Source organism: Lentzea sp. NPDC003310 (assembly GCF_040610935.1).
In the GTDB taxonomy this organism is placed as follows: Bacteria; Actinomycetota; Actinomycetes; order Mycobacteriales; family Pseudonocardiaceae; genus Lentzea.
The window spans coordinates 54,881-168,449 of the sequence record NZ_JBEXNC010000015.1 but is presented as its reverse complement, the minus strand read 5'-3'; the positions used below and the strand labels follow the sequence as shown (position 1 = coordinate 168,449).

Here is a 113,569-nt window from a genome sequence, read left to right as displayed (position 1 = left end):
CTACGGCCCGCTCGTGTCGACGTGGTCGTTCGCCCTGCCCTCCCTGCGCGCGGACTCCGACGCGGCCGAGGACAAGGTGGTGCCGCTCGACGTCGCCGAGCTCGTCGCGCACGTGCGGGACCGGCTGGCGGGCATCGGGGTCGAGCCGGACGAGCTGCCCGGTCTCTTCCTCACCGAGCGCGCGTTCGTCAGCGGCAACGCGCTCACCATGCACCCGGCCCTGCTGCCCGAACGCGACCGGCCGCCGCTGCAGCACCTGGCCGCCGACGACCTGACGCGTCTCGCCGCGCGCCCGCACGGCTCGGCGCGGCACTACGTGTGCGCCCAGGTGCCGTCGTGGGGCAGCGAGGTCGTCGCCAGCACGTTCCTGCACTTCTCGACCGACGGCCGGCTGCTCTACCTGCAGTGCGACCGGACCGTGCTGGGACCGCTGTGGCAGCAGTACCACGACGTCGACCGGATCAGCCCGGTGCTCACCGCGGGGGCGATCGGCCGCATGCTGACCAGGGCCGCGAGCGGCCTGGCGAGCGCGGTGCCGCGCGCCCCGTTCCGGGTGGTCCGCGACGCGACGTTCCACTGGCGCAGCCGGCGCCACCGCGCCGTCGAACGCGCCATCGCCGACCAGGACCTCGGCTACAGCTACGGCGCCCGGTTCAGCGTCCGCGAGGAAGCCTCGGACACCAACTACCACAACTACTTCCAGAAGACCGACGCCGCGAAGCACCTCAAGCTCGTCGAACGGCACGTCCTGGCCGCGCTGCTGGACTTCCTCGACGAGCGCGGCGTGGACACCACCGAGTTCCGCAACCGCCAGATGACGATCCTCAACCAGGGCGTCATCCAGACCGGCGGCATCAGCAACGTGGGCAACCAGGCGGTCGGCAGCGAGGCCACCGCGACCGCCCACTTCGCCACGCCCGCGCCCGCCACCGGGACCCCGCGATGACCGGAGGAGAACCCGTGCCCGACAACTCACCCAACTACGGCATCCAGCAGTCGGGCGGGGTGAGCAACGTCGGCAACCAGGCCGTCGGCCAGAACGCCCGCGCCGTCAGCCACGGCCTGCACTTCACCGCCGCCCCGGCGACCGACGAGCTCGTGGCGCAGCTGAAGGCGTTGCTCGAACGCCACCGCGCCGACCTGCCCGGGACGGCCGACGAGGCGACCGAGGCCGCCGACGAGCTCCAGGACGAACTGGACGCTCCCGAGCCCGACCAGGGCAGGGTCGCGCGGATCCTGGAGCGCCTCACCGGGATGGTGCGGCCCGTCGCTCCGCTGGTGGAGACCGTCGGCGAGCTGACCAGGGCGGTCGACGGCGCGTTCGGCGCCTGAGCGCGGCGGTCAGCGCCGCCGGTAGTGCGCGACCAGACCGGCGCCGAACGCCAGGGTCAGCACGCCGAAGACGATGTGGATCACGCCGCCGGCGGCGACGAAGGACATGCCCGCGTTGGCCAGCGCGCTCAGCACGAGCGCGGTCCACAGCAGGGCGGGGTGGGACTTGGTCTGCACGTTGTTCGTCATGCCCGAAACGCTAGAGGCGTTCTCGCGCCAAGGAGATCCCCTCACCTGCCGTGTGCGGGGTGGAGCAGGCTCCACCCGGAACGCCTCTGAGATCATCTCGCGGCATGAACCGCTACGAGCTCTTCCGCCGCGCGGCCGCCGATCACGGCGTCCCGGGCGAGGAGGCAGACCAGTTCGCCGGCCAGCTCCGCTTCGCGGTCTGGCTCGGCTACGCCAGACCCGGCGACCAGGTGGCCGGGTGGAGCGAGGGGTCCGCGGCACTCCCGGCAGACGTGGAGTGGCCGACCAGCACGACCGGGTTCCCCTTGCCGTTCAGCGCTTCCGTCGACTGCGCGCTGCTCCCGCGCGCCGAGGGGCTGCCGCTGCCGGAGGACGGCTCGCTGGTCTTCTTCCTCGACGCCGAGCGCGACCTGAACGCCCAGCCCGGGATGGCAGCGCCCGAGTTCGCGCGGGTGCTCCACGTGCCCGCGGAAGTCGGCGCGGTGTCGCCCGGTGAGGACAGCACGGCGTTGACCGCGTGGGTCGAGCCGGTGCTCCCGGAGTGGGTCGAGGACCGCGAGGGCACCGACGGGATGGAGCACGTCGACCTGCTGTGCGACCTGGTCGAGAAGCTCTGGCCCGAGCAGGACCGCGGTCTCGCGCTCCGCATCGGCGGTCACACCCGCCGCAAGGGCGGTCAGGACACGCCCTGGACGCGGATGGCCAAGCTGAACCTCCTGGACCGGCTCCGCGATCCGGACCTGCCGCGGCCGGAGCGCTTCCGCCTGCGCCGGGAGGAGGAGCACCGGCTGCTGCGGGACTGGGTGCCGCTCGCGCAGTTCCACACCGGGAGCGACTACTACCACGGCTGCTTCCTGATCTCGTCCGACGACCTCGCCGCGCGGCGGTTCGACGGCATGCGCTCGTTCACGGTCTTCACCGAGTGACCGGCTGACGTCACGGCGGACCGGGCGGGATCGTGCGCGCACGGATCGGCGGGCGGCGGTTTCCCCGGTCCCGGGCGGGTACTCGACACCACCTGACCCGAGCACCCGGCGTTCGCTGGAGCCCACCATGCCGACCACACCCCGTCCCGGCCGCGGCGCGGTCATCACCTACCTCAACCCCGACGCGACCCACCCCGTCGCCTTCCTGCGCGGCGTCGTCCTCGGGCCGCACGTCGTCGACCCCGAGACCGGCCACCTGTGGGTGCCCGTGCTGCTGCCGGACCGGACGACGTCGGTGCTGGACACCGTCAACATCGTGCTCTGAGGCGGCGTCCGAGTTGTCGGCCGCCAAGATCACGATTACGGTGGGGAGCATCCCCAGTGCGTCGGGTTGAGATGGAAGCCCGGTGGACCACCCCTACAAGGGAGTCACCGGCATGCCTGAACGACATCCTTCCCGTTGCCTGAAAATCGCCCTGGTGGACGTTCCCACCCGCTCGCCGGAACAGCAGGCCCACGTCACGGAGCTCGCGGTCGCGCTGCACGGCCAGGGCCACGAGGTCACGCTGTTCCGCCGTCGCACGGACGCCTCCTCGCCCGGCCGCGTCCGCACGTCGGACGGCTACGAGGTCGTGTTCGCGCCGGCGGGACCGCCGGCACCGCTCGACGAGGCCGAGACCGAACCGCACCTGGGCGCCCTCGCGGAGTTCCTGGCCGACGAGTGGCGGCTCAGCCGGCCCGACGTCGTGCACTCGCACGGCTGGATGGCCGGACTGGCCGCCGTGCTCGGCGCGCACGGGACGGAGATCCCGGTCGTGCACTCCGTCCACGGCGGCGAGACGCGCGAACCGCTGCGCAGCGCGGGGAAGCTGCTCGCGCGCCGCGTGGCCCGGTTCGTCACCACCAGCGCCGCCGAGGTGCCCGAGCTGACCAGGACGGGCGTGCACCGCGCCCGGATCGGGATCGTGCCCGGCAGCGTCGACCTGGACCTGTTCCACCCGGACGGCGCGGTGGCCCGCCGCAAGGCGCCGCACCGGATCGTGTCCGTCGCGAATGCCGAGTCGAGCCGGGGTGTCGCCGAGCTGGTCTCCGTGCTGCCCGCGCTGGAGGACACCGAACTGGTGGTCATCGGCGCCGGCCGGGAGGCGAGCGAGCTGACCGCGTTCGCCCGCCGCACGGGGGTGGCGAAGCGGGTCGCCCTCGCCGGGCAGGTCGCACGCTCCGTCCGGCCCGCGCTGCTGCGGTCGGCCGACGTCGTCGTGTGCACGCCCGAGAGCGCGCCGTTCGGCCGGACGGCCCTGGAGGCCATGGCGTGCGGGGTCCCGCTCGTCGCCACCGAGGTCGGCGTGCTGGCCGACGCGGTCGTGCGGAACGTCACCGGGGTGCACGTCCCCGCCGGCAACACCCACGCGCTGGCCCGGACCCTGACGCGCCTGCTCGGCGATCCCGCGCTGCGCGACCAGTTCGGCATCGCCGCCCGGGACCGGGCGCAGGCGCGGTACTCGCGGGACCGGCTCGCGCGCGAGCTCGTCACCGTCTACTCCCGCGTGGTGGAGGTCCCCGCCGAGGCCGCGCAGATCGTGTCCTGAGGCCGTGAGGGTGGTCCTGGGTGTCGCACACCCGGGACCGCCTTCCTCCACAGTGGACGGACAGGGACTTCCGGCCTTCGTCCGGTGGTGGGCGCGGGTGAGAGACCCGGAGACGGCTCAGCCCTGGTGATCCGCGGGGTTGCCGACCCGGCTGACGGGTGGCCCACCGCCGAGCGAGACGGCTCAGCGGTGGCGGAGCGCCACGAGTGCGACGTCGTCGGCCGCCGGCCGGTCCCCCACCATCGTCGCCATGATCTGCGCGCACAGCGCTTCCGGATCCGTCGCGGTGACGACGCCGCGCAGCCGTTCCAGTCCTGCGTCGAGGTCCTGGTCCCGCCGTTCCACCAGACCGTCGGTGTAGAGCACGAGGAGCGCGCCGGGCGGCAGGTCGATGTCGGTGCCGCGGCGGCCGCTGGTCGCGAGGTCGAACCCGACGGGCGGGTCGACCGGCACGTCGGCGAACGCCGCCGCGTGTCCCGGCAGCGCGAGGACGGGCGGCAGGTGTCCGGCGACCGAGACCCGCATCCGGTGCGAGGCGCGGTCGACGACGGCGTACCCGACGGTGGCCATCGTGTCGTGCTCGAAGTGGCTGGCCTTGCGGTCGAGCTTCGCGAGCACGTCGGCGGGATCGGGGTAGTCCAGGGCGTACGCGCGCAGGGCGCTGCGCAGCCGGCCCATGACGACCGCCGCGCGCAGCCCGCTGCCGACGACGTCGCCGATCACCACGCCCATCCGGTCGCCCGGCAGCTCGAACACGTCGTACCAGTCGCCGCCGACGCTGCTGCCCGCGCCGGGCACGTAGCGGGCCGCGAGCTCCCAGCCCCGCGTGCTCGGCAGGCTCGGGGGCAGCAGGCTCTCCTGCAGGAGCGCGGCCGCGGTGCGTTCGGACCGCATCCGGTCCACGTAGACGGCCATCGCGAGCCGGTCCGCGACCAGCCGCAGGGCGTCGACCTCCTCCTCGGAGAACCGCCGCGCGGTGGTGCTGCCGACGTGGACGACGCCGATCAGCTCCCCCTCCGCGATCATCGGCACGCCGAGCAGCACCCGCAGGCCGTGCTCCCACAGCAGCGGGTTGACCACTGTGGACTCGTCGACGTGCTCGATCTGCACCGGGTTGCCGCTCTGGGCCACCCGGCCCGCGAAGCCCTTGCCGACCGGCACGCGCACGCCCTGGAAGACCTCCTCCTGGAAACCCGCGGTCGCCCTCGCCACGAGGTGGGTGGCGCCGCGGTCGAGCAGCAGCACCGTGACGGTGTCGGTGTCGAGGAGCTCGCGGGTGCGTTCCAGCAGGACCTCGAGCAGCCCGTCGAGACCGAGGTCCTTGAGCGACGCGTCCGTGACGGCGTCGAGGACGCGCCAGCGCAGCGAGCTCTCCTGCCGGGCCATCACGCCTCCGTCCTCCGCCGACCGGACGATCTTCTCACCTCCCGGCGTGTCCGCCGAGCGCTCGAACTCCTTTCCGCACAAAGGTTTGGCTCGATCTCCACCGGGTACCGCAGGCGGTTGGCTCAGACGCACGGGACCACGGCGAACACGGTCTTGCCCTCGGGCAGCAGGGTGATGCCCCACTCGCTGCTGGCGCTCTCGACCATCACCATCCCCCGGCCCCGGTTCTCGCCGAGCCGCGACCGGCCGTAGACGGGGTGCTGGGTGGAGGCGTCGTCGACCTCGACGGTGACCTCGCAGGGCGTGATGCGGCGCAGCAGCCGCAGCCGGCCGGAGCCGGTGGTGTGGTCCAGGACGTTGCTCACCAGTTCGGTCACGACGAGCAGCACGTCGTAGACGTGGTCCTCGCCGAGGCCGACGAGGGCCTTGCCGACGTCGTGGCGCAGGTCGGTCAGCACGACGTCGCGCCCGATCGGCAGATCGAGGACGGGAGGGTGCGCGGGGTCGTCGGGTGAGCTCATCCGCTGCTCACAGGGATGGTGCTCACCGCGAGAGGTGACGAACGCGCGGCCGGGTCAGTCATCGCGGTTGCTCTTCCCTGCCTCGGGACATAGTGCCCGTGCGTGGTACCCAGGCCGCACGGGCTTCAAACCACCTGTCGCGAACCGATTGCCCGGACCGTGCCGCTGTCCGTCGGCGGCGGGTGGTGGAGATGATCTCACCAGTCCGGGCGGCGGCGCTCCCGGATGGTCGAACTCCCCGTGCGAGTCGACAAGCCGCCGCAGGTCGAGCATGCTGGAGCTTCGTTGAGCAGCCAGCGATCGTGAAGGAGACCGAGCGCCAAAGGGGACAGTCCGGATGCGGCACGTGGAGATCAGCGCACAACGGATCGGCACCGTGACGGTGCTGGTGCTTCCCGACACGCCGCACGACTCCGTGTCCCTCTCCGAGGCGCTGATCGCCGAGGCCCCGCCCGCCCCCGCGCACGTCGTGCTCGACCTCCGGCAGGTCACGCTGCTCGCCGTGGCGACGGCCCGCGTCGTCATGGACTTCGCCGGGTCGGTCGTGCGGCACGGCGGCGGGTGCTCGTTCGTCATGTCACCGTCGGGTGTGGCGGCGGAGGCCGTGCTGGACCTCTTCGACCCGGAGCACTCGATCTCCCGGCACAAGACGTTCGCCAAGTCGCTGGCGGACGCGGCGAAGACCCCGCGGACCACCACCAGCGGGTTCGGCTCCGCGGTGAACACGCTGGCGTTCGACAGCACCGACCTGGGGGCCACCGAGGACTTCCTCAGCGCGTCCTACGCGCCGATGCGGATCGGCAGCACCACCGGGGCGGCGGGCGCGCACATCACCAGGGTCGCGACCGGGAGCGTGAGCATCGACCGGCTCGACCTGGCGTTCGAGATGACCTACGACGTGCAGCCGCTCGGGCAGATCTGCCTGTGCGACATCCACGAGGGGACCATCGAGGGCCACCGCGTCGACGGCTGGCGGGAGGCCGAGGCGTTCGGGGCGGGCGAGTTGTTCTCCTTCTCCCCGCCCGACCGCGGCTACGCCGGCCGGATCTGCCGAGCCCGCTACGACATCACGATGTTCGACCCCGCGCTGCTGGAGCAGATCGCGGGCGAGCCGGTGCGGCTGCTCGACCACCACGCGGTCGACGCGGGAAGCGCGCGGCACGTCCGCCGCGCCATCGCGCACCTGCGCGACGACGTGCTGGCCGTGCCGGGCATCGGCGACAACGAACTGGTCGTGGCGACCGCGACGCAGTACCTCGCGGCCGCCGTGCTGAACGCCTTCCCCACCACCGCGTCCGGGCACGAACCCGACCTCGCCGGCCGGGACGCGCACGCCGGCGCGCTGCAACGTGCGGTCGCGTTCATCGACGCCAACGCCGACCGCCCCATCGGGCTCGCCGACATCGCCGCCGCCGCGCGCGTCTCCCCGCGCAGCGTCGAGCAGGCGTTCCAGCACCACCTCGGCACGACACCGATGGCGCACCTGCGGCGGGTGCGGCTCGACGGCGCACGGGCCGAACTGCGCGCCTCTGGTGTCGACGACACCGCTGTCGGCCGGATCGCGACGCGGTGGGGCTACCACCGACCGGCCGCGTTCGCCGCGCACTACCTCGCCACGTACGGCGTCACGCCGCAGCAGACGCTGCGCGACGACGAGCCCGCCCGCCGCACCCTGCGCCCGGCCGCGGACCACGACCGGCTCACCGACGCGGTGCTCGGCCAGTTCGAGGCGCTGACCGGCTCCCTGCTGGACGCGGCCACGACCGAGGCGGCGCTCGACCACGTCGTCCGCACCGCTCGCGAGGTGATCCCCGGCGCGGACCTGGTCAGCGTGACGCTGCGCGGCTCCGCCGGGCACCTCGTCACGGCGGCGTCGACCTCCGGCGCGGCGGTCGAGCTCGACCAGGTCCAGGAGGTCACCGGGCGGGGGCCGGGGCTCGACGTCGTCGCGCCGGACGAGTCCGGCCAGGTCATCTGCGACGACCTCGCCGCCGACGAGCGGTGGCCCGAGTTCTCCGCCGCCGCCGTCGCACAGGGCCGCCGGGCGCTGGTCTGCACCGGCCTGCACGACGCCACCGGCGCGCTCACCGTGTACTCCTCCCGGCCGGACGGCCTCACCAGCGCGGACGCCCGGATGGCGGTGCTGCTCGCCACGCACGGTTCGCTCGCGCTCGCCCACGCGCGTCTCGCCGAGAAGGCCGACCAGCGCCAGGGCGAGCTGCGTCGCGCGATCGAGAGCCGCGACATCATCGGCCAGGCGAAGGGCATCCTCATGCACCGCCAGGGCATCAGTGCCGACGAGGCCTTCTACCTGCTGCGCACGACCTCGCAGGAGCTCAACACGAAGCTCGTCGAGATCGCCCGCACCGTCGCGGCGCGCCGGCGCGAACTCGGCGGGTAGCGCGCCGGTGCGGGGGTAACCGCTCTGCGCGACGTCCCCCGAAAGAGCGGAGAGGGTCACTTGGCCGCAGCGTGTGCCGACACCGTTGGTGTGGAAGAGGAGTTCCTGCTCGTCGACCCGGCCTCCCGGCGCACGGTGATGCGCGCCGCCGCGGTGCTGGGGAGGGTGCGGGACAGCGGCACGACCAAGTTCCACGCCGAGCTGGCCGGGACCCAGGTGGAGGCCGCGACCGGACCGTGCACCGAGATGACCGCGCTCGGCGAGGCGCTCGGGCACGCCCGTGCCGCGCTCACCTCGGCCGCGGCGGAGGAGGGTCTGGAACTGCTCTCGCGCGGCACGCCGCCGAAGGTGTCGACGCACCCGGTGGTCGCGCCCGGCGCGCGGTTCCACCAGGTCCTCGACGCGTACGCCGGTGTCGTGGAGGACTACGAGGCGTCGGGGTGCCACGTGCACGTCGGGGTGCCCGACCGCGACGCGGGCGTCGCGGTCATGAACCACGTGCGGCCGTGGCTGCCGACGCTGCTGGCCCTGTCCGCGAACTCCCCCGACCGCGGCTACGCGAGCTGGCGGATGGTGCTGCAGTCCCGCTTCCCCGGTTCCGGCGCGCCTCCGCTGCTGCGCGACGCGGCGGACTACGACGCCCACGTCGCGAGGATGGTGGCGTGCGGGACGCTCGTGGACACGGCGCAGACGTTCTGGCTGGTGCGTCTGGGGTCCAAGGTGCCGACGGTGGAGTTCCGGGTCGCGGACGCCGCCGCTGAGGTGAACGACGCGGTCCTGCAGGCGGCGCTGTCCCGCGCGCTCGTGCACACCGCGTGGCAGGACGTCCGCGCCGGGAAGGAACCTCCGGCGGTGCGCGACGACGTGCTCGCCGCGGCGGTGTGGACGGCGTCGAGGTACGGCATCGACGGCGCCGCGGTCGACCCGTGGCGCGAGTGCCGCGTGCCCGCCACGGCGTTGCTCGACGACCTCCTCGAGACCGTGGCGGCCGCGTTGAAGGCGCGAGGTGAGCTCGAGCTCGTGCATGGGCTGGTCGCGGGCCGGGTATGACTTCCGGGTGGAGCTTCCCTCACCTCGTGGTCCTCTGTCCGAACGGGTCGTCGCGGCGCTGAGCGGCGCGCCCGGCGGCGGAGCGATCGACTTCGTCCCGGCCGATCCCCGCGGCGAGGACCTAGCCATCGCGCTGTACACGTTGTACGAGTTGCACTACGGCGGTGTCGACGGCGTCGATCCCGACTGGGAGTGGGACCCGGATCTGCTGCGGCTGCGCGCCCAGGCCGAGAAGGTGTTCCTCGACGACCTGCGGTCCGGTGTGGAGGGTGGCGACGACCTCGACGGCGAGCTGGGCGCGTTGCTGGTCGAGCACGTTCCCGGCAACGGCGTCTCCCACCACCTGCGCGACCACGGGACCTGGGAGCAGATGTGCGAGTACTTCGCGCACCGCTCGGTCTACCACCACAAGGAGGCCGACCCGCACGCGTGGGTCATCCCTCGACTGCGCGGCAGGGCCAAGGCCGCGCTGGTGGCCGTGGAGTTCGACGAGTTCGGCGGCGGGAAGGCCGACCGCATGCACTCGCGCCTCTACGCCGACCTGCTGGAGGGCGCGGGGATGTCCTCGGACTACCTGCGGTACCTCGACGACGTGCCCGCGCCGGCCATCGCGATCGTCAACATGATGTCGCTGTTCGGCCTGCACCGGTCGTTGCGCGGCGCGCTGGTCGGGCACTTCGCCGCCGCCGAGATCACCACGGCGCCGAGTGCCCACCGGATGGCGCAGGCGCTGACCCGGCTGGAAGCGGATCCCCGCTGCGTCGAGTTCTTCACCGAGCACATCGAGGCGGACGCGGTGCACGAGCAGATCATGCGCAACGACGTCATCGGGTCTTTGCTGGAGCAGGAACCGGAGCTGCGCGCCGACGTCGTGTTCGGCATCCAGGCCACGGAACTGCTGGAGTCCCGTCTCGCGTCCCACCTGCTGTCGTCCTGGGAGGCGGGCGAGTCGTCCCTGCGGACGCGATTGTTCGTACCGCAGAACGGGTAGCGCACACGAGAAGGCGCACACCGCTCGCGGTGTGCGCCTTCGTCCATCACGGATCACTCGACGTCGTCGCGCACCCGCTTGCGGTGGCTGGTGTCGCAGAACGGGTAGCGCTTGCTGCGGCGGCACGCGCACACCGCGACCACGAACCGGTCGCTGGTGTGCGTCACCCCGTCGTCGGTGACCAGCTCGACGGGACCCTCAACCAGCACAGGCCCGTTCGGCACGATCGTCACCCTGCGCGAGCTCGGCGCGGTCACCGCGGATCACCACCAGTTCCTCTTCTCGCTGGCCGGGCTCGATCAGGCCCCGCTCCTCCAGGAACGCCGTCCGCGACCGCAGCACCGGCCCGAACGGCACCAGCCGGCGTTGCACCACAGCGGCCTTCAACCCGCTGTCGCGCAGCCTGCGCACCGTCTCGTCCACTCCGGACAGTGCCGAGTGGACCATCAGCAGCACGCCTCCGGGCGCGAGCAGGTCGAAAGCCCTGTCGCACAGCGGGTCCAGCAGGCTCCGCCCGTCCAGACCGGCGTCCCACGCACGGGCGGGACCCCGTGCCGCGCAGTCCGCGGGCACGTACGGCGGGTTGGCGAGCACCAGGTCGAACGTCTCGTCGCGCACGACGTCGAGCACGTTGCCCAGGCGGACGCGAATCGGCAGGCGGTGGATCGCGGCGTTCATGCGCGCCGTCCACACCGCACGGCGGGACACGTCGACGGCGGTCACCTCGGCGGCCCCGGACCGCATCGCCGCCAGGGCGAGGGCACCTGTCCCGGTACCGATGTCGAGCACGCGGCCGCCCGCGGGAACCGCCGCGTCGCGCAGCGCCTCCAGGAGAAATGCGGTGTCTTCCTGTGGCGCGTAGACACCTCGCGCTTTGAGCAACATCACGAGCGTGGAGTCGGCTCGCCGCAAAGCCTTGAAACAACGTCGTTCGGGAGTGTTTGAACGGCGTTTTCGCGGGCACCCGGCCGACAACTCTGCTTTCTGCCAAGAGGAGTGTTGATGAAGGCGGTCACCTGGCACGGCAGGCGCGACGTCCGCGTCGACACCGTGCCCGACCCGCGGATCGAGTCTCCGACCGACGCCGTCATCCGGGTCACCTCCACCGGTCTCTGCGGTTCCGACCTGCACCTGTACGAGGTGCTCGGCCCGTTCATGACCGAGGGCGACATCCTGGGCCACGAACCGATGGGCGTCGTCGAGGAGGTCGGCGCCGAGGTCACGTCGCTCAAACCCGGCGACCGCGTCGTGGTGCCGTTCAACATCTCGTGCGGGCACTGCTTCATGTGCGAGCGCGGCCTGCAGTCGCAGTGCGAGACGACGCAGGTGACCTCGCAGGGCAAGGGCGCGGCGCTGTTCGGCTACACCCGGCTGTACGGGCAGGTGCCGGGCGGCCAGGCCGAGTACCTGCGCGTTCCGCAGGCGCAGTACGGCCCCATCAAGGTGCCGGACGGCCCGCCGGACGACCGCTTCGTCTACCTGTCCGACGTGCTGCCCACCGCCTGGCAGGCCGTGGAGTACGCCGAGATCCCGCAGGGCGGTTCGGTGGTCGTCTTCGGCCTCGGCCCGGTCGGTCAGATGAGCGCTCGCATCGCACAGCACCGCGGCGCCGGCCTCGTGATCGGTGTGGACCTCGTGCCCGAGCGGCTCAAGCGGGCCGAGGCGCACGGCGCGACCGTGCTCGACACCCGTGACCACGACGACATCGGGGACGCGATCCGCGCGCTCACGGCGGGCCGGGGCGCGGACTCCGTGATCGACGCGGTGGGCATGGAGGCGCACGGCGCCCCGGCCGCCCGCATCGCGCACAACCTGGTGTCCCTGCTGCCGCAGGCGGCCGGCGCGCTGCTGACCGAGAAGGCGGGCATCGACCGGCTGAGCGTGCTCTACGCGGCCATCGACGCGGTCCGCCGCGGCGGCACGATCTCGTTGTCCGGCGTGTACGGCGGCATGATCGACCCGATGCCGATGATGGAGCTGTTCGACAAGCAGATCCGGCTCCACATGGGACAGGCCAACGTCCACCGCTGGACGGACGACATCCTGCCGCTGCTCGCCGGCACCGACGACCCGCTCGGCGTGGACGACTTCGCCACCCACCGCCTTCCGCTCGAAGAGGCGCCGCGGGCCTACGAGATGTTCCAGAAGAAGCAACACGGGGCTCAGAAAGTACTGCTGCAACCGACAAGGTGACAGGCTCCCCGCGGTTCGTGGAGAGCGTCGGCGGGATCAAGCTCGAGTCCGGCACGACCATCGTCGACCAGACGTCGGACCGGTGACATGAGGGCGGGGCATCGCAGTCGCGGTGCCCCGCCTTCGTGCGCGATAGGGTTCGTGCACACATTTCGAGGCGGAGGAACGCTTTGCCGGATCGGCCCGAGATCGTCTGCCTGTGCGGGTCCACCCGGTTCACCGCCGAGATGCGGGCGGCGAACCGGGACCTGACTTTCGCGGGGATCATCGTGGTGGCGCCGGGCGAGGCCGACGAGGTGGTCACCGCCGAGCAGAAGGCCGCGCTGGACGCCCTGCACCTGCGCAAGATCGACCTGGCGGACCGGGTGCTGGTCGTCAACCCCGGCGGGTACGTCGGCGAGTCCACATGCCGAGAGATCGCCTATGCCCGCGCCACCGGCAAGCCGGTCTCGTTCACCGGTCCCGAGCCGGTCTAGGGCCAGGACGGTTCCTCGGCGTGCGCGATCACGAGCTCGCGCACCTCGCACTCCGGCGGCTGCGTCAGCGCGAACACGATCGCCGCCGCCACCCGGTCCGGCGGGTTCAGCTTGGACAGGTCCTTCGGCCGGTACTGCTCGGTCCGGTCGTCGAAGAACCCCGTCCGCATCCCGCCCGGCACCACCAGCGTCACCCCGATCCGCCCGGCGGTCTCCGCCGCCAGCGCGCGGGTGAAGCCGACGACGCCGAACTTCGAGGCGCAGTAGGCGGTCGCGTCGCTCACGGCCCGCAGCCCGAGCGTCGACCCGACCGTCACCACGCGCCCGCCGTCGAGGTGGGGCAGCGCCGCGCGGATCACCGCGACCGTGCCGAACAGGTTGACCTGCACGACCCGTTCCCACTCCTTCGCCGGCACCTCGGCGAGCGTGCCGCAGCGGTCCGTCCCGGCGGCGGTCACGACAGCGCTCAGACCACCGTGCCGCCGGGCCAGCGTCTCGACCGCCGCCTCGGCGGCACGGCCGTCGGACAGGTCGACCAGCTCGAACTCGCCGTGCGCCGGCGCGGACTTGTCCAGCACCAGCGGGGTTCCGCCGTGCTCGCGCACGGCGTCGGCCACCGCCGCCCCCAGTCCCGCCGCGCCTCCGGTCACCAGCACGTTGCCCAGCATCAAGCCCTCCTCGTCAGAATCGCTGTCGTGGAACGCCCCCGGTGGTACGGCACGACGACCGCCCGGCCGCCCCAGCACCGCACCACGTCGGCCTCCGGCAGCAGCTCGGCGGCGTAGTCGCCGCCCTTCACCCACACGTCCGGGCGCAGCCGCCGCAGCACGTTCTCCGGGGTGTCCTCGCCGAACACGACCACGTCGTCGACGCAGTCCAGCGCGCGCAACACCTCCGCGCGGTCGTCCTCGCGGTTGACCGGCCGGTCCGGGCCCTTCAGGCGGCGCACGGACCAGTCGGAGTTGAGGCACACCACCAGGCAGTCGCCGAGGGCGCGTGCGGCGGCCAGCATGCGCACGTGGCCGGAGTGCAGGACGTCGAAACACCCGCCCGCCGCCACGACGACGCCACCTCGGGCCCGCACAGCGTCCACAACGGACGGACCGGGCGAGTTCTGGAGCACGCCCGCACCAGACGGCACGGGCATGCGCGCACGAGGCACGTCCGCGCCAGGCGGATCGGGCATCCGCACACGGGACACGTCCGCACCAGCCGACCCGGGCAGCCGCGCACGGGACATGTCCGCAGCAGACGGCTCGGCCATGCGTGCACGGGACACGTCCGCAGCAGTAGCCCGACGCCTTCCCGTTGCACCGCCCAGCACTCCACCGCCCAGCACTCCACCGCCCCGCCGCATCCCCGCGATCCCACCTCCGGCGAGGAACTCCGCGGCGGCCCGCACCGCCTCGTCCACCGCCTCGTCCGGCGCGGCCCCCGCCGCGAGGCACACGGCCGCGGTCACCGCGAACCGGTCCCCCGCCCCACACGGGTCCGTCACCACCACGGACGGCGCGGGCACCGCCACCGGCGTGCCCCCGCAGTGCAGCAGAGCCCCGTCCCCGCCCATCGTCACCACCACCGCACGTGCCCGCCACCGCGACAGCAACTCCGCGGCGGCACCGTCCGGGTCCGCCACACCGCTGAAAGCACGCGCCTCAGCCAGGTTCGGCGTCGCGAGCCGCACCCCCGGCACCGGCGCGGGGCCACGCGGGTGGGGGTCCCACACGACCGGCACGCGGGCGAGCACCGACCGCAGCCGCTCGTCGCGCAGCAGGCCCCGGCCGTAGTCCGACGCCAGCACGACGTCGGCGGACAGCACGAGGTCCAGCATGTCGTCGGTCACCCGCGGGACGCCGGAGCCACCCTGGTCCATCCGGGCCAAAGACGTTCCGCCACACCGCAACCGCGTCTTCACCGGCACGGAGTCGACCCGGCCGAACACCGCCGGCACCGCCAGCAGCGACCGCAGCCGCTCCCCCGCCGCGTCCTCAGACAGCGCGCTCACCAGCGTCACGTCCACGCCGTCCCGGCCGGCCATCGTCGCCGCCAGCGCCGCGCCCCCAGGACGCGCGTGTTCGGCGGTCACGTCCAGCACCGGTGCCGGTGCGTCCGGGCACACGCGCTCCACGGTCCCCTCGACGTCGACGTCGAGCAGGGAGTCCCCGACCACGACCAGTTTCACGACACCCTCCGGTGGGCGGACGGCAGTGCGGCCTCGAAGGCCTCGCACAGGGCGTGGACGGCCACCAGTTGCGCCTCCTGCACGTGGCAGGCGTCGCCGGGCAGCGCCAGGACGTCGTCGGCCACCGAGGCCAGCGGGTTCGGCAGCGGGCCGGTCAGCGCCCACGCGCGGGCGCCGGCGAGCCTCGCGGCGTGCGCGGCCTCCACGAGGTTGGGGCTGCGGCCGCTGGTGGACAGCAGGACCACGACGTCGCCCGGTCGCGCGTGGGCGGCGACCTGGCGCGCGAACACCTGGTCGTAGCCGTAGTCGTTGGCTATCGCGGTGACGCTGGAGGTCTCGGCGCACAGCGCCAGCGCGGAGAACGGAGCGCGGTCGTGCCGGTAGCGGCCGACGAGCTCGGCGGTGAGGTGCTGCGCCTCCGCCGCCGAGCCGCCGTTGCCCGCCGCGAGCACCCGGCCACCGGCCACGAGCACCCGTGCGAGCGAGGTGCCCCAGCGGTGCAGGCGTGGCGCCTGGGCACGCAGGCCGGCCAGGGTGCCGGTCAATCCGTCGAGGTGGGTTTCGAGCGTCACGGGGCCACCGCCAGGCTGTCGCGGGCACGGGTTCGCTGGTACACGAGCTCGGTGCGGGCGGCGATCTCCGCCCACGTGTAGCACACGTTCACCCGGTCGTGGCCCGCGATCCCGCACGCCATCCGCCGGGACGGGTCGGCCAGCAGACCGCGCAGCACACGGGCCAGCGACCGCGGGTCCTTCGGTGGTGTCAGCGCACCGGTCACGCCGTGCACCACGGTGTCCTTGAGGCCTCCGACCGCCGTGGCCACGACCGGCACACCGCAGGCCATCGCCTCCAACGGCACGATGCCGAACGGCTCGTACCAGGGCACGCACGCCACGACGTCCGCGGAGCGCAGGAGTGCGGGCATCGCGGTGCGCGCCAGCTGACCGATCAGGTGCACGCGGTCCGCCACGCCGTGGGCCGAAGCGCACGCGCGGAGCCGTCGCGCCTCCGGATCGGCGCGGAGGTCGGCCGGACCTCCCGCGACGACCAGCTCGGTGTCCGGCACACGGGGCAGCGCCGCGATGAGGTCGTCGAACCCCTTGCGCGGCACCAGCCTGCCGACCGACACCACCCGGTGCGGCGCGGTCTTGCGCCGGACCCGCCCACCGACCGAGAAGAGCTCGGTGTCGACCCCGCACGGCACGACCGTGATCTTGTGCCGCTTCAGGCCCATCACGAGCAGTTCCTCGACCTCGTCGTCGCACGTCGCCGCGACGGCGTCCGCCTCGTAGCCGACGAGCCGCTCGACCGCGATCCGCTCGGCCGGGCTCGTGTCCCGCGCCCCCTGGTGACGGCGCTTCACCGTGCCGAGGGCGTGGTAGGTGTGCACGAACGGGATCCGCTGTCGCCGCACCGCGATCATCGTGGCGAGCCCGGACATCCAGAAGTGGCTGTGCACCACGTCCGGTGGCGTGTCCCGCCAGTCGTCGGCGAGGAACCGGGAGAACTCCGTCATGTGCGGCAGCAGGTCGTCCTTGGGCACCTGCTCCGCCGGTCCGGCGGGCACGTGCACGACCTCGTAGCCGTCCCGGGTGCCGACGCGGCGCCGCAGCCCGCGCGCGTCCCGCCTGGTGTACACCGAGACCTCGTGTCCCCGCCGCACCAGCGCCGCCGCGAGAGCGGCCACGTGGACGTTCTGCCCTCCCGCGTCGGCACCTCCCAAAGCCGCGAGCGGACTGGCGTGCTCCGACACCATCGCGATCCTCATCCGATCACCTCCTTCAGCAGCACGTCCCAGTTGCGCAGGAACGCGTCGAGCCCGTAGTGGGCCAGCGCGAACTCGCGGGCCCGTCGTCCTCGTTCCGCCGCCAGGGCGGGGTCGGCGATCAACGCCCGCGCCGCGCGGACCAGCTCCTCGACGTCCGTGGAGACCACGCCCGCGTCGGGCGGCACGGCGCGCACCGCCTCCGTGCAGGCCAGGGCGACCACCGGCAGGCCGAGGTGCATCGCCTCCAGCAGCGACAGGCCGAGCGACGTCCACCGGGCGGGGTGCACGTAGAGGCGGCGACGAGCGAGTTCCCGATGCAGCGCTTCAAGTCCGTGGTCTCCCTTCCCGCCGATCTCCTCGGTGCCGATGCCGAACACGTCGACCGGCTCGAACCTCGGCAGGAGGTCCGCGCCCACGATCCGGCCGCGCCGGACCGGTTCGTTGATCACCGCCGCCGCGCGCGGGAGCTCACCGGTGTAGAGGGGCCCGGGGTCGACGACGCCGTGCTCGATCACCACGGTCCTGGTGGTGCCGCAGTCCCACATCAGGTCGTTGAAGTGCGTGACGTGGACCAGGGTCCCGTTCCAGTCCGCGAGCGGGTGCTCCTGTCCCGGCGCGGCCGGCGTGTTGTGCTCGAGGTACACCACCGGAACCCCAGCCGGTACCATCGCGAGCTCTTCCAGCCGTTGCACCACGACGACGTCGCAGTCCACTTCGGACAGACTCACCTCTTCGGCGCGCCAGGGGCGTCCGGCGAGACCGATGCCCTCCGGCGGTCCTGGCACCAGGTAGTCGTGGCCGCCCTGCACGAAGGCGTGCGTCCACGAACCGTGCACGTGCCACAGCAAGATCCTCACGTCGTCAACTCCTCGACCGCCCGCACGACCGCGGCCGGGTCGACCAGGTCGAGGCACGGATGTCCCGGCACGGGGCAGTCCCGCGCTCTGGTGCCCCGGCAGGGCGCGTTCTGGTCGCCGAGCAGCACGTGCCGCCCGTGCGGTGCCCACCGGAGGGCCGGCACCACCGGGGCGAACAGCGACACGACGGGCGTGCCGACCGCGGCGGCGAGGTGGGCGGGGCCGGTGTTGCCCACGACCACGGCGTCGGCGTCCGCGAGGACACCGGCCAGGTCGCGGAAGCTGGTGCGCCCGCCGAGATCGGTTCCGCACGCGCCCGCGACGTGCTCGGTCAGCCCGGCCTCCGCCGGACCGCCGGTCACGGCGACGCGGTGGCCGGCCGCGGTCAGCGCGACCACGGCCTTCGCCCACCGGTCGGGCGACCAGGTGCGGGCGGGCGCCGACGCACCGGGGTGCACCACCACGTACGGGTGGTCCAGGGGTGAGGGCGGAGGATCGACGACCGCCAGCCGGCCGTCGTCGCCCTCGGGCAGCTCGAACCCCGCCGCCCGCGCGACTTCCAGCGCACGCACCGCCTCCGGGACGTCCGGGTCGTCGCGCAGCCGCACGTCGAGCAGCGATCCGGGGTAGTCGGTCGAGCGCGCGACGATCCTCGGCACGCCCGCCAGCCGCAGCACCAGCGCGAGGGGCAGCGGGCTCTGGTGGAACGAGGTGAGGACCAGGGCCACGTCGGCGCGGACACCGTGCAGCAACGCGGTCACGGCCTCGACGTCGAACGGCCGGACGTCGGGGGCCGGGTGCGCGATCCACGGGCACTCCCACTCGACGATCCGCGTGACGCCCGGCAGCAGTTCCGCCGCCCGCACGCCTCGCGGGCCGCACAGCAGGACGACCTCGCCCGCCGCGGCCGCCGCGCGGACCGCGGGTCCGGCCAGCAGCACGTCGCCGTCGCTGTCGAGTCGTGCGACGAGCGTCCTCACAAGATCAGCTCGATCGCGGCGGCGAGGTTCGGCGCGGTCCTGGCGGCAGCGACGACCTCTTCCCGCCTGGTGACCGCCGTGGGCACCAGGACGGCGGTCGCGCCGGCTGCCTCGGCGGCGCCCACGTCGGCGCCGATGTCGCCCACCACGACCACGCGGGCGGGTTCGACGCCCAGGGCCTCGCACGCGTCCAGAACCAGGCCGGGCGCGGGTTTGCGGCACACGCAGCCCTCGTCGGGCCGGTGCGGGCAGATCTGCCAGGTGCCGAAGCGGCCGAGCAGTTCCTCGACCCGCGCGTTCACGGCGCGGACCTGGGACCGCGTGAGCAGACCCCGGCCGATGCCGGACTGGTTGCTCACCACACCGGTGCGCAGGCCGCGGGCGCGCAGGGTGCGCAACGCCTCGCGGGCTCCCGGCATCGGGGTGACGCGGGCCGGATCACCGTTGTACGGCACGTCTTCGATGAGAGTGCCGTCGCGGTCGAACAGCACCGCGCCGAAAGGCTCGTCCATAGAGGAGAGTTAGCCGTGAGAAACGGCTTGAAACGCTACTCGGCGAAGCGGTTCTCGGCGTTTGGTCGACGCCGCGTCACGACCTCGCGCGCGCGGTGGCGCGGTCGTTCGCCTTCTGGATCGCCTCGACGAGCTCGGCCTTGCTCATCCGCGAACGACCTTCGATCTTCAGCCTTTTCGCGATGCCGTAAAGGTGTTCTTTGCTCGCGTTCGCGTCGACCCCGCCCGCCGTCTCGCCCTGAGCAGGCGTTCCGCGTTCGGCCTGCGCGTCCGACGGGCCCTTCTCCGCCTTGGGTTCCCAGTGGTCGCCGACCTTCTCGAAGCTGTGCTTCACCGCGGCGAACGCCGTGCGGTGCGCGCGCTCCCCTTCCCCGTAGGTCTCGACCGCCGAGTCGTGCGTCTTGATCCAGGTCTCCTGGGCCTTGCGGGACGAACGGGCCAGCGTGCTGGGCAGTTCCTCACGTCCGGGCATGGCTTCCTCCGAGGTTTCGGCGCGACCTCGGGGGTACCCGCCTGCCATGACCGCCATGCCGGCCACCGCGCTGACCACTGCCCGGAAGACCTTCCCGGACTGGGCCGCCACCGCCGCGGCCGACCGCGGCGCGGCCGTGCGGAAGGCGGCGGGCGCCTTGCGACAGCGGGCGCGCGAGCTGGCATCCGCAGTGGAGCAGGACACCGGCAGGCCGTTCGACTCCGCGCTCGAGGGCGTGCTGGCGGGCGCGGGAACGCTGGAGCAGTACGCGGAGCTCGGCCCGGTCCACCGCGGACGGTCGCTGCTGGGCTCCGCCGTCGACTTCATGGTCCCCGAACCGCGCGGTGTCGTCGTGGCGCTGACACCGTGGAACGACCCCGTCGCCGTGGCGTGCGGACTCCTGGGCGCGGCCGTCGTCACGGGCAACACCGTGGTGCACAAGCCGAGCGAACGGTGCCCGCAGACCGGCCGGCTGCTCGACGCGGTCGTCGGGACGTGCTTCCCGAACGGGGTGTTGCAGACCGTCACGGGTGACGGGAAGGTCGGCGCGGAACTGGTGCGCTCCCCCGAGGTCGACGTCGTCGCCCACGTCGGCAGCACCGCGACGGGTCGGGCCATCGCGGCCTCGTCCTCGGCGAAGCTGTTGCTGGAGAACGGCGGGAACGATCCGCTGCTGGTCGACGAGGACGTCGACCCTGGGTGGGCGGCGGCGCAGGCGGCGCTCGGCGCGTTCACCAACGCGGGCCAGCTGTGCACCTCGGTAGAGCGGATCTACGTGCACGAGGCGATCGCCCCGGCCTTCCTGGACGCGTTGTGCGCGCAGGCCCGGGAGTGGAACACCGACCCGCAGCCGCTCGTCGACGAACGCCACCGCGACCTCGTGCACGGCCAGGTGGCCGACGCGGTCGCGGACGGCGCCCGAGCGCTGGTGGGCGGCGTCGTGCCACCCGGCCGCGGCGCCCACTACCCCGCGACCGTGCTGGCGGACTGCTTCGGCGCGATGCGGGTCATGCGCGAGGAGACGTTCGGGCCGGTCGCGCCCGTGCAGGTGGTGTCGTCGTTCGACGAGGGGCTCGCGGAGGCGTGCTCCGGTGACTACGGCCTGGCGGCGACCGTGCTGACGGCGTCGATGGACCACGCCCAGCGCGCCTGGCGGGCGTTGCCGGTCGGCACGGTGAAGGTCAACGCGGTCTTCGGCGGCGCGCCGGGCGGGGCCGCCCAGCCGCGCGGTGCGTCCGGCACCGGGTTCGGCTACGGCCCCGAGCTGCTCGACGAGATGACCACCACGAAGGTGGTCCACCTCGGCGTGCCCCACTCCTGACCAGCGACCTGCTGACCAGCGAGCTGCTGACCAGCGGGTTCGTCCGGTGGCAGGCGCGGGTGGGAGAGGCGGAGGCGGTGCCGCCGCGACGCCCTCGTACCGGGCGTGTCCGAGCGTTGCGGCGGAGTCTCCTCAGGAGCCTTCGGCCGCCACTACCGCCCGACGGAACTCCCAACACAAGGCCTAACTCCTGACCAGCCGGAAGCCCGCCTGCGTCACCTTGTCCTCCGGCACGACCCGCCGGGTGTCGACGATCAGCGGCCGGCGCACCCGTCCGGCCAGGTCCGGCCAGTCCAGCTCGGCGAACTCCGGCCACTCGGTGAGCACGACGAGGGCGTCCGCCCCGGTCGCGGCCTCGGCGGCGGAGCCCACCACGGTGATGCCGGGCAGTTCCGCGGTCACGCACGGGTCGTAGGCGACGAGCTCGGCGCCCTCCCCGGCCAGCAGGTCCGCCACGGTGAGCGCGGGCGAGTCGCGCAGGTCGTTGGTCCCGGCCTTGAAAGCGAGGCCGAGCACCGCGATCCTCCTGCCCGCGAGGGTGCCGAGCTCGGCGCGGACGGCGCCGACGACGTGGTGCGGCCGGCCGCGGTTGGTCGTGATGGCCGCTTCCAGGGTGGCGAAGTCGACGCCCGCGTCCCGGGCGGTGGCGAGCAGCGCGAGCGTGTCCTTGGGCAGGCACGACCCTCCCCAACCCGGTCCGGGGGCTAGGCACGACCCGCCGATCCGGTCGTCGAGCCGCATGCCCTCGGTGACGCCGTCGATGTCGGCGTCGAGCTGGTCGCACAGCTCCGCCAACGTGTTGACGTAGGACAGCTTGAGCGCCAGGAAGCAGTTGCTCGCGTACTTCACCAGCTCCGCGCTCGTGTTGTCGGTGAGCACCACCGGGGCGTGGGTCCGCTCGTACAGCGCGGCGACCTCGCGGGCGTCGCGTTCGTCCCGCGCGCCGACCACGATCCGTTGCGGCCGCAGGAAGTCCTCGACGGCGTGGCCCTCGCGCAGGAACTCCGGGTTCGACACGACGCCGGGGTGTCCCGCGCCCGTCCCGACCGGCACGGTCGACTTGAGCACGACCGTGGGGACCGCACGACCCAGCACCTCGTTCACCGCGGTGAGGTCGGCCGCCCCGTCAGGTCCCTCCGGCGTCGGCACGCAGACGAACGTGAAGTCCACATCGGACAGAGCATTGCCGAGCACGAACTCCAGCCGTCCGCCGGCGAGCCCCTCCGCCACCAGTTCCGGCAGGCCCGGCTCGAGCAGCGACACCTCGCCCGCGGACAGGGCCTCGATCTTCGCCCCGTCCACGTCGGCGCACGTCACCCGGTGGCCGAGGTGCGCGAAGCACGCGGCCGTCGTCAGGCCGACGTAACCCGCTCCGATGACTCCGATCCGCACAGCACACCTCCCGCGGCGTCGAGGACCTCGTCGACGGTGATCCGCAGCAGTCCCGGATCGGGGCGCTGCGCGAACGTGTCACCGGTCGTGCCGTGCCAGAGCGCCACGTGCGGGCCGCGGCGCGGTCCCCACAGCCGCGGCGGCACCGGTCCGAACAGCACGACCGACGGCGTCCGGTAGGCGGTGGCGACGTGGGCGATGCCGGTGTCCCCGCAGACGACCAGGCGCGCGGTGGCGACCAGGTCCATCAGCTCGGCGAGCGTGCCGGACAGCACGCCGCGGCCGACCTGGCGGGCGAGGCCTGCCTCACCGGGTCCGGCGGTCACGACGACGTCCGGGCCGAGCGCCTCGGCCAGCTCCGCGAACCTCTCCACGGGCCACCGCCGCGCACCGGTGCTCGCGCCGGGGTGCAGCACGATCGGACCGGCGTGCGGGCCGACGGGCGCCAAGCGGTGGTCGTCGGGGTCGCACCGGATGCCCTTGCGCTGCAGCAGATCACACCACCGGAGCACCTCGTGGCGCTCGCCCTCGTCGAACTCGTAGGTGATCAGCCGGCGCGGACGGGTGGCCATCAGCCGCAGGATGCTCTGCGGTCCGACGCCGTGCAGGTTCACCGCGAGGTCCGGCCGGTCGAAGTCGATCGGCCCGAGCTCCTCGGTGGGCAGCAGGCGGTCCACGGCGTCGATGCGCGCCACCGCGTCGGCGAGCCAGGCCGGCGCGGCCAGGGTGATCTCCGCCCACGGGTAGGTCGCGCGCAGCCCTCTCAGCGCGGGCACCGCCGTCAGCAGGTCGCCCAGCCCCAGCGCCCGGAGCACGAGGATCCTCACGGCCGCACCCGCCGGTGCCTCAGCTCGCCGCGCAGCCGGTGCCAGCACGCGGCGGGCGGGATCAGCGCGCTGGTGACGACCATCCGCACGACCTCGTCCCCGCTCTTCGGTCCCGGCGCGATCCGCGCCGCCGCGAACCACGCCGTCCGGCCCGCCCACACCGCGCCGAACGCCCCCGCGAGCCGGCGCCGGCCGGCCACCGCGCAGAGGACGGCGAGCAGACCTGCCGCGGTGGTCAGCACGTGCTGCGGGAGGCGGCCGCTCCGGCCGCCGATGCGGGACCGCCACCTCGGCCCGACCACCTTGCGCATCAACGCGTCGTCGGCGTTGCCGCGCTGGTCGCGGACGCTGGTCAGGAAGGTCGCGGGCTTCACCGGGTGTGTCGTGACCCGGGAGCCCCGCACGATCCGGTAGCCGAGGTCCTGCACGCGCAAGGCGAGCTCGGCGTCCTCGCGGTAGGCGCGCGGGAACCGTTCGTCGAAGCCGCCCGCGCGGGCCAGCGCCTCGCGCCGGTAGGCCATGTCCGCGGTGATCCAGCGGGCCGTCGCGAGGCCCGCCGTGCCGCGTTCGGCGTCGGTCGCGCGGCGGCCTCCCGGCAACGGCACCACGATGCGCGCCTGGCTCGCGCCCACGTCGGCCGGCAGCTCCGCGAGATCCGCGCACAGCCGGGCTTTCCAGTCCGGGGCGAGCACCACGTCGTCGTCGAGGAACGCCACCCAGTCGCCACTGGCCTCGCGCCAGCCGGTGTTGCGCGCCGCGGCCGGGCCGAGGCCGGTCGCGCGGTCGTCCACCACGATGATCTCGCACGGCTCTGGGCCGGTGCCCTCGACGAGCGCGTCCAGCAGGACGTCCAGGTTCGGCCGGCCGACGGTGGGGATGACGACGGAGTAGTTCATCGCCGCACCGCGAACGGGCCGATGGCGAGCAGGTCGACCGGAGAGGAGCCGAAGCACTCCAGCGCATCGCGCGGGGTGTCCACCATGGGACGGCCCGCGGTGTTGAGGCTGGTGTTCACGACGACCGGCACACCCGTGCGTTCCTCGAACGCGCGCAACATGCGCTCCAGCAACGGATCCCCCGCCACGGTCTGGGCCCGCGCGGTGCCGTCCACGTGCACCACGGCCGGGATCCTGTCGGTCCACTCCGGACGGACGTCGTGCACGAACAGCATGTACGGGCTGGGGATCGGGCCGCGGGTGAAGACGTCGTCCGCGCGGTCGGCCAGCACCATCGGTGCCACCGGGCGGAACTGCTCGCGCCCCTTGACGTCGTTGAGCCTGGTCAGGTTCTCGGCGAAGCACGGGTTGGCGAACAGGGAACGGCGTCCGAGCGCACGTGGGCCGTACTCGGACCGCCCCTGGAACCAGGCGACGACCTTGTTCGCGGCCAGTGCTTCGGCGACCTCCAGCGCGATGTCATCGGACCGGTGGTACGGCACGGCCGCCGTGCGCAGCGTCGCCTCGATCTCCTCGTCGGAGAAGCCCCGGCCCAGGTCGGCTCCCGGCATGGGCGCCACCTGGTCCTCGCTGACGTGCAGTGCGGCGCCCAGCGCCGTGCCCGCGTCGCCCGCGGCCGGCTGGACCCACACCTCGTCGAACGGCCCTTCCGCGAAGATCCGGGTGTTCGCCACGCAGTTCAGCGCCACGCCGCCGGCCATCGTGAGCCTGGAATCACCGGTGCGCTCGTGCAGCCACGTGGCCAGTTCCAGCAGCACCTCTTCGAGCCGCACCTGCACGCTCGCCGCCAGCTCCGCGTGTTCGCGGGTCAGGTCGTCGTCCTTGCCGCGCCGCTTCGCCAGGGTGCTCCAGTCCAGCGGACGGGTCTCGAAACCCCCGTCGCGCACCACCACGTGCTCGCGCATCAGGTCGAGGTGCACCGGCTTCGCGTGCGAGGCCAAGGCCATCACCTTGTACTCGTCGCTGGAACGCAGGAAGCCGAGGTGCTCGGTGAGGTCCTCGTACATCAGGCCGAGCGAGTGCGGCAACCGTTGCGAGGCGAAGGTGGTGAGCTCGCCGTCCACGTAACGTCCGGCGAGGTGCGAACCGCATTCACCGCGGCCGTCCGCCACGAGCACCGCGCAGTTCCCGCCGAACGGTGCGGCGAGACCGGTGGACGCGGCGTGCGCGACGTGGTGCGGCACGAAGCGCACGATCCCGGGATCGAGCCCCGGCAACGACGTGGCGAGGAACTTGGGCGCGTTCCGCGCGTAGGTCGTGCGCATCTCCTCCCACGGCGCGTACTCGGCGTCCACCAGGTCCGGGTCGTAGGAGTAGGCGACGGCGTCGAGGTCGGCGGCGGTGAGCCCGGCCTGCTCGAGGCACCAGCGCGCGGCCAGCTCCGGTTGTTCCCACGTGGAGAACGGCACCGGTCGCTTCCCGTGGTTGCGGCGGGAGAACCGTTCCTCCTCGGCCGCGGCCACGACGGCTCCGTCGACCACCAGTGCCGCGGCCGGGTCGTGGAACACCGCGTTGATCCCGAGAACTCGCATGACGAGCGGCTACCCGGCGAATTCCCGGACAAACGAGCGCAACCCGTCCTCCAGCGAAATCGTCGGCTGCCAGCCGAGGACCTGCCGCGCCAGCGCGATGTCCGGCCGGCGGCGGCGCGGATCGTCCACCATGGACTCGACGTGGCGCACCTCGGACCGGCTGCCGGTGACCTCGATCGCCCGGCGCGCGACGTCGAGGACGGTGACCTCGGCCGGGTTGCCGAGGTTGATCGGTCCGGGGTGGTCGCTGCGCGCCATCGCGAGCAGACCGCGGACCAGATCGTCCACGTGGCACAGCGACCGCGTCTGCAACCCGTCGCCGTGCACCGTGAGCGGTTCCCCGGCCAGCGCCTGCCGCAGGAACGTGGGGATCATCCGGCCGTCGTGCGGGCGCATCCGCGGCCCGTAGGTGTTGAAGATGCGCACGATGCCGGCGTCCACCCCATGTTCGGCGCGGAACGCGACGGCCATCGCCTCGCCGAACCGCTTGGCCTCGTCGTAGACGCTGCGCGGCCCGATCGGGTTGACGTGGCCCCAGTAGGTTTCGCGCTGCGGGTGCTCCTCCGGATCGCCGTAGACCTCGCTGGTCGAGGCAATGACGACCCGGCATCCCTTGCGACGCGCCAGGTCCAGCGCGTGGTAGGTGCCGAACCCGCCCGTGCGCAGCGTGTCCACCGGAGTGCGCAGGTAGTCCGGCGGCGAGGCGGGACAGGCCAGGTGGAGGATGAGGTCGACGGGGCCGAGCAGGTCGAGCGGACGCGACACGTCCGCCGTCACCACTCCGACCCCGGCCGGCACGTTGTGCAGCGAGCCCGTGCGGAACGAGTCCACGCACACCACTCGCGCGCCTTCCGCCAGCAACGCCTCGCAGACGTGCGAGCCGAGGAAGCCCGCACCGCCCGTGACGACGACCCGGTCAGCGCCGGCGCGCGGCATGACCCCGGCCGGCCGCCAGCCCCAGGCCGAGCATGCCGACGCCCAGGAGCAGGTGCAGCCAGTTGTCGGCCGGGTTGACCGGCACGAAGTTCGCCTCGCTGCCGTGGTCGACCACCAGGCCGTAGACGAACAGCACGAGGTAGACCAGCCCGCCACCGATGAGGTACCAGTGGGCGCCGTTGACCGTGCGCGACATCAGGAAGCCGACGACGCCGAAGGCGAGGTGGACGATGTTGTGGAAGACCGAGACGGCGAACAGGCCGAGCAGCATCGCCCCGGACTCGTGGCCCGCGACCATCAGCTGGTCGTAGTTCGTCGTGAGGCCCGGGATGAAGCCGGCGACACCCACCAGGGTGAACACCGCGGCCACCACCACGGCGATGGACTGGACGGTGGCGCGCCTGGTCGTAGCGGTTCGGGACATGACGACTCCCGTCGACTGGATTGCGCTTCGGGCCCGGCTACCCCTCGTTCCCCGCGACAAACGGTTCCGCCCGAAGCGGTTGACACCCCTTCCGCCGGGTACCGCAAGCGCGACGTTCCCGTTGTCGAGGAGGATGCAGTGGCCACCCACAAGCCGGGCAAGCTCGTGAAAGCGGCGCTGGAGAAGGCGGTCGACAAGGTCACCGACCTGGTGAACCCGCCGATCCCCGGTGCCCCCGCCAGTGAGCCGCCCCCCGTGGCCGAGCCGACCGAGCCGCGCGGTCCGCTGCCGCCCAAGCACGACCAGACGGGCCCGGAGACCGTCACGCCCACGGGTGCCGCGACCGGCGCGCCGAAGGTCGCCAAGGCCCAGCAGGGCGAGTTCCTCACGACCTCGGCGGGAGCGCGGCTGCACGACACCGACCACTCGCTCAAGGCGGGCGAACGCGGCCCGACGCTGCTGCAGGACCACCACCTGCGCGAGAAGGTCATGCACTTCGACCACGAGCGGATCCCGGAGCGGGTCGTGCACGCCCGCGGCTACGGCGCGCACGGCGTGTTCGTGGGTTACGGCACCGCCGCGAACGTCTGCATGGCCCGGTTCCTCGGCGACGGCGTGGAGACGCCGGTGTTCGTGCGGTTCTCCACGGTGCTGGGCTCGCGCGGATCGGCCGACACCGTACGCGACACCCGCGGGTTCGCGACGAAGTTCTACACCGACGAGGGCAACTTCGACCTGGTGGGCAACAACATCCCGGTCTTCTTCATCCAGGACGGCATCAAGTTCCCGGACGTGATCCACGCCGGCAAGCCGCACCCGGACCGGGAGATCCCGCAGGCGCAGAGCGCGCACGACACGTTCTGGGACTTCGTCTCCACGCACACCGAGGCGACCCACCACGTCATGTGGAACATGTCCGACCGCGGCATCCCCCGCTCCTACCGGACGATGGAGGGCTTCGGCGTCCACACGTTCCGGCTCGTCAACGCCGAGGGCGAGACCGCGCTCGCGAAGTTCCACTGGAAGCCGAAGCTCGGCGTGCACTCCCTGGTGTGGGAGGAGGCGCAGATGCTCGGCGGCTTCGACCCCGACTTCCACCGCCGCGACCTCGCCGACGCCATCGAGTCCGGCGCGTACCCGCAGTGGGAGCTCGGGCTGCAGATCATGCCCGACACGCCCCGGCAGACGTTCGAGGGCATCGACCTCCTCGACCCGACCAAGATCGTGCCGGAGGAGCTCGCGCCGGTGCAGCCGGTCGGCATCCTGACGCTGAACCGCAACCCCTCCAACTACTTCGCGGAGACCGAGCAGGTCGCGTTCCACCTGGGCAACCTGGTGCCGGGCATCGACGTCACCGACGACCCGCTGCTGCAGGCGCGGCTGTTCTCGTACCTCGACACCCAGCTCACGCGGCTCGCCGGGCCGAACTTCAACCAGATCCCGATCAACCGCCCGCACGTGCCGGTGAACGACATGCTGCGCGACGGGTTCCACCAGCAGGCGGTGCACTCCGGCGTGGCGCCCTACCGGCCGAACACCCTCGACGGCGGCAACCCGTTCGTCGCGAAGGCGGAGGACCGGCCGCTGGTCGAGGTGGCGCAGCCGTTGCCGAAGGCGGTGAAGGTCCGGGAGGCGCCGGCCTCGTTCGCGGACCACTTCACCCAGCCGAGGCTGTTCTGGCTGAGCCTCTCACCGGTCGAGAAGCAGCACCTCGTCGACGCGTTCACGTTCGAGCTCGGCAAGTGCTACGAGCAGGCGATCAAGGAGCGCGAGCTGCTGGTGCTGGCCCAGGTCGACGCCACGCTGTGCGCGCAGGTGGCCGCGGGTCTCGGCCTGCCGGTGCCGCAGGCCGCCCGGCCGAAGAAGGTCACGCCGAGCCCCGCGCTCTCCCAGGTCGGGCAGACGTGGCCGACGGACGGCCGGATGATCGGCATCGTGACCGACCCGGCCGACCTCGACGGCGTGCGGACCGTCCGCGAGGCGATCCTCGCCGGGGGCATGGTGCCGCTGCTGATCGCCCCGACCGGGGGTCCGCTCGGCGACTCCGGCCTGGTCGCGCAGCGCACGTTCCTCACCGCGCGGTCGGTCGAGTTCGACGCGCTGCTCGTGGCGGGAGCGGCCGCCGACCCGCGCGTCACGCTGATGCTGCAGGAGTGCTTCCGCCACGCCAAGGCCATCGGCGCCTGGGGTGCCGGCCGCGCCGTCGTGGAGGCCGCCGGCTGCACCGGTCCGGGGGTGGTCGCTGGGGACACCTCGACGAAGGTGTTCGGGGAGGTCATGGCGCTCCTCGGCGCCCACCGCGTGTGGGAGCGCTTCCCGGCGGCGGTCTCGTGACCAGCGCGCTGACCGGGGAGGAGCTCGACTTCCTGCGCTCGCTCTTCGACCTGGCCCGCGCCGGTGACGCGCGCGGGCTGGCCGAGGCGGTCGACGCGGGCGTGCCGGTGAACCTCACCAACGACGCCGGGGACTCGTTGCTGATCCTCGCGGCCTACCACTGCCACGAGGACGCGGTCCGGGTGTTGCTGGACCGGGGCGCCGACACGGGCCGGGTCGACGACCGCGGCCAGACGGCACTGGGAGCGGCGGTCTTCCGCCGCTCCCGGCCGATCGTGGAGATGCTGCTCGAGGCGGGCGCGGACCCGGCGTTGGGACTGCGCTCCGCGCTCGACGTCGCCCGGTACTTCGACCTGCCGGACATGCTGGAACTGCTGGAGCCACACGAAGGTTGAGCTCTGCCGGTGGCGGTGTGACCCGCCACCGGCGCTCACCCGCGTGCCGACTCCACCGCGGCCAGGGTGTCCCGCGCGAGCTGCAGCTCCTCGCGCGGGCGCACCACCAGCACCGGCACCGCCGCACCGGGCGGGCTGACCACGCCGTCGCCGCCGGGATCGGCCACGAGGTCCGCCGGCACGCCCAGCAGGGACAACCCCGCCACCACGTCCGCGCGGACCTCGGGCTGGTCCCAGCCGATCTCGCCGGTGAACACCAGCGCGTCGAGCCGGTCGAGCGAGGTGGCCGCCGCGGCGAGCTCGCGGCGGATCCGGTGCGCGAACACCCCCAACGCGAACGTGTCCCCGGCCGCGACGAGCTCCCGCGTGTCGCCGGAGCGGCCCCCGGACAGGCCCAGCAGCCCGGACTCGTGGTGGAGCGCGTGTTCCACGGTGTCGAGGTCGAGGTCGTCCTGGCGCAGCAACCACAGCAGCATGCCGGGGTCGACGCTGCCGGACCGCTTCGACATCGCGACGCCTTCGAGCGGTGTGAACCCCATCGAGGTGTCGACGCTGCGCCCGTCGCGGACCGCGCACACCGAACACCCTCCGCCGAGGTGTGTCATCAGCAGGCTCAGCTCGCGCGCGGGCCGGTCCAGCAGGTCCGCCGCGCGGTCCAGCGCCCACCGGTAGGACAGGCCGTGAAAACCGTAGCGGCGCAGGCCGTACCGCTCGCGCCAGCTCTCCGGCAGCGCGTAGGTCGCGGCGATCTCCGGCAGTCCGGAGTGGAACGCGGTGTCCGGGCACAGCACGTGCGGGCAGCCGGAGAGCCTGCCGCGCAACGACTCCAGCAGTTCGAGCGCCGGTGGGACGTGCAACGGCGCTAGGTCGGCGGCCCGGTGGGCGGCGGTAAGCGTCTCGTCGTCCACAACGGACGGTGCGCGCAGGTCAGGGCCGCCGTGGACCAGGCGGTGCCCGACGGCTCCGACCTCGCCGGACCGGTCCAGCAGCTCGTCGAGCGCTTGGCGGGCCTCGTCGGAGTCGGACGGCTGCTCGACCTCGGCCGAGTCGACGACCTCCTGCGACGCCGTGTCCACGAGATGTGCTTTGAGGCTGTTGGACCCCGCGTTGACGGTGAGCACAGTGGTCACGCGGACCACCTCCAGCCGGTGATCTCCTCCGGGTCCGCGCCGTCGCGGCGCGCCGTGGCCAGCAGCTCGTCGCGGTCGGCGATCAGCGCCTCGGCCACCGAGGGGTCGTGGCCCGCGCGCCGCACGGCGTCGGCGGCCAGGTCGTGCCGGCTCATCCTGTTGCTGACCAGCAAGTCGAACGGCGTGGTCGTGGTGCCTTCCTCCAGGTAGCCGTGGACGTGGAACCGCTCGGTGGCGCCCCGCCCGTGCAGCACCTGGTGCACCGCCGAGGGGTAACCGTGGAACCCGAACACCACCGGGGTGCGTTCGCCGAAGCAGGCGGCGAAGTCCTCGTCGCTCAAGCCGTGGGGGTGCCGCGGGGAGAGGGACAGCAGGTCCACGACGTTGACCACGCGCACGGTCAGGTCCGGCGCCCGCTCGCGCAGCAGCGACGCCGCCGCGAGCACCTCGACCGTCGGGATGCCGCCCGCACAGGCCAGCACGACGTCCGGCTCGCCGTCGCCGTGGCACGCCCACTCCCACACCCCCGCGCCCTGCGCGCAGTGGCGTTCGGCGCTGTCGAGGTCGAGCCACTGCGCGGTCTCGTTCTTGCCCGCCACCACGAGGTTGATCCGGTCCGTCGAGGCCAGGCAGTCCCGCAGCGTGACGAGCAGGGTGTTGGCGTCCGGCGGGAGGTAGACCCGCGCGGTCGACGGCTTCTTGGTGAGCAGGTTGTTGAGGAAGCCGGGTCCCTGGTGGCTGTAGCCGTTGTGCTCCTGGCGCCAGCCCTCGCTGGTGAGCAGGTAGTTGAGGCTCGCCACGGGCGCGCGCCACGAGACCTCGCCGGACATCTTCAGGAACTTGGCGTACTGGTTCAGCATGCTGTCCACAATGGACGCGAAGGCCTCGTAGCACGGGAACAGGCCGTGCCGCCCGGTCAGCAGGTAGCCCTGCAACCAGCCCTGGCACAGGTGTTCCGACAGCACCTCCATCACGCGTCCACCCGGCGCGACGTGTTCGGCGGTGTCGGGCAGCGGCCAGGTGAACGCGCGGTCGGTCGCGTCGAGCAGCGCCCCGAGCTTGTTGGACTCCAGCTCGTCCGGGCACACCACGCGGAAGTCGCGGCGGTGCTCGGTGGCGCGCATCAACTCGGCGAGCCACTCCCCCGCCGTGCCGGTCGGGCTCACCGGCCCGTCGCCCGGCTCCACGGCGAACTCCGCCACGTCCGGCAGCGGGAGGTCCCGCCGCAGCGTGCCGCCGTTGGCCTCGCGCACCCGGCCCAGTCGGAGCTCCTCCGGCGGCAGGGTGGCGAGCAGGTCGTCGTGCGGCCGGCCGTCCTCGGTGAAGAGCTCCTCCGGCCGGTACGAGCGCAGCCACCGCTCCAGCAGGGCGAGCTCCGCGTCGTCGTCGTGCACGTTGCCCAGCGGCACCTGGTGTGCCCGGAACGTGCCCTCCAGCGGCTCTCCCTCGACGTCGTGCGCCGGCACGCCCCAGCCCTTGGGCGAGCGCAGCACGATCATCGGCCAGGTGGCGCGCTCGCCCGGACTCCACCGCTCCCGCACCGCGGCGATCTCCCGGTGCGCCAGGTCGAGCGCCTCCGCGAGCACCGCGTCCGGGTCGTCCGCGCGCGTGACGTCCACCAGGTACGGCGACCAGCCCGCGCCGCTGAAGTACGCGGTCAGCTCCTCGTCGCTCAGGCAGCCGTAGACGGTGGGCGAGGAGATCTTGTACCCGTTGAGGTGCAGGACGGGCAGCACGGCGCCGTCGGTGCGCGGGCTGAGGTACTTGTTGGCGTGCCACGAGCCCGCGGTCGGTCCTGTCTCGGCCTCGCCGTCGCCGACCAGGCAGGCGACCAGCAGATCGGGCTTGTCCAGGGCGGCCCCGAACGCCGTCGCCAGCGCGTAGCCGAGCTCACCGCCCTCGTGGATCACGCCCGGCACCTCGGGCGAGAGGTGGCTGGGGAACCCGCCGGGCCAGGAGAAGCGCCGCACCAGCTCGGCGAGCCCGTCGCCGTCCACGCCCAGCGCGGGGTCCAGTGCGGCGTGGGTGCCCTCGAGCCACAGGTTCGCGTGCACGGCCGGAGCGCCGTGCCCCGGTCCGGTGACCAACAGCGTGCGCTGACCGGTCCGGCCGACCAGGCCGTTGAGCCCGCTGTAGAGCAGCGTGATGCCGGGGCAGGTGCCCCAGTGGCCGAGCAGCCGCGGTTTGAGGTGCTCGCGGCGCAACGGCTCGCGCAGCAGCACGTTGTCCCTTAGGTAGATCATCGCCGCAGCCGCGTAGTCGCAGGCCCGGCGATAACGGCTGGCGAGTAGTCCGTCGCGTGTGCGGGTGCTCGTCATGGCCCCCGGTTACCCGGATTCGGCACGGGAAAGCGGGGCCGGCGCGATGCCGGCCCCGCCTTGTGATCACCTCGTGGTCACGCCTTCACGGAGTGCTTCTTCCCGTGGGTCCAGGACGTGGCGTCGCCGCCGTCGCCCGCCGGACCGGAGTGGCCACCGACCGTGGTGCTGTGGTTGGACGCGTCGCCGGTCGAACCGGTGGCGCCGGTGTCACCGGAGTTGCCCGAGGTGACCTCGGTCCAGGACTTGGTGCCGTGGTTCTTCCAGTCGTGGTGCTTCCAGCCGTCGTGGTGCTTCCAGCCGTGGCACTTGTCGCCGCGGTGGCCGTTCTTGTTCTCGGTCTTCACCACGGCCGAGTTGCCGCCGGTGGCACCGGAGTTCCCGGAGTTGCCCGAGTTCCCGGTGGTGGCGGTGTTCGAGCTGGTGGCGTTGCCGCCGTCGCCCGAGTTGCCGCCGTTGCCCGCGGTCGCCTCGGTGGAGCCGTTGTGCTTGCTCCACTTGTCGTGGTGCTTCCAGGACTTGCCCTGCTGCGTCACTGCCCACGCGTCACCGCCGTCACCGGCGGGACCGGAGTTGCCACCCTTGGTGGCGCTGTGGTTCCCCGCGTCACCCGTCGTGCCGGTGGCACCCGTGTCGCCGGAGTCGCCCGACGTCACCGTGGTCCAGGACTTGCTGCCGTGCCAGGACTTCCCGTGACCCTGGTCCGAACCGATGGTGCGGACGACGGCCTTGTTGCCGCCGGTGTCGCCCGAGTTCCCGGAGTTGCCCGAGTTGCCGGTCGTGGCGTTGTTCGAGCTCGTGGCGTTGCCGCCGTCGCCCGAGTTGCCGCCGTTGCCCGCGGTCGCCTCGGTGGAGCCGGACTTGCCGTGGTGGCCCCACTTCTGGTCTTTGCTCACGACCGCCGCGTCGCCGCCGTCACCGGCGGGACCGGAGTTCCCACCCACGGTGCTGCTGTGGTTGGAGGCGTCCCCGGTCGACCCCGTGGCACCGGTGTCCCCCGAGTCGCCCGAGCTGACGTTCGTGTGGCACTCGGCGAGCACGCAGAGCCCGTAGGCGCTGTTGCCGCCGGTGTCACCCGAGTTGCCCGAGTTCCCCGAGTTGCCGGACCGGGCGGTGTTCGAGCTGGTGGCGTCGCCGCCGGTGCCCGAGTCGCCGCCGTTGCCCGCGGTCGCGCCGCTGTTCTGCGTCCGGCCGGTCGCGGTGGCGTCGCCGCCGTTGCCGCCCGCTCCGGAGTTGCCGCCCACCGTGGAGCTGTGGTTGGAGGCGTCGCCGGTCGAGCCGGTGGCACCCGTGTCCCCGGAGTCACCGGAGCTCACGTTCGTGTGGCACTCGGCCAGCACGCACACGCCGTAGGCGCTGTTGCCACCGGTGGCGCCGGAGTTCCCGGAGTTGCCCGAGTTGCCGGTCGTGGCGTTGTTCGAGCTGGTGGCGTTGCCGCCGTCGCCCGAGTTGCCGCCGTTGCCACCGTTCACGATCGAGTGAACGGCGTCGCCCACGCCGCCCAGGAGGCCATCGCCACCCGTGTCAGCGCTCGCCATCGCCGTTCCGAACAGGAGGAATCCTCCCGAGAACGCTGCGGCCAGAAGACCGCGTCGAACTGAGCTGTGCATTTCGTCTTGCCTTCCCGTCAATCAAGCTGGGTGATCTGTCGGCTTGGTTGTCGGGACTGCTCAGCTGGGATGATTCCGGCCGTAGTAATAGCACCACGACCCGTGGACCTGGTGGTCTCCGCCGACGACGAGCGACTCGCCGTGCGGACTCGTCCCGCGCGGTGCGGGGAGGTCCGAGACGGCCTGGCCCGCCGATCCGTTCGACGACACCGATCCCGGCGCGCCCGGCAAGGCCGAGGGCACGTCCGGCGACCGCTGTTCCGGCGCCTTGACCGGTGGCGCCGCCTCAGGTGCGGAGACTTCCTGCCGATAGCGCGGAGTCGTGGCCGCGACGGACACCGGAGAACTCGTCACCGGTGCTTGCGCGACGGGTTCCGCGACGGGCGGCACCGGGGTCGGCGGCGGCACCTCCGCTGGAGCGGAAGGCGTTACCACCAGCGGTTCCGCGATCCGCGGCAGCACCGGCACGTCCTGCACCGTGCTCACCAGAGGAGCGAGCACCGGCGCCGTGACGGGCTGGAGCGGTTCGAGGACCGGACCCAGCACCTGCGTGGCGGAGTCGACCACCGGAGCCAGCGGGGCCAGCACCGGTTCGGTCACCGGCTCGGCCGCTTTCAGCACCGGCCGCACGACCGGGTCCGCCACCACCGCGACATCGCTCGTGATCGGCGCGACGACGTCGCGCGTCACCGGTGCGACGAGGTCCGCGACACCACCCAGCAGGCCGGGTGAGTCGCCCTCGTCCGCACTGGCCACCCCGGCGGACAGCAGACCGAACCCGATCAGGAACCCGGTCACGCCAAGGGTCCGGCGAATAGCGGTGGAACAAGTGAACTTCATGAAATCACCCCCTCTCGAGTAATCAGCACCTGCATACCCGTGGATTCGGTACCGCAGCGCTTCCGGTTCACTCGAAAGTGGAGAATTTCTCTCAGTGCAGTTCAGCCGCTCCAAGAAATTTGAAACACTGATTTCCAACTACTTTGGGACACGAATTAACCGCGTTCATGTCAACGGACAGTGATCACGTCAGCCGGTGGCTCCCGGCCGCGAGCACCCTGCGCACCTCCGCCGCGGTCTGCGCGGTGTCGAGGTGCCCGCTGTCGATCACGTGGCCTTCGAGGTCCCCGAGGTCGGCGAACGCGGCGTGCATCCCGGCGACCGCCTCGACGTCCCTGAGCTCCTCGCCGGAGCGCCCCACCGCCCGCGCGACGGTGACGTCGACCGCCGGCCTCAGCACGACGTACGACACGGCGAGCTCACCCACGAGCTCGCGGAAGGGCGCCAGGAACCACGGCCCGACGATTCCGTCGACCACGACGTCGTACCCGCCGCGGGCGAACGCCGCGACGGCGGCCGTGATCGCGCCGACGACGACCTCGTTCTGGCGGTGCGCCTCCGGCAGGAACGGCAGCACGAAGCCGGTGCGGATCGCGCGGTAGAACTGGTCGGTCACGAGGTGCACGGCCGGGCGGTCCGCGTCGGCGGCGAGCAGGCCCGCCACCGTGGTCTTGCCCGCTCCGGGCGGTCCGGTCAGGATGATCACTTCGCCAGTCACGTCGGCCGAGCCTAGCCGGGAGATCCGCGACGATGCCGGAGTTGCTCGGGCAGCAGGAGTTCGTCAGCGTGCCTTCGTACCGGCTGATGAGCGTCAGGGACTACGAGAACGACGCCGGCGTGGGGTTCGAGGAGGCGCTCGACCGCTCACAGACCGAGTTCGTCGCGTCCACCGGGTACGAGCTCGTGGTCAACTGCGCCTCGGATCTCACCCCGGTGGCGGTGCGCCTCGAAGCGTGGTCCGGCCGGCCCGCCGGGGACGACGGGTGGTCCGTGCCCCAGGTCTTCGAACTGGAGTGCCCGACCGGACTGATGGTGATCAGCATCCCGACGGGCGGCGGCGTCGACCTGCAGCTGCCGGCAGGCCGGGGGATCTACGCCGCGGAGGTCGTCCACCGGGGCCGCGAGGAGAAGGTCACCGAGACGTACCGGGTGCGGATGTGGCTGGTGGACGAGCTGCCCGAATACGACGAAGACGACGACTAGGCCACCTCAGCACTCGGTGAGCGCCGGCAGGATCTTCGCCGTGATCTCGCCGAGCCGGACCACGTCGTCGTCGCTCAACTGGTCGAACACCAGCCGCCGCACCTCCGCCACGTGCCCCGGCGCGGCGGCGCGCAGGAACGCCTGCCCCTCCTCGGTGAGCGCCGCGATCTGCCCGCGCTTGTCCGTGGCGCACGCCCGGCGCACCACCCAGCCGCGGTCCTCCAACGCCGACACGGCGTGTGAGAGGCGGGTGGTGGTCGTGCCGGTGCTGCGCGCCAGCCGCGTCATGCGCATGCTGCCGCCGGGCTCGGCGCTGAGCATGGCGAGGATCCGGTAGTGCGCGTGCGTGAGGCCGGCGTCGTCGCGCAGCTGCCGGTCGAGCGCGGTGGGCAGCAGCATCATCAACTGGGTGATGGTGAGCCAGGTGGTCATCTCGGCGTCGGTGAGCCAGCGGGGTTCCGCCTGGCCGGGTGCGGGGCGCGCGTCGGTCACCACGTCATCCTCCCTTCTCGCGCACCGGAGGGGGAACTCACGACCCGTCCGGCTGGACCTCGAGCAGCAGGTCGCCGATCGGCAGGCGCGCGCGGGCGGCGGTCTCGCGGCCGGCGAGGGGCTCGGCCAGGCGGCTGTGGTGGTCGCGCAGGCCGATCGCGACGACCACGAGCGGCGTCACGTCCTCCGCGGCGAGGACGGAGGTGAGGCGGTCGCAGTCGAAACCGCCCATCTGGTGCACCGCCAGGCCTTCCGCCTCGGCCTGCACGGACAGGTGGGCCGCGGCCTGGCCCGCGTCGTAGACGGCCCACGGCTGCGCGGCGCCGTCGGTGCCCTTCGTCCTGGCCGCGACGACGACCAGCGCGGACGCGTCCTGGGCCCAGACCTGGTTGCCGGCGGCGAGGGTGCCGAGCACGGCGGCGTGCTCGGCGGTGCCGCGCCGGGTCACCGCGAACCGCCACGGCTGGGTGTTCGAGGCGCTCGGCGCCCACCGGGCGGCCTCCAGCACGGCGGTCAGCTGCTCGTCGGCGAGCTCGTGGCCCGGGTCGAACGCGCGGGAGCTCCACCGCGCCGACAGCAGCGGGTGCACCGGGACCTCGGTCGCGGCGGTCTTGGTCACGTCGTCGATCACGTTCACGGTCGTTCCAGTCCTCTGTGGAGTCAGGCGGGCAGTGCGATGGTGTGGTGGGTGTGCGCGACCTTCGCGGTCAGGTAGGCGGCGTTGGCGCCGGTCAGGTGCACGCCGGTCGGCACGCGGTCGACGACCCGGACGCCGAGCGCGTCGAGCTGCAGCGCCTTGTCGGGGTTGTTGCTGAGCAACCGGATCCGGTCGGCTCCGAGCGCGCGCAGCATCTGCGCGGCGGCCGAGTAGTCGCGCTCGTCCTCGCCGCGACCGAGAGCGAGGTTGGCCTCGTAGGTGTCGAGCCCGGTGTCCTGCAACGCGTAGGCGTCGAGCTTCGCGTAGAGCCCGATGCCCCGGCCCTCCTGGCGCAGGTAGAGCAGGAAGCCGCCCTCGCCCGCGATGCGTTCGACCGCCTCGCGCAGCTGGGGGCCGCAGTCGCAGCGCTGCGAACCGAACACGTCCCCGGTCAGGCACTCGCTGTGCGGCCGCACCAGGGGCGCCGCGTCGCTCGTGAGCGCGGCCCGCCAGTCCCCCAGCGCCAATGCCAGGTGTTCGCGGCCGTCCGCGAGGCCGGTGAAGGTGAACACCTCCGCCGTGGTGGTGTAGCCGTCCGGGAACTCCAGAGGCACCGTGACCCGCGTGCGGATCTCCGCCGCGGCCACCGCCGACTTCACCGCCGTGCTCATCGCAGGCCTCCGTCTTGTTGAAGTTTCACATGTGAGTCTGCAACTCTTATATTGAAACTTCAATAACTGACGACGTGGCCTGTGTCACCGCGACCGATCGCGAACTGGTTGTGCAACTACCGCCGAACCTGGGCACCCTGGAACGCACAGCGGCGGGTGGGTGGCGAAGGGACGGTCGGTGGAGCGCTCTGACGACAGCGGGTCCAGACAGGACCGGTCCGCGCTCGCCGACGTGTTCGCCGAGAGCCAGGAGATCGGCCGCGACCTGGCCGCCGTCGACTGGGCCGCCACTCCGCTCGGACCGCCCGAGGCCTGGCCGCAGAGTCTGCAGACCGCCGTGAGCATCCTGCTGTCGTCGCGGTTCTCCATGTGGATGTGCTGGGGCCCGGAGCTCACCTTCTTCTGCAACAACGCCTATCGGCTCAACACCCTGGGCCGCAAGTACCCGTGGGCGCTCGGCCGCCCGGCCGCGCAGGTGTGGGCGGAGATCTGGGACGACGTCGGGCCCAGGGTGGACCGCGTGCTCGCCGCCGGGCAGTCCACCTGGGACGAGGCGCTGCTGCTGTTCGTGGAGCGCTCCGGGTACACCGAGGAGAGCTACCACACGTTCTCCTACAGCCCGCTGCACGACGAGAGCGGCGCGGTCGCGGGCTTGTTGTGCGTGGTGAGCGAGGAGACCGAGCGCGTCATCGGCGAACGCCGGATGGCGACGTTGCGCGACCTGGGGTCCAACCCGAGCGTCGTCCGGGACGAGCGCGAGGTCCTCGCGTACGCCTCCGCCCAGCTCGAGGGCAACCAGTGGGACCTGCCGTTCACCCTCACCTACCTCTTCCAGGACGGTCACGCGCGGCTGGCCGGCACCACCGGAGGGATGTCCGGCCACCCCTCCGCCCCCGCGACCATCCCGCTCACCGACCTCGCACCGCCGTGGCCCGTCGCCGCAGCCCGGCGCGGTGAGTCCGCCGAGGTCGACCTGACCGGGATCGCCGAGCTGCCCGGTGGCGCGTGGGACAGACCTCCCCTCACGGCGCTGACCGTGCCGCTGCAACGCCCCGGCGGCGCACCGCACGGGTTCCTCGTGGCGGGGCTGAACCGGCACCGCCCGTTCGACGACGGCTACCGCGGTTTCGTCGAGCTGGTCGCGGGCCACCTCGCCGCGGGCGTCGCGGCCGCGCGCGATTTCGAGGCCCAGCAACGACGTGCGGAGGAACTGGCCGAGCTGGACCGCGCCAAGACCGCGTTCTTCTCCAACATCAGCCACGAGTTCCGCACCCCGCTGACGTTGATCATGGGTCCCGTCGGCGACCTGCGCGACCGGCTCGCCGAGACCGACCCGCAGGCCGGCGAGGAGCTGGAGGTCATCCACCGCAACGGGTCGCGGCTCGGCAAGCTGGTCAACACCCTGCTCGACTTCTCGCGGCTCGAGGCCGGCCGCATGCAGGCGACCTTCCAGCCGGTCGACCTCGCCACCGCGACCGCCGAGCTCGCGAGCGTGTTCCGGTCGGCGGTCGAACGGGCGGGGCTCGAGTTCCGCATCGACTGCCCGCCGCTGCCCGAGCCGGTGTACGTCGACCTCGCCCTGTGGGAGAAGGTCGTGCTGAACCTGCTGAGCAACGCGCTCAAGTTCACCATCGACGGCGAGGTCGAGGTCTCCGTGCGCCCCGGTGACGGCAAGGCGGTCGTCACGGTCGCGGACACCGGCGTCGGCGTGGCGGAGCACGAGATCAGCCGCCTGTTCGAGCGCTTCCACCGCATCGAGCACACCTGGTCGCGGTCGAAGGAGGGCAGCGGCATCGGGCTCGCGCTCGTGCAGGAGCTCGTGGGCCTGCACGGCGGCACCATCCGCGCGGAGAGCACCGAGAACGAGGGCACGACCTTCACCGTCGAGCTGCCCTACGGCACCGACCACCTGCCCGAAGGCGCGCTGTCGCAGGAGACGGCGCCGCCCACCGTGTCCGACATCGCCGCGCCGTACGTGCAGGAGGCCCTGCGGTGGCTGCCCGACACCGGTAGCGCCGTCGAGGACCTGTTGCCCGGCACCGCCACGGCCGCAGCGCCCGAGGTCACCGCCACGGTGCTGGTCGCCGACGACAACGCCGACATGCGGGAGTACCTCACCCGGCTGCTGCTCAGGGCCGGGTACGAGGTGCGGGCGGTGAACGACGGGCTGGCCGCGCTGGAGTCCGCCCGCGCCCAGCCGCCGGACCTGATCGTCAGCGACGTGATGATGCCGCGCATGGACGGCCTGTCGCTGGTCACGGCCCTGCGCGCCGACCAGCGCACGATGGCCGTGCCGGTGCTGCTGCTGTCCGCGCGCGCCGGGCAGGAGGCGTCCGGCGAGGGCCTGCGCGCGGGCGCCGACGACTACCTGGTCAAGCCGTTCGCCGCTGCCGACCTGCTGGCGCGCGTGCGGGCCAACGTGGACCTCGCCCGGCTGCGCGGGCAGCACGCCCGCTGGCGTGACGCGCTGATCGACTCGTTGCAGGAGGCGTTCTTCGTCTGCGACGACGACGGCACCGTGGTGGAGGTCAACGCCGCGTTCACCGACATCCTCGGCTACGGCGAGGAGGGTCTGCCCTACCCCGCGCCGCAGCCGTGGTGGCCCGACGAGCACACCGATCCCGAGGCGCACCGGCAGTTCGCCGAGGCGTTCGCCGCGCGCTCGGGCCGGGACCAGCTCGCGCGGACGCTCCCCGTCACCCACCGCGACGGCAGGCGGCTGTGGGTCAGCGCGCTGATGAACCCCGCCCGCGACCCCGACAGCGGCCGCACGATGACCGTGGGCACGTTCCGCGACGTCACCGCCGACCACCACGCCCGCCGCCGCGAGACGGCACTGGCCGAGATGAGCGTGCGGCTGTCCCGCGCGACCAGCACCACCGACTCGCTGACCGAGGCGCTGGAGCAGTTCGAGAGCCTGTGGCGCACCGAACAGGTGCTCGCCGTCGTGTTCGGCGGAGACAGGACACCGCAGGTCACCTCCGCGACCGGCGAGCTCGCCTGGAGCGACCTGCCGCAGTCCCAGCGCGAGACCCTCACCGCGCTCACCGAGCACGCCGCGCTGATCCCGGTCTTCACCGGCGAGGGCAGCACCGCCGTCACCGTCGAGCACCCCGACGGCCCGATGGTGCTCCTGCTGCGTCTGGACTCCCGCAGCGAGTTCGCCGAACAGGACGAACTCCTGCTGTCGTTGCTCGCGGGCCACCTGACGCAGGGCCTGTCGCGCGCCCGCCAGATCGACCGGCAGCGGGAGACCGCGCTCGCGCTGCAGCGGGCGATCCTCGGGCCGTCGCACCTGCCCGGCGGGTTCGCCGTGCGGTACGAACCGGCGGCACGGTTGGAGGTCGGCGGCGACTGGTACGACACGTTCGCCCTGCCGGACGGGCGGATCGGCATCGTCGTCGGCGACTGCGTCGGCCGCGGCCTGTCCGCCGCCGCGGTGATGGGCCAGCTGCGCAGTGCGTGCCGCGCGTTGCTGCTGCAGGAGATCGGGCCCGCCCGCGCGCTCATGGCGCTCGACCAGTTCGCCGCCGGCGTCCCCGGAGCGTTGTGCACCACGGTGTTCTGCGGTGTCCTCGATCCCGGGACCGGCCGCCTCGTCTACTCGAGCGCCGGGCACCCGCCCGCGATCCTCGCGCTGTCCGACGGCACGACCGAGCTGCTCGAAGGCGGGCGCTCGATCCCGCTCGCGGTGAAGCTGGGCGTGCGGCGGACCGAGGCGGAGTGCGTCCTGCCCGCCCGCGCCACGCTGCTCACCTACACCGACGGCCTGGTCGAGCGCCGCAACAGCTCGTTGAACGAGGGCATCGACAAGGCCGCGCACGCCGTCCAGGAAGGACGCGCCGACGGCCTGGAGGACCTCGCCGGCCAGATCATGGCCGCCCTCGCCCCCGAGGGCGGCTACGACGACGACGTCGCCCTGCTGCTGTACCGGCACCCCGCGCCGCTCGACGTGACGTTCCCCGCCGAACCCGGCGAGCTGCACGGCGCCCGCGGCAAGCTGCGCTCCTGGCTGCGCCAGTGCGGCTTCTCCACCGGGCACGCCCAGCGCGTCCTGCTGGCCGTGGGCGAGGCGTCCGCGAACGCGATCGAGCACGCCTACCGCGACGCGGCCCGCCAGGACGTCCGGCTGCGGCTGGAGACAGTGGGCCACGACGAGGTGCACGTGCTGGTGGCCGACACCGGCAGCTGGAAGACCCCGTACAGCGATCCGGACGCGCAACGCGGCCGGGGTACCGCGATCATGATCTCGATGATGGACGAAGTCGTCATCCTCCCCGACCCGACCGGCACCACCGTGACGATGCAGGTGAAGATTCCCCATGACGCCATTGACCCTGACCACGACCACCGACCAGCGGGGCAGGCCGGTGCTCAAGGCAGCGGGTGAGATCGACCTGAGCAACACCGCCGAGTTCGAGTCCGCCTTCGCGGACGTCGACGGGCCGCTCGTGGTCGACCTCACCGAGGTGCTCTACATCGACAGCGCCGGCATGAGCGTGCTGTTCACCCACGCGGACCGCGTCGAGGTGATCGCGACGCCGCTGCTCACGCCGTTGCTGGAGATGTCCGGCCTCACGTCGATGACGACGGTGCGGGCAGCCGAGGACTAGGCCCTAGGCGAGCGCCGTGAGCGCGGCCACCGTGTCCGCGACGATCCTCTCCTGCGCCTCGGCCCGGGAGGTCGTCGGTTCACCGTCGCCGGGCTGGTCGCCGTAGTCGCCGAAGAACGCGTGCACGGCGCCCGGGACCACCTCGAACCGGGTGTCGGCCGGCAGCCGGTTCCGCGTGTCGGCGACGTCCTGCGGTGTCGTGAACCCGTCCCGTTCGCCGTGGATCGAGAACGCGCGGAGCCCGGCGCGCCCCGACAGGTCGTCGACCGGGTAGGACGCCCACAGCACCAGGCCGCGCACCGACGGGTCCGCGAGCACGTCCTTCCCGGCGGCGACGCCTCCGAGGGAGTGCCCGCCGACCGCCCACACCGGCACCTCCGGGTGTTCGGCGCGCAGGTCCGCCGTGTCGCCGCCGAGCAGTGCGATGTTCAGCGGCTCTTTCACCACGACGACGAGAAACCCCTGTGCGGCAACGCGACGCAGCATCGGCAGGTAGGCGCGGTAGTCCACGCGCGCACCGGGGTGGAACACGAGCCCGGCCTTCGGCGTGCCGTCCGGCCGCAGCACCGTCGCGTCGTCACCGTCCTGTGTGGACGCGAACGGCTGCAGGTACAGCAGTGGCGCGAGGAGGACGACCGGGAGTGTGAGGGCAAGCCAGGCCGGGGTGCGCCGCCACAGGGCGATCGCGACACCCGCGGCGGCCACCACGCCGAGCAGCACCAGGTGAGCGGGGTGGCCTGCGGTCAACGGCCCCCAGCCGAGGACGAGGAGGACGAGCGGCACCCCGGCACTGGCGGCGGCCACGACCCACCGCGCGATGTTCAGCATGCTGATCATTGTTCCGGCACGCGGACGTTCCGGCACGACGAGCTACCTGGCGCGCACCAGCTCGATCCCGTAGGCGACCAGCCAGACCACCCACATCAGCCAGCCGGCCAGCCCGAGCAGCCCCAGCGGCCCGGCCTCGGCGACGACGAGCGGCGTCAGCGTGGCCGACGCGAACAGCAACGCGGCCGAGGCGAACCCGAGCCACGCGTGCCACCGCGAGATCAGGCCCGCGCCCGCACCTCCGGCGGACAGGCCGATCAGCGCCGTCGCCAGGAACACGCCGTTGAGCGTGAACACCGCGTCGTGGACGCCCCACAGCGCCGGCACCACGTCGGAGTCCGCGCGCGGCAGCGCGAGCCGGATCGAGGCGACCACGGCGAACGCGCCGTTCTGCAGCACGACGCCCGCCAGCCCAACCAGCGCCCAACCCTGGTCCTGGTCACGCCCGCGCCGCCGCACCGCCGTCCAGGCGCCGACCCCGAACACCACCGCCGCCAGCCACGCCGCCGGCATCACCGACGACGCGAACCCCAGCGCCGTCTGCCGCGTGGTGAAGAAAGCGATCACGTCGGCCGCGTCCGCGCCTGTGACCGGCAGGCCCAGCGGCACGAGCAGGGCGTTGGCCAGCACGATCGCCGCCGCGAACCCGATCCCGGCGACGCCCGCGACGCGGAGGAACGAGCCTGGCGCTATATTCGCTTTAACGGCCATATAGTCAATATAGCGAGGAGCAACCGTGGAGGGAGCCGGCCACCGGCGCTACGCGTCGCTGCGGCGCGAGGCCCAGGCCCGCGAGACGCGCGCCGACATCGCCCAGGCGGCCCGCGCGCTGTTCGTTGCCCGCGGCTGGACCGCCACGACCGTGCGGGCCGTGGCGGAGGCCGCGAAGGTTTCCGTGCCGACGGTCTACGCCGCCTACGGCGACAAGGCCGGGCTGGTGCGCGCGATCGCCGAGGCGGCCGACCTGTCCGCCGACGCGATGACGATGCTGGCGGAACTGGAGACCGCGGGTCCGCCGCGGCAACTCGCCGCGATGGCCGCCTACGACCGGCGCCTGTTCGAACGCTCCGGCGACGTCATCGCGCTGGTGCGCGAGGCCGCCCGCACGGAACCCGACCTGGCCACCGCGTACCTCGAAGGTCGCCGCCGGGGTGACGAGACCCGGCGGCGGGTGTTCTCCTCGTGGCCAGCGGGCGTGCTGCGCCTCGGTCTCGACGTGCCCGCCGCGATCGACGTCTACGCGGCGCTCTGCAACATCGACGTCTACACGACGCTGACCTCGGAACGCGGGTGGGACGCCGAGCGCGTGGAACGCTGGTGGGGCGAGGCGCTGGGCAGGGAGTTGCTGGGCGCGTGAGCCGGGCGGGAAGCCCGGCCCACGTCCGGATCAGCTCCAGATGTGCACGGTGGCGCCGGGGCAGCCGGTGTCGCAGATGATCCTCGCGCTGTACGACGAGTACACGTTGGACAGCCCCTTCGACAGCGCCGAGTTGAAGTAGCCGCTGTAGACCACCTTGCCGTTGTTCACGTCGCGCACGGTGATCGTGTAGTTCTTGCCGCTGATGTTGCCGGTCGCGAAGTACACCCAGTGCGCCGAGTTGGCCGGAGTGTCCCCCGCCGTGCAGCCCTTCGACGGCACGGTGCAGTAGCGGTCGTGCGCCGCGAGCGCCGGCCCCGGCACCGCCACGAGCAGCGCCCCCGCCGCCACCACGCCCGTCATCGCCGCCCTGATCGACTTCCTCATCGGTCCTCCCCTGTGGTCGCCGGACACGACCAGCCTGGGAGGACGTCCCCCGGAAATCCCCCGGCCTTCCCACAACGCGCAGGTCAGGACTGGAACTCCGGCGAAACCCAGTAGTGGCTGTCGTTCCACGTCTGGGACGGGAAGCCGTCGCCGTAGGTGTACACCCCGGCGTGCGCGGGCAGCACGAACGGCGCCTGCACCACGGTGGCGGGGAACGCGTTCTCGGTGATCCGGTAGTGGCCGCGGTAGGAGGTGAAGGAGGCGACGTACTCCTCGCCGGGCACCACCGGCACGGGCGTCGCGAACGGCTGGGCCCAGTCCCCCGTCACGGCCTGGTCGGCGAGCAACGTCCCGTCGCCGCGCCACAACCGCACCCGGCTCGCCTCGCGGTAGTGCCACGACGTGACGACCCGGACCACGATCCCCGGCCGGTCGACGCGGAACCGCAGCCCCAGCTCGACCCGCAGGTTCTCCGCCTCGAAGTAGCTGGGGTCGTGGGTGAAGAAGCTGCACCCGAAGCAGGCGCCGGGCGCGGGTGCCGGCACGCCGACGTACAACGTCCGGGGCGCGGACACCTGGCCGAACAGCGTGTCGGTGTTGACCCGGCTGACGATCGTGTAGACGCCGGGCTCCTGCGGCGTGAACACGTACTTCCACAGCGCCTGCGCGATGCCGGTCTCCCCGCCCAGCGGGATGGTGCCGGTCCGCTGCCCGGACGCCCACGTGGCGCCGCCGTCCACGGACACCTGGTAGTCCTGCAACGTGTCGGCATTCATGCCGTAGTAGCCGCCGCCCGAGATCACGACGGACTCGCCGACGTCGACCTGCCCGTTGTGCGACGGCGTGTAGAGGTGCGACTGCGGCAGCTGCTCGGCCGCGTGCGCGGTGCCGGAGAACACCAGCACCACCGCCATCGCCACCGCCGCTGCCCGGCGCACCGATCTGGAGCGGGACGGAACGTTCATGACCTTCCAGGACATGCGCTTCTCCTCGCGATCACCGGGGACCCTTCCCACCGAGTGATCGCACGAAGTCACACACCTGCTACACAGTGCAACGAACAGCGCAGCACCGATCGCGCGGACGGTCCACCCGCGCTCCCCCGCACAGCGCGGTGCCGCCACCGATCCCCCGGTGGCGGCACCCGCCGCCGACTACACCCGCTCGGACTCGACCGTGGTGGTCGCGGGCTCCGCGCCGGGCTGCTGGCGGTTCTCCAGCTTGATCCCGCACTTGCCCACCAGCGCGACGCCGGCACCGATCGTCGTGGCGACCGGGGCCGCGAGGGCCGCGACCACCCCGAGGGCGACCGGCACCTCCAGCACGACCTCGTCCTTGCTGTCGCGCACCACCACGCGGCGGTTGATGCCCTCGCTGACCAGCCCGCGAACAGCGTCGACCACCGAGTCGACGGCGGTACGGGTGGACTCGGACCTGGACTCGCTCATTGAACTCCCCGAACTGTGGATGTCCCCTTGACGTCCTCCAGAGTGCCCTTGCGCGGGCGGACTGCCATCAGGGTTTCTCCCTGAACCCCACCTGAGATGTCCCTCAGGACGCCAGGGGCCTTTGGCGTCCGATGTGGTGCGTCGCGTGCTTGGCGTGCGAGAGGTCGTCGAGAACGCAGTTCGACAGGTCACGACTCGCGCGTGATCTCTGCCCCTCTGGACACACGGCTGAAGCGGGCGCCCCCATCTTCCCCCTGGTAGGAAAGATCTGTGGGCACACGACCTCGCTTCGACCTCGCCGGCAGGGCGATCAGCCTCGCCGCGCAACGCCTCCTGGACCTCCCTCCCGCCACCGACCGCGACGTCACCGTGGAACGGGACCTCAGAATCCCCACCCACGACGGCAAAACACTGCTGGCCAACCACTGGGCACCGGCGAACACCAACGCCCCCACCGCCGTGATCCGCTCCCCCTACGGCCGCAAAGGCCCCCTGGACTGGCTGTACGGCCGGGCGCTGGCCGAGCGCGGCCTGCACGTGCTCACGGTCAGCTGCCGCGGCACGTTCGGCTCGGACGGCGACTTCCGGGCGATGCGCCACGAGCGCGAGGACGGGTTGTCGGTGCTCGACTGGCTGGCGCGGCAGCCGTGGGCGGGCGACGTCGTGCTGACCGGCAGCAGCTACCTCGGGTACACGCAGTGGGCCGTCGCGGCCGAGGCTCCGGTGCGGGTCAGGGCGATGGTGCCGCACGTGACGTCGTCGCGGCTGGCACTCGCGTTCCTGCGGCCCGACCGGATCGAGATGGAGACGCTGCTCGGCTGGTCGGTCAGCACGGCGACGCAGGAGCGGCCCTTCACCCTGCTGCGGACCGCGCTCGGCTTCGGGCGCAAGCGGGTCGAGGAGGCGATGCGGACGTTGCCGCTCACCGAGGCCGACATGGCGGCGATCGGGCGGCGGTGGCCGTTCTACCAGGACTGCGTGCACCACGACCAGGACGACCCGTTCTGGAAGAACGAGGACCACTCGCCGTCGGTCGGGGACGTGACGGTGCCGGTGAGCTCGATCGCCGGCTGGTACGACATCTTCCTCGCGGACCAGCTCGACGACTTCAAGAAGCTGCGGGCGGCCGGGCGGGAGGCGCACCTCACGGTCGGGCCGTGGTGGCACGGGCACGTCGGCGGGATGCGCGCGGTGCTGCGGGACACGGTCGGCTGGGCCGCCGACCATGCGCGCGGGGCCACGCCGAACAAGCCCGCGGTGCGGCTCTTCGTGATGGGCGTGGACGAGTGGCACGACTTCACCGAGTGGCCGCCCGACGGGTACGAGCCGACGCCCTGGTACCTCGCCCGGAACGGCAGGATCGCCGGCTCTCCGCACGAAGCCGCGCCGCCGAGTTCGTTCACCTACGACCCCGCCGATCCGACGCCGTCGCTGGGCGGGCCGAAACTCGAGAACCGCGGTGCCGGGCCCGTCGACAACCGCGAGCTCGAGGCGCGGCCGGACGTGCTCACCTTCACCTCCGACGTGCTCGACGCCGACGTGGAGGTGATCGGCGAGGTCCGCGCCGAGGTGTGGCTGGAGGCCGACCGGCCGTCGTGCGACCTGTTCGTGCGACTGTGCGATGTGGACGGTCGCGGCAAGTCGCTCAACATCTGCGACGACCTGGTGAAGGTGCGGCCGGACGGGGTCACGCAGGTCACCGTCGACCTGTCCCCCACCGCGCACGTGTTCCGGCGCGGGCACCGGATCCGGGTGCAGGTGTCGGCCGGCGCGTTCCCCCGGTTCGCCCGCAACCTCGGTGACGGCGGTCCGATCCACACCGCGAAGGAGCTGTGCACGACCAACGTCAGGATCTTCCACGACGAGGACCACCCGTCCGCGATCTTCCTGCCGCAGCGGTGACGACAGCGCCCCACCCCGGGAAAGGGGGTGGGGCGCCGCACGCTCACCAGCCGGAGTTGCCGGTGCCGCGCTGGACGGTGAAGCGGTTCTCGTCGTTGACCACGCCCTGGCTGCCGGTGCCCTTCACGCCCGCCACGGTCACGCGGTCGAAGCGGCCGGTGCCGGTCACCAGGTTGAAGTGCAGGCCGTGCGAGCCGGCGTTGGACACCGCGACGCCCTTGTCGTCGGTGAACGCGTCGGTCGCTCCGCCCGTGCCGTTGATCCGCACGTCGGACACGGTCAGGTTCGTGATCGCCTTGCTCCAGCTGAACAACAGGCCGTGGTAGCTCGCGTCGGTGATCTCCAGGTCCCTCAGCACGAGCGCCCCGGTGATGTCGGCGCGCTCGGCGAACACCCAGACGGCACCGGTGTGGGTGTTCCAGTCCCAGTTGCGGGTGCCCGCGCGGGTCAGGGTGGTGCGCTGCACGGCCGTGGTGCCGCCGAACGGCTTCGCGTCGTGCCAGCTGGAGACCATGACCCCGGCGCCGTTGAACACCGTGTCGCTGATCAGCGAGTCCTCGATCCGGTTGTCGGTGCCGCCGTAGATCGCGGCGCCGTTGGCGAGGATCGGCAACGCGATCGTGTTGAACGCGAACACGCTGCGGCTGACGGCGCTGTTGGGGTTCCACGACCACATGGCCATGCCGTCGTCACCGGTGTTGCGGAACGTGCTCTGCTCGACGCGCACGTTGGTGGTGGGACCGTTGTTGCCGTTGATGTTCAGGCCGTCCGCCATCGTGTTGCGCACGCGCAGGCCCGCGGCGTAGAAGCCGTCCGCCTGCTTGAGCCACAGCCCCGTCTTGGCGTGGTTGGTGGCCACGTTGAACACCGTCGCCCCGGAACCGGACTCCACCTCGATGAACGAGTCGGAGTTCGGCGCGTCGTCCGGGTCGCGGGTGGTGACGTCGCCGTCGAACATCAAGTCGGCGATCGTCGTGCCCTCACCGGTGATCGCGAAGCCGCCGCGGCGGTTGGCTCCGTTCAGGACGGTGTGCCAGATGCCCGCGCCGCGCACGTCCACGCCGCTGACGTTCACGATGCTGTTGAGGTTGTACGAGCCCGCGGGCAGCCACACGCCCTTGGTCGCGGTGCCCTGTGCCGCCGCGATCGCCGCGCGCAGGCCGGCGCTGTCGTCGGCACCGTCACCGGGGTGGGCGCCGTGGTTCCGGACGTCCACGTACCCGGCGGGCGCGGTCGTCGCGGTGGCCACCTCGGCGTCGACCAGGTCGACGGTGATGTGCGCACCGGCCGCGGTGTCCTTCGCGAGCCGGATCACCGTGCCCGCCGGGTAGGTCTGCGGGAGCAGCACGCGGGCGTCGTCGAAGTACCGGTGCGGGCGCGCGCCGCCGGGTCCCTCCGCGAACGGGTACGCGCCGTACATCCAGCTGTACTTGGACGTCAGCGCCAGGTCGGCGACCTTCGTGCCGCCCGCGTAGACCGCCAGCGGCGCGGTGGTGCCGTCCGGGACGCTCGCGCGGACCGTGAGGGCGTTGGCGGGCTTGGTCAGCGTGATCTGCACGTGCTGGCCGGTGCCGGTGAGCTTGACGGCGCCGCGCCCGGAGGCCTCGGCGGCCTCGCTCGTGTACTGGCGGACCGGCGCGAGCCTCGTGCCGGTGGTGGTCGCGGACTCGGCCTCGTAGGTCGTGAACGGGACGGTCGCGCCGCGCGTCGCCAGGGCGGCCGATCCGGTCACGGTGACGTGGTCGAGCTCGACGCCCGTCGCGCCCTGGTAGCCGATGATGTTGAGACCTGCCCGCAGCGTCGCGGTGTGGGTCGCAGTGCGCCAACCGCTACCGCCGCTGAGAGACACCTGCGCACCCTTGACGCCGTTGACGTACGGGGTGACCGTGCCGTTCGCGGAAGCCGTGTACCGCACCGTGATCGTGGCGGTGCCCGCGGCCGTCTGGTTGATCGCGCGGATCACCCGTGCGCCGGCGCCGGGCAGCGAGACACCACTGCTGGTCGGCACGGCGCCACCGCCGAGGAAGCCGGTCTCCAGCTCGTAGGCGCCCTCGGGGGTGGGTTCGGTGCTGTCTGCGGTGAGCGCGACGCTGTCGAGGTTGACGTTCCCGTTGTCCGCGCTGCCGAACGACACCGCGACGGTGTTGGCTCCGGCCGCGGTCGCGACCGCGACGCTCGCCGTGGCCCACTCCGACCACGAGGCCGTGGCGGGCAGCGAGACCTGGTGTGCCACACCGTTGACCGTCGCGGTCATCGTGCGCGGCGACCCGGTTCCGTTGGCGTAGCGCAGGGTCAGGCTCGACCGGGTGGCCGTGCCGGTGACGGTGAACGCCGCCGCCGCGCCGCGGTTCGCGTCGACGAACCCGCCGACGTACCCGCTGCCGGTGTGTCCACTGTGCTCGGACTCCACCCGCGCACCGCCGGAGAGCGTGCCGGACTCGGCCTCCACGACCCCGGCGGCCGGGACGACGGGCTCCACCGACAGCGAGTCGAGGTTGACGTTCCCGTTGTCCCCGCTGCCATAGCGCACGGCGAGGGTGTTGGCGCCCGCGTTCAGCGTCACGTCCTGGCTCACCGTCCCCCACGACGCCCAACCGGCGGTGGCCGGGAGCGAGAGCTGCCGCGTGCCGCCGTTGACGGCCAGCGTGACGGTCCGGGAGCCGCCGGTTCCGTTGGCGTAGCGCAGGACCAGCCGGTTCGCACCGGCCGTCGAACCGCTCGTGGTGACCGTGACCGCGGCGGTACCGCGGTTCGCGTCGGTGAACCCGCCGACGTAGGCGGAGCCGGTGTACCCGGCGTGCTCGGTCTCGGCGCGGGCTCCGCCGGACAGCGCGGCGGACTCGGCCTGGAAGACGATGGGCGCGGCCGAGACCGGCCCTGTGGCGGCGATTCCGCCCACCACAACGGTGGCGGCCAGCACGGCCGCCCGGATCTTCGACAACATCGTTGTTGTTCTCCTGGGCTGGTTCGGGACAGGGCCTAGCCTTTGACCGCGCCTTCGAGCGCACCGCTCTGCAGGAACAGCCGTTGGAACACCAGGAACAGCGCCACCGGGATCACCGACGAGAGGGCGAGCGCGGCGAGGAACACGTCGAGCTCGACGTAGCGCTGCAACGCGGGCAGCCGCACGGACAGCGGCTGCACCGCCGGGTCGGGCAGCACCAGCAGCGGCCAGAGGAAGTCCTTCCAGCTGGCCACCACCGCGAACACCGACACCACGCCCAGGATCGGGCGCGACAGCGGCAGCACCACCGACCAGAACACGCGCACCGGCCCGGCACCGTCGACCCTGGCGGCCTCCAGCACCTCCCGCGGCAGGTTCGCGAAGAACCGCTGCACCAGCACGACGTTGAACGCGCTCGCCCCCGCGGGCAGCCACACCGCCCAGAACGTGTTGATCATGCCGGTGCGCACGACCGTCAGGTAGAGCGGCACCAGCAGCACGATCGCGGGGACGAACAGCGTGCCGAGCACGACCGCCGTGACCACCGGCCCGTAGCGGGGCCGCAGGACCGCCAGCGCGTACCCGGCCGTGGTGGCGACGAGCAGCTGCACCAGCCACGACCCGGCGGCGATGACGACGGTGTTGAGGAAGTACTTGTCGATCTCCACCCGCGTCCACGCGGTGAGCAGGTTGGCGAGGTCGAGGCCGGAGGGAAAGATCGCGAGCGGCGCGCGCAACGTGTCCTGGGTGGGCGTGAGCGCGGCCTTCGCGAGCCACAGCACCGGCCCGAGTCCGGTGAGCAGCAACGCCCCCAGCAGCAGGGCCTGCACCGCGCGCAACGTCCGGCGGATCGCGGGCGTCGCGCGTTCGGCCGGGGAGATCAGCCCGCGCTTCACGACGCGCTCCAGGTCCGGGTCACCCGCAGGTACGCGGCCGAGAGCACGGCCAGCACGGCGGCGAGCATGATGCTCAGCGCGGTCGCGGCGCCGTAGTCGCCGCCGAGACTGCTGGCGAAGGCGTAGTCGTAGATCAGCAGGAGGATCGTCATGGTCGAGTTGGCCGGCCCTCCGCCGGTGAACAGGAACGGTTCGAGGAACACCTGCGCGGTCCCGATGATCTGCAGGATGAACGTCACCAGCAGCACGCCCCGCAACCGCGGCAGCGTCACGTGCCAGACCTTGCGCCAGATGCCCGCGCCGTCGATCTCGGCGGCCTCGTACTGCTCGACGGGCACGCCGGCCAGCGCGGCCAGGTAGATGATCACGGTGCCGCCCGCGGCCGCCCAGGTCGCCTCCAGCACCAGCGCGGGCATGGCGCTGCCGGGGTTCTGCAGCCACTGCCACGGACCCAGGCCCACCCAGCCGAGCACGGTGTTGAACACGCCGGACGGACTGGCGTCGTAGAAGAACTTCCACAGCAGCACCGCCACCACCGGCGGCACGACCACGGGCAGGTAGGCCAGCGCGCTGAACAGGCCGCGCCGGGCCCGGACCTCGCTGATCAGCACGGCGGTGACCAGCGGCAGGGGGTAGCCGAACACCAGTGCCAGCAGGGCGAACCACAGCGTGTTGCCGACGGCCGTCCACAAGAGAGGGTCGTTGAGCACCTGCACGAAGTTGTCCAGGCCGACGAACCGCGTGGGGCCGACCAGGTTCGTCTTCTGGAAGCTCATCACGACCGACTGCACGATCGGCGCCCACGAGAACACCCCGAACACCACCAGCAGCGGCGCGAGGAACAGGAGGCTGGTCAACCCGCCCCGGCGCACCCAGGTGAGCGGTGTGCGCCGGCGGCGTGGTGCCGGTGGCGGCGGCGGTGCCTCGGCCGCCACCACCGGGGCCTGGGACTGGAGGACCACCGCTCAGCCCCGGCCGATCGTGGCCTGCGCGTCGGCGTCGGCCTTCTTCAGCAACGCGGCGACATCGGCTCCGCGGTCGGTCAGCAGCGTCTGCACCGTCGTGTCCAGGATCTTGTAGACCTCCTGGGTGGACTTCGTCGGCTCGGTGACGAGCGGCTGGTCGAACATCCGGTCGGTGTAGGGCTTCATCTGGTTCAGCGGCACGTTGACGTACTGCTTCGTCCACTCCTGCTGCTTGTCGTAGGTCGCGCGGTCCACGACGGGCAGCGCGGGCGCGCCGACGGGCTGCTTGGTGTCGGCGAGCGTCTTCGCGTCGGCGACGGCCGCGTCCTGGTTCGTCAGCTTGCCCATGTAGTAGAAGTCGATCCACTTCACCGCGGCCTCCTTGCCGCGGTCGCCGACCTTGGGGCTGACGACGGCGAGCGTGCCGCCACCGAGTACCCCGGCGTCGGGCTTGTCCGCCAGCGGGAGCGCGGTCACGCCGTAGTCGGCGGGCTTGAGTCCGTTCTGGGTCACCAGGTTGCCGTAGTTGCCACCGCCGGAGACGTACATGCCGATGCGGCCGGCGGCGAAGTCCTGGTTGATGCCCGCCCAGTCGTAGAGGAAGTTGGCGCCCATGGAGTTGTCGTCCCACCGCATGGCGCGCAACGAGGTGAGGACCTCGGTCATCTCCGGGGTGTCGATGGTGGCCTCGGCGTTCGCCCCGTCGAGCTTCTCGGTGCGCCCGCCGAACGCGTAGTCGAGCGTGGTGAGGATCCAGCCACCGGTGTTGCCCTGGGTCATCTGCGCGTAGCCGGCCTGGCCGGTCCGCTCGGTGATCTGCTTGGCGGCGGCGCGGACCTCGGCCCACGTCGTCGGCGGCTTGTCCGGGTCGAGCCCGGCCTGGCCGAACAGCGTGCGGTTGTAGTGCAGCGCCTGGCCGTACGCGGCGATCGGGACGGCCCACTGCCTGCCGTCGGCGGACTGGCCCGCCTTGGCGACGGTGGGGTTGAGCGACTTCGCGTACGGCAGCGCGTCGACCTGGGCGCTGATGTCGGCGATCTGACCGCGTTCGATGAGCCCGCGCCCGTCGGTGAACGGGACGGTGAGCACGTCGGGCGCGGTGCCGCCGGCGAGCTGGGCGGTGAACGTCGCCGCCGTCCAGGTGTACTCCTGCGGCTTCACGTCGATGTCGGCGTGGGCCTGCTCGAACTGGGCGACGCGGGCGTTGAACGCCTCGATCGCCTTGCCCTCCAGCCCGGCGTCCATGGCGACCGTGAGGACGACCTTGCCGTCGGCGCCTACCTCGTCGTCGGGGCTCGACCCGCACGCGGCGAGGGCGAGCGGGAGCACGAGGGCGGCGGCGACTCTGGAACGGTGGGACGTCATTGTCTCTCCAGGGGACTACACGCGCAGCCAGGCGGCGGCGTCGGTGGGCAGGCGGGTGCCGGCGGTCGGGGGGCTGGTGAGCGGGGCGGTGGCGGTCGAGGCGCCAGCGGGCGGGGCGGTGGCGGTCGAGGCGCCAGCGGGCGGGACGGTGGCGGTCGAGGTGCTGGCTAGCCGGGCGCCGGGGACCGGATCGCTCGCGGGGCCGGCACCGGCGAGCGGCGCGCTGACCAGCAGGACCTCGCGGTGAGCAGGCAACGGCAGCGGGTCGGGGCCGAAGTTCACCACGCACACCACGTCACCGCGGCGGAACGCGATCACCTCCGGGCCCAGGTCCACCCAGTCGAAGGACTCCCCGCGCAGCCCCTCCTCCGCGCGGCGCAACGCGAGCGCGGACCGGTAGAGCGACAGCATCGACCCCGGGTCGTCCTGCTGCGCCTGCACCGACCGGCTCCCCCACCCCGCGGGCTGCGGCAGCCAGGTCGGCTGCCCGTCCGCGGGCCCGAACCCGTGCGAGCGGCCCTCCGTCGTCCACGGCAGGGGCACGCGGCAGCCGTCGCGGCCGGGGTCGACGCCGCCGGAGCGGAAGTGCATCGGGTCCTGCAGCACGTCCAGCGGCAGGTCCTCGACCTCGGGCAAGCCGAGCTCGTCGCCCTGGTAGAGGTACAGCGCACCGGGCAGGGCCGCGGTCAGCAGCGCCGCCGCCCGTGCCCGCCGCTCCCCCAGTTCGAGGTCGGTCGGGTCGCCGAAGCGCTTGGCCAGGAAGGAGAACGACGTCTCGGCACGGCCGTAGCGGGTGACCGGCCTGGTCACGTCGTGGTTGGACAGCACCCACGTCGCGGGCGCGCCGACCGGGGCGTGCGCGTCCAATGTGGACACGATGGAGTCGCGCAGCTCCTTGGCGTCCCAGGGACGGCCCATGAAGTCGAAGTTGAACGCCGAGTGCATCTCGTCGGGGCGCAGGTAGCGCGCGAACCGCTTCTGGTCGTCCAGCCACACCTCGCCGACCAGCACGCGCGGTTCGGCGTAGGAGTCGGCGACGGCGCGCCAGCCGCGGTAGATGTCGTGCAGCTCGTCGCGGTCGATGAACGGGTGCTCGCCGGCCGCGTAGGTTTCCGGCACCTCGGGCAGCGCGGGGTCCTTGACCGGCATGGACGCCGAGTCGACGCGGATGCCCGCCACCCCGCGGTCGAACCAGAACCGCAGCACGTCCTCGTGCTCGCGCCGCACGTCGGGGTGGTTCCAGTTGAGGTCGGGCTGCTCGGGCGCGAACAGGTGCAGGTACCACTGCCCGTCCGGCACCTGCGTCCACGTGCCGCCGGCGAAGCTCGACCGCCAGTTCGTGGGCGGCTCGTCGCCGTCGCGGAACCAGAAGCGCTCGCGTTCCGGCGACCCCGGCCCGGCCTCCAGCGCCGCCTGGAACCAGGCGTGGTCGCTGGAGACGTGGTTCGGCACCACGTCGACGATCGTGCGGATGCCGAGGGCGGCGGCGTCGGCGATGAGAGCCTCGGCGTCGGCCAGCGTGCCGAACGCCGGGTCGATCGTCCGGTAGTCGGCGACGTCGTAGCCGCCGTCCGCCATCGGCGAGAGGTACCAGGGCGTGAACCAGATGGCGTCGACCCCGAGGTCCTTCAGGTGGCCGAGCCGGGCGCGCACGCCGGCGAGGTCGCCGACGCCGTCGCCGTTCGCGTCGGCGAAGCTGCGCGGGTAGATCTGGTAGATCACCGCACTGCGCCACCAGGGCGGCGGTAGGTCCGTCGTCACGGCACTCATTCCCCTCAGTTGGACTTCGGCGCGCGACAGAGCGCCGATCTTCGCAGATCAGATTAGGTATAGCGCTAAATCTGTGTGGTGTGGAAAGCTAGCCTCCGACACGGAAGGTGTCAACGACGGAATCGGAGGGACTGCTCTTGCGGGTCACCTTGAAGGACATCGCGGAGGCCGCCGGCGTCAGCGTGATGACCGTGTCCAACGTGATCAACGGCAAGAGCGCCCGGGTCTCCGCGGACACGGTCGAACGGGTGCGCCGCATCATCGACGAGCGGGGCTACGTCCCGAGCGCGTCGGCCCGCAGCCTCGCCGCCAACCAGTCCCGGCTCATCGGCCTGCTCGTCCCCGCCGCCAGTGAGGACAGCCTCGCGATCAGCCCGCACAACATCGCGATCATCGGCCAGATAGAGCGCAGGCTGCGCAAACGCGGCTACCACCTGCTGCTGCGCGGCGTGGCCGACACCTCGGAGATCGGCGAGGCCCTGCGCTCCTGGAGCCTCGACGGCGCCGTGCTGCTGGGCTTCCTCGACGAGGAGATCGCCGACCTGGAGCGCCGCGTCACCGGGGCCACCCCGGTCCTCGCGATCGACAGCTACTCCGGCAACCCGCTCACCACCGGCGTCCGCGCGGACGACTTCACCGGCGCCCGTCTGGCCGCGGCCCACCTGCTCTCGCTGGGGCACCGGCGGATCGTCTTCGCCGGGCCGTCGTTCACGGACGTGGGTGTCGTGCACGAGCGCTTCCTGGGCTTCTCGGCGGCGTTCGCGGAGGCCGGACTGTCCGTGGCGGACTGTCCTGTCGAGACGCTGAACACCACGCACGAGAACGGTGTCGAGCTGGGACGGCGGTGGCTTGAGGCCCATCCCGACGCCACGGCGGTGTTCGCCACCGCGGACATCCTGGCGATCGGCATCATCGAGGGCATGCTCGAGGCCGGGGTCGACGTGCCGGGGCGCGTGTCGGTGGTGGGGTTCGACGACCTGGACATCAGCGCGTACATCACGCCGAAGCTCACGACGATCGCGCAGGACATCGTCGGGAAGGCGACGCACGCGGTGGACCGGTTGCTGACACTGGTCGAGGGCGGGGAGCGGCCGACCGAGCCGCTGGTGCTCGACGTGCGGCTGGTGACGCGGAACTCGACGGCGCCGCCGTACCGGTCCTGAGGCGCCGGGAAACTCGTCGAGATTTTTCTGTTATCCCCGTTCGGGCAGGACATCTCCTGGTCAGAAGGCACTGCGCGGCAGTGCTCCCCTGCCCGAAAGGACCTCAATGCCCCTCGTCCCCACTCGACGGTTGCGACGACGCGTCTGGATCGCCGCGCTCGCCGTGGCGGGCGTCGCGGCCTCCGCGGTGACCGCGAACGCGATGTTCTTCCACCCGCCCGCGAAGCCCGAGGCGAGCCAGACGTCCTCGGCCACCGCCGTCACCACGACGACGTCGCAGGCCACGGCCACTCCCCCGGCCACCGCCGCGCCGACGACCACGGCCGGGACGACCAAGGCGGCGGTCGCCCCGACCAAGGCACAGGAACCGATCCCGCCGAACGCGGTGCGCGTCGCGGAGTTCGTGGCCGAGTGCCCGTTCACGCACCGCCTGCCGGACGACCCGATCGTGCTGCCGGGCCTCGCCGGCGCCTCGCACATGCACAGCTTCTTCGGCAACGACTCCACCAACGCCCACTCGGACGTCACGAGCCTGGGCAAGGGCAAGACCACGTGCAGCCCCAAGGTTGACCTGTCGTCGTACTGGGTGCCCACGCTGCTCGTCGACGGGCAGCCCGTGGAGCCGACCGGCACGACGTTCTACTACCTCGGCGAGGGCGTGAAGGACGAGGTGATCGCGCGCACCCAGCCGTTGCCGTACGGGTTGCGGATCGTCGCCGGCAACGCCAAGGCCACGGCGCCGGACAACTCCACGCAGTCGCGCTGGTCCTGCCTGCACGCCGGGCACGTCGGCGCGTCCAAGGACTTCGTGAACTGCCCGGCCGGCACGATGATCGAGTCCTACCTGGACTTCCCGCAGTGCTGGAACGGCAAGGACCTCGACTCCCCCGACCACAAGAGCCACATGTCCTACCCGGTCGCCGGGGACTGCCCGGCCACGCACCCGGTGCCGGTGCCCAAGCTGCGCCAGGTGCTGCGCTACCCGGCGAGCGGTGACCCCGCGCGGTTCAAGCTGTCGTCCGGGCCCGGGTTCACGATGCACGGCGACTTCTTCAACGTGTGGCCCGAGGCCGAGATGGCCCAGCGGGTGCGCGACTGCATCAACCGGATCGTGAAGTGCGGGCCGGACGGCCGCCCGTAGTGCGCTTCCTCCTCCTCGCGCTGCTGCTGGCGGGGTGTGGAGCCCAGGCCGGCGCGGTGCCGCCGCCGGCCGGGCTCGGCCCCACCGACCAGGCCTACGTGGACCTGGTGATCCCGCAGAACGAGTCCACGCTCGCCGTGCTCGCGCTGGCGGGACCCTCGTTGCGGCCGTTGGCGGACCGCGTGGAGGCCCAGTACCGCGACGAGCTGGCGCTGGTGCGAGAGGTGTTGGCGCGCACCGGGAAGCCGGAGAACGACCTGCACGAGGGGCACGACATGCCCGGCATGGTCACGGCCGCCGAGCTCACCGCGGCCCGGCACGCGCCGGAGGCGGAGTTCGACCGCCGGGTGGAGGTGTTGCTGCGCACTCAGTTCGAGGAGGCGCGCACCGTCGCCCGTGCGGAACAGGCGTCGGGCACCGACAGGGCGGTGGTGGAGCTGAGTGCGCGCGTCGAGAGCACGCGCACGGAGTTCCTCGCCCTGTTGGAGGAAGTCCGGCGGTGAGACGGCGTCGACGCGGGCCCGGAACGCGCCCAGCGGCCCGCGTCGACGCCCCGCTCACACCGGCCAGGCAGGCGCGCCGGTCACCGCCTCCGCGACCGCGGACAGCGGGATGACCACCCACTCCGGCCGGAACCGGTGCTCGTGGCGCACCTCCAGCACGGCCCGGTCCAGCTCGACCGCGGCCAGCAGCGCACCGCCCGGCGCGCGCTCCGGCGACACCTCGGCGTACCCGGAACAGAACGCCTCTCGGTTGTGCTCCAACCACTTCGCGGCGCGCGGCCGCAGCGCCGCGTCGTCCGCGCCGACCAGCAGCTGGGCCGCCGCGTAGTGCAGCGACCTCAGCACCGTGGCCACGTCGTGCTCGGCCGGACGCGGCCGGGACCGCTCGGCGGCCGTGCCGTGCGGCTCCCCCTCGAAGTCGACGAGCACCCACGTGAGCGGTGAGCGCAGCACCTGGCCCAGGTGCAGGTCGCCGTGCACGCGCTGCAGGCGGAGCGGCTCCCCGGTGGCGAGGACGGCGTCGAACCTCTCGCGCACCCCCGCCTCGAACTCGGCGAGCGCCGGGACCTCCTCGAGCGCCGCGTCCAGCCGGCTGTGCAGCGCCGCAACGAACTCGACCTCGTCACCCGGTCCGGCGACCTGCTCGCCGAGCGTCTCGCGCAGGTCGGCGTGCACGCGGGCCACCGCGCGGCCGAGCCGGTGCGCCTCGGCCGCGAAGTCGCCGCCCGCGCTCTGCGGGTCGTCACCGTGGCTCGCGAGGAAGTCCCGGGCGCTGGCGGTCGCCATCGGCCAGCCGAGCGCGCCCAGCGGCACGAACTCGTGCAGCACGGCGAACGTCGTGCGCACTCCGTCCAGTTCGGACTCCAGCGATCCCTGCGGCGGCGCGACGTGCGGGTCGTCGACCGAGTGCAGCGCGGTGTGCAGCACCAGCTCCGGGTTGTCGCCGGGGGTCAGCTCGCGGAAGAACTTCAGCACGTGCCGCCGGCCGTAGACGACCGAGAAGTTGCGCTGCGGGCCGGGGAACGGCCGGCCGACCGGCGCGGTGGCGTACCGGGGCGGCAGCGCGCCGCGGAACCGCAGGCTCGCCACCTCGGCCGAGTCCTCGAAGTGGCCGAGCAGCACGGCGGTCAGCTCCGGGTCGTACACCGCCTCGTACGCCACGCGATCACCGGCGACGCCGATCCGCGCGTGCACCAGCCGGTCCGGCAGCGCGTCCCGCAGGCCCACCAGCAGCTGGTAGCGGCGCCCGGCGCAGGCCAGCACCACGTGCACCAGCGCGGGATCGCCGTCGTGCAGCACGGTCACGCGCTCGCACGTCACCGCGCCCCGGCCGCGGAACCACGGCTGCGCCTCGAGCCAGCGGTCCAGCTGCTCGGGCAGGACCTCGACGGTCTCGCTCGTCGTCACTTCTTGTCGCCGCCTTCCACGTCGGAGTTCAGCTGGAACCAGTAGAAGCCGTGACCGGGCAGGGTCAGCTGGTACGGCAGCTCGCCGATGGCGGGGAACCGCACGCCGCCGGTGAGCTCCAGCGGCACGGCGCCGGCGTGCTCGGCCAGGTCCAGTTCGACGGGCTGCGGGAAGCGGGACAGGTTGTTCACGCACAGCACCACGTCGGTGCCGAGCGTGCGCCGGTACGCGAGCACGGTCGGGTTGGACCCGCCGAGCTCGGTGAAGTCGCCGTGGCCGAACGCGCGGTGCTGCTTGCGCACCTCGATCATCCGGCGCGTCCAGTTGAGCAGCGAGGACTGGCTGCGGGTCTGCGCCTCGACGTTCAGGCCCTGGTAGCCGTAGACCGGGTCCATGATCACCGGCAGGTAGATCCGGCCAGGGTCACAACTGCTGAACCCCGCGTTGCGGTCCGGCGTCCACTGCATCGGCGTGCGCACGGCGTCGCGGTCGGCGAGCCAGATGTTGTCGCCCATGCCGATCTCGTCGCCGTAGTACAGAACGGGCGAGCCCGGCAGGGACAGCAGCAGCGCGGTGAACAGCTCGTGCTGATTGCGGTCGTTCTCCAGCAACGGCGCGAGCCGCCGGCGGATGCCGATGTTCGCCTTCATCCGCGGGTCCTTGGCGTACTCCGCGTACATGTAGTCGCGCTCTTCGTCGCTGACCATCTCGAGTGTGAGCTCGTCGTGGTTGCGCAGGAAGATGCCCCACTGGGCGTTCTCCGGGATCGACGGCGTCTGCGCCAGGATCTCCGAGATCGGGAACCGCGACTCCCGCCGCACCGCCATGAAGATCCGCGGCATCAACGGGAAGTGGAACGCCATGTGGCACTCGTCGCCACCCACCGCCGGGTCACCGAAGTACTCCACCACGTCCGACGGCCACTGGTTCGCCTCCGCGAGGAGCACCCGTCCGGGGTACTCGTCGTCGACGACCTTGCGGCACTTGCGGAGGAAGTCGTGCGTCTCCGGCAGGTTCTCGCAGTTGGTGCCCTCGCGCTCGAACAGGTACGGCACGGCGTCGAGGCGGAACCCGTCGATGCCGACGTCGAGCCAGAACCGCAGGACGTCCAGCATCGCGTCCTGGACGGCCGGGTTGTCGTAGTTGAGGTCGGGCTGGTGGCTGAAGAAGCGGTGCCAGAAGAACTGACCGCGTACCGGGTCGTAGGTCCAGTTCGACGTCTCGGTGTCGACGAAGATGATCCGCGCGTCCTCGTACGCCGAATCGTCGTCGCTCCACACGTAGTAGTCGCCGAACGGCCCCTCGGGGTCCTCGCGCGACTGCTGGAACCACGGGTGCGCGTCGGACGTGTGGTTGAGCACCAGGTCGGTGATCACCCGGATCCCGCGCCGGTGCGCCTCCTCCAGCAGGTAGGTGAAGTCCTCGACCGTGCCGAACTCCGGCAGCACCGCGCGGAAGTCGCTGATGTCGTACCCGCCGTCGCGCAACGGCGACGCGTAGAACGGCGGCAGCCACAGGCAGTCGACGCCCAGCCACTGCAGGTAGTCCAGTTTGGACGCCAGCCCCCGGAGATCACCGGTGCCGTCACCGTTGGAGTCGCAGAAGGCGCGAACCAGCACCTCGTAGAAGACCGCGCCCTTGAACCAGTTCGCCTCGTGCTCCATGGCACCTCTCGCTCGCAACCTCGTCGGATTGCGGCAGAGTGGGGCACGGCAGGCGCCAAGATCAAATCGTTCACCGGATCAGGTGAGGCACGGCGGGGCGGGCTCGCGCGGACAGGGTGAGGCGTCACCGCGCCTCGTCGCTGCGCCGCTGCCGCTCCTGCTTGAGCCGCTTCTCCAGGCCGTGCCGCTCACCGTCGGCCAGGTCGTCGCGCACGGCCCGTTCGGCGGCGCGGAACACCTCGTAGTAGCCGTCGTCGTACTCCTCGACGACCTGGAACGTCCACCGTCCGGACAGGACGTCGCGGCCGAGCAGCTCCGCCTGCAGCCGGTTCGCGTGCTCCTCGTGCCCCGCCTCGCGCAGCAGCTCGATCGCGTCACCGAGCTCGAAGTCGGCGGTGCCGGTCAGCTGGTGGAACGAGTACAGGTGGCCGCGAGCGCGCTCGGTGGTCTCCAGCGCCTTGTGGAGCTTGCCGAGCGCCTCGGTCGTCTTGTCGTCCATGCGGCGGGGGTACCCGTTCCGCGCGGCGACCCGTCACTCCGTCTCGCTGTGCTCCAGCACGGCGGGATCGGTGAAGGCGGGGTCGCGCGGCGTCTCGGTCTCGAAGTCCTCTCCGGAGTCCCAGTCGAAGTCCTCCGACTCCTCCGCCAGGCGGCCGACCAGCTCGAAGAAGCGGCTCTCAGCGGGGCGCAGGGCGGCGACGACGTCGGTGAGGTCGCGCTCACCGACGAACCTCGCCTCGTCCTTGCCGACGGAGAGCACCGCGAGCCACCCGTCCGCGTCGGCCGGCCACAGGTTGGCGCCCGTCTCGGCCCAGAACAGCGCCGTGCCGTCGGCGGGGTCGGACTTGAACTCCCCGGCGGCGGCGAGCACCAGGAGTGCCGTGTGGATGCTCCACTCCGAATAACCGAGGTGGAAGAGGTACACCTCCAGGGCGCCGTCGCGGTGCAGGACGACGCCGCACTCCTCGTCGCCGCCGCACGCGTCGTCCACGCGTTCCGCGAAGAACTCCCCCGGCGTCAGGTCGGCGCCGACGGTGGTCCAGTCGCCGGGACGGCCGTCCCAGAACCAGCCCGTGAACATCTCCTCCGGGTTGGCGATCCGGCCCAGGTCCGGCACCGGGGTGTCCAGCCAGGACTCGAACCCCTCCCGGGTCATCGGGATGCGCGCTGCCACCATGAAACTGTCCGACACGACCTCGTCCCCTCGTGCTCCGTCAGCGGAGAGGCATTTGATACCACGCGCCCGCGGGCGTCAGGTGGCGGTTCGGCGCGCGACCACCGGCCGCGCGCCAGCACTGCCGATCTCTCATCGTCGAACAGGCCTGAGCCGATCGAGACCACCCACCGCCGGGAGCGACCTCATGAACTCCGCCCAGGTGCCTTCGTCGTGCCCCCAGTCCTCGACGAAGGCCATCGCCGAATCCGGCCAGTCGAGCCGATGCGCAGCGCGGGCAGCGCGGACAGCCCGAACCCCTTCGCGAACGTCCAGTCGCAGCAGCTTCTGCTCCGCAACAGCGAGCAACGCCTTCCGATCCGACAGAACCGACAGCCAGAACCCACGCTCACCGAGCTCGTCCGGACTCGGGTTCCGGCGCCATGCTTCGAGCAGGAACTCGCCGAACTCCTGAGACGCCGCCTTCTCAGGATCCGAGTACGGCTCGTACGCGTCCTGCCTCAGATCGCCGACGACACGGACCGCGTCCGGATCATCCTGCATGATCTTCAGCTCGACCAGCACGTCCTCGTTGTACACAGGTGGGAAGAACGGGACGTCCGGACCACACGCCATCGCCATCGCCCCACCACCGGCGAAGATCACAGGGGCGCGGTCTCCCTGCGCGTGCGCGTGTCCCACCACGGAGAAATCCGGACACTCCTGGAAGGTCCACCCGACGAAGCGGCGCGGAGCGCCACCGCGGTCGGCACCTGCGAGCAGGGACGCTGCCCGTCGCAACTCGGTGGCGGTTATCCGCTGCACGTCGTCGTCGACGAACAGGACGGTCCGCCATCCGAGCATCCGCGCCACCACGAGGCCGGCGTTGCGCTTGGCGCTCACGTCTCCCCTGTCCAACGCACACGGATTGCGGAAGGTCCGCAGGACGGCTTGGGGAAGGTGGTCCCAGCGGTCGAGCACGAGGTGTTCGACGCCCTCCAGCAGACCCCCGGCCTCGGCGACATCAGTCCGCCCACTCACCAGGACCACCAGTGGGGCACCGGCGTTCCGGGCTGTCTCCGCAGCGCGCTCGAGGTTGCCGGCTCCCCTGCTGGACAGGACGACCACGCCGTCGAAGACCGGCTTCAAGGAGCGCCATCGAAGAACTCGCCTGAACTCGGACGACCTTGGTGTCAGGTCGCTGTGACCGCTTCTCCGGTAGACGATGAATCCACCGACTTCCTCGACAGGGCGCCGAACAAACCCTCCGAGCATCAGCACGGCCACGAAGCCCACTGACCACACGGTCAACTCGTAGAACAGCATCGCGGTCACCTCTCGAACATCATCAGTTCCTCTGCTCGTCGAGACGCGCGCCGACGGACTCGGCTTCCGGCGCGCCGATTTCCAGATAAATGGTCCGAGCACTGGCCCAATGGCCGCGAGCTTGTTCCTCGCGCCCCTGGACCTCGAACGCGCACGCAAGCCCTTCGTGAGCCTGCGCCTCCTCGTAACGATCACCGATCTGACGGGCGATCCGCAGCGCCTCGTCGTGCAACTCGAACACCGATTCCCCGGAACCAGCCAGCCTGGTGGCGTTGCCGAGGCCGTTGAGCGCCGCCGCTTCGAGTGCGCGATCCCCGGTTTCACGCGCCAGGTCCAAAGCCTCACCGTGATGGCGCAGGGCCTCCTCGTGTCCGCCGAGGCGTTGGAGGGCAACACCCACGTCGTTGAGGGCATACCCCTTGCGCGGTGCGTCGTTGTTCTCCCGGAACAGCGCCAAGGCGCGCTGCATGTGATCGACGGCCTCTGGCAGCCGGTCCAGTCTCACGAGCACAAGCCCGATGTTGTTGAGAACCTGTCCCTGACCGGTCGAGTCCTGCTGCTCCTCGAACAACCTCAGAGACGACGCCAGGTTCTCCAGTGCTTCGTCGTAGCGCCCGAGCAGCGTGAGCACCAGACCGAGATCACTGAGTGCGAAGGCCTCGACTGTCGGCTGCCCCACCTGCCTCGTGGCCTGGAGCGACTGCCGAAGGTAGGCAACCGCTTCCTGGTACCGCCCAAGGCGCTGGTAGATGCTGCCCAGGTTGTGCAGCGCCCTGCCGACGGCGACAGGTTCTCCTCGTTCGTGGCCGGCCGCCACCGCGGCGGTGTGCAGGGTCACCGCGTCCTCGAAGTAGCCGTGACTGTCCATGAACCGGTAGATCGTGACGGACAGCGCGATCGTGAAAATGGCCCAACTGCTGTGCGAGGTGTGGGCGGCCATCGCAAGCAGCGCGGCACGCTCGGCGTCGAGCCAGCGCACCGCCTGACCGTCGTCGGCCAGAGGAGCGCTCGCCTCGGTCGGCACAACGGGTCTGCGGTCTCGTTCCTGGGGATACAGGATGTCCATCGCGACAGAGGCGGTCCCGAGAAAGAAGTCGAAGAGCCGTCGCCGAGCCGCCTCCTGTTCGGCTTCCGACTCCTCGTTCCTCGCCAGGTCCGCGGCATACACGCGGATGAGATCGTGCATCTGGTACCGGCCGGTGCGCGTGCGTTCAACGAGGTGCGACCTCACCAGAGCGTCGAGCAGCCGCCGGGCTTCCGACGGCGTTGTCACGAGGAGCACGGCCGCGCTCACCGGCTCGAAGTCGCGTCCGGGGTGCAGACCGAGCATGCGAAACGCCCGTGCCTGTGCGGTCCGGAGGTTTCGGTAGGACCAGGAGAAGACAGCGCGCACGGCCGTGATCGGGTCATCGCCCGAATCCAGTGCGGCGAGCCTGTCCTGCTCGTCCTCGAGATCCGCGACCAACTCGGCCAGCGTGCTGTCGGGATTCATCACCGCGAGATCCGCAGCGATCCTCAACGCCAACGGCAGGCGGCCGCACTCCTGGACGAGCACGGCCGCCGCCGCCGGCTCGTCGTCGACACGCGGACCGATCAACATCCGCAGCAACGCGGTCGCCTGCGCCTCTTGCAACAGGTCGAGGTTCACCCGGCGAGCACCGTCGCGCGAGACGAGCCCCTGCAGCACATCTCGGCTGGTCACCAGCACGACGCATGACGACGTACCAGGGAGCAACGGTCGTGCCTGTTCGGCGCTCACGGCGTTGTCCAGCACGATCAGCATCCGCTTGCCCGCGACCAGACTGCGAAATCTTGCCGCTCGCTCATCGACGTCATGGGGGATGTCATCGCTCGGGAGCCCCAGCGAGCGGAGAAATCCTCCCAGCGCCTCACTGGGCGAAACAGGCTGGTAAGGCCCGAACCCGCGGAGGTTCACGTACAACTGCCCGTCGGGGAAACGGTCGCTGACCTTGTGCGCCCAGTGGATCGCGAAGGCCGTCTTGCCCACGCCCGCTGTTCCCGAAACCGCCGAGACGACCACGGCCGCTGTGGACGTGGCTCCTTCGGCCGAAACGAGGAGCAGGTCCATCTGAGCGAGTTGCTCCACCCGGTCCGTGAACGCGTACACGTCTGGCGGCAGTTCGTGGGGCGGCGAGAACGGTGCGGGTTGCGTGGTGTGCAGGTGGACGCCGCCGGTGACCGAGCCCGCCTGGACAACCGTGCCGGCCATGCCCGACATCTCGTTGGCCACATCAGCGCGCTTTTCGGCCACAGATTCCCCCAGTACGACGGACACGACGACGTGCGGATCAGCGATCGTTTTTCAATTCACCAACGGCGAACCGTACCGAACAGATGATATTGCGGCAATCCGCCGAAAAGATGACCAGAACGAGGACAAATCAATGTCGCACACGCGAAAGAACGTGCAAAAATCATTACGGCACTCTTGGCCGTCATAACGTCCGACCTGCGCCAGCGGGCGTCACGGGACGTCCGGCTGGGCCTGCCGCTCGCGGAACGCGATCATGTTCATGCGGTTGCCGCACCGCACCGTGCAGAACCGCTTCATCCCGTTGCGCGACAGGTCGAGCAGCAGCCCCTCGCAGTCGTCGGCCGCGCAGACCCGCAACCGGTCGGTCTCGTTCATCCGGATCACGTCGATGAGCGCGAGCGCGGCCTCCACCAGCATGCGCTCGGCGAGCGGCGAGGTGGGTTCGGTGGCGTGCATGTGCCAGTCGAGGCCGTCGTGCCGCGCCAGGTACGGCAACGCCTTGGCGTCGCGCAGCATCTTGTTGACGACCTCGACGGCGTCGTCGCGGTCGAGCGACCAGACGCGGCGCAGCAGGGCGCGGGCACGGTGGACGTCACGCAGCTCGGCCTCGTCGCCGTCGATGCGCCCCGTGTAGGGGTACTGGCCGAGCAACGCCGCGAGGTGCCCGACGGTGGCCAGTTCGTCGTCGCCGCCGCGGGACGCCGACGGGTCCGTGTTGCACAGCGTCACGACGAACTGCAGCGACTCCTCCGTGTCAGGGGCAAAACGCAAATTGACTCCTTACCAAGAGCGGCTTAGCGTCAGGGGTGTAACCCAGGTTAGGCCATTACATCGTTTGGGACCGGGAGGGCGCGCCGTGATTCCGTCGAAGTCCGCAGGCCTGATCGCCGCGGCGGTCTCGTTCGTCTCGTTCGGCACGTCCGGCGCGTTCGTGAAACCGCTGCTGGAGGCCGGGTGGTCGCCCGCGGCGGCGGTCACCGTGCGGTCGCTGGCCGCCGGGCTGGTGCTGCTGCCGTTCGTGGTCGTGCTGATGCGCGGCCGGTGGGGGCTGCTGCGGCAGGCCCGCTGGCCGGTGCTGGGCATGGGGCTGGTGGGCGTGGCGGTCACGCAGGTCCTCTACTTCGCCGCCATCGCCCGGATCCCGGTGGCGACGGCGCTGCTGATCGAGTTCCTCGCGCCGCTCATCCTGGTCGGCATCACCTGGGCGGTCAGCAGGCGCACGCCCGCACCCGTCGTGCTCGCCGGGTCGGTGCTCGCGGTGACCGGGCTGGTGCTGGTGATCGGACCTGGCGCCATCCAGGCCGTGGACCCGCTAGGCCTCGCCGCCGCGTTCGGCGCCGCCCTCGGCTGCTCTGCCTACTTCGTGATCGCCGCGCGGCCCAACAACGGCCTGCCGCCGGTCGCGCTGGCCGGCGCGGGACTGCTGCTCGCCGCGCCGGTGCTGGCGCTGGTGGGCGTGACGGGCCTGCTGCCGTTCACCGCGACGTTCGGCGACGTGCCGCTGTTCGGCGAGCCGGTGGCGTGGTGGGTGCCGCTGCTGGTCGTGGCGGTCGTCGGCACGGCGCTGGCGTACGCGAGCGGCATCACGGCCTCGGGCATCCTCGGCTCGCGGGTGGCGTCGTTCATCGCGCTGCTGGAGGTCGTGTCCGCCTCGCTGTTCGCCTGGCTGCTGCTGGGCGAGGGGCTCTCGCCGGTGCAGCTGCTCGGCGGGCTGCTGATCCTGGGCGGCATCGCGGCGGTCCGGGCGGAACGGCAGCAGGTCGAACCGGTACCCGCCGCGGCCTGACCCCGCCGACCAGAAGGTGGCAGCACCTCCCCCTTGCGGCGCCGCCACCTTCTCCCCCGATCGTGGATCCCCCGTCCACGGTGCAGAGACTGCCAGGGTGAACCTGAAGGGACGCTGAACGATCCTGAACCGGATTTCAGGACGGGATCATGATCGATGCGGCACGCTGCTCCCATGCGCGTGCTCGTGGTGGAAGACGACCCCCGCCTCGCCGACCTGCTCACCCGCGGCCTGACCGCCGAGGGCTTCGCGGTCGACGTGGAACGCACCGGCACGGACGGGCTGTGGCGGGCGCGCGAGCACCCGTACGACGTGATCGTCCTCGACATCATGCTGCCCGGACTCAACGGCTACCGGGTCTGCCAGGAGCTGCGCGACGCGGGCGTGTGGACGCCGATCCTGATGCTGACCGCGAAGGACGGCGAGTTCGACGAGGCGGAGGGCCTCGACACCGGCGCGGACGACTACCTGACCAAGCCGTTCTCCTACGTGGTGCTGGTGGCACGGCTGCGCGCGCTCGCCCGGCGGTCGCGCACCGCCCAGCCGGTGCTGCTGCGCGCCGGCGACCTGGTGCTCGACCCGGTGAGCCGGGAGTGCCACCGGGGCACCACGCGCATCGACCTGAAGGCGAAGGAGTTCTCCGTGCTGAACTTCCTGCTCCGGCACGCGGGCGAGGTCGTGACGAAGTCCGAGATCATCGACGGCGTGTGGGACGCGGCGCAGGACCCCGACCCGAACCTCGTCGAGGTCTACATCAGCGCGTTGCGCCGCAAGATCGACACCCCGTTCGACCGGCGGAGCATCACGACCGTGCGGGGCGTCGGCTACCGGCTGGCGGACCGGTGAGGTCCCTGCAGGCCAAGGTGACGCTGCTGGCCACGGTGGTCACCGCCCTGCTCGTCGGCCTCGCCGGTGTCCTGATGGCGGACGCCCAGCGCCAGCAGCTCACCGTCCGCACCGCGGAGAGCTCGCGCGTGCACTACATCTGCTCCGGCGCGACCTGCGTGCCGCTGGACCGGCAGACCGCGGTCGCGACCCCGGGCGGGCAGGTCCGGCACGCGAGCACGGAGGTGCGTCCGCGCCTGTCGCTGTGGCCGTTCAGCGAGGCCGCCTCGTACGACCCGGTCCCCGAGGGCCTGCCGCTCGAGCCCGGCGACGCCGTGGAGATCGCCACGGCGGCCCAGCGGCAGCTCAACGGCGAGACGCTGGCCCTGCTCGGCGTGCTGGCCCTGATCACCGGCCTGGTGTCGGTCACCGTCCTGGCCGCGACCAGCCGTGTGCTGCGGCCGGTGGAGATCATGCGCGCCGAACTGGCGGAGATCAACGAGCACAACCTCGCCCGGCGCGTGCCCGTGCCGACGTCGGACAACGAGATAGCCCGCCTGGCCGCCACCCTGAACGACACGCTCGACCGCGTGCACCGCTCCGTGGAGGACACCCGCCGGTTCGTCGCGGACGCCTCGCACGAGCTGCGCAGCCCGCTGGCCGCCCTGCGCGCGGAACTGGAGATCGCGCTCTCCCACCCCGGCATGGCGGACTGGCCGACCGTCGTGAAGTCGGCCCTGGACGACGCCGAACGGCTGCAGGAGCTGACGACGGACCTGTTGCTGCTGGCCAGGCTCGACGCCGACGCGCTGGACAACCAGGACACCGTCGACCTCAGCGCCGTGGTGGCGCGGGAGGTCTCCCGCCGGGCCATGGTCACCCTGCACGCCGACGAGAACGTGCTGGTCCCCGGCCGCCGCGCGCAGCTGTCCCGGCTACTCGGCAACCTGCTCGACAACGCCGAACGACACGCGGGCACCGAGGTCGTCGTGCGGCTGCGCGGCGGCGAGACCGCCACGCTCGAGGTCATCGACGACGGCCCCGGCATCCCCGAGGCCGACCGCGAACGCGTCTTCGACCGCTTCACCCGGCTCGACGAGGCGCGCACCCGTGCCGCTGGCGGCGCCGGGCTCGGCCTGGCGATCGCCCGGCGGATCGCGACGCGGCACCAGGGCACCTTGGAGGCGACCGACGCCGAGGGGTTCCGCGGCATCCGTTTCGTGGCGACGATTCCCACCGGCATCACGCAACCGCGCCGGGCCGCGGTGCTCGCCGGTCAGCGGATCGGGGACGACGTGTGGCAGTTCCTCAACGGGGCGATCGTGTCGACGCACGGGCACCTGCCGGAGCCGCGGGCGGTGCCGGAGCCGGAGCTGGACTGGGACCTGATCTTCGGCGAGCACCAGCCGGCACACGCCTGACCGGCTCGGTCACGGCCGTTGGTTCCCGCTCGGTCGGGAACATCGGCCCGAGACAGCGGGAACTCCTCGCTGGACCATGGGTGCATGGTGACGCGCGCGCTCAGCCGGGTCATGCCGATCGTCGCGTGGCTGACGCTCACGGCCGTCTGCGTCTGGCTGGTGGTGTCGCTGGCAGGAGTCGGAGGCGAGCTCCACCAGTACTTCGCCGGTGAGGCCGTCACCGTGCTCTCCTTCACCACCGTGGGTGCGCTCGTGGTGTCCCGCCAACCGTCGAACGTCGCCGGGATGTTGTTGCTGGCGCCCGTGCTCATCGCCGCCGAGGGGGTGCTGATCCAGGTCGCCGAACTGGCCGACCGGCACCAGCTCTCCGGAGCCGTATGGGTGTGGTGGCTCGCTCGTTGGATCTGGGTGGCGGGTGTGGTGCCTCCGATGACGCTGTTGCCGCTTGTGCTTCCGGACGGCCACCTGCCGCACCAGCGGTGGAGACCGCTCGCCGTGCTCACCTGCGTCCTGAACGGCCTGCTGCTCACTGTCATCGCTTTCGTCCCGATGCCGGCCTACGGACCACCGAGTCCCGTCGAGATCGAACTGCTCGCGTGGCAAGAGGAGTACAACGCGGCGATCTGGGTGGTGCTCGGCGTGTGCGCTCTCGCCGCGCTCGCAAGCCAGGTGCACCGCCTGTTGCTGGCACGCGGACGCGCACGATCGCAAGTGCTCTGGATCGCGCTCGGCGCGTGGACCTTCGTGCTCGGGAAACTGCTCGTCGAGTACGGGCTCGGTGATCCGCTCGACGCGATCGTCGGGTTCGGGTCGACACTCGCTCTCCCGGTCGCGTGCGGAGTCGCGATCCTGCGCCACGACCTGCTGCGTCTCGACCGCCTGCTGCGGCAGTTGCTGCTGTACGCCGTGCTCACGACGTTGCTCGCGGCCTGTTACCTGGCCCTGCGCGAAGTGGCGGGTGCCGACCTCGTGGTCGCCACCGGGACAGCTGTCGGACTGGCGCTGGTGACACCGCCGCTGCACCGCTGGCTCGGCGGCCGCGTGACCCGCTTGCTGTACGGCAAGCGCGGCAGTCCTGCCGAGGTGCTCGCCGACCTCAGCCGCCACCTGTCCGCCGTAGCCGGACCGGACGCTGTGCTGGCCGCCCTCGCCGACGCGGTGGTCCGCACTCTTCCGGTCAGCACGGTGCACGTCGTGCTCACGTCGGGGCAGAACGAGCTGCGCAGGGTCACGCGCGGAGCGCACGATCCCGTCAGCGGATCGGTTCCTCTGCGATTCCAAGGGATCGAGCTCGGCCGGATCGACATCGCACCGGCAGCTCCAGGGCTCGCGACGGCGGACGAGGCTCTGCTCGCCGACCTCGCGGGCACTGCGGCGGCGGCTGTGGCCGCAGCACACCGCTCCGAGGAACTGCAACGCGCACGCGAACAGCTCGTCATCACCCGTGAGAAGGAACGACACCGCATAGCGCGGGACCTGCACGACGAGTTGGGTCCGGTGCTGTCCGGACTCGGCTTCACGCTGGACGCGCTGCGCGCCTCGGTCAAGGGGACCGGCCACGCCGAGGCGGTGACGACACAGGCTCGGACCGACGTGCGTGAGGCCGTCCAACTGGTGCGCCGCGTCGCACGGGAGCTCCGTCCTCCCCTGCTCGACCACCTCGGTCTGGTGGGCGCCGTGCGCGAACTGGCTGCCCGGCACACGGGTCCGTCGTTGTCGATCAGTGTGGGCGCCGGTGATCTCGGCGACCTGACCGCGGCCACCGAAGTCGCCGCTCACGCGATCGTGGCCGAGGCGTTGACCAACACCGCGCGCCATTCAGCGGGGCGTCACTGCACGATCACCTTGCAACGCGAAGGCGATCTGCTGCAGATCAAGGTCGAGGACGACGGCGTCGGGCTGGACGGCGCCGCCGGAGGACTGGGCCGCACCTCCATGGTCGAACGCGCTGAGGAGCTCGGCGGCTGGTGCCGCGCTTTCACACGCGAGAGCGGAGGAACAACCGTGGAAGCATGCCTTCCCGCAATCACCGTGACGACGCCGTGAGCGTCCGAGTGATGGTCGTCGACGACCACGCGGTGGTCCGCGACGGAATCCGTGCCCTGCTGGCCACGCACGACGACATCCACGTCGTCGGTGTCGCCTCGGACGGCGTCGAGGCGCTGCAGGTGGCACGCGATCGCCGGCCCGAGGTCGTGTTGATGGACCTGGGCATGCCACGCATGAACGGCGTCGATGCAACTCGACGACTGGTGGCGTTGCAACCGAAACCGGCAGTCATCGCGCTGACCATGTCCGACGACGACACCTCGATACTCGCCGCGATCCGCGCGGGTGCCCGGGGTTACCTGTTGAAGGACGTGGACGGCGACGACGTGATCGCCGCGATCCACGCGGTGATGCACGGCCAAGCCGTCTTCGGCCCCGGTGTCGCCGCGAAAGTGCTCGAACTCCTGCAAGCGCCACCAGTGTTGCGGGATCCCCCTTTCACAGAGCTGACCGAGCGCGAGCGCCAAGTCCTCGACCTCATCGCGGCGGATCTCGGCAACCAGATCATCGGCCGCAAGTTGGGCATCGCGGCGAAGACCGTCGCCAACCTCGTGTCGTGCATCCTCGCCAAGATCGGTGCCGCGGACCGGGCACACGCCGCGCGACTGGGCCGGGAAGCCGGTCTGGGCACGACGTGACACCGTCCTGAACTCCCGGGTCTCCTTCCCGCGCCCGCGGGAAGACAGCACCTCCACAGTGAGCAGCGTCATCAAACCGTTGCCACACAAGGAGTTGTGATGCCTGAGCCCACGCAGTACCTCGAGGAGTTCGGAGCTCGACTGAAGGAGAGGACTGCGACGATCTTCGCCGCCACCTCCACCGACGCCGCGGCCCAGGAACCACCACCGCCGGCTGTGGCCGCAGCCGCCCCGCTGTGCCGGGTACGGGTCGTGCTCACCGGCTTCCGCTGCATCAAGCAGACCTGGGACCACGCGTTCGAGGTCGACGGCAAGGCCGACGAGGTGTTCGTCCAAGCCGAGATGGGGGTGCTCGACAGCACTGGCCCCCACCAGCCGTGGAACCGCAGGACCGTCGTCTACGGTCAGAACGCCATCGCCATCCCACCGTCCCGCGAGTTCGTCCCCACACCCTGGGCGGGGCGCTTCCGGGCAGGCTCGGCATCACCGTGGGGTGGCGTCCAAACCGGTGACGTCTACCCGCCGGCGTTGCCCCCTTGGTGGCAGCCCTTCCCTCCCGCCGTCGACCGTCTGCCGCTCCTGCTCTTCGAACGGATCGCGCCGGTCGATTCGATGAAAGGCCTGCTGACCGTCATCCCGAGCATCTGGGAGTACGACAACGGCACCCCTCTCGACCCGTCGTGGGGAGACGCGGAGGCTCGATTCATCGCCGACCTCGCCAAGAAATTCGGAGCGGGAGCGGCCGCACTCGCTCCCCTGTTCCCCGTGCTGGGTGCGTTCGGCGCTGCGCTCGCCACAGTCGGCCAGGTGCTGCCCGACGCGTTCTTGCTGGCCAAGGAGTTCCTGGGCCAGCCAGGTGACCGCCCCATCGGCCAGCGCCGACACTCGGACGGACAACGCTCCTACGACCCTGCTGTTCTTCTGATCGACCTGGCCAAGGCCACTTCTGCCGCCGCAGTTCAGTACGGCTTCGGCCCAGGCGTCTACCCGATCCGACGCAAGGACTCCGGCAAGATCGGGGACGGCGAGTACGACATGTTCGTCAAGGTGACCTACGAGCTGGTGTAGCCGGTCCGGGGCTGGAGTTCGCGACTCCAGCCCCGGACGTCACTTGGTCTTGTCGGAGTTCCTCAGATCCTCGACGATCTGCTGCACCGCGTCCCTGACCTCGTCGGTGACCGGCACTTCGTACACGTGCACCCGCACATTCCACTTGCCCGCGACGGCGTGCACCGAGAGCTCCCCGTCGGGCGCACCGGCCTCGCACGACTTGGTCTTCGCGTCCAGCACGCCGCTGGTGCAGAGCATCGGCGTGAGCCTCTCCGACTCCTCCGGGCTCGGGTAGGCGACGATCCCGACGCTGATCGCCTTCTTGCCGGTCGTGACGAAGACGTGGCAGCCGTCGACCTCGACGAGGTTGACCTCCGAGACCACGTACCCCTCGGTGATCACCGCGACCGGCTCCGGCTTCAGCAGGCCGGGGCAGTTCGACTCGATCTTCTCGGCGAGGCCGTCGGGCACGTCCGTGCCGCACGCGGCCGTGGTCATGAGCACGAGTGCCGCCACGGCACCCACGAAGGTGGTTCTCACTTGTTCCCCCAGGTCACGCCGTTCCAGAGCAGGAGCGGCGCGCAATGATCGCACGTCCGGGGGCTTCTGGCACGATCATGTTCATGCATCGCGTCGTCATCCTCGGCCGGGGCGGTGCGGGGAAGTCCACCCTCGCCCGGACCCTCGGTGCCGCCACCGGGCTCCCCGTCGTCGAGCTCGACAAGCACTTCTGGGGGCCCGAGCTCGAACCCACGCCGCTCGACCTGTGGGCCATCGTGCAGGGCGAACTGGCCGAGGAGGAGCGCTGGATCATGGACGGCGACCTCGGGCCGCACGACGTGCTGGAGGTCCGGCTGCGCCGGGCGGACACCGTGGTGGTGCTGGACTACTCGTTCCCGCGCTGCGCGTGGCGGGCTCTGCTGCGGTCGCGGGAGAAAGCCGACTTCTGGCGGTGGGTGTGGTCCTGGCGCCGCAAGTACCGGCCGGCGCTGCTCGACGCCATCGCGACGCACGCCGAGCAGGCGACGGTGCACGTGCTGAAGAACCCGAGAGCCACCAAGCGCTTTCTCCGTCACGCCTAGGGAAGCCCGACGGTCCACAGAGGACCGCCGGGCGAGAAGCTCAGGGCGTCACGGGCGCGTTGGTCAGGCCCTTCACCGCCCCTGTCACGGTGTTCGAGGCGTACACGACGTTGGGCAGCGCCGAGCACTTCGACACCGAGGTGATGTTGATGGCGTACTGGCCCACCCCGCCGAGGTCCGAACGGTTGTTGCGCCAGGTGTTGCCGCACCCGTTGGGCAACGTGGGTGTGGTGCTGGTGTTGTGCGTCTCGTAGCCGTGGGCGAACGTGCCGGGGCTGCGGAACGTGCCGGTGTTGTCCTCGATCAGGTAGCCGATGCCCTTCACGTCGACCCACGAGTCGGCCGAGTTCTGGCCGGTGATGCCCTGGCCGTCGAACGTGTTGCCGCGGATGACGCCGTCGTAGGTGCCTTCCTTGACGTCGATGGCCTCGGCCGCGACGTTCGGGCCGATCCTGTTGTTCAGCACCTGGACGCGGTCGCTGCGGTCGATGCCGCCGGTGTTGCCGTGGCAGGCCCAGTTGGAGTTGGCGGAGCCGAGGTAGACGCCCTCGCCGTAGCCGGGCTGGACGAGGCCGGTGTCGGTGATCACCGAGTTGCGGATGATCCCGTCGGCCGAGGAGCGGCGGAAGTGGACCGCCTCCTCGTCGACGTGGTGCACGGAGACCGCGTCGATCGTGGTGTGGTGGGAGTTGTCGAGGACGATGCCCTTCTTCGACTCCCGCACGGTGAACCCGGTGATGTTCCAGTACGGGGAGCCGAAGAGCCACAGGCCGTAGCCCGAGTCCCAGCCCGCGGTAGGCGCGGGGCAGGACGGGGCCTCGCCGGCCGGGCCGTCGTTGACGATCACGGCCTCGCGCGGGCCGCTCAGGGTGATGCGCTGCGACGCGGTGCCGACGCGGGCGTTCACGACGAACGAGCCGCGGTACGTGCCCGGCGCCATCATGATCGTCTGCCCCGGGGTGGCCGCGGCCAGGGCCGCCTGCAGCTGTGCCGCGGTGGAGACGTCGACCGTGGTGCCCCCGCCGCTGTCCGGGCTGGTCGTCGCGCTCACCGCGGCCGAGACCGCCGAGCTGTTGCCCGCCGCGTCGACCGCGCGCACGGCGAACGAGTACGCGGTGGCGGGTGAGAGGCCGCTGACGGTGGCCGAGGTGCCGGTGGTCGTCGTGGTGACCGCGGTGCCGAGCAGCACCTCGTACCCGGTGACGCCGACGTTGTCCGTGGAGGCCGACCACGCCAGCGACACCGAGCTCGACGTCACGCCGGTGGAACGCAGGCCCGCCGGCACGGTCGGGGCCTGGGTGTCGGCGGGCGGGGTGGTGCCGCCGCCGCACGGTGCGCCGTTGACGGTGCAGTTGGTCGGCAGGCTGCCGCCGGACGCGTTGAAGCCGAACTTCGCGGAGGCGCCGGGTTTGATGCTGCCGTTGAAGCTCGCGTTCGTGAACTTGTGGTGCTGGCCGGTCGACGTGCGGACCGAGCTCCACGAGCTGGTGATCGTCGTGCCGGACGGCAGGTCGAACTCGATCGTCCACGCCGTGCTCGTGGCGTCACCGGTGTTGGTGATCGTCACGTCCGCGCCGTAGCCGCCGTTCCAGACCGAGGTCTGGGTGACGGCTGCCTTCAGCACGGGTGCCGCGGCCTGGGCGGACGCGCCGCCCAGCAGTGCCGCGACGGTCGCGGCCACGCCGGCGAGCGCCACTGCTCTGGTGCCCATCAGTTGCCTCCGCAGGGGTTGCCGCCGACGGTGCAGCCGGTCGGCAGACCGGTGCCCGAGGCGTTGAAGCCGAACTTCGCGGTGGCACCAGGCTTGATGGCACCGTTGAAGCTCGCGTTGGTGAACTTGTGGTGCTGGCCGGTCGAGGTGCGCACGGAGCTCCACGAGCTGCTGACCGAGGTGCCCGGGGGCAGGTCGAACTCGACCGTCCACGACGACGTCGCGGTGGCGCAGCCGTTGGTCAGCGTCACGTCGGCGCCGTACCCGCTGGTCCACACCGAGGTCTGGGTGATCTTGGCGGTGAGGCACGAGCTCGGCGGCGGAGTGGTCGTGGTTGTCGTGGTCGTGGTGGTCGTCGTCGTTGACGACGTGGTGGTGGTGCTGGTCGGCGGGGTTCCGTTGAGGGACTTGAGGAACAGCGACGCGGACGAGTCGGTCCTGGTCGCGTCGACGCCGTGGCCGCCGGTGTAGTCGCGCTGCTCGTTCGCCGCCCAGTCGGAGATCGGCGTGCCGGCGACGTCGAGGTGCTGGTAGGCCGTGCCGTTCCAGCCGAACTGGTAGATCCGCGCGCGGTCGGCGTAGAAGTCGGTGAACGGGCCGCCGGTCGTCGTCTGCTTCGTCATGGTGTTGCGGAAGAAGACGTTCTGCGGACCGGACGCGCCGGACCACTTGATCGCCTTCTTGCCCGCGCCCCACCAGATCGGGAACCAGTTGGAGTTGTCGGGTCCGCCGCCGCCCTCCTCACCGCAGTTGGCGCGGCAGTTGGCCGAGCGGTGCGCGTACGGCACGCGGACCGTGTTGTTCTCGAACAGGTTGTGGCGTTCCCAGCCGCCGTGCAGGTTCAGGTCGGAGTCGAAGTCGTTGCCCACCACGACGTTGCCCGAGGCGGACCACTGGAAGGTGAAGTGGCGCAGGTTGCGGGACGTGTTGCCGGCGTAGAGCGAGTCCCACACGCGGGAGCCGCGGAAGTAGCCGTTGCCGCCCTTGCCCTTGTTCCACGACCCGTCGAGCTCGTTGTCCACGATCTGGAGGTTCTTGGCCTCCTCGGTGACGATCGGGTGCGACCCGGTCATCTCCGCGCGGATGCCCTTCACCCACGAGTTGGCCGCCCACTTGAAGACGATGCCGTGCATCTCGGCGGCGGGCGCCATGTTGCCGTAGTTGTTGACCGCGTCGGCCTGGTTCAGGCCAGGCATCGCCTGGGTGAAGCCGAAGTCCTCGAAGCCGACGCCCACGACGGGGTCGAGCAGCGGCGCGACCTTGGAGTCGTACGGGGTGCCGTCGATCGGCGCCGACCCGTCCGAGGTGGAGTTCACCGGCACGTCGAACTCGAGCGGCTTGTCGAGCGTGACCACGTTCCCGGAGACCGAGACGACGGTGAAGAGCTGCTGCCGCATGTGCATGTTCAGCATCGGCCACTCGGTGCCGGTGGCCTTCTGCTGCTCGTAGAACTTCACCGAGTTCGCGGCCCGGACGTTCACGAGCTCGCCGGCCTTGATCTTGGTCGCCGACTGCACGGTGATCGTGCGGTCACCGGTCTTCGCGGCGGCCGCGACCTTCGCGCCGGACTTCCAGTGCACGTTGACCGTGCCCTCGAAGATGTCCTTGCGGTTCTCCGGCGCGGCCGCGTAGTCGCTCGCGTAGGCCGGGTCGACGCCGCGCGACTGCACGCGGAAGAGGCCGCGACCGGGCCACAGCCAGCCGCCCTTGCCCGCGCCCGAGGTCATGCCGTCCTCGTCCCAGTCGGAGCCGTCCGGGGTGAGGGCGTCGTAGAGGGTGGTGGCGTCCGGCCGGAAGGTGATCTTCGTGGCGTCCCGGCCGGCACCGCGGATGATCAGGTAGTCCGCGTCGACGTGCAGTTCCTTCGACACCGCCAGCTCACCTGCGGGCAGCGTGATCAGGCTGAGCCTGCCGTAGCCCGCCGTCGGCGAGCAGGTGGTCCTGATCGAGTCGACGGCCGCCTGCAGACCGGCGGAGTCGTCCCGGCCGTCGTCCGGCGTGACGGCGAACTGGCTCGCCAGCTCGGCCGCGGTGATCTGGCAGGCCGCACTGGGGTTGACCTCCGCGGCGCCGGGGAGGTTCTGGCCACCCCGGTACCCGGCCCTGCTCCAGTCGTACAACCCGGCCACGGGTGCCCGGCGGTTGCCCGCCGAGGTGTCCAACCCGGTGAGCGCACCCGCACCGGGCGCGGCCCCCGCCGCACCGGCCGCGTTCACCAGCACGGCGATGCCCGCCGCGGCGACGGAGCCCACGACGCCGAGCACGGCCGCCCGGCGTAGGCGTTGACTTCGGGACACGAATGCCTCCAAGGACTTCTGAGTACCGCGGTCTGTGGGGCGGCTCACAGCGCGGAGTGGAATTGTGAATAGTCCACCAAGTCCCCGTCAACAATTCGTGCGTAACTCGCCTCGATGTTCGTGCATGTGAAAATCAGATATGTGAATTAGGAAATCTGCAACGTTTGCAGAAGTCGATTGAATCGCTTCGGAGACCCCTGGAAACGGGGTTTCGCGAATTCGGCGTCGCAGCGGGCCGGCGGTCACGCGGGTCGTTCGGTGAGCCCGAGCGCCGTCATCACCTCGTCGGCGGCGCGTTCGCCCGAGGTGATCGCCCCGTCGACGTGGCCGTGCCACGCGGACGCCGTCTCGGTGCCCGCCCAGTGCAGGGTGCCGGTCACCTCGCGCCGGCCGTGCTCGCCGTACCCGCTCCAGCCGCCGGGGTAGACGAAGCACGCGGCGCCGCCGATCGTCCAGCCGTCCTCGGACCACGCCATCTCGGCGTAGTCGATCGGCATTCGGGCACGGGCGCCGGCGACCTCGGCCAGCGCCGTCAGCACCTCGGCGCGGCGGACGTCGTCGGGCGCGGCGGCCCAGCGGTCCACGAGGTCGCCGTGGACGAACGCGACCAGCACGCCCCGCGACCCGTCCTGCGGCGAGTTGTCGAACACCACGCCGACCGGGCCGCGGCCGTGCAGCGTCGCGCTGCCGGAGCGTTCCTTCTTGCGCCAGAAGGGTTCCTCGTACACGGCGTGGACCTTCGCTACCCGGCCCATCGGCGTGTGCCCGAGCCAGCCGCGCCGCGTGGGCGGCAGCGCGGGCTCGAAGCCGATGCGCCCCACCGCCGCGGGCGGCACGGTGACGACCGCCCGCCGCGCCCGCACCACGGCCCGGTCCGTGACCACCTCGACGCCATCGGCCGTGTGCCGGATCGTGCGCACCGGCTCGTCCAGTCGCACGGCCAGCGTCGCTGCCATCGCGCGGGCGAGGGCGTCGGCGCCGTCGGTGAACCGCGAGCCCTGCGCGACGTCCGTCAGCTGCGCGAGGCCTCCGGCCGAGGCGATGTGGAACAGCACGTGGAAGAACGAGAGCTCCCTGGGCTCGCAGCACCAGACGCTCCGCACGGTCAGCGCCAGCCTGCGCCGCGCGTCCTCGTCCTCGGTCTGCGCCAGGAAGAAGTCCTCGGCGGTCGTCTCGTCGAGGACCTCGAAGTCCGGGGTGAGCCAGGGGTGGTCGAGGTCGACGGTCAACGCGAGCCGGTCGAGCTCCGCCGTGACGCGCGCGTGCTCGGCGACACCGGGACCGGACTCCGGCGCGGTGCCGGAGTGGTCGGAGCGGGTGCCGTCGTGCCAGATCTCGGCGTGCGCACCGGGCACCCCGGCCGGGAACGTCGGGCAGCCGAACCGCTCGGCGAGCTCGTGGAACCGCTTCTGCGCCGGGCTGATCCACTGCGCGCCGTGGTCGACGCGGACACCGGACGGCAGCACCTCGCTGAACGCCCGGCCACCCACGCGGTCCGCGGCCTCCACGACGACGACGCCGAGCCCGGCGGCCGCGAGGCGGGACGCGGCGGCGACGCCCGCGTAGCCCGCGCCGACGACCACGACGTCGGCCGAGTGCTGCTCCAGGGAAGTCACGCCCCACACCCTGGGCAACGCTGACTCGCCAGTCAAGATCGCGGTGCCGGAAACCGGTGCACCGCAGGGATCACGCGCGAGCGCGGCGCCCCGGACGGGCCGGTCCCCGACGCGCCCGCCCGCAGGCAGGAACGTGCGCTAGAAGGCGTCGCCCGCCGTCAGCTCGTGCTCGATGGCGTCCGCGCGGCCGACCAGCAACAGCAGCGGGCGCTCGAACTCCTCCTTCACGCTGAGGTCCTCCAGCGGCACGACGTGCTTGAGCAGCGCGATGCCGTCCACCACGGCCGCCCCGCCCACCTGCGACTCCCCGGCGAGCTCGAGCAGGCGCCCGAGGTCCACCTCGGCGGCCCGGCCGACCGGCGAGGAGATCTCCAGCCACGCCGCCCCGCCGAGGTCCGGCAGGTGGTGCACGGAGACCTGCTGCGTCCGCTCCCCGCCGGTGTCGAGGCGGAAGCGCAGCCAGAACTCCGACTCCTCCAGCACCTCGTACCGCACCCGGACATAGTTGATCACTTCGACCCAGGACGTCACGCCCGGTTCCGCCTCTCTCGCGCGCTGTTCGTCCACACCGTAATGCGCGGACCCCGCCCCCGCGTTGCTTTGGCGGATCGTGTCGGGTCAGACGAACTGCACGAGCAGCGACCCCGCCACGAGCAGCGCGAGCCCCGTGCCGCGCGCGGCGGTGAACGGCCTGCGCGGCATCCGGAACAGCCCGAAGTGGTCAACGACCGCCGACGCCACCTGCTGGCCGGTCACGGTGAGCGCGACCGTGACGGCGGCGCCGATCTCCGGGATCAGCAGGAACGTCGCCGTGACGTAGGCCGCCGCGCACCCGGCACCGAGCCAGCCCCACCACGGCATGTCCCTCACTGGCGCCAGGTCCGGCGCCGGGGTACGGCTGAGCAGCAGCACCACCACGATCGCCAGCGTCGCCACGGTGAAGCTGACCAGGGCGACCGCGAGCGGCGCGTGCAGGTCGGCGCGCAGCCTCGCGTTGACCGCGCCCTGCACCGGCAGCACCGCGCCCGCCGCGAGCCCGAGCGCGATCCAGCCGCTCGCCCGGACCGGCCGGGAGAGCACGGTGATGCCCGCGAGCACCGCCACCGCACCGACCACGACCCCGGCGGACACCGGCCGCTGCGGGACGCCCAGCAGTCCGAACAGGTCCAGCGCCAGCGACGCGAACACCTGCCCGGTCACGAAGAGCCCGACGGCGGCGAGCGCGCCCAGGCGCGGGAACAGCAGGATGCCGCTCGTGATGTAGAGCGGGCTCGCCAGCCCGCCCAGCAGGTGCCACGGCTCGGCCTCGGTGACCAGTGCCAGCGCCCCGATCGTCCCCGTGGCCGCCGCGAGCAGCGCCAGTACCACCGCGGCGAGCCCGAGCTGCAGCGCCGACGCCCCGTACGGGGTGCCGACCGCCCTGGTCAGCTGCAGGTTCGCCGACGCCTGCACGGCGAGCAGGGCGCCGGCGAGCAGCGCCGACCCCAGGAGCACGAAGTACACGACCAACCCCCCAATTAAGTGGACACTGTGTCCGCTAATGCAGGCTAGACACGAAGTGGACGCACTGTCCACTTCGTTGGTGATCGCGTACGATCCGCCCATGGCCAAGGAACGCGCCGACGCCGCGCGCAACCGGGCGCGAGTCCTGGCCGCCGCCGAGGAGCTGTTCGCCGCCAAGGACGCCCGCCAGGTCACGATGGACGAGATCGCCCGTGCCGCGGGCGTCGGCCGCGCCACGCTCTACCGCCGCTACCCCGACCCGCCGTCCGTCGCCGCCGCCCTGCTCGACGAGCACGAACGCGTCCTGCAGGAGCAGTTGATGAGCGGCCCGCCACCCCTCGGACCGGGCGCGGCGCCGGCCGAGCGGCTCGCGGCGTTCTACGCGGCCATGACCACCCTGCTCGAACGACACCTGCACCTCGCGCTCGGAGCCGAGACCGGCGGCGCCCGGTTCGCCACGGGCGCCTACGGTTTCTGGCGGCTGCACGTGCTGGCACTGCTGCGCGACGCGGCCGCCCCGGACCCGGAAGGCCTGGTCGAGGTCCTCCTCGCCCCCCTCGCCCCCGAGCTCTACCAGGAGCAACGGCGGCGCGGCCTGTCCCCGCACCAGATCACGGCCTCGCTGACCTGGCTCAGCCGGCTGCTGCACACCTGAAAGGCGACCGAACCCCCGTGGCCACTGCCAACGAGAGCGCCGTCAAGCTCGCGGTGCTGATCGACGCCGACAACGCCCAGCCCTCGATCACAGAGGCGCTGCTCGCCGAGATCGCCAAGTACGGCACCGCACATGTCAAGCGCGCCTACGGCGACTGGACCGGCACGAGCCTCAAGGGCTGGAAGGACCACCTGCTCGCCCAGTCGATCCAGCCGATCCAGCAGTTCGCGTACACGACCGGCAAGAACGCGACCGACGCGGCGATGGTCATCGACGCCATGGACCTGCTGTACTCCGACCGCTTCGACGGCTTCTGCATCGTCTCGAGCGACTCCGACTTCACCCGCCTCGCCGCACGCCTGCGCGAGTCCGGCCTGACGGTCTACGGCTTCGGCGAGCGCAAGACGCCCAAGCCGTTCGTCGCGGCCTGCGACAAGTTCGTCTACGTCGAGAACCTCGTGAACCCCGAGGCGGAGACACCGACCGAGGCTCCCCTCACCCGGAAGACACCCGCCGCACTGCTCAAGGGCGACAGCACGCTGGTGAACCTGCTGCGCAACGCCGTCGAGGCGGCGTCCGACGACGACGGCTGGGCCTCGCTCGCCGCGGTCGGCAGCATCATCACCAAGCAGCGGCCGGACTTCGACTCCCGCACGTACGGCTACTCGAAGCTCAGCGACCTGATCACCGCGACCACGCTGTTCGAGGTGGACCGCCGCGTCCCGGCCGAGGGCAAGAAGTCGTCGATCTACGTGCGGGACCGCCGCCGGTGACCTCTTTCGGTCAACACTGAAGCGATAGAGGCAACTAGCTCAGCAGCTCGGTGAGGCTTGGGCGGAACCTCTCCAGCGACGCGGCGGTCTCCCGCGCCGGGGCTTCCGCGCGCGACGAGCGGGAGATCAGCACGGCGCACCGGTGGCCGGCGGCGACGCCGATCATCGCCGTGCCACCGTTCGACGCCTCTCCCGCGATGGCTGCCGCGTCCCGTGCGGTGGTCTCGGCCAGGTACAGCTGCAGGAAGTGGGTGGTGCGGCCGTCCGCGCCGGGGTCCGGTTCGGCGTGCACGGCGGCGACCTCGGTCAGCGAGCGGAGCAGGTCAGCGTGCTCCTCGCCCAGCCAGACGGCCGGGAGTGCGGTCGCCACGGTGACCTCGGCGTGCGGGTAGCGGGCGGCTTCCAGCAGGTCGGCCGCGCGCAGGGCGCGCAGGGCCAGGCCGGAGTCGGCCCGGTAGGTCTCGCCGTCGTCCTGCAGGAGCACGACGCCGCCGGGGGTGGCGACCTCGCGCAGGCCCCAGTCGCCGGGGAGGTCGACCTCGTCGGCGGACAGGTCGCGCAGGATCCGCGCGACCTCGGGGGTCGCGCGGGTGGTGGCGTCGTCGGCGGAGAGCGCCACGCCCGCCCTTTGCGCGGCATACGTCACGAGCGCGGCCGCCCACACGACATCGCGCTCGTCCACCTTCTCCACGTCCACGGCGGCCAGCGCCTCGAACGCCGCCACCAGCGCCGCCGGATCTCCGGTGCGCAGCGTCGCGAGCGCGATCCGGCGGGCGAAGGTGACCAGGGTGTGCTGGTCGGCCTCGCTCAGACCGGCCCGCACCCGCGCCCGTTCCTCCTCGCCCAGCACCGCCTGCAGAGCGACGAAGCCCGCGACCTCGACGTCCTGCGGCGCGTCCACCCAGCGCCACAACCGCTGCGCCCGCGGCGCGTAGGGCTCCACGCCGCCGACAGTAGTGCGCGTCAGCGCCAGCCGAGCCCCGGCGCGACGTGCGTCAGGATGTTCTCCAGGACGTGCACGTTGAAGTCGACGCCCAGCTGGTTCGGCACGGTCAGCAGCACCGTGTCGGCCTCGGCGATCGCCTCGTCCTCCGCGAGTTGCTCGACGAGGACGTCCGGCTCGGCCGCGTAGGACCGGCCGAAGATCGCCTGCTTCGGCCCGTCGATGAACCCGATCGAGTCCTTGCTGGAGCCGTCGCCGCCGAAGTACATCCGGTCGAGGTCGGTGGTGAGCGCGAAGATGCTGCGCGACACCGAGACCCGCGGCTCGTGCTTCCAGCCCGCCTCGGCCCACGCCTTGCGGAACGCCCGGATCTGCTCGGCCTGCTGCACGTGGAACGGCGCGCCGCCCTCGTCGAACTTGAGCGTCGAGCTCATCAGGTTCATGCCGAGCTTCGCGGCCCACTCCGCGGTGCCGTTGGTGGCCGCGCCCCACCAGATGCGCTCGCGCAGGCCCGGCGAGTGCGGTTCGAGGCGCAGCAGGCCGGGCGGGTTCGGGAACATCGGGCGCGGGTTCGGTTCGGCGAAGCCGCCGCCCTCGATCACCTTGAGGAACAGCTCCGCGTGCATGCGGGCCATGTCGGCCTCGGTCTCCCCCTCGGAGGGGCCGTAGCCGAAGTGCCGCCAGCCGTCGATGACCTGCTCGGGCGATCCCCGCGAGATGCCGAGCTGCAGCCTGCCGCCGGCGATGAGGTCCGCGGCGCCCGCGTCCTCGGCCATGTACATGGGGTTCTCGTAGCGCATGTCGATCACGCCGGTGCCGATCTCGATGCGGTCGGTCTTCGCGCCGATCGCGGCGAGCAGCGGGAACGGCGACGCGAGCTGCCGGGCGAAGTGATGCACGCGGAAGTAGGCGCCGTCCGCGCCCAGCTCCTCGGCCGCCACCGCCAGGTCGATCGACTGCAGCAGCGTGTCGGCCGCCGACCTCGTCTGCGAGTGCGGGCTGTCCGTCCAGTGCCCGAACGACAGGAAACCGATCCTCTTCATGCCGTCCAAGATAGTTCAAACTTCAAGTAAATGCTCGTGCGCCTGGTCACCGCTTCGGCCGGCGGTCGACGATCCGCTTCATCTTGCCGACGGACCGCTCGATCCCGCCCGGCGCGACGACCTCCACGGCGACCGTGACACCGATGGAGTTCTTCACCAGCCGCTTGAGGTCCTCCCCCGCCTCGCCGGCCAACGCGTCCTCGCGGTGCTCGACGAGCACGGTCAGGTCGTCGAGGGTGCCGGTGCGGCTCAGCACGCACTGGAAGTGCGGCGACAGCGCCGGGACCTGGAGGATCAGCTCCTCGATCTGCGTCGGGAACAGGTTCACGCCGCGCAGGATGATCATGTCGTCGGTGCGGCCGGTGATCTTCTCGATCCGCCGCATCGACCTCGCCGTACCGGGCAGCAGCCGGGTCAGGTCACGGGTGCGGTAGCGCAGGACCGGCATCGCCTGCTTGGTCAGCGACGTGAAGACGAGCTCGCCCTCCTCGCCGTCGGGCAGCACCTCGCCGGTGACCGGGTCGATGATCTCCGGGTAGAAGTGGTCCTCCCAGACGTGCAGGCCGTCCTTGGTCTCGACACACTCGCTCGCGACGCCCGGCCCGATCACCTCGGACAGCCCGTAGATGTCCACGGCGTGCATGTCGAGCCGGCGCTCCATCTCCGCGCGCATGTCGTTCGTCCACGGCTCGGCGCCGAAGATGCCGACCTGCAACGACGTGGAGCGCGGGTCGACGCCCTGCCGCTCCATCTCGTCGATGATCGAGAGCATGTAGGACGGCGTGACCATGATGATGTCGGGCTCGAAGTCGCGGATCAGCTGCACCTGCCGCTCGGTCATGCCGCCGGACACCGGGACGACGGTGCAGCCGAGCAGTTCCGCGCCCGCGTGCGCGCCGAGCCCGCCGGTGAACAGGCCGTAGCCGTACGCGTTGTGCAGCACGTGCCCCCGGCGCCCGCCGGCCGCGCGGATGCTGCGCGCCATGACCGAGGCCCACGTGTCGAGGTCCGCCTTGGTGTAGCCGACGACGGTCGGCTTGCCGGTCGTGCCGGACGAGGCGTGCACGCGCGAGACCTCCTCGCGCGGCACGGCGAACATGCCGAACGGGTAGTTGTCCCGCAGGTCGGCCTTGGTCGTGAAGGGGAGCTTCGCGAGGTCGGCCAGCGACTTGACGTCGTCGGGGTGCACCCCGGCCGCGTCCAGCGAGGTGCGGTAGTGCGGGACGTGGTCGTAGGCGTGGCGGACCGACCACTGCAGGCGTTCGAGCTGCAGCGCCCGCAGCTCGTCGACGGAGGCGGTCTCGATCGGCTCCAGGTCGCCCGGCCGCGGGCTCAGGTCCAGCATGCCGTCACGGTAGACGACTGATCGGTGCAGGCGGGGCACCCGTTCAGGGGTGACGGGAGGGGTCTCGCGGTCAGGACGCGCGGCGCAGCAACCGGTGCGTGCGGCGGACCGCCGCGAGCCGTTCGTCGCCGTTGATCGCGAGCGCGCGCACCACCGGGTCTTCCGGCCCGCGCCGCTGCCGGATCTCCGCGAGCCGCCCCTGCACGGTCGTCGGCTGGCCGTCCGGCCCGGTGCTCATGTCGCAGTACCAGAGCGCGTCGCGCAGCCGGCCGCGCTGGTCGGGGAACTCCCCCAGCTCGTCCGCCAGGCCGATCAGCGAGGCGACGGCGGCCGCGCCCGAGTGGTGCGCGACCAGGCCGCAGATGCGGTCCGGGACGCCCGCGCGGCGCAGGTAGCGCGCCCCGTCGAGCGGGTGCAGGCCCGTGTCCGCCAGCTCCGCCGCGTAGCCGATGTCGTGCACCCACGCGGCGGCGACGAGCAGCTCGCGGTCCTTCTCCGGCAGAACGCGGGCCACGTGCTCGGCCCGGCGGGCCACTCCGGCCGTGTGCGCCCAGCGGCGGGGCAGCTCGGTGGCGAGCAGGCGGCGGGCCGTGTTGCGGGCCCAGCTCGACAGCGCCGTGCCGGCCGTCGTCTCCACCGGGAACGCACGGGCCGACGCCCGCACCTCGCGGGCCACGAACACCGGCACGTAGTCCTGCAGCCGGGCGCCGCCGAAGCGCGCCCTCGCCCGCTCGATCCACTCGTGCACGAGGCTCGGGGGCACGTCGTCGTACTCGCGCACCAGCTGGGACTCCAGGCGCCGGAACCTCTCGTCCGCCTGGCTCGCAGCCTCCGCCGTGATCGTCACCCGTTCACGGTAAGCGCTCCCGGACGCGCGGGGCCACCACCGTGACGAAGCCGCAGGAGCTCGGCCCGCGCGTGGACCACCCCCGGGCTGTCCGCGCCGCGCGCCGCCGCCAGCTCGCGGGCCAGGTCGCTCGCGGCGTCGAGCAGGTGGCGGGTCCGGCGCCGGTCGCCCACGAGCTTGCGGAACGCCTTGCGGTCGGAGCGCAGGCCGCTGACCGCGCCGAGCAGCGCGGGGTCGACCACACCCGCCTCGACCTCCGGGCCGAGCAGCCCGCGGACCCACGCCCGCTCCTGCCGGGCCGCGTGCCGCAGGACGTAGAAGAGGGTCACGAGCTCCACTGCCGCGATCACGAACGGCAGCAGGATCGCCAGCACGCCGATGCCGCCGCTCAGACCGCCCATGTCGTCCCACGCGAAGTGGAACACCATGGCGGCCAGCATGGTCAGCACGCCGCGCGGCACGTTGCGCTCGCTCGTGCGGCCCAGCACCCACATCAGCCCGGCGCAGAAGATGGCGCTGAACAGCGCGTGCGACACGATGCCGGTCGCGCCGCGGACCACGAAGATCTGGAACGACGTCGCGATCTGGTCGGTGCCGAAGGTCTGCGCCGCGCCGTTGTAGACGTAGAGCACGTCCTCGAACACCTGGAAGCCCAGTCCGATGAACGCGCCGATGATGAAGCCGTCGTACGCGCCGCGCACCAGCCGAGGGGCGAGCCCGAGCAGCAGGACCAGGCCGAGCGCCTTGCCGAACTCCTCGTTGATCGGCGCGGTCAGGCCCGCCGCCCAGTCCGAGGCGAAGGCCGTGCCGCCGACCTTCGCCCAGATCTCCAGCAGGGCGGTGTTGGCGGGCAGCGCGATCCAGAACGTCGCGGCGAGCCCGCCCCAGGCGAACGCGGCGGTGAGCAGGGAGGCGGGTTGCGCGGTGTAGCGGTTCTGGTGGCGCAGGAGCAGCAGCCACGGCACGAGGTAGAGCCCGAACAGCAGCACGCCGCCGGTCAGCGCCGGGCGGTAGAAGTGGGCGCCGGGACCGAAGTACCGCAGCAGGGCCAGCGCGCCACCGCCCACGCCGAGCAGGTACACCCAGAACGCGAGGTTGCGCGGCTGCACGAACCGGAACGGCCGGCCCCAGCCCGACTCCTCGATCGCGGCCAGCTGGGCGCTCTTCGTCGCGGCGGTCATCGGATCGCTCCGGGGGTGATGCTGCGCAGGAACGTCGTCACCGTGTCCTGCTGCCGTTCGAACTGCCCCGGCGCCGTGCGCACCCGGACCAGCAGCGCGGGCGCGTTCTCCGCCTCGCCGGCCGCGCTCGCCATCTTGAACGCGACGTCGAGCTCGTCGCCCTGCGGCGAGGTGCTGCCGAGCGCGACGCCGACCAGGCCGGACGCGGTCGTCAGCGTGCCGCGCGACCCGTCCACGCCGGGCGAGCCGCCCTCCGAGCGCAGGACCTGGTCGAGGAAGGCGTCCGCGCTGCCGGGGAAGGCCGCACCCCGCAACGAGATCGTGGCCCCGCCGGTGGTGAGCTGGGCGGTCAGGCTCGCGGGCGACACGGACGCGGTGCCCGCGAGGATGCCGTCCTCCAGCTGCCACCCGACCGGGGGAACGGCGGTCGCGCCGTCGCCGAGGTCGAGGACGTCGCCGGGGCGGATCTCGTTGTGCCACGGCACGACGGCGTTGAGCGCGGGCAAGCCGTAGAGCAGGACCAGCGCGACGGCCAGCACGCCGAGGGCGGGGGCGAAGGTCCGCCGGTCCAGTCCGAGGAAACGGTGTTCGACGGGGACCCACCCCGGTGGTGCCGCCTGCGTCATGCCCCAGCCCCTCTCCTGCCGCGCCGGCACCACTGGACCACAGAAGTCCGTGCGCGGCAGGACGAGAGCTAGCCCGTGAAGCCGGAGAAGAGCAGGCTCGCGAGGCCGAGACCCACGAGCAGGTTGACCACCGTGGCGCTCGCGAACACCCCGATCGGCTTCCAGCCCGCCTCCCGCAGCGGCGCGACCCGGAACTCCAGTCCGATCGAGACGAACGCGAGGATCAGGAACAGCGTCCGCAGGTCGTTCACCGTCGTGATCGCCGACTTGTCCCCACCGGACTCCAGGAACACCGTCGCGATCACCGAGGCCGCCAGGAACCCGAGCACGAACTTGGGAAAGCGCTCCCACAACGCGCGCCCGCTGACCTTCGCCTCGCCGGTCCGCTCGACCTTCAGCGCGAAGTAGGCCGTCAGCGCGACCGCCACCACGCCGAGCAGCGCGTTCTGCGTCGTCTTCACGATCGTCGCGATCTGCAGCGCCTCCTCGCCGACCAGGGCGCCCGCCGCGCTCACCGCCGCGGTCGTGTCGATGTTGCCGCCGATCCACGCGCCCGCCACGGGTGCGGACAGCCCGAGCGCGTCCACGGCCAGCGGCAGCAGGAAGATCGAGGGCAGCGCGAAGATGATGACCATGCTCGCGGTGTACGCGAGCTGCTCCCGGCGCGCCTGCACGGCGCCCGCCGCCGCGATCGCCGCGCTCACGCCGCAGATCGACACCGCCGACGACAGCAACGCCCGCAGCTTCGAGTCGATGCCGAGCTTGCCGCCGAGCCACCAGGTGAACCCGAACACGATGGTGATCAGCAGGAACGCCTGGGCGATCGCCGGACCCGCCGCCTTGACGATGACCGCGAAGTTGATCGAGGCGCCCAGCAGCACCAGCCCGGTCTTGATGAAGAACTCGGTGCGGAACCCGGCGGCGAGGCGGTCCCGGAAACCGAGGCCGGTGAGGACCGCGTTTCCCAGCAGCCCCAGCAGGATCGCGTAGACGGGGTACTCGACGCTCTTCGCGATGCCGCCGAGCCAGGTGCCCTTGGTGAACACCGGCACGTTCTGCTCCAGGTACCGGGTCAGCGCGCCCAGCAGCACGACGACCGCGACCCCGCCGGCCGCCCACAGCAGTGAGGACCGTTGCCGCGTCTCGACCTCCGCCATCACGGCACCAGCCAGCCGGGGATGATCTGCGCCAGCACCAGGCCCAGCAGCACCAGCCCGACGACCGTCGCCGCCCAGTCCTCGTTCCACGCGGTCCGCCGCTCCCGGTCGACCTCGTTCTCCGTGCCCATGCCGCCCCCTGCTCCGCTCGGTGTGGCGGCAATGGTCGGAGCAGGAGGCGAGTGGCGGCAAGGGCGTCCACGGTGTGGAACGGCCGCTCAGCCGTTCGTCGAGTACGAGTGCGCGCCCGTGCCGGCGAGCTTGCCGCCGTCGACGATCAGGTACTCCTCGCGGATCGGCGTGCCCGCGAAGAACGACTCCAGGATCTCCCTGGTGCCGGCCGCGTACCGGGCCTGCGCCGAGAGCGAACTGCCCGAGATGTGCGGGGTCATGGCGTGGTGCGGCATGGTGCGCCACGGGTGGTCGGCCGGGGCCGGCTGCGGGAACCACACGTCGCCCGCGTACCCCGCGAGCTGCCCGCTCTCCAGCGCCCGCACCACGGCCTCGCGGTCGGCGATGCGGGCGCGGGCGGTGTTGACCAGGTACGCGCCGCGCTTCATGGTGGCGATCAGCTCGTCACCGAAGAGTCCCTCGGTCTCGGGGTGCAGCGGCGCGTTGATCGTCACGACGTCGCAGTGCGGCACCATGTCCGCCGTCGTCGGGTGGTAGGTGAGGTTCAGCTCCCGTTCGACGGTCTCGGGCAGGCGGTGCCGGTCGGTGTAGTGCAGGTGCACGTCGAACGGGGCCAGGCGGCGGAGCACGGCGAGTCCGATGCGGCCCGCCGCGACCGTGCCGACGTGCATGCCCTCGACGTCGTAGGACCGGGCCACGGCGTCGGCGACGTGCCAGCCGCCGTCACACACGACCTGGTGCGCGGGAACGAAGTCGCGCACCAGGTTGAGGATCGACATCACCACGTGCTCGGCGACGCTGATGCTGTTGCAGTACGTCACTTCCGCGACCGTCACGCCGTGCGCGATCGCGGCGTCCAGGTCGACGTGGTCCGAGCCGATGCCCGCGGTCAGCGCGAGCTTCAGCCGCGGCGCGCGGGCGATCCGTTCCGCGGTGAGGTAGGCGGGCCAGAAGGGTTGGGAGACAACGACATCGGCGTCCACGAGCTCGCGGTCGAACGTCGAGTCCGGACCCTCCTTGTCGGACGTGACGACGAGGGTGTGGCCCTGGTCCTCCAGGTAGCGGCGCAGGCCGAGCTCGCCGGACACGCTGCCGAGCAGGGCGCCGGGCGTGAAGTCGATCGCGGACGGCGTCGGCAGCGTCTGGCCACCCGGATAGCCGTCGAGGTGCGGCAGCCCGTCCCGCGCGTAGGTGTCCGGGTAGCCGTCGACCGGGTCGTCGTAGAGCACGCAGAGGATCTTCGCCATCGCCGTCTCCTCGTCGGAAGTCGTTGTGGTGCCTCGACTTTCCTCCCGGTTCGCGCGCGCTGTCCAAGCGAACGTCGCTATGGGCCCATAGCTCGCGGCTATCGTGCGGTCAGGCCGGGTAGACGTGCAGCTCGGTGGCCTTGACCGCCGCCCACAGCACATCTCCGGGCCGCAGCCGCAGGTCGGCGAGCGTGGCGGTGGTGATGTCCGCGAGCACGGCCGGTGTTCCGTCGAGGCGGACGCGGGTGGTGTGCGCGTGCTGCTCGATCGCGCCGACCTCGGCCTGCCAGACGTTGCGCGGGCTGCCGCCCGGCCGTGCGGCGTGCAGGCTCACGGCGTTGGGCGGGAACACCACGTGCACCGGGCCGTCGGCGGGCCGCGGGATCGTGAGCGTGCCGCCCCCGTCGAGGCGGACCTCGGTGCCGGAGGCGGTGCCGCGGTAGAAGTTCAGGCCCACGAGATTCGCGACGTAGTCGGTGCGCGGCCGCCTGGCCACCTCCGCCGGGGGTCCGGACTGGACCTCCCGGCCGTTCTCCAGGATCACCAGCCGGTCGGCGAGCACCATGGCGTCCACCGGGTCGTGCGTGACGAGCAGCGTGTGCCCGCCGAAGTCCGCGAGGTGCCGGCCCAGCTCCGCGCGGACCTGCAGGCGGGTGCCGGCGTCCAGCGCGGCGAGGGGTTCGTCGAGCAGCAGGAGGTCCGGGCCGGTGACGAGCGCGCGGGCCAGGGCGACCCGTTGCTGCTGCCCGCCCGACAACGACCGCGGCTTCGTCTGGGCGTGGCCGTCGAGACCGACGCGGTCGAGCCAGCGCGCCGCCTCCGCCCGTGCCTCGACCCGGCGCGTGCCGCGGGACCTGAGTCCGAACGCGACGTTCTCCAGAGCCGACATGTGCGCGAAGAGCAGGTAGTCCTGGAACACCACGCCGATGGGCCGCTTCTCGGCCGGCACGAAGGAGTCCGGACCGTCCCAGGTGGACTCCCCGGCGGTGATGTGCCCGGACGTCAGCGGGAGCAGGCCCGCGAGGGTGCGCAGGGCGGTGGACTTGCCCGCGCCGTTCGGGCCGAGCAGCGCGACGACCTCGCCCGGTGCGATCGCCAGGTGGAGGTCGAGGCTGAAGGTGCCGCGCGTGACGCGCAGCTGGGCGGTCAGGGTCACGACGGCCCGCTGATCCACCGGTCGCGCAGACCGGCCAGCACTCCGACGGACACCAGCAGCAGCACGACGCTCAGCACGATCGCCGCGTCCGGATCGGTCTCCAGGGCGAGGTAGACCGCGAGCGGCATGGTCGTGGTCTCGCCGGGGAAGTTGCCCGCGAACGTGATCGTGGCGCCGAACTCCCCCAGCGCCCGCGCCCAGCACAGCACCGTGCCCGCGACCACGCCGGGCAGCACCGACGGCAGCGTCACGCGCCGGAACGTCAGCCACTTCGAGGCACCGAGCGTGGCCGCTGCCTCCTCGTAGCGCGGGTCGGCCGCCCGCAGCGCGCCCTCCACCGAGATCACCAGGAACGGCATGGCCACGAACGCCTCCGCGACGACGACCCCGGCCGTGGTGAAGGGCAGCGAGATCCCGAACCACGCGTCGAGGTGCTCGCCGATCAGCCCGCGCCGGCCGAGCACGAGCAGCAGCGCGACACCGCCGACGACCGGGGGCAGCACCAGCGGCACGGTGACGAGCGCGCGCAGGAAGCCCCGTCCCGGCAGGCCGGACCGGGCGAGCAGCCACGCCAGCGGGATGCCGAGCACGAGGCACAGCACCGTCGCGAGCGAGGCGCAGAGCAGCGACAACCGCAGCGCCTCACCGACCTCGGCGCTGAGCAGCGTGGGCAGTGACGTCCACGGCGTCTTGACGAGCAGCCCGGCGAGCGGCACCAGCAGGAACGCCAGGCCGATCGCGGCGGGCAGGGCGAGGACGACCGGCAGCCGTCCCCGCACGCGGTGGCGGGTCACGGGCTGTCGAAGCCCGCCGCGCTCAGCACCGACCTGCCCTGGTCCGACAGCACGAAGGCGACGAAGGCCTTGGCGGCCGCGGCGTTGGGTGCCTTGGCGAGCGGGGCGATCGGGTAGTCGTTGACGGCCTGCGCCGCTTCGGCGAAGTCGATGCCCTCGATCTTGTCCCCCGCGGCCTTGACGTCGGTCTGGTAGACCAGCGCGCCGTCGACCTCTCCGAGCGAGACCTTCGTGAGCACGGCCTTGACGTCCTGCTCCAGCGTGTCGGGCGCGGGCGTGACCTTCGCGGCATCGAAGACCTTCTTCGCCGCCGCCCCGCACGGCACCTGCTCGGCGCACAACGCGATCTTCTTGCCGGCGTCGGCGAAGTCGGGCAGCCCGGCGATCTTGCCGGGGTTGCCCTTGGGCACCGCGATCGCGAGCTTGTTCCGCACGAACGTCGTCGGCGCGTCCGTGATCGCCTTGGTGTCGGTCACCTGCTTCATGTTGGCAGGTGCGGCGCTCGCGAACACGTCGGCGGGCGCGCCCTGGTTGAGCTGCTGCGCGAGCGCCGAGCTGCCGCCGAAGTTGAACCTGACCTTCGTGCCGGGGTGTGCGGCCTCGAAGTCCTTGCCGAGCTGGGTGAACGTCTCGGTCAGCGAGGCCGCCGCGAACACGGTCACGTCCCCGGTGACCTTCGCGTCCCCGGAGGCCGGTGCCGGTTCCCCGGAACCGCACCCCGCGAGCACCAGGGCGGCCGAGGCGACCACGAGCAGGCTGTTCGCGCTTCTGGACATGGTGCGGCCCTCCAGGACGGTTCGACGGCGGCGCGAATCCGCAGATCCGCTACCAGGTGATCCTAGTTGCCGTTTCTGCGGAGGGAAGGACCACCCTGAAGCGGCTTATGCGGATCGGTCTGGCGCCGTACCGTGGAGGGCGTGACGAACCCGCGTGCACCGCTCCCGGAGGACCAGGTCCTGGTCACCGGCGACATCGACGACGAGTGGGTGTTCCGCACGTCCCACCTCGACGCCCACGCCCGCGAGCCGGTCAACGTCCGCTACCGGACGACCCGCGTCCGCGAGGTCCACCAGGTGCGCGGCGTGCCGCTGCACGAGGTCCTCGCGCGCGTCCGGCTGCGCACGTCGGACGGCAGCAAGATGGACAGGCTGAGCTTCGTCGTCGTGGCGTCGTCCGCCGACGGGTACCGGGTGCTGCTGTCGTGGGCGGAGGTCGACCCGGAGTTCGGTGCCTGCTCGGCCCTGCTCGCCACCCGCTACAACGGCACGCGGCTGACCCTGCCCACGCTCGTCACCCCGCAGGACGGGCGCGCGAGCCGGTACGTCCGCAACGTGGCCCGGCTGGAGATCGCGCGGTTCGGCGAACCCTAGAGTGGCGCCATGGCGGACCTGCTGAGCATCGACGACGTCCGGGCCGCGGCCGAGGTCCTCGACGGACGGGTGCTGCGCACGCCCACGATCGCGTCGCCGGGACTGTCCGCGCTGCTGGGCGTGCCGACCACTGTGAAGCTGGAGTTGTTGCAGCGCAGCGGTTCCTTCAAGACGCGCGGCGCGTTCGCAAAGATCCTCTCACTCTCCGCCGAGGCCCGTGCGGCCGGCGTGGTGGGGGTGAGCGGCGGCAACCACGGCATCGCGCTGGCCGCCGCCGCGCAGGAGCTGGACGTGGCCGCGACCGTCGTGATGCCCTCGACCGCCCCGGCCCGTTCGGTCGAGCTGGCCCGCGCGTCCGGCGCGGACGTGCGGCTCACCGACGGCCTCGCGGCGGCGTTCGCGCTGCTCGCCGACCTGGTCGAGGCGGGCGCGACGCTCGTGCACCCCTACGACGACCCGGTCGTGGTCGCCGGGCAGGGCACGGCGGGCCTCGAGTTCGCGACCGACGCGCCGGACGTCACCGACGTGCTGGTGAGCATCGGCGGCGGAGGGTTCATCTCGGGCGTGGCGACGGCGTTCCGCGCCCTGGTGCCCAGCGTGCGGGTGTGGGGCGTGGAGGTCGAGGGCGCCGACGCGATGCACCGCGCGCTCGCCGCGGGTGGCCCGGTGGACATCACGCCGACGTCGATCGTCTCGACGCTCTCGGCGCCGCACGTGTCGCAGCTGACCTACGACCACGTGACCGCGCTGGTCGAGGACGTGCTGGTGGTGTCCGACGCGGACGCCGTGCGGGGCTCGGTCGCGCTGGCCGAGGCCCAGAAGGTGTGGGCGGAACCGGCCGCCGGGTGCCTCGTCGCCGCGGCGCCCGCCGTGCTGGAGCGGGTCGGGCCCGGCGCGCGGCTCGGCGTGCTGGTGTGCGGCGGGAACGTGACCTTCGCGGACATGGTCCGCTGGGCCTAGCCCAGCTCGTCGATCTCCCTCTGCACGCGGTCCGCGTCTTCGGTGCAACCCTGCTCCCGGTACAGCTCCACGGCCTCGCACCACGCCGCGCGCGCCTCGTCGGCCTGGCCCAGCGCGGCGCACGGGTGGCCGAGGTGGTCGAGGGTGGACGCGACCCAGCGGGTCATGCCGAGGGCGCGGCGCAGCGCCAGGGCCTCCCGGTAGTACCGGACGGCCTGCTCGTGGTGCCCGCTGTGGTGCTCGATCCAGCCCAGGCTGTCCAGGACGGCCGACTCCCCGTCGGGGTCGCGGTGCCGGCGGCTCAGCGCGAGGGCGGCCAGGCAGTGCTCGCGGGCGGTGTCGTGGTCGCCGAGGCAGGCGAGGAACCAGCCCGCGGTGTTGAGCGTGGCGGCCTCCCGTGCGGCCTGACCGAGGTCGCGGAAGAGCTTCAGAGCGTGGCGGGCGTGCTCGAGGGCCTGGCCGTACTCGCCTGCTGACTCCCACAGGCGGGTGAGGGCGTGGTGGGTGAGGGCCTGCTGAGTGCCGTCGTGGTGCTCCTCGGCCAGGACCAGCGCGCGGTTCAGCAGCGCCGCGGCCTGCTCCCGCCGCCCGAGCTCCACGTTCGCCATGCCGAGGTGGCGGTGCGCGATGACCTGGTCCGCGGCGCAGAGACGGTCGGCGGAGCCGACGACGACCTGCCACACGGCGAGGTCGTCGTGGCGGTGCGACCGCCACCAGTGGAACGTGTTCAGAGCCCAGGCGAGGTGCCAGGCGGTCCGCTGGCGGCCGTGGGCGGCGGCGCTGCGCTGGGCAGCGAGCAGGTGCGCGTGGTGGGTGTCGAGCCAGGCCAGGGCGGCCGGGACGTCCGCCGGCCGCACCCCGAACGCGGGAGGGGCCGGGCGCGCGGGGTCGCGGTGGGGGTCCAGCAGCAGGTCGGCGGCGCACGCGGAGTCGAGGTAGAAGTCCACCACCCGGTCCACTGCGGCGCGCACCTCCGGCCCGTCCGGCGCGGTGGTGGCGGCGTAGGCGCGGACCAGGTCGTGCATCCCGCAGCGGCCGCCCGCGGCGAGAGTGATCAGCGACGCCTCGGCCAGCGCGTGCAGCGCGGCGCGGACATCGCGGGTGGACAGTCCGGTGAGGACGGAGGCCGCGGTCAGGTCGACGTCGGGGCCGGGAGCGGAGCCGAGCAGTCCGAACACGCGGCGCTGCTCGCCGGTGAGGTGGCGCAGCGACCAGGACAGCACGGCGGGCAGGCTCGCGTTGGGGTCGTCAGCGCGCAGCGCCTCCACCCCGAGGTCGCGCAGCTCGGCCACCACGTCGCGCAGCAGGTCCGGGTGGGTGCTCACACGCGCGGCGACCAGACCGAGCGCGAGCGGGAACCCGCCGCACAGCGCGGTCAGCTCGGCGGCGGCCTGCGTGTCGTCGAGCACGTCCTGCAGGAGGGTGCGCGCCTCGGCGTCCGCGAGCACGCCGAGGCGCACCGGGCGCAGGCCGTGCCGCGTGATGAGCGCGGAGAGCCGGTTGCGGCTGGTGACCACGACCGTGCCCGCGTCACCGCCGGGCAGCAGGGGCACGACCTGGTCGGCGGTGGCGGCGTTGTCGAGCAGGACCAGCAGGCGCTTGCCGGCGGTGCGGGTGCGGTATAGCGCGGCACGCGCGTCCAACTCCTGGGGCTGGTGGTCGCGGTCGACCCCCAGGGCAGCGAGGAAGTCGGCCAGGACGTCGGCGGCTTGCTTCGGGTCGCCGGGGCCGAAGCCCCGCAGGTCGGCGAACAGCTGCCCGTCGGGGAACCGGTGCGCGTGGCGGTGAGCCCAGGCGAGCGCGAGCCAGGTCTTGCCGATGCCGCCGCTGCCGCTGATCGCGGCCGACCCGCCGAGCCCGCGGTCCAGTGCGGACAGTTCCGCGGCACGGCCGACGAACCGCCGCGGCGGCGCCGGGAGCTGACGGGGCACGGCCGGGTCGTCCGGTGTGGACGGTCCAGGGTCGGTGGCCAGGACTCGGCCGTGCACGTCCCGCGGCGCGGGACCGGGATCGGTGCCCAGGACCCGGCGGTGCACGTCCCGCAGGGCGGGGCCGGGGTCGGTGCCCAGCTCGTCCACCAGGCGTTCCCGCAGCCGCCGGTAGTGCTCCAGCGCGTCCGCGGTGCGTCCGGCCCGGTGCAGGGCGAGGAGGTACTGGCCCGCGATCCGTTCGTCCAGCGGGTGTTCGGCGACGCGGGCGGACAGGTCGGCCACGAGGTCCTCGCCGTGGCCGAGCCTCAGCACGGCGTCCGCGAGACCGGACTCGGCGTCCCGGCGCTCGCGGTGCAGCCGGGCCCGTTCGGCCTCGGCCCACTCACCGTCCACCCCGGTCAGCGCCTCCCCGTTCCACAGGTCCAGCGCGTCCGCCCACAGCTCGGCGGCCCGCCGGTCGTCCTCGGTGTGGGAACGGGAGCACAGCTCGCGGAACCGGTGCAGGTCGATCGCCGCCGGACGGATCTGCAACGAGTACCCGCCTGACCGTCGCACGACGGCACCGGCGACCAGGACCTTGCGCAACCGGGACACGTAGTTCACCAGGGTGTCCCTGGCGCGCAGCGGCGGGTGCTCGCCCCAGACCCGGTCGATCAGCCGGTCGACCGAGACCACCCGCCCAGCGTCCACGGCCAGCGCGGCCAGCACGCACCGCTGCCGGGCCGGTCCCAGGTCGACAACCGTGCCGTCCACGAGCGCGAGCACCGCGCCGAGCAGCCGCAGCTCCACGCCACCCACCTCCCCCGCGTGCAGACTTATCGCCCCTGAACTGCGGATTGTGGGATTTTGTCGCCGGTTCACCCGAACGGCCCCCGACGATCGCTCCCGTCGCCGCCCGGACCGCGGGTGGCGCGCCACAGGTGGAGAAGAGGGGCAGGATGACGAAGAGCAACGTTCTGACACGGCGACTGGCGGTGCTGGTGCTCGCGCTGGCCGCGGTGTTCGGCGCGGCCGCACCCGCGAGCGCCGCGCCGGCGTCCGAGGTCGCGCCGCTGCAGCTGCTCAGCTACATCAGCAACGAGACCGGCATCAGCATCGGCGTGTCCAAGGACAACGTGGCCGGCAACTACCAGGCGCTCCTGCCGGCCCACCGCCGCACGGACGGCTCACCGCTCTACTGGAGCCGGGCGCTGTCCTTCTACGTCGGCGCCGGCTCCTGCGTGCAGCTCTGGTATTACCAGGCGGGGAGCTGGAAGTTCTCGCGCACGTGGGCGGGTGCCCGCGAGGTCTTCGTCGGGCAGTCCATCGCGGGTGAGAGCGTCGCGCGGTGGGCGCTGCGCAGCCACCACGCCTGCTGATCCCGGTCACCCGCAGGCCTCCCCGGCACCCGGCCGGGGAGGCCGTCCTGGGGCACGAGCCGCGCGAGGCGGACGGCCATCGCGGTGTCGAGCGGGCGCCCCGCGTGAGCGACGAGCACCGGCCCCGCGTCGGCGTGATCCTGCGGCGCGAGCGCTAATTCGACGTCGAGCCCGGCTACGCCTTCCACGTGGGCAACGCGACCGGCTGGCGCGTGCTGGGCGACCAGTGGATCCCCGGCGAGGGCAGTGGCTGCTTTCCCTTGTCAGCAGCGAGAACTCGGCCGCACTGCTCGTGCTCGACGCCTCCGACGTGGCGGCGGGTCCCGTCGCGTCCGTGCGGCTGCCGAGGCGCGTTCCCTCTGGTTTTCACGGCGCGTGGATCGCCGACGAGGCAAGCTAGGACCGTGCGACACGACGATCCGCGAGCCCTGGCCGTCACCGCCGCGATCCGGACCGGCGACCTGACCGCGTTGCGGCGGCTGCTGGCCGAGGACCCCGGCCTCGCCACCGCGCGGATCGTCGACGAGCGCGGCGGCGGGCGGACCCTGCTGCACGTGCTCACCGACTGGCCGGCGCGGTTCCCGCGCGGCGCGGAAACCGTTGCGGCGCTTGCCATGGCGGGCGCCGACGTGAACGCCCGGTTCGAGGGCGCGCACGCGGAGACCCCGTTGCACTGGGCGGCCAGCGCCGACGACGTGGAGGTGCTCGACGCGCTCCTGGACGCCGGCGCGGACATCGACGCCGACGGAGCGGTGATCGGCGGTGGCACGGCCCTGGCCGACGCACGCGCGTTCGCGCAATGGCGTGCGGCGCACCGGCTTGTGGAGCGGGGAGCCTCGGTCACGCTGGTCGACGCCGCCACGCTCGGGTTGTCCGACCGGCTCGACGCGCTGCTCGACGGCGCCACCGAGGACGACGTGAACGCCGCGCTCTGGGGTGCGTGCCACGGCGGCCGGCGGGAGTGCGCGGAACGTCTGCTGGCGCGCGGAGCGGACCCCCGGTGGCTGCCTCCGTGGGAACCGGTCAGTGCTCGGGATGTCGCTCTGCGCAACGGTTTCACGGACCTCGCGGACTGGCTGCGCAACCGTTGAGCTGGTTTCCATAGAACAACGCTGGGTACTAATCGGACATGGAGACCAAGGCGGAGAACGAGTTACGACAGGTGCTGGACGAACTGTCCTATCCGGCCGACAAGGTGCGCATCGTGACGTGCGCCGAAGTGCACGACCTCGGCACCGACGTCCGCCGCCGGCTGCACGGCCTCCCGCACCGCCACTACTCCTCGCCGACCGAGGTGGTGGAGGCGCTGCCGGACGAACGGGGCTGAACCTCCCGTGTGCGGAGGGCCGACTCGGGGAACCCGCTGACTCGGCCCGTTCGTACCGACGTGGAGGTGCGGTTCCTTGCCCGACGACCAGCGTGGTCTCCCACTGCGACTGCCCCTGGCCGCGCTCGTCGCGCTGCCGGGCGCCTACCTGGGAGCCGCGGACTACCTCGGCCTGCCCCACCCCGAGGTCGCCGCGCCGCTGGCGGCCCTGGTGTTCGGCATCGCGATCATCGGCGCGGCGTTCGTGCTGGCCTGGGCCGCGGAGGCCGCCCAGGTGGACGTCAGCGCCGGGCTCGCCATCGCGGTCCTCGCGCTCGTGGCCGTGCTCCCCGAGTACGCGGTGGACCTGGTGTTCACGTTCCAGGCGGGCCAGGAGTTCGCCCAGCAGGGCACCTGCACCCCGCCACCCGGCCAGGCCGATCCGTGCTCGCTGGCGCTCGCCAACATGACCGGCGCCAACCGCGTGCTCGTGGGGTTCGGCTGGCCCCTGGTGGTGCTGGTCGGCGCGATCGCCGTCCGCCGCGCCCACCGCGAGAGCAAGTCCACCCACGAGGGCCGCATCGCCCTCGCCCCCGTCATGTCGGTCGAGGTCGTGTTCCTCGCCCTGGCCACCCTCTACTCGCTGAGCCTGCCGCTGCGCACGTCGCTGACGCTCGTCGACGCCGCCGTGTTCCTCGCGATCTTCCTCGCCTACGCCTGGCGCCTGTCGAAGGCACCGGTCGAGGAACCGAACCTGCTCGGCGTCTCCGAGTGGGTGGGCCGCAAAGAACGCACACCGCGCCGCTGGTGGGTGATCGGCATGTTCACCTTCGCGGGTCTCGTCATCCTCGCCACCGCCGAGCACTTCGCCCAGAACCTCGTCGACACCGGCGGCAGTCTCGGCGTGGACGAGTTCGTGCTCGTGCAGTGGGTCGCGCCGCTCGCGAGCGAGTCGCCCGAGCTCATCGTCGCCTGCCTCTACGCGGCCCGGCTGATGGCCTCGCACTCGCTCGGCACGCTGCTGTCGAGCAAGGTCAACCAGTGGACGCTGCTGGTCGGCACCATCCCGATCGTGTTCGCGCTGTCCAGCGGCGGCCTGCACGGCCTGCCGCTCGACGGCCACCAGCGGCTGGAGCTGCTGATCACGGCGGCGCAGTCGCTGTTCGCGGTGAGCATCCTCGCCGACCTCGGCCTGACGACGGTCGGCGCGGCCACGCTGTTCACGCTGTTCGCGGCGCAGTTCACGGCGAGCGTGACATTGCCGGACTCGGTGAACCGCGTGGTGATCCTGGTGCTGTCCGCGGTGTACGTGGTGCTGGCGGTCGGGCAGCTGGCGCGACGCCACCGGGTGGGGGCGCGGACGGCGCGGGACGGGATCGTAACGCCGTTCCCGGAGCTCGTGAAGAAGTCGTAGCGAGTGGCGCGGGGACCCGTCGTCCGGGTCCCCGCGCCGTCACGTCACTTCGTGGCGATCCTGTCGCCCGGCCTGATCAGGTCCGGGTTCGTCAGGAACCGCTCGTTCTTCGCCACCAGCGCCTGCCAGCCGCCCTCGATCCGCAGCTGCTCGGCGATGCTGCTGAGCGTGTCCCCCGACTTGACCTCGTAGTCGCCGTCCGGGTTGCTGGTCGACGGCGCGGCCACCGGCAGGGGCACCACCCGCGACGCGGCCTTGCGCCCGGCCGGCGCCTGCCCCGTGCGGACCGGGCGCGGTGCGACCGCAGCGCCACCGCCGCGCCGCCCGCACGCTCCCCACGCCCCGATGCCCTGGGTGCGCAGCACGTTCTCGGCGACGCGGATCTGCTCCTCGCGCGATGCCTGGTGGGCGTGACCGGAGCCGCCGTTGGCCTGCCAGGTCGACTGGCTGAACTGCAGCCCGCCGTAGTAGCCGTTGCCGGTGTTGGTGGACCAGTTGCTGCCGCTCTCGCACTGCGCGATCCGGTCCCAGTCGACCGGGGCGGAGGCGGAGGCGATCGTGCTTCCCGTTGTCACGAGGGCCGCCGCGGAGACGGCGATGAGCACGGCGCGACTGGTGGTGTTGCCACGGAGATGACGCATGTCCCTTTGGCACCTCGCTCCGCTCCCACCCGTGAGGGCGCCTGTCCGGCGAGGGCTTCGTCCATGGCGTGGACAGGGCGCGCCGCTGGACAGGTGAGCGCACGGCGTGCCCTGGTCTTGCGGCGGTCTCGCGACCGCTGGGCAGGACCGTAAGAACACGAAGCCGGTTCCGCTCGGCCGGACGCGGGCAAGATCACCCGATAGGTCACGATCTTGAACGCGGTGTGCCCCGAGCGGGTAGAACGAGGTTTGTGCACACGCGAGGAGGCCGACCGGGGCCGGGTCAGCCGGTGCAGTCCACCAGGGCGAACACCGTCTTGCCGCCCTCGTCGCGGGGACGGCAGCCCCACTCGCGGCACACGTTGTCGACCACCACGATCCCCCGGCCGCGGTGCTCGCCCAGGCGCGAGCGGCCGTACACCGGCTCCACCGCGGACTCGTCGTCGACCTCGACGAGCACGGCGCAGGGGTCGAGGTCCCAGCGGACCCTCAGGTGACCCGAGCTCGACGTGTGGTCGAGGACGTTCGAGACGAGCTCGGTCACCACGAGCTGCACGTCGTAGAGGTGGTCCTCGCCGAGGTCCGGCAGGGCGGCGGCGAGTTGCCGGCGCACCGAGGACATCGTCATGCCCGGCTGCACGGGCAGGTCGACCACGCGGGCGCTCACCCGAGCCGTCGCAGCACGAGCAGTGCGATGTCGTCCCGCTTGTCCTGGCCCAGCTCCGCGATCAGGCGGTCGGCCAGGTCGTCCATGTCCTCCGTGTGCGACACGGTGGCGCGCAGTGTCTCCATGCCCTCGTCCAGGTCCATGCCGGGTCGTTCGACCAGACCGTCGGTCGTCAGCAGCACGGTGGTCCCCGGCGGCAGCCGCAACGGTGTGGCCTCGGGGCGTTGCAGTCCGATGCCCAGCAACGGCCCGCGCACGTCGACGTAGTGCGCGCCGCTGTCGTCGACGACCAGGGGCGGTACGTGCCCGGCGTTCGCGACGGCCATGGTGCCTGCCTCCAGGTCGACCTGCAGCAGGCACATCGTGGTGAGGCCGCTGAACGGGTGGAAGCGCTGCAGCAGGGCGTCCACCCGGCGCAGGATCTCGGCGAGCGGGTGGCCCTCGACGGCGTAGGCGCGCAGGGTGTGCCGCACCTCCGCCATGACCGTCGCCGCTTCGATCGAGTGGCCGCACACGTCGCCGATGGCGATCAGCAGCTGCCCGTCGAGCTCGGTCACGTCGTAGAAGTCCCCGCCGATCTCGGCGTTGCTCGACGCCGGCACGTACCGGGCGGTCATCGGCAGCTCGGGGCGCCGCGGCAGCGTGCGCGGCAGGAGGCTGCGCTGCAGCGTGAGCGCGAGCGAGTGCTCCTCGGCGAACGTGTGCAGGCCCTCGGCGGCGAGCGCGGCCGCCTGGGCGAGCTGGCGCAGCAGGTTCCGGTCGTCGTCGCCCGCCGCGGACCGCGACCCGACGACGATGCCGATCGGCGGGCGGCGGAGCTTCGTGCGGGCGAGTACCGCGACCGCGGCGGGGTCCCACGGCAGCGCGCCGGCCTCGACCACGGTCACGCCGATGCCCGGCGTGAGCGACGACATCCACCGCTCCACGTCGGCCGGGTCCGGGGCGAGCCGGGGGTCGGCGCCGGTCGTCACGACGCGCACGGCACCGGACGGGGCGGTCAGCACGGCCGTCGCGTCCGTGTCGAGCACCTCGGCGGCACCGATCGAGGCGGCCTGCGCCAGCGCGTCGAACGTGGTGGCGGCGTTGATCGCGAGCGTGGCCGTGGTGAGGCGGGTCAGCCGGGCGGCGAGGTGCTCGGCGAGGGCGCGGGCGCGGTGGTAGCGCAGCGCCGCCTCGACGTTCGCGAGCAGCTCGCCGGGGTCGACGGGTTCGGCGAGGTAGGCGTCGGCTCCCCTGGTGAGCCCGACGACCTTGTCCTCGGGCTCGATGTAGGTCGCGGACAGCATCACGACCGGGATCGAGCTGGTGCGGGGATCGGCCTTGATCCGCTCCGTGACGTCGTAGCCGCTCATGTCCGGCAGGTGCACGTCGAGCAGGACCAGGTCGAACGAGTCCGCCTCCAGCGCGACGAGCGCCTCCGCGGCCGTCGTGGCCTCGACCACCGTGTGCCCGCTGCGGCGCAGCCAGCTGCACGCGATGAACCGGCTCGCCTCCAGGTCGTCGACCACGAGGACCCTGGCCGGTCCGCCTCCCATGGCTGTCGGGTTCATCGGCTGTCCGTTCTGCGTGCCGTGAGCTGGGCGTCCCTGACCGCGCGGCCCACGGACTCCGGGGAGATCCGCGCCTCGTGCAGCATCGCGGCGCCGAGGCCGTGGACGCTGCGAGCGAGACCTCCCGGGTCGTCACCGCACACGATGACCACTGGTACCCCGGCGAGATCCGGATCAAGCCTCAGCACCGACAGCACGGCGCTGCCGCTCATCAGCGGTGCGTCGGCGCTGACCAGGACCAGGTCCGGGCGTCGTTCCTTCGCGAGGTTCAGCGCGCTGCGGCCGTCCTCCGCCTCGACGACGTCCGCGGCGAGGCCCGCCAGTGCCTCGCGCAGCCGGGCACGGCACTTCTCGTCGCCGTCCGCGACCAGCGCGCACATGACGGGCGCGGGCTGGGCGAACTCGTCCTTGGCGGTGGGCAGGGTCAGCACGACCTCCGTGCCGACGCCGGGGGTGCTGCTCAGGCACAGGCTCCCGCCGAGGATCTCGGCGAGCTTGCGCGCGTAGGACAGGCCGAGGCCGGTGCCGCTCGCACCGACCTGCAGCGCGCTGGGCACCTGGTAGAACTCCTCGAACACCCGGTCCTGCTCCTCGGGCGGGATGCCGATGCCGGTGTCGGTCACGACGAACCGGACCTCGTCGGGGCCGGGACCGAGCTCGGCGGTGAAGCGGATCTCGCCGCGCTTGGTGAACTTCACGGCGTTGGACAGGACGTTGCGCAGGATCCGCACGAGCATCGTCTCGTCGGTGACCAGCGGCCGCAGCGCGGGCAGTTCCTCGACGACGAGCTGCACCTCGCCGGAGCGCAGCATGGGCCGCACCGCCGACCGCAGCTGTGCGATCACGTGGTCGAGCGCCACCGGCGCGGTGCGCGGCTTCAGGCTGCCGGACTCGGCCTTCGCGGTGTCGAGCAGCTCGTTGACCAGCGCCAGCAGCGTCGCGGCGGACTCGTTGATCAGGTCGACGTGGTGGCGCTGGTCGTCGGTCATCGGGTCGCCGCCCGGCCCGGCGAGCAGGCGGGTCAGGCCGACCACCGAGTTGATCGGCGCGCGCAGCTCGTGGCTGATGTTGGACCAGAACCGGATGCGCGCGGCGGCCGCGTCGCGCAGCTCGGCGGACTTCGCGTCCAGCTCGGCGTAGAGGGCGACCACGCCCTGGTTCGTCTGCTCCAGCTCGTCGGACAGCTCCTGGTAGAGCGCGACGACGCCGCGGTTGGTCTCCTCCAGCTCGTCGTTGAGGCGCTCGAGCTCCGCGCTCTTGGCCTCCAGGTTCTCGAGCGTCTCCAGGAGCTCCTGGTTCTGGGCGCGCAGCTCGTCGAGCGCGCTGGCGCCGGTGCTCTCCCGCAGGTCGCGGAGCAGGTCCTCGTCGAGCACGACCGCCTGCGGCACCGTCTTCACGAGTGTGACACCGGTGGCGGTGAGGACCAGATCTGTCATCAGCCGGCGCGCGGTGTCCCAGCCGGGGCCAGCCGGGGTGACCGGCGTCTGCCAGGACAGTTCGACGAGCAGGGCGGGATCGGGGCCGCGCCGCAGCCGGAAGACCGCGGTGGTGGCCACCTCCTCGCGCACCAGCTCCCGGCCGATGTCGCTCAGCGCGGTCGCGACCCGGATCTGGTTCTGCCCGTCGAGACCGGCCGCGGCGGCGACCTGGCGGCCGCGCTGGCGGAGCAGGAACACGTCCCGCTCGTCGCCGATCACGAGCCGCAGCAGGTCGGTGGTGCTCATGCCGGTCTGGCCACGAGCACGCAGGCGTCGTCGTTGCGCACGCCCGCTTCCCGGATCAGGGTCGCGGCGATCAGCACCGGTGGGTCGTTGACCAGGTCGCTGCCGTGGTCGAGGCCCCAGCGTTCGGTGAGGCCGTCGGAGTGCAGGACCACGACCGCGCCGTCGGGCAACGCGTAGTCGAACGTGCGGATCGTGCGCGCCTGGTGGCCCGCGACGCCGGGCACCGAGATCATGCCCTGCTTGCGGCCCTCCCCCAGCACCGCCGCGGCGATGTTGCCGAGCCCGCAGAAGCGCACCGAGCGGGCGACGAGGTCGATGTCCGCGACCGCCACCGCGCCACCCCTGGTGCCGCGCAACGACTTGTGCAGCAACGCGACCATCTGGTCGGGCGGCAGGAACGGCTGCGCGCGGAACAGCCGGACGGCGGCGTCGGACGCGGCCGCCGCGAGCGGTCCGTGGCCGGACCCGTCGCACATCATCAGCGTCATCCGGTCCGTGCCGCGGGCGACCGCGTAGGCGTCGCCGCACAGCTCCTCGCCGTTGATGGGCCTCGTCACGCCGGCCGCCCGTTCCTCGCCCCACTCGGGCGCCCAGGCCGGGCCGGGGGCGAACCGCGCGACCAGCACCGTGCCCAGCCCGACCCGCGAGCTCATGGCGCACGACGTCGCGAGCCGCGCCACTGCACCGAGCCCGACGCCGAGCGTGCCGGTGGTGGACTGGCCGTCCTCCCAGGCGAGCGGGACGTCGGCGATGCCGGGACCACGGTCGACCGCGACGACCTCGACGGCCGCGTCCCGTTCGCCGCGCACCGACCGGATCAGCACCACGCCCTGGCGGGCGTGCTTGTGCAGGTTCGTGCCGATCTCGGTGGCGGCGAGACCGACCTCGGCCGTGCGGGTCGCGTCGAACCCCAGCCGCTCGGCCAGCGCCGCGGCGGTGCGCCGGATCCGGCCGACCTGGGCGGTCTCCTCGACCGGCAGCCAGGCCTCGTCCCGCACCAGCGGCAGGCACTCCGCCGTGGTCACCTCTTCCACTTGACCACCGTCACGACCGTGCCGCGGCCGACCTCGGTGTCGAGGTCGAACTGGTCCACCAGGCGGCGCGCGCCGCTCAGGCCGAGACCGAGCCCGCTGCCGCTGCTCCAGCCGTCGGCGAGGGCGAGCGTCAGGTCGGGGATGCCGGGACCGTCGTCGTGGAAGGAGGCGCGCACGCCCGCCCGGCGGCCGTCGCTGACCTCCTCGACGCGGGCGAAACCGCCACCTCCGTAGATGAGGGTGTTGCGTGCGAGCTCGCTCGCGGCGGTGACGAGCTTCGTCTGGTCCACCAGCGAGAGCTTCGTCTGCTGTGCGTACGTGCGCACCAGCTGGCGCACTCTGACGACGTCGTCGTCGCCGCCGATGGGGAGCTCCTCCGGCCCCTCGGACCGGCCGGGCATCAGGACTCCCGCCCGCGACCGAGCTGCCCGAGGATCTTCATGCCGCGTTCGAGGTCGAGCGCCGTGCGCACCCCGCCCAGCGTGAGACCCAGTTCCACCAGGGTGATCGCGACGGCCGGCCGCATGCCGACCACCACGGTGTCCGCGTCGAACAGACGGGAGATCGACGCGATCGTGGCGAACATCCGCCCGATGAACGAGTCGACGATCTCGACGGCCGAGATGTCGATGACGACCCCGTGCGCGCCGGTGGAGCTGATCTTCTCCGCCAGGTCCTCCTGCAGCGCGAGCACGCTCTGGTCCTGCAGGTCGATCTGGATGGAGACGAGCAGCACCCCACCGATCTTCAGAATCGGGACGCGTTCCATCAGACGGTCTCGCGGCGCACGACGTCGACGCCTTCCTTGCGCAGCGCGTGCCGCAGGGCGTCGGCGAGCGAGGCCTTGGTGACGATGTCGCCGAACTCGATGCCCAGCGCCACGATCGTCTGCGCGATCTGCGGCCGGATGCCGGACACGATGCACTCCGCGCCCATCAGCCGCGCCGCGACCACGGTCTTGAGCAGGTGCTGCGCGACCTGGGTGTCCACCGCGAACACACCGGTGATGTCAATGATCGCGTGCTCCGACCCGGTCTCCACCAGGGCCTCGAGCAGCTTCTCCATCACCACCTGGGTGCGGGCGGAGTCGAGGGTGCCGACCAGCGGCACGGCCAGCACGCCCTCCCAGACCTTCACGACCGGCGTGGTCAGTTCGAGGAGCTGCTCGGACTGCTCGCGGATGATCTCCTCGCGGGCCTGCGCGTACGACTCGAACGTCAGCAGGCCGAGCGCGTCCAGCAGGCCGGAGAAGGCCATGAGCTGCCGGAACATCAGCGGGTCGTCGCTGTTCTCGGTCAGGTCGAACACCACGCGCTTGAGGGCGAACACGCTCGAGGCGGTCTCGGACGGGGTGAAGCCCGCCCGCACCCGGCCGCGCGAGTACTCCTCCAGCAGCGCCCGCAGGTCGGCGAACTCCGGCCCGGCGATGCTCTTGCCGTCGTTGCCGACGAGCGGCAGCAGAGCGGCGAAGAGCTCCTTGAAGTCGCCCTCGAGCTCCTTCTTGGTCGACCGCCCGCGCAGCAGTGCCGCGACGGTGTCCACCCACGTGCCGATCAGGGTGTCCGCGTCGGCGCGCAACAGGTCGGTCAGGTTCTGGGCGCGCTGGGCGTCCGCGGTCACTCGCGTCTCCTCAAAGCAGTCGAAAAGGCCGGAATGACCGAGCGGTCATCGCCACCGTGCGGCAGGAACTCCTCTGCGCCGACTGCTTGACGTCCGTGCCTGCTGCGCGCAGCCTACATGCGGAGATCGCCGGTCTCAGGCGCCGGTCGGCGGATCGAGTTCGCCCCGCCGGGCCACGAGCGTCGACGCCACCTCGACCAGTTTCACGTTGAGGTGCTGCGAGGTCTCGCGCAGGAGGGTGAACGCCTCGTCCGCGCCGATGCCCTGGCGGTTCATCAGGATTCCCTTGGCCTGCCCGATGATGTCGCGGGAGTCGATCGCGCGGCGCATCTGCGCGGTGTGCAGCGACGCGAGCTCGGTGGCCCGCACGTGGGCGAGCGCGAGCGCCGCGTGGGTGGCCAGCAGCAACGCGACGTGCCGGTCGGTGTCGCTCAGCCCGTCGCTGTGCTTGGTGAACACGTTGAGCGCGCCGTCGACGGCCTCGTTCGGCGACGGCAGCTGGGTGGCGAGCGCGCCCGTGAGACCGTTCGCGACGGCGGTCGCGGCGAACTCCGGCCACCTCTCCTCGGTCACGAGGTCGGCGCTGATCGCGTAGCCCGGCCCGTCCGGGTCGGCGGCGTCGACGCACGGACCGCGGCTGCTGCGGTACTGCACCTGGTCCAGCTCGGTGGCGACCTCGTCGGTCTCGGCCGGGGTCGTGAACGTGCCGTCCGGGGCACGCAGGGTCACGCTCACCACCTCGGCAGGCTCGATCAGGTGCCGGGCGGCAGTGCTGATCTGCTGCAGCGCCTCGGCGACCGTGGTGGCGGAGAGCAGCGACCGGGTCAGCGCCTCGAACCGCGGCACGAGCTCCTCGACGCGGCGGTCGGCGTCCGTGCCGAGCAGGACCTCGTCCAGGGTGGCGAAGCGCGCCAGGACGCCGGCGGGGTCGGCGGCGGCCAGTGCCCGGTGCACCGCGCCGCCGGGCTCGGCCAGTGCGACGTGCCGGGTGGGGCCTGGGGCGGCGGCGAGCGCGATCAGGGGTGCGGCGGCGTCGGGGGTGAGGGCGGTGACGCGGCGCAGGTCGAACACGACCAGGCCGGCTGGGGTGGCGGTGCCGGAGTGGGCCGTCGGTGGCGGGGCGTTGGTTGACGGCGCAGCGGGCGGCGGCGCGGCCGAGGTGTTGGGGGTGGCTGGGGTGGCTGGGACTGTTGGCTTGACCGTGGCTGGCGGCGCGGCCGGGGTCGCGGCAGTGGCCGGAGTCGCGGTGGCTGGCTGCGCGAACGGGGTGGCCGGGGACGGGGTGGCCGGGGACGGCGTAGCAACGGCTGGCAGCGTGCCCAGGGCAGACGGCGCCGTCACGGCCACCTCCGCTGGCCTCAGCCCAGCGGCCCGCTCCACCAGCGCCTCCACGTCGAGCGCGCCCGCCGGCGGCGTCAGCACGACGGCCGGTTCCGTGGTCCTCGTGTGCAGGTCCACGTCAGCCCGCGTCCTCGGCCGTGCCGGTGAACGTGTAGGTCTTCCCGACGCGGACCCGCGGCAGGCGGCGGCGAGCGGCGGCGAGCGCGTCCTTCGCCCGCGTGTGCTCCTTCTCCCGGCGCAGGAGTTCCTCCCTGGCCGCGTGCCACTCCGGTGCGGGCACGACAGGTGGGGTCTGCACGGATCGCTCCTTCCCGTCGATCCCTGTCCGTACCCGGCGCGGGCCTCCCGGCAAACGCGCGCCGGTCAGCGGGTGGGGACCTGGCCCGGCTCGCGGCGCAGGTCGGCGAGACCGCCGCGGACGTCGTCCGTCGCGATCCGCTCGGCGGTGGCCTGGTCGCCCGCGCGCAGGGCCCGCACGAGGGCGCGGTGGGAGGTGTAGCGGTCGAGGCCGAACTGGTGGTTCGCGAGGACCCGTTCCAGCGTGCGGGCACGGCGCTCGGCCCTGGTGAACACCCTGGTCTGGTCGAGGAGCCTCGCCAGCACGGCGTTGCCCGCGCAGGCGGCGACGGCGTCGTTGAAGCGCTGCATGGTGTCGAGCAGGACGGTGAGGTGCTTCTCGACCGGACGGTCCTCGGCGGCGCGTTGCTTGATCACGATCAGCAGGTCGTCGGCCTCGTCGAGGAGGGCGTCGAGCGCGTCGAGCTGGGCCGGGCTCGCGCGGCGGGCGGCGAAGCGGGCGATGAGGCCGCGCAGCGCGATCTCGACC

At 72.1% G+C, this 113,569-nt stretch carries 111 protein-coding genes and 1 pseudogene (2 of these 112 cut by a window edge); 38 read left to right on the top strand and 74 right to left on the bottom strand.

Features of this window, described 5'->3' with window-relative positions; all coding sequences use genetic code 11:
* Both ABZX02_RS29955 and ABZX02_RS29950 read left to right on the top strand, forming a co-directional pair.
* Nucleotides 1-946 carry the 3' portion of a hypothetical protein gene (locus ABZX02_RS29955; protein WP_355302969.1) on the top strand. Its footprint begins 701 nt before the window's first position, so only the last 946 of its 1,647 coding nucleotides appear in the window; its start codon lies off the left edge, out of view; the stop codon is at nt 944-946.
* A 14-nt stretch (nt 947-960) separates the two neighbouring features.
* Nucleotides 961-1,332, top strand: coding sequence for a DUF5955 family protein (locus tag ABZX02_RS29950; RefSeq protein WP_355302967.1), 372 nt, complete (start codon nt 961-963; stop codon nt 1,330-1,332).
* Between the two features lie 9 nt (nt 1,333-1,341).
* On the opposite strand, the gene ABZX02_RS29945 is transcribed toward ABZX02_RS29950, so the two are convergent.
* Nucleotides 1,342-1,521: a hypothetical protein gene (locus ABZX02_RS29945; RefSeq protein ID WP_355302965.1), complete on the bottom strand. Its 180-nt coding sequence runs from the start codon at nt 1,519-1,521 to the stop codon at nt 1,342-1,344.
* Between the two features lie 104 nt (nt 1,522-1,625).
* On the opposite strand from ABZX02_RS29945, the gene ABZX02_RS29940 reads away from it, so the two are divergent.
* The 3 genes from ABZX02_RS29940 to ABZX02_RS29930 all read left to right on the top strand — a co-directional run bounded on the left by ABZX02_RS29940 (nt 1,626) and on the right by ABZX02_RS29930 (nt 4,036).
* Nucleotides 1,626-2,447 (top strand): DUF1963 domain-containing protein, encoded by an 822-nt coding sequence (locus ABZX02_RS29940; protein WP_355302963.1) that lies wholly within the window; start codon nt 1,626-1,628, stop codon nt 2,445-2,447.
* 127 nt (nt 2,448-2,574) lie between these two features.
* On the top strand, nt 2,575-2,772 hold the full coding sequence (locus ABZX02_RS29935; RefSeq protein ID WP_355302961.1) for a hypothetical protein: 198 nt from the start codon (nt 2,575-2,577) through the stop codon (nt 2,770-2,772).
* A gap of 154 nt (nt 2,773-2,926) precedes the next feature.
* Nucleotides 2,927-4,036 carry a glycosyltransferase gene (locus tag ABZX02_RS29930; RefSeq protein WP_355302960.1) on the top strand — a complete coding sequence of 370 codons (1,110 nt, stop codon included), beginning with the start codon at nt 2,927-2,929 and terminating at the stop codon, nt 4,034-4,036.
* Nucleotides 4,037-4,219: 183 nt separating this feature from the next.
* Here the strand turns inward: ABZX02_RS29930 and ABZX02_RS29925 are convergent, their stop codons facing one another.
* Both ABZX02_RS29925 and ABZX02_RS29920 read right to left on the bottom strand, forming a co-directional pair.
* Entirely contained in the window at nt 4,220-5,422 is a 1,203-nt protein-coding gene (locus ABZX02_RS29925) for a GAF domain-containing SpoIIE family protein phosphatase (RefSeq protein ID WP_355303125.1), read from the bottom strand.
* A gap of 122 nt (nt 5,423-5,544) precedes the next feature.
* Entirely contained in the window at nt 5,545-5,943 is a 399-nt protein-coding gene (locus ABZX02_RS29920; protein WP_355302958.1) for an ATP-binding protein, read from the bottom strand.
* A 337-nt stretch (nt 5,944-6,280) separates the two neighbouring features.
* Here ABZX02_RS29920 and ABZX02_RS29915 point away from each other — a divergent pair, with 337 nt between their 5' ends.
* From ABZX02_RS29915 to ABZX02_RS29905, 3 genes are read left to right on the top strand one after another with little or no spacing between them, the layout of a single operon-like run.
* Entirely contained in the window at nt 6,281-8,344 is a 2,064-nt protein-coding gene (locus ABZX02_RS29915; RefSeq protein WP_355302956.1) for an ANTAR domain-containing protein, read from the top strand.
* 60 nt (nt 8,345-8,404) lie between these two features.
* Nucleotides 8,405-9,394, top strand: coding sequence for a YbdK family carboxylate-amine ligase (locus ABZX02_RS29910; RefSeq protein WP_355302954.1), 990 nt, complete (start codon nt 8,405-8,407; stop codon nt 9,392-9,394).
* The gene (locus ABZX02_RS29905) at nt 9,369-10,385 is read left to right on the top strand and encodes an iron-containing redox enzyme family protein (protein ID WP_355303123.1); all 1,017 of its coding nucleotides are present in this window, start codon (nt 9,369-9,371) and stop codon (nt 10,383-10,385) included. The genes ABZX02_RS29910 and ABZX02_RS29905 overlap by 26 nt, the downstream gene beginning before the upstream one ends.
* Nucleotides 10,386-10,438: 53 nt before the next feature.
* Here the strand turns inward: ABZX02_RS29905 and ABZX02_RS29900 are convergent, their stop codons facing one another.
* Both ABZX02_RS29900 and ABZX02_RS29895 read right to left on the bottom strand, forming a co-directional pair.
* Entirely contained in the window at nt 10,439-10,642 is a 204-nt protein-coding gene (locus tag ABZX02_RS29900) for a CDGSH iron-sulfur domain-containing protein (protein ID WP_355302953.1), read from the bottom strand.
* Nucleotides 10,584-11,273: a HemK2/MTQ2 family protein methyltransferase gene (locus ABZX02_RS29895; RefSeq protein ID WP_355303121.1), complete on the bottom strand. Its 690-nt coding sequence runs from the start codon at nt 11,271-11,273 to the stop codon at nt 10,584-10,586. Before ABZX02_RS29895 ends, ABZX02_RS29900 begins: the two co-directional genes overlap by 59 nt.
* 114 nt (nt 11,274-11,387) lie before the next feature.
* Between ABZX02_RS29895 and ABZX02_RS29890 the strand changes: the two genes are divergently transcribed.
* Nucleotides 11,388-12,578, top strand: coding sequence for a zinc-dependent alcohol dehydrogenase (locus ABZX02_RS29890; RefSeq protein WP_355302951.1), 1,191 nt, complete (start codon nt 11,388-11,390; stop codon nt 12,576-12,578).
* Between the two features lie 170 nt (nt 12,579-12,748).
* Complete coding sequence (locus ABZX02_RS29885) at nt 12,749-13,054, top strand: hypothetical protein (protein WP_355302949.1); 306 nt, start codon at nt 12,749-12,751, stop codon at nt 13,052-13,054.
* Here the strand turns inward: ABZX02_RS29885 and ABZX02_RS29880 are convergent.
* The 8 genes from ABZX02_RS29880 to ABZX02_RS29845 all read right to left on the bottom strand — a co-directional run bounded on the left by ABZX02_RS29880 (nt 13,051) and on the right by ABZX02_RS29845 (nt 19,825).
* A complete protein-coding gene (locus ABZX02_RS29880) occupies nt 13,051-13,722 on the bottom strand; it encodes an SDR family oxidoreductase (protein ID WP_355302947.1) in 672 nt (223 codons plus the stop codon). The two genes, ABZX02_RS29885 and ABZX02_RS29880, sit on opposite strands and share 4 nt — an antisense overlap.
* A complete protein-coding gene (rfaE2, locus tag ABZX02_RS29875) occupies nt 13,722-15,236 on the bottom strand; it encodes a D-glycero-beta-D-manno-heptose 1-phosphate adenylyltransferase (RefSeq protein WP_355302945.1) in 1,515 nt (504 codons plus the stop codon). The genes ABZX02_RS29880 and rfaE2 overlap by 1 nt, the downstream gene beginning before the upstream one ends.
* The gene (locus ABZX02_RS29870) at nt 15,233-15,808 is read right to left on the bottom strand and encodes an SIS domain-containing protein (RefSeq protein ID WP_355302943.1); all 576 of its coding nucleotides are present in this window, start codon (nt 15,806-15,808) and stop codon (nt 15,233-15,235) included. The genes rfaE2 and ABZX02_RS29870 overlap by 4 nt, the downstream gene beginning before the upstream one ends.
* Nucleotides 15,805-17,004: a glycosyltransferase gene (locus ABZX02_RS29865; protein ID WP_355302941.1), complete on the bottom strand. Its 1,200-nt coding sequence runs from the start codon at nt 17,002-17,004 to the stop codon at nt 15,805-15,807. Before ABZX02_RS29865 ends, ABZX02_RS29870 begins: the two co-directional genes overlap by 4 nt.
* The gene (locus ABZX02_RS29860; protein ID WP_355302939.1) at nt 17,001-17,861 is read right to left on the bottom strand and encodes a glycosyltransferase; all 861 of its coding nucleotides are present in this window, start codon (nt 17,859-17,861) and stop codon (nt 17,001-17,003) included. The genes ABZX02_RS29865 and ABZX02_RS29860 overlap by 4 nt, the downstream gene beginning before the upstream one ends.
* Entirely contained in the window at nt 17,858-18,841 is a 984-nt protein-coding gene (locus tag ABZX02_RS29855; RefSeq protein ID WP_355302937.1) for a glycosyltransferase family 9 protein, read from the bottom strand. The genes ABZX02_RS29860 and ABZX02_RS29855 overlap by 4 nt, the downstream gene beginning before the upstream one ends.
* The gene (locus ABZX02_RS29850; RefSeq protein ID WP_355302935.1) at nt 18,838-19,353 is read right to left on the bottom strand and encodes an HAD family hydrolase; all 516 of its coding nucleotides are present in this window, start codon (nt 19,351-19,353) and stop codon (nt 18,838-18,840) included. The genes ABZX02_RS29855 and ABZX02_RS29850 overlap by 4 nt, the downstream gene beginning before the upstream one ends.
* A gap of 76 nt (nt 19,354-19,429) precedes the next feature.
* Nucleotides 19,430-19,825, bottom strand: coding sequence for a ChaB family protein (locus tag ABZX02_RS29845; protein WP_355302933.1), 396 nt, complete (start codon nt 19,823-19,825; stop codon nt 19,430-19,432).
* 55 nt (nt 19,826-19,880) lie between these two features.
* Between ABZX02_RS29845 and ABZX02_RS29840 the strand changes: the two genes are divergently transcribed.
* Nucleotides 19,881-21,146 carry an aldehyde dehydrogenase family protein gene (locus ABZX02_RS29840; protein ID WP_355303119.1) on the top strand — a complete coding sequence of 422 codons (1,266 nt, stop codon included), beginning with the start codon at nt 19,881-19,883 and terminating at the stop codon, nt 21,144-21,146.
* A gap of 183 nt (nt 21,147-21,329) precedes the next feature.
* Here ABZX02_RS29840 and ABZX02_RS29835 read toward each other — a convergent pair whose 3' ends face one another.
* Genes ABZX02_RS29835 through ABZX02_RS29810 form a run of 6 tightly spaced genes read right to left on the bottom strand, consistent with a single transcriptional unit; the run spans nt 21,330 to nt 27,213 of the window.
* Complete coding sequence (locus ABZX02_RS29835; RefSeq protein WP_355302932.1) at nt 21,330-22,538, bottom strand: UDP-glucose/GDP-mannose dehydrogenase family protein; 1,209 nt, start codon at nt 22,536-22,538, stop codon at nt 21,330-21,332.
* Nucleotides 22,499-23,365, bottom strand: coding sequence for a glycosyltransferase family 9 protein (locus tag ABZX02_RS29830; protein ID WP_355302930.1), 867 nt, complete (start codon nt 23,363-23,365; stop codon nt 22,499-22,501). Before ABZX02_RS29830 ends, ABZX02_RS29835 begins: the two co-directional genes overlap by 40 nt.
* Nucleotides 23,362-24,261 carry a glycosyltransferase gene (locus tag ABZX02_RS29825; RefSeq protein WP_355302928.1) on the bottom strand — a complete coding sequence of 300 codons (900 nt, stop codon included), beginning with the start codon at nt 24,259-24,261 and terminating at the stop codon, nt 23,362-23,364. Before ABZX02_RS29825 ends, ABZX02_RS29830 begins: the two co-directional genes overlap by 4 nt.
* Nucleotides 24,258-25,853, bottom strand: coding sequence for a carbamoyltransferase C-terminal domain-containing protein (locus tag ABZX02_RS29820; protein WP_355302926.1), 1,596 nt, complete (start codon nt 25,851-25,853; stop codon nt 24,258-24,260). Before ABZX02_RS29820 ends, ABZX02_RS29825 begins: the two co-directional genes overlap by 4 nt.
* A gap of 9 nt (nt 25,854-25,862) precedes the next feature.
* A complete protein-coding gene (locus tag ABZX02_RS29815; protein WP_355302924.1) occupies nt 25,863-26,789 on the bottom strand; it encodes an NAD-dependent epimerase/dehydratase family protein in 927 nt (308 codons plus the stop codon).
* Nucleotides 26,770-27,213 (bottom strand): DUF4383 domain-containing protein, encoded by a 444-nt coding sequence (locus ABZX02_RS29810; RefSeq protein WP_355302922.1) that lies wholly within the window; start codon nt 27,211-27,213, stop codon nt 26,770-26,772. The genes ABZX02_RS29815 and ABZX02_RS29810 overlap by 20 nt, the downstream gene beginning before the upstream one ends.
* A 138-nt stretch (nt 27,214-27,351) precedes the next feature.
* Between ABZX02_RS29810 and ABZX02_RS29805 the strand changes: the two genes are divergently transcribed.
* Nucleotides 27,352-29,547 (top strand): catalase, encoded by a 2,196-nt coding sequence (locus tag ABZX02_RS29805; RefSeq protein WP_355302920.1) that lies wholly within the window; start codon nt 27,352-27,354, stop codon nt 29,545-29,547.
* The gene (locus ABZX02_RS29800; RefSeq protein ID WP_355302918.1) at nt 29,544-29,942 is read left to right on the top strand and encodes an ankyrin repeat domain-containing protein; all 399 of its coding nucleotides are present in this window, start codon (nt 29,544-29,546) and stop codon (nt 29,940-29,942) included. The genes ABZX02_RS29805 and ABZX02_RS29800 overlap by 4 nt, the downstream gene beginning before the upstream one ends.
* Nucleotides 29,943-29,977: 35 nt before the next feature.
* On the opposite strand, the gene ABZX02_RS29795 is transcribed toward ABZX02_RS29800, so the two are convergent.
* From ABZX02_RS29795 to ABZX02_RS29775, 5 genes are all read right to left on the bottom strand, one after another.
* Entirely contained in the window at nt 29,978-31,072 is a 1,095-nt protein-coding gene (locus ABZX02_RS29795; RefSeq protein WP_355302916.1) for an acetate kinase, read from the bottom strand.
* Nucleotides 31,069-33,390: a phosphoketolase family protein gene (locus ABZX02_RS29790; protein WP_355302914.1), complete on the bottom strand. Its 2,322-nt coding sequence runs from the start codon at nt 33,388-33,390 to the stop codon at nt 31,069-31,071. Before ABZX02_RS29790 ends, ABZX02_RS29795 begins: the two co-directional genes overlap by 4 nt.
* Before the next feature lie 77 nt (nt 33,391-33,467).
* On the bottom strand, nt 33,468-34,928 hold the full coding sequence (locus ABZX02_RS29785) for a hypothetical protein (protein ID WP_355302912.1): 1,461 nt from the start codon (nt 34,926-34,928) through the stop codon (nt 33,468-33,470).
* 132 nt (nt 34,929-35,060) lie between these two features.
* Complete coding sequence (locus ABZX02_RS29780; protein WP_355302910.1) at nt 35,061-35,798, bottom strand: hypothetical protein; 738 nt, start codon at nt 35,796-35,798, stop codon at nt 35,061-35,063.
* 226 nt (nt 35,799-36,024) lie between these two features.
* Nucleotides 36,025-36,558 (bottom strand): AAA family ATPase, encoded by a 534-nt coding sequence (locus ABZX02_RS29775; protein ID WP_355302908.1) that lies wholly within the window; start codon nt 36,556-36,558, stop codon nt 36,025-36,027.
* Nucleotides 36,559-36,590: 32 nt separating this feature from the next.
* On the opposite strand from ABZX02_RS29775, the gene ABZX02_RS29770 reads away from it, so the two are divergent.
* Nucleotides 36,591-37,043 carry a hypothetical protein gene (locus ABZX02_RS29770; RefSeq protein ID WP_355302906.1) on the top strand — a complete coding sequence of 151 codons (453 nt, stop codon included), beginning with the start codon at nt 36,591-36,593 and terminating at the stop codon, nt 37,041-37,043.
* Nucleotides 37,044-37,049: 6 nt separating this feature from the next.
* On the opposite strand, the gene ABZX02_RS29765 is transcribed toward ABZX02_RS29770, so the two are convergent.
* The 3 genes from ABZX02_RS29765 to ribA are packed head-to-tail and all read right to left on the bottom strand — an operon-like array spanning nt 37,050 to nt 38,843.
* Nucleotides 37,050-37,535, bottom strand: a complete 486-nt coding sequence (locus ABZX02_RS29765; protein ID WP_355302904.1) for a MarR family transcriptional regulator — start codon at nt 37,533-37,535, stop codon at nt 37,050-37,052.
* A gap of 37 nt (nt 37,536-37,572) precedes the next feature.
* Nucleotides 37,573-38,172 (bottom strand): nitroreductase family protein, encoded by a 600-nt coding sequence (locus tag ABZX02_RS29760; protein WP_355302902.1) that lies wholly within the window; start codon nt 38,170-38,172, stop codon nt 37,573-37,575.
* 23 nt (nt 38,173-38,195) lie between these two features.
* A complete protein-coding gene (ribA, locus tag ABZX02_RS29755; RefSeq protein ID WP_355302900.1) occupies nt 38,196-38,843 on the bottom strand; it encodes a GTP cyclohydrolase II in 648 nt (215 codons plus the stop codon).
* A 178-nt stretch (nt 38,844-39,021) separates the two neighbouring features.
* On the opposite strand from ribA, the gene ABZX02_RS29750 reads away from it, so the two are divergent.
* Both ABZX02_RS29750 and ABZX02_RS29745 read left to right on the top strand, forming a co-directional pair.
* Nucleotides 39,022-43,233, top strand: coding sequence for a SpoIIE family protein phosphatase (locus tag ABZX02_RS29750; RefSeq protein ID WP_355302898.1), 4,212 nt, complete (start codon nt 39,022-39,024; stop codon nt 43,231-43,233).
* The gene (locus tag ABZX02_RS29745; protein WP_355302896.1) at nt 43,166-43,456 is read left to right on the top strand and encodes an STAS domain-containing protein; all 291 of its coding nucleotides are present in this window, start codon (nt 43,166-43,168) and stop codon (nt 43,454-43,456) included. Before ABZX02_RS29750 ends, ABZX02_RS29745 begins: the two co-directional genes overlap by 68 nt.
* 3 nt (nt 43,457-43,459) lie before the next feature.
* Here ABZX02_RS29745 and ABZX02_RS29740 read toward each other — a convergent pair whose 3' ends face one another.
* Both ABZX02_RS29740 and ABZX02_RS29735 read right to left on the bottom strand, forming a co-directional pair.
* A complete protein-coding gene (locus tag ABZX02_RS29740) occupies nt 43,460-44,284 on the bottom strand; it encodes an alpha/beta hydrolase (RefSeq protein WP_355302894.1) in 825 nt (274 codons plus the stop codon).
* A 42-nt stretch (nt 44,285-44,326) separates the two neighbouring features.
* A complete protein-coding gene (locus ABZX02_RS29735) occupies nt 44,327-44,995 on the bottom strand; it encodes a hypothetical protein (RefSeq protein WP_355302893.1) in 669 nt (222 codons plus the stop codon).
* Between the two features lie 25 nt (nt 44,996-45,020).
* Between ABZX02_RS29735 and ABZX02_RS29730 the strand changes: the two genes are divergently transcribed.
* Complete coding sequence (locus tag ABZX02_RS29730) at nt 45,021-45,641, top strand: helix-turn-helix domain-containing protein (RefSeq protein WP_355302892.1); 621 nt, start codon at nt 45,021-45,023, stop codon at nt 45,639-45,641.
* A gap of 30 nt (nt 45,642-45,671) precedes the next feature.
* Here the strand turns inward: ABZX02_RS29730 and ABZX02_RS29725 are convergent, their stop codons facing one another.
* The 3 genes from ABZX02_RS29725 to ABZX02_RS29715 form a co-directional block, all read right to left on the bottom strand.
* Nucleotides 45,672-46,028 (bottom strand): hypothetical protein, encoded by a 357-nt coding sequence (locus ABZX02_RS29725; RefSeq protein ID WP_355302891.1) that lies wholly within the window; start codon nt 46,026-46,028, stop codon nt 45,672-45,674.
* Nucleotides 46,029-46,111: 83 nt separating this feature from the next.
* The gene (locus ABZX02_RS29720) at nt 46,112-47,008 is read right to left on the bottom strand and encodes a DUF4082 domain-containing protein (protein ID WP_355302890.1); all 897 of its coding nucleotides are present in this window, start codon (nt 47,006-47,008) and stop codon (nt 46,112-46,114) included.
* A gap of 174 nt (nt 47,009-47,182) precedes the next feature.
* Complete coding sequence (locus tag ABZX02_RS29715) at nt 47,183-47,476, bottom strand: DUF4342 domain-containing protein (RefSeq protein ID WP_355302888.1); 294 nt, start codon at nt 47,474-47,476, stop codon at nt 47,183-47,185.
* A gap of 270 nt (nt 47,477-47,746) precedes the next feature.
* Here ABZX02_RS29715 and ABZX02_RS29710 point away from each other — a divergent pair, with 270 nt between their 5' ends.
* On the top strand, nt 47,747-49,378 hold the full coding sequence (locus ABZX02_RS29710) for a CocE/NonD family hydrolase (RefSeq protein ID WP_355302886.1): 1,632 nt from the start codon (nt 47,747-47,749) through the stop codon (nt 49,376-49,378).
* A gap of 43 nt (nt 49,379-49,421) precedes the next feature.
* Here ABZX02_RS29710 and ABZX02_RS29705 read toward each other — a convergent pair whose 3' ends face one another.
* The 5 genes from ABZX02_RS29705 to ABZX02_RS29685 are packed head-to-tail and all read right to left on the bottom strand — an operon-like array spanning nt 49,422 to nt 57,309.
* Nucleotides 49,422-52,322: a CBM35 domain-containing protein gene (locus ABZX02_RS29705; protein WP_355302884.1), complete on the bottom strand. Its 2,901-nt coding sequence runs from the start codon at nt 52,320-52,322 to the stop codon at nt 49,422-49,424.
* A 35-nt stretch (nt 52,323-52,357) separates the two neighbouring features.
* Nucleotides 52,358-53,218, bottom strand: coding sequence for a carbohydrate ABC transporter permease (locus ABZX02_RS29700; RefSeq protein ID WP_355302883.1), 861 nt, complete (start codon nt 53,216-53,218; stop codon nt 52,358-52,360).
* Nucleotides 53,215-54,180, bottom strand: a complete 966-nt coding sequence (locus ABZX02_RS29695; RefSeq protein WP_355302881.1) for a sugar ABC transporter permease — start codon at nt 54,178-54,180, stop codon at nt 53,215-53,217. Before ABZX02_RS29695 ends, ABZX02_RS29700 begins: the two co-directional genes overlap by 4 nt.
* Before the next feature lie 3 nt (nt 54,181-54,183).
* Nucleotides 54,184-55,548, bottom strand: a complete 1,365-nt coding sequence (locus tag ABZX02_RS29690) for an extracellular solute-binding protein (protein WP_355302879.1) — start codon at nt 55,546-55,548, stop codon at nt 54,184-54,186.
* Nucleotides 55,549-55,563: 15 nt separating this feature from the next.
* Nucleotides 55,564-57,309, bottom strand: coding sequence for an alpha-amylase family glycosyl hydrolase (locus tag ABZX02_RS29685; protein WP_355302877.1), 1,746 nt, complete (start codon nt 57,307-57,309; stop codon nt 55,564-55,566).
* Between the two features lie 146 nt (nt 57,310-57,455).
* Here ABZX02_RS29685 and ABZX02_RS29680 point away from each other — a divergent pair, with 146 nt between their 5' ends.
* The 3 genes from ABZX02_RS29680 to ABZX02_RS29670 all read left to right on the top strand — a co-directional run bounded on the left by ABZX02_RS29680 (nt 57,456) and on the right by ABZX02_RS29670 (nt 60,125).
* Nucleotides 57,456-58,481, top strand: coding sequence for a LacI family DNA-binding transcriptional regulator (locus tag ABZX02_RS29680; RefSeq protein WP_355302875.1), 1,026 nt, complete (start codon nt 57,456-57,458; stop codon nt 58,479-58,481).
* Between the two features lie 130 nt (nt 58,482-58,611).
* A complete protein-coding gene (locus ABZX02_RS29675) occupies nt 58,612-59,622 on the top strand; it encodes a DUF1996 domain-containing protein (protein ID WP_355302873.1) in 1,011 nt (336 codons plus the stop codon).
* The gene (locus ABZX02_RS29670; protein WP_355302871.1) at nt 59,622-60,125 is read left to right on the top strand and encodes a DUF305 domain-containing protein; all 504 of its coding nucleotides are present in this window, start codon (nt 59,622-59,624) and stop codon (nt 60,123-60,125) included. Before ABZX02_RS29675 ends, ABZX02_RS29670 begins: the two co-directional genes overlap by 1 nt.
* 54 nt (nt 60,126-60,179) lie before the next feature.
* Here ABZX02_RS29670 and ABZX02_RS29665 read toward each other — a convergent pair whose 3' ends face one another.
* The 7 genes from ABZX02_RS29665 to ABZX02_RS29635 form a co-directional block, all read right to left on the bottom strand.
* A complete protein-coding gene (locus ABZX02_RS29665; protein WP_355302869.1) occupies nt 60,180-61,532 on the bottom strand; it encodes an aminoglycoside phosphotransferase in 1,353 nt (450 codons plus the stop codon).
* Nucleotides 61,529-63,196, bottom strand: a complete 1,668-nt coding sequence (gene treS, locus ABZX02_RS29660) for a maltose alpha-D-glucosyltransferase (protein WP_355302867.1) — start codon at nt 63,194-63,196, stop codon at nt 61,529-61,531. Before treS ends, ABZX02_RS29665 begins: the two co-directional genes overlap by 4 nt.
* Nucleotides 63,197-63,320: 124 nt before the next feature.
* Nucleotides 63,321-63,695 carry a hypothetical protein gene (locus ABZX02_RS29655; RefSeq protein WP_355302865.1) on the bottom strand — a complete coding sequence of 125 codons (375 nt, stop codon included), beginning with the start codon at nt 63,693-63,695 and terminating at the stop codon, nt 63,321-63,323.
* A 33-nt stretch (nt 63,696-63,728) separates the two neighbouring features.
* Nucleotides 63,729-64,388, bottom strand: coding sequence for a hypothetical protein (locus ABZX02_RS29650; protein ID WP_355302863.1), 660 nt, complete (start codon nt 64,386-64,388; stop codon nt 63,729-63,731).
* Between the two features lie 114 nt (nt 64,389-64,502).
* Complete coding sequence (locus ABZX02_RS29645) at nt 64,503-65,675, bottom strand: hypothetical protein (protein ID WP_355302861.1); 1,173 nt, start codon at nt 65,673-65,675, stop codon at nt 64,503-64,505.
* A 22-nt stretch (nt 65,676-65,697) separates the two neighbouring features.
* On the bottom strand, nt 65,698-67,947 hold the full coding sequence (locus tag ABZX02_RS29640; protein ID WP_355302859.1) for a tetratricopeptide repeat protein: 2,250 nt from the start codon (nt 67,945-67,947) through the stop codon (nt 65,698-65,700).
* A gap of 213 nt (nt 67,948-68,160) precedes the next feature.
* Nucleotides 68,161-68,721 carry a CGNR zinc finger domain-containing protein gene (locus tag ABZX02_RS29635; RefSeq protein ID WP_355302857.1) on the bottom strand — a complete coding sequence of 187 codons (561 nt, stop codon included), beginning with the start codon at nt 68,719-68,721 and terminating at the stop codon, nt 68,161-68,163.
* A gap of 85 nt (nt 68,722-68,806) precedes the next feature.
* On the opposite strand from ABZX02_RS29635, the gene ABZX02_RS29630 reads away from it, so the two are divergent.
* The 6 genes from ABZX02_RS29630 to ABZX02_RS29605 all read left to right on the top strand — a co-directional run bounded on the left by ABZX02_RS29630 (nt 68,807) and on the right by ABZX02_RS29605 (nt 75,737).
* Nucleotides 68,807-69,736: an EamA family transporter gene (locus ABZX02_RS29630; protein ID WP_355302855.1), complete on the top strand. Its 930-nt coding sequence runs from the start codon at nt 68,807-68,809 to the stop codon at nt 69,734-69,736.
* A 174-nt stretch (nt 69,737-69,910) separates the two neighbouring features.
* Nucleotides 69,911-70,582, top strand: a complete 672-nt coding sequence (locus tag ABZX02_RS29625; RefSeq protein WP_355302853.1) for a response regulator transcription factor — start codon at nt 69,911-69,913, stop codon at nt 70,580-70,582.
* Complete coding sequence (locus tag ABZX02_RS29620; RefSeq protein WP_355302851.1) at nt 70,579-71,982, top strand: HAMP domain-containing sensor histidine kinase; 1,404 nt, start codon at nt 70,579-70,581, stop codon at nt 71,980-71,982. The genes ABZX02_RS29625 and ABZX02_RS29620 overlap by 4 nt, the downstream gene beginning before the upstream one ends.
* An 84-nt stretch (nt 71,983-72,066) precedes the next feature.
* A complete protein-coding gene (locus ABZX02_RS29615; protein WP_355302849.1) occupies nt 72,067-74,028 on the top strand; it encodes a histidine kinase in 1,962 nt (653 codons plus the stop codon).
* An 11-nt stretch (nt 74,029-74,039) separates the two neighbouring features.
* Nucleotides 74,040-74,669, top strand: coding sequence for a response regulator transcription factor (locus tag ABZX02_RS29610; protein ID WP_355302847.1), 630 nt, complete (start codon nt 74,040-74,042; stop codon nt 74,667-74,669).
* A gap of 99 nt (nt 74,670-74,768) precedes the next feature.
* A complete protein-coding gene (locus ABZX02_RS29605; protein ID WP_355302845.1) occupies nt 74,769-75,737 on the top strand; it encodes a hypothetical protein in 969 nt (322 codons plus the stop codon).
* Between the two features lie 39 nt (nt 75,738-75,776).
* On the opposite strand, the gene ABZX02_RS29600 is transcribed toward ABZX02_RS29605, so the two are convergent.
* On the bottom strand, nt 75,777-76,259 hold the full coding sequence (locus ABZX02_RS29600) for a hypothetical protein (RefSeq protein WP_355302843.1): 483 nt from the start codon (nt 76,257-76,259) through the stop codon (nt 75,777-75,779).
* Nucleotides 76,260-76,342: 83 nt separating this feature from the next.
* Between ABZX02_RS29600 and ABZX02_RS29595 the strand changes: the two genes are divergently transcribed.
* On the top strand, nt 76,343-76,801 hold the full coding sequence (locus ABZX02_RS29595) for a DNA topology modulation protein FlaR (RefSeq protein WP_355302842.1): 459 nt from the start codon (nt 76,343-76,345) through the stop codon (nt 76,799-76,801).
* Nucleotides 76,802-76,841: 40 nt separating this feature from the next.
* On the opposite strand, the gene ABZX02_RS29590 is transcribed toward ABZX02_RS29595, so the two are convergent.
* The 5 genes from ABZX02_RS29590 to ABZX02_RS29570 all read right to left on the bottom strand — a co-directional run bounded on the left by ABZX02_RS29590 (nt 76,842) and on the right by ABZX02_RS29570 (nt 83,928).
* Nucleotides 76,842-78,512, bottom strand: coding sequence for a cellulose binding domain-containing protein (locus ABZX02_RS29590; protein ID WP_355302840.1), 1,671 nt, complete (start codon nt 78,510-78,512; stop codon nt 76,842-76,844).
* Complete coding sequence (locus ABZX02_RS29585; RefSeq protein WP_355302839.1) at nt 78,512-80,809, bottom strand: cellulose binding domain-containing protein; 2,298 nt, start codon at nt 80,807-80,809, stop codon at nt 78,512-78,514. The genes ABZX02_RS29590 and ABZX02_RS29585 overlap by 1 nt, the downstream gene beginning before the upstream one ends.
* Before the next feature lie 242 nt (nt 80,810-81,051).
* Entirely contained in the window at nt 81,052-82,425 is a 1,374-nt protein-coding gene (locus tag ABZX02_RS29580) for an FAD-dependent oxidoreductase (RefSeq protein WP_355302837.1), read from the bottom strand.
* A 138-nt stretch (nt 82,426-82,563) separates the two neighbouring features.
* Entirely contained in the window at nt 82,564-82,956 is a 393-nt protein-coding gene (locus ABZX02_RS29575) for a hypothetical protein (protein ID WP_355302835.1), read from the bottom strand.
* A gap of 87 nt (nt 82,957-83,043) precedes the next feature.
* Nucleotides 83,044-83,928 carry a DMT family transporter gene (locus ABZX02_RS29570; RefSeq protein ID WP_355302833.1) on the bottom strand — a complete coding sequence of 295 codons (885 nt, stop codon included), beginning with the start codon at nt 83,926-83,928 and terminating at the stop codon, nt 83,044-83,046.
* A 100-nt stretch (nt 83,929-84,028) separates the two neighbouring features.
* Here ABZX02_RS29570 and ABZX02_RS29565 point away from each other — a divergent pair, with 100 nt between their 5' ends.
* Nucleotides 84,029-84,583 carry a TetR family transcriptional regulator gene (locus ABZX02_RS29565; RefSeq protein WP_355302831.1) on the top strand — a complete coding sequence of 185 codons (555 nt, stop codon included), beginning with the start codon at nt 84,029-84,031 and terminating at the stop codon, nt 84,581-84,583.
* A gap of 17 nt (nt 84,584-84,600) precedes the next feature.
* Nucleotides 84,601-85,356, top strand: coding sequence for an NYN domain-containing protein (locus ABZX02_RS29560; RefSeq protein ID WP_355302829.1), 756 nt, complete (start codon nt 84,601-84,603; stop codon nt 85,354-85,356).
* Between the two features lie 34 nt (nt 85,357-85,390).
* On the opposite strand, the gene ABZX02_RS29555 is transcribed toward ABZX02_RS29560, so the two are convergent.
* From ABZX02_RS29555 to modA, 12 genes are all read right to left on the bottom strand, one after another.
* Nucleotides 85,391-86,299, bottom strand: coding sequence for a hypothetical protein (locus ABZX02_RS29555; RefSeq protein WP_355302827.1), 909 nt, complete (start codon nt 86,297-86,299; stop codon nt 85,391-85,393).
* 20 nt (nt 86,300-86,319) lie between these two features.
* On the bottom strand, nt 86,320-87,342 hold the full coding sequence (locus ABZX02_RS29550) for an LLM class flavin-dependent oxidoreductase (RefSeq protein ID WP_355302825.1): 1,023 nt from the start codon (nt 87,340-87,342) through the stop codon (nt 86,320-86,322).
* 46 nt (nt 87,343-87,388) lie between these two features.
* Nucleotides 87,389-88,687 (bottom strand): phenylacetate--CoA ligase PaaK, encoded by a 1,299-nt coding sequence (gene paaK / locus ABZX02_RS29545; protein ID WP_355302823.1) that lies wholly within the window; start codon nt 88,685-88,687, stop codon nt 87,389-87,391.
* A gap of 70 nt (nt 88,688-88,757) precedes the next feature.
* On the bottom strand, nt 88,758-89,534 hold the full coding sequence (locus ABZX02_RS29540) for a three-helix bundle dimerization domain-containing protein (RefSeq protein WP_355302821.1): 777 nt from the start codon (nt 89,532-89,534) through the stop codon (nt 88,758-88,760).
* On the bottom strand, nt 89,531-90,715 hold the full coding sequence (locus ABZX02_RS29535) for a PrsW family intramembrane metalloprotease (protein ID WP_355302819.1): 1,185 nt from the start codon (nt 90,713-90,715) through the stop codon (nt 89,531-89,533). Before ABZX02_RS29535 ends, ABZX02_RS29540 begins: the two co-directional genes overlap by 4 nt.
* The gene (locus tag ABZX02_RS29530) at nt 90,712-91,341 is read right to left on the bottom strand and encodes a hypothetical protein (RefSeq protein WP_355302817.1); all 630 of its coding nucleotides are present in this window, start codon (nt 91,339-91,341) and stop codon (nt 90,712-90,714) included. Before ABZX02_RS29530 ends, ABZX02_RS29535 begins: the two co-directional genes overlap by 4 nt.
* Nucleotides 91,342-91,409: 68 nt before the next feature.
* A complete protein-coding gene (locus ABZX02_RS29525) occupies nt 91,410-92,498 on the bottom strand; it encodes a putative sulfate exporter family transporter (protein WP_355302815.1) in 1,089 nt (362 codons plus the stop codon).
* Nucleotides 92,498-92,629, bottom strand: coding sequence for a hypothetical protein (locus tag ABZX02_RS29520; protein WP_355302814.1), 132 nt, complete (start codon nt 92,627-92,629; stop codon nt 92,498-92,500). Before ABZX02_RS29520 ends, ABZX02_RS29525 begins: the two co-directional genes overlap by 1 nt.
* A gap of 87 nt (nt 92,630-92,716) precedes the next feature.
* On the bottom strand, nt 92,717-93,877 hold the full coding sequence (locus tag ABZX02_RS29515; RefSeq protein WP_355302812.1) for an NAD-dependent formate dehydrogenase: 1,161 nt from the start codon (nt 93,875-93,877) through the stop codon (nt 92,717-92,719).
* 109 nt (nt 93,878-93,986) lie between these two features.
* On the bottom strand, nt 93,987-95,033 hold the full coding sequence (locus tag ABZX02_RS29510) for an ABC transporter ATP-binding protein (protein ID WP_355302810.1): 1,047 nt from the start codon (nt 95,031-95,033) through the stop codon (nt 93,987-93,989).
* The gene (gene modB, locus ABZX02_RS29505) at nt 95,030-95,827 is read right to left on the bottom strand and encodes a molybdate ABC transporter permease subunit (protein ID WP_355302808.1); all 798 of its coding nucleotides are present in this window, start codon (nt 95,825-95,827) and stop codon (nt 95,030-95,032) included. Before modB ends, ABZX02_RS29510 begins: the two co-directional genes overlap by 4 nt.
* Nucleotides 95,824-96,603 carry a molybdate ABC transporter substrate-binding protein gene (modA, locus tag ABZX02_RS29500; protein ID WP_355302807.1) on the bottom strand — a complete coding sequence of 260 codons (780 nt, stop codon included), beginning with the start codon at nt 96,601-96,603 and terminating at the stop codon, nt 95,824-95,826. Before modA ends, modB begins: the two co-directional genes overlap by 4 nt.
* Nucleotides 96,604-96,744: 141 nt before the next feature.
* Here modA and ABZX02_RS29495 point away from each other — a divergent pair, with 141 nt between their 5' ends.
* Together ABZX02_RS29495 and ABZX02_RS29490 are read left to right on the top strand one after the other, a co-directional pair.
* Nucleotides 96,745-97,197 (top strand): molybdopterin-binding protein, encoded by a 453-nt coding sequence (locus ABZX02_RS29495; protein ID WP_355302806.1) that lies wholly within the window; start codon nt 96,745-96,747, stop codon nt 97,195-97,197.
* Between the two features lie 9 nt (nt 97,198-97,206).
* Nucleotides 97,207-98,157 carry a pyridoxal-phosphate dependent enzyme gene (locus ABZX02_RS29490; protein WP_355302804.1) on the top strand — a complete coding sequence of 317 codons (951 nt, stop codon included), beginning with the start codon at nt 97,207-97,209 and terminating at the stop codon, nt 98,155-98,157.
* On the opposite strand, the gene ABZX02_RS29485 is transcribed toward ABZX02_RS29490, so the two are convergent.
* Nucleotides 98,154-100,877: a BTAD domain-containing putative transcriptional regulator gene (locus ABZX02_RS29485; protein WP_355302803.1), complete on the bottom strand. Its 2,724-nt coding sequence runs from the start codon at nt 100,875-100,877 to the stop codon at nt 98,154-98,156. The genes ABZX02_RS29490 and ABZX02_RS29485 overlap by 4 nt on opposite strands.
* A 149-nt stretch (nt 100,878-101,026) precedes the next feature.
* Here ABZX02_RS29485 and ABZX02_RS29480 point away from each other — a divergent pair, with 149 nt between their 5' ends.
* From ABZX02_RS29480 to ABZX02_RS29455, 6 genes are all read left to right on the top strand, one after another.
* Complete coding sequence (locus ABZX02_RS29480; protein WP_355302801.1) at nt 101,027-101,446, top strand: hypothetical protein; 420 nt, start codon at nt 101,027-101,029, stop codon at nt 101,444-101,446.
* The gene (locus tag ABZX02_RS29475) at nt 101,416-101,604 is read left to right on the top strand and encodes a hypothetical protein (protein ID WP_355302799.1); all 189 of its coding nucleotides are present in this window, start codon (nt 101,416-101,418) and stop codon (nt 101,602-101,604) included. Before ABZX02_RS29480 ends, ABZX02_RS29475 begins: the two co-directional genes overlap by 31 nt.
* Nucleotides 101,605-101,672: 68 nt before the next feature.
* Nucleotides 101,673-101,846 carry a carotenoid oxygenase family protein gene (locus ABZX02_RS29470; protein WP_355302797.1) on the top strand — a complete coding sequence of 58 codons (174 nt, stop codon included), beginning with the start codon at nt 101,673-101,675 and terminating at the stop codon, nt 101,844-101,846.
* A 4-nt stretch (nt 101,847-101,850) separates the two neighbouring features.
* Nucleotides 101,851-102,537 (top strand): ankyrin repeat domain-containing protein, encoded by a 687-nt coding sequence (locus ABZX02_RS29465; protein WP_355302795.1) that lies wholly within the window; start codon nt 101,851-101,853, stop codon nt 102,535-102,537.
* A gap of 38 nt (nt 102,538-102,575) precedes the next feature.
* The gene (locus ABZX02_RS29460) at nt 102,576-102,773 is read left to right on the top strand and encodes a DUF2795 domain-containing protein (RefSeq protein WP_355302793.1); all 198 of its coding nucleotides are present in this window, start codon (nt 102,576-102,578) and stop codon (nt 102,771-102,773) included.
* A gap of 76 nt (nt 102,774-102,849) precedes the next feature.
* Nucleotides 102,850-104,166, top strand: a complete 1,317-nt coding sequence (locus tag ABZX02_RS29455) for a sodium:proton exchanger (protein ID WP_355302791.1) — start codon at nt 102,850-102,852, stop codon at nt 104,164-104,166.
* Nucleotides 104,167-104,210: 44 nt separating this feature from the next.
* Here ABZX02_RS29455 and ABZX02_RS29450 read toward each other — a convergent pair whose 3' ends face one another.
* From ABZX02_RS29450 to ABZX02_RS29400, 11 genes and pseudogenes are all read right to left on the bottom strand, one after another.
* Nucleotides 104,211-104,807, bottom strand: coding sequence for a transglycosylase family protein (locus ABZX02_RS29450; RefSeq protein ID WP_355302789.1), 597 nt, complete (start codon nt 104,805-104,807; stop codon nt 104,211-104,213).
* A gap of 283 nt (nt 104,808-105,090) precedes the next feature.
* Complete coding sequence (locus ABZX02_RS29445; protein WP_355302787.1) at nt 105,091-105,474, bottom strand: ATP-binding protein; 384 nt, start codon at nt 105,472-105,474, stop codon at nt 105,091-105,093.
* On the bottom strand, nt 105,471-107,024 hold the full coding sequence (locus tag ABZX02_RS29440; RefSeq protein ID WP_355302785.1) for a SpoIIE family protein phosphatase: 1,554 nt from the start codon (nt 107,022-107,024) through the stop codon (nt 105,471-105,473). Before ABZX02_RS29440 ends, ABZX02_RS29445 begins: the two co-directional genes overlap by 4 nt.
* Nucleotides 107,021-108,748 (bottom strand): hybrid sensor histidine kinase/response regulator, encoded by a 1,728-nt coding sequence (locus tag ABZX02_RS29435; protein WP_355302783.1) that lies wholly within the window; start codon nt 108,746-108,748, stop codon nt 107,021-107,023. The genes ABZX02_RS29440 and ABZX02_RS29435 overlap by 4 nt, the downstream gene beginning before the upstream one ends.
* On the bottom strand, nt 108,745-109,782 hold the full coding sequence (locus tag ABZX02_RS29430) for an ATP-binding SpoIIE family protein phosphatase (RefSeq protein WP_355302781.1): 1,038 nt from the start codon (nt 109,780-109,782) through the stop codon (nt 108,745-108,747). The genes ABZX02_RS29435 and ABZX02_RS29430 overlap by 4 nt, the downstream gene beginning before the upstream one ends.
* The gene (locus ABZX02_RS29425; RefSeq protein WP_355302779.1) at nt 109,770-110,183 is read right to left on the bottom strand and encodes an ATP-binding protein; all 414 of its coding nucleotides are present in this window, start codon (nt 110,181-110,183) and stop codon (nt 109,770-109,772) included. The genes ABZX02_RS29430 and ABZX02_RS29425 overlap by 13 nt, the downstream gene beginning before the upstream one ends.
* The gene (locus ABZX02_RS29420) at nt 110,183-110,551 is read right to left on the bottom strand and encodes an STAS domain-containing protein (RefSeq protein ID WP_355302777.1); all 369 of its coding nucleotides are present in this window, start codon (nt 110,549-110,551) and stop codon (nt 110,183-110,185) included. Before ABZX02_RS29420 ends, ABZX02_RS29425 begins: the two co-directional genes overlap by 1 nt.
* Complete coding sequence (locus ABZX02_RS29415) at nt 110,551-111,402, bottom strand: STAS domain-containing protein (RefSeq protein WP_355302775.1); 852 nt, start codon at nt 111,400-111,402, stop codon at nt 110,551-110,553. The genes ABZX02_RS29420 and ABZX02_RS29415 overlap by 1 nt, the downstream gene beginning before the upstream one ends.
* A gap of 135 nt (nt 111,403-111,537) precedes the next feature.
* On the bottom strand, nt 111,538-112,860 hold the full coding sequence (locus ABZX02_RS29410) for an ANTAR domain-containing protein (protein ID WP_355302773.1): 1,323 nt from the start codon (nt 112,858-112,860) through the stop codon (nt 111,538-111,540).
* A gap of 25 nt (nt 112,861-112,885) precedes the next feature.
* Nucleotides 112,886-113,041 (bottom strand): annotated as a pseudogene (locus ABZX02_RS29405) (DUF899 family protein); the annotation flags it as partial.
* Between the two features lie 65 nt (nt 113,042-113,106).
* Nucleotides 113,107-113,569 carry the 3' portion of a GntR family transcriptional regulator gene (locus tag ABZX02_RS29400; RefSeq protein WP_355302771.1) on the bottom strand. 257 nt of this gene lie beyond the right edge of the window, so only the last 463 of its 720 coding nucleotides appear in the window; the start codon falls outside the window, past its right edge; its stop codon occupies nt 113,107-113,109.

Coding starts and splice junctions, on each gene's coding strand:
- ABZX02_RS29925 (WP_355303125.1), bottom strand. CDS start 5,422: ATGGCCCGGCAGGAGAGCTCGCTGCGCTGGCGCGTCCTCGACGCCGTC.
- ABZX02_RS29850 (WP_355302935.1), bottom strand. CDS start 19,353: ATGGACGAGCCTTTCGGCGCGGTGCTGTTCGACCGCGACGGCACTCTC.
- ABZX02_RS29705 (WP_355302884.1), bottom strand. CDS start 52,322: ATGTTGTCGAAGATCCGGGCGGCCGTGCTGGCCGCCACCGTTGTGGTG.
- ABZX02_RS29525 (WP_355302815.1), bottom strand. CDS start 92,498: ATGGCGGAGGTCGAGACGCGGCAACGGTCCTCACTGCTGTGGGCGGCC.
- ABZX02_RS29515 (WP_355302812.1), bottom strand. CDS start 93,877: ATGGCGAAGATCCTCTGCGTGCTCTACGACGACCCGGTCGACGGCTAC.
- ABZX02_RS29420 (WP_355302777.1), bottom strand. CDS start 110,551: ATGGAACGCGTCCCGATTCTGAAGATCGGTGGGGTGCTGCTCGTCTCC.
- ABZX02_RS29720 (WP_355302890.1), bottom strand. CDS start 47,008: ATGTCCTGGAAGGTCATGAACGTTCCGTCCCGCTCCAGATCGGTGCGC.
- ABZX02_RS29530 (WP_355302817.1), bottom strand. CDS start 91,341: ATGACGCAGGCGGCACCACCGGGGTGGGTCCCCGTCGAACACCGTTTC.
- ABZX02_RS29890 (WP_355302951.1), top strand. CDS start 11,388: ATGAAGGCGGTCACCTGGCACGGCAGGCGCGACGTCCGCGTCGACACC.
- ABZX02_RS29920 (WP_355302958.1), bottom strand. CDS start 5,943: ATGAGCTCACCCGACGACCCCGCGCACCCTCCCGTCCTCGATCTGCCG.
- ABZX02_RS29605 (WP_355302845.1), top strand. CDS start 74,769: ATGCCTGAGCCCACGCAGTACCTCGAGGAGTTCGGAGCTCGACTGAAG.
- ABZX02_RS29590 (WP_355302840.1), bottom strand. CDS start 78,512: ATGGGCACCAGAGCAGTGGCGCTCGCCGGCGTGGCCGCGACCGTCGCG.
- ABZX02_RS29425 (WP_355302779.1), bottom strand. CDS start 110,183: ATGCCCGGCCGGTCCGAGGGGCCGGAGGAGCTCCCCATCGGCGGCGAC.
- ABZX02_RS29770 (WP_355302906.1), top strand. CDS start 36,591: ATGCCGGAGTTGCTCGGGCAGCAGGAGTTCGTCAGCGTGCCTTCGTAC.
- ABZX02_RS29715 (WP_355302888.1), bottom strand. CDS start 47,476: ATGAGCGAGTCCAGGTCCGAGTCCACCCGTACCGCCGTCGACTCGGTG.
- ABZX02_RS29625 (WP_355302853.1), top strand. CDS start 69,911: ATGCGCGTGCTCGTGGTGGAAGACGACCCCCGCCTCGCCGACCTGCTC.
- ABZX02_RS29815 (WP_355302924.1), bottom strand. CDS start 26,789: ATGCCGCGCGCCGGCGCTGACCGGGTCGTCGTCACGGGCGGTGCGGGC.
- ABZX02_RS29735 (WP_355302893.1), bottom strand. CDS start 44,995: ATGGCCGTTAAAGCGAATATAGCGCCAGGCTCGTTCCTCCGCGTCGCG.
- ABZX02_RS29595 (WP_355302842.1), top strand. CDS start 76,343: ATGCATCGCGTCGTCATCCTCGGCCGGGGCGGTGCGGGGAAGTCCACC.
- ABZX02_RS29820 (WP_355302926.1), bottom strand. CDS start 25,853: ATGCGAGTTCTCGGGATCAACGCGGTGTTCCACGACCCGGCCGCGGCA.
- modA (WP_355302807.1), bottom strand. CDS start 96,603: ATGTCCAGAAGCGCGAACAGCCTGCTCGTGGTCGCCTCGGCCGCCCTG.
- ABZX02_RS29565 (WP_355302831.1), top strand. CDS start 84,029: ATGGCCAAGGAACGCGCCGACGCCGCGCGCAACCGGGCGCGAGTCCTG.
- ABZX02_RS29450 (WP_355302789.1), bottom strand. CDS start 104,807: ATGCGTCATCTCCGTGGCAACACCACCAGTCGCGCCGTGCTCATCGCC.
- ABZX02_RS29790 (WP_355302914.1), bottom strand. CDS start 33,390: ATGACGAGCACCCGCACACGCGACGGACTACTCGCCAGCCGTTATCGC.
- ABZX02_RS29615 (WP_355302849.1), top strand. CDS start 72,067: ATGGTGACGCGCGCGCTCAGCCGGGTCATGCCGATCGTCGCGTGGCTG.
- ABZX02_RS29690 (WP_355302879.1), bottom strand. CDS start 55,548: ATGACGTCCCACCGTTCCAGAGTCGCCGCCGCCCTCGTGCTCCCGCTC.
- ABZX02_RS29905 (WP_355303123.1), top strand. CDS start 9,369: ATGGGCTGGTCGCGGGCCGGGTATGACTTCCGGGTGGAGCTTCCCTCA.
- treS (WP_355302867.1), bottom strand. CDS start 63,196: ATGGAGCACGAGGCGAACTGGTTCAAGGGCGCGGTCTTCTACGAGGTG.
- ABZX02_RS29460 (WP_355302793.1), top strand. CDS start 102,576: ATGGAGACCAAGGCGGAGAACGAGTTACGACAGGTGCTGGACGAACTG.
- ABZX02_RS29810 (WP_355302922.1), bottom strand. CDS start 27,213: ATGTCCCGAACCGCTACGACCAGGCGCGCCACCGTCCAGTCCATCGCC.
- ABZX02_RS29940 (WP_355302963.1), top strand. CDS start 1,626: ATGAACCGCTACGAGCTCTTCCGCCGCGCGGCCGCCGATCACGGCGTC.
- ABZX02_RS29550 (WP_355302825.1), bottom strand. CDS start 87,342: ATGAAGAGGATCGGTTTCCTGTCGTTCGGGCACTGGACGGACAGCCCG.
- ABZX02_RS29840 (WP_355303119.1), top strand. CDS start 19,881: ATGCCGGCCACCGCGCTGACCACTGCCCGGAAGACCTTCCCGGACTGG.
- ABZX02_RS29785 (WP_355302912.1), bottom strand. CDS start 34,928: ATGGCGAGCGCTGACACGGGTGGCGATGGCCTCCTGGGCGGCGTGGGC.
- paaK (WP_355302823.1), bottom strand. CDS start 88,687: ATGCTGGACCTGAGCCCGCGGCCGGGCGACCTGGAGCCGATCGAGACC.
- ABZX02_RS29825 (WP_355302928.1), bottom strand. CDS start 24,261: ATGAACTACTCCGTCGTCATCCCCACCGTCGGCCGGCCGAACCTGGAC.
- ABZX02_RS29535 (WP_355302819.1), bottom strand. CDS start 90,715: ATGACCGCCGCGACGAAGAGCGCCCAGCTGGCCGCGATCGAGGAGTCG.
- ABZX02_RS29845 (WP_355302933.1), bottom strand. CDS start 19,825: ATGCCCGGACGTGAGGAACTGCCCAGCACGCTGGCCCGTTCGTCCCGC.
- ABZX02_RS29480 (WP_355302801.1), top strand. CDS start 101,027: ATGACGAAGAGCAACGTTCTGACACGGCGACTGGCGGTGCTGGTGCTC.
- ABZX02_RS29435 (WP_355302783.1), bottom strand. CDS start 108,748: ATGAGCACCACCGACCTGCTGCGGCTCGTGATCGGCGACGAGCGGGAC.
- ABZX02_RS29865 (WP_355302941.1), bottom strand. CDS start 17,004: ATGAGGATCGCGATGGTGTCGGAGCACGCCAGTCCGCTCGCGGCTTTG.
- ABZX02_RS29880 (WP_355302947.1), bottom strand. CDS start 13,722: ATGCTGGGCAACGTGCTGGTGACCGGAGGCGCGGCGGGACTGGGGGCG.
- ABZX02_RS29440 (WP_355302785.1), bottom strand. CDS start 107,024: ATGAACCCGACAGCCATGGGAGGCGGACCGGCCAGGGTCCTCGTGGTC.
- ABZX02_RS29740 (WP_355302894.1), bottom strand. CDS start 44,284: ATGCTGAACATCGCGCGGTGGGTCGTGGCCGCCGCCAGTGCCGGGGTG.
- ABZX02_RS29935 (WP_355302961.1), top strand. CDS start 2,575: ATGCCGACCACACCCCGTCCCGGCCGCGGCGCGGTCATCACCTACCTC.
- ribA (WP_355302900.1), bottom strand. CDS start 38,843: ATGAGCACGGCGGTGAAGTCGGCGGTGGCCGCGGCGGAGATCCGCACG.
- ABZX02_RS29915 (WP_355302956.1), top strand. CDS start 6,281: ATGCGGCACGTGGAGATCAGCGCACAACGGATCGGCACCGTGACGGTG.
- ABZX02_RS29745 (WP_355302896.1), top strand. CDS start 43,166: ATGACGCCATTGACCCTGACCACGACCACCGACCAGCGGGGCAGGCCG.
- ABZX02_RS29610 (WP_355302847.1), top strand. CDS start 74,040: ATGGTCGTCGACGACCACGCGGTGGTCCGCGACGGAATCCGTGCCCTG.
- ABZX02_RS29945 (WP_355302965.1), bottom strand. CDS start 1,521: ATGACGAACAACGTGCAGACCAAGTCCCACCCCGCCCTGCTGTGGACC.
- ABZX02_RS29490 (WP_355302804.1), top strand. CDS start 97,207: ATGGCGGACCTGCTGAGCATCGACGACGTCCGGGCCGCGGCCGAGGTC.
- ABZX02_RS29645 (WP_355302861.1), bottom strand. CDS start 65,675: ATGCTGTTCTACGAGTTGACCGTGTGGTCAGTGGGCTTCGTGGCCGTG.
- ABZX02_RS29655 (WP_355302865.1), bottom strand. CDS start 63,695: ATGGACGACAAGACGACCGAGGCGCTCGGCAAGCTCCACAAGGCGCTG.
- ABZX02_RS29725 (WP_355302891.1), bottom strand. CDS start 46,028: ATGAGGAAGTCGATCAGGGCGGCGATGACGGGCGTGGTGGCGGCGGGG.
- ABZX02_RS29520 (WP_355302814.1), bottom strand. CDS start 92,629: ATGGGCACGGAGAACGAGGTCGACCGGGAGCGGCGGACCGCGTGGAAC.